79 protein-coding genes, 1 tRNA gene and 2 pseudogenes are annotated in these 93,560 nt (G+C 63.9%); 46 read left to right on the top strand and 36 right to left on the bottom strand.

What is annotated here, in order from left to right; translation table 11 throughout:
- Nucleotides 1–498 precede the first annotated feature (498 nt).
- Both EWM57_RS03570 and accC read right to left on the bottom strand, forming a co-directional pair.
- On the bottom strand, nucleotides 499–1,035 hold the full coding sequence (locus EWM57_RS03570; protein WP_129919756.1) for a hypothetical protein: 537 nt from the start codon (nucleotides 1,033–1,035) through the stop codon (nucleotides 499–501).
- A gap of 73 nt (nucleotides 1,036–1,108) precedes the next feature.
- Nucleotides 1,109–2,617: an acetyl-CoA carboxylase biotin carboxylase subunit gene (gene accC / locus EWM57_RS03565; RefSeq protein ID WP_129919755.1), complete on the bottom strand. Its 1,509-nt coding sequence runs from the start codon at nucleotides 2,615–2,617 to the stop codon at nucleotides 1,109–1,111.
- Nucleotides 2,618–2,959: 342 nt separating this feature from the next.
- On the opposite strand from accC, the gene EWM57_RS03560 reads away from it, so the two are divergent.
- Together EWM57_RS03560 and EWM57_RS03555 are read left to right on the top strand one after the other, a co-directional pair.
- Entirely contained in the window at nucleotides 2,960–4,198 is a 1,239-nt protein-coding gene (locus tag EWM57_RS03560; RefSeq protein WP_129919754.1) for an aminotransferase class I/II-fold pyridoxal phosphate-dependent enzyme, read from the top strand.
- Between the two features lie 250 nt (nucleotides 4,199–4,448).
- Nucleotides 4,449–4,619: pseudogene (locus EWM57_RS03555) on the top strand (histone H1); the annotation flags it as partial.
- 221 nt (nucleotides 4,620–4,840) lie between these two features.
- Here the strand turns inward: EWM57_RS03555 and tyrS are convergent.
- Nucleotides 4,841–6,136: a tyrosine--tRNA ligase gene (gene tyrS, locus EWM57_RS03550; protein ID WP_129919753.1), complete on the bottom strand. Its 1,296-nt coding sequence runs from the start codon at nucleotides 6,134–6,136 to the stop codon at nucleotides 4,841–4,843.
- A gap of 183 nt (nucleotides 6,137–6,319) precedes the next feature.
- Here tyrS and holA point away from each other — a divergent pair, with 183 nt between their 5' ends.
- Both holA and dinB read left to right on the top strand, forming a co-directional pair.
- Entirely contained in the window at nucleotides 6,320–7,372 is a 1,053-nt protein-coding gene (gene holA, locus EWM57_RS03545) for a DNA polymerase III subunit delta (RefSeq protein ID WP_129919752.1), read from the top strand.
- Nucleotides 7,373–7,484: 112 nt separating this feature from the next.
- Nucleotides 7,485–8,519: pseudogene (dinB, locus tag EWM57_RS03540) on the top strand (DNA polymerase IV).
- 125 nt (nucleotides 8,520–8,644) lie between these two features.
- On the opposite strand, the gene EWM57_RS03535 reads toward dinB, so the two are convergent.
- Both EWM57_RS03535 and EWM57_RS03530 read right to left on the bottom strand, forming a co-directional pair.
- The gene (locus EWM57_RS03535) at nucleotides 8,645–9,304 is read right to left on the bottom strand and encodes a sce7726 family protein (protein WP_129919751.1); all 660 of its coding nucleotides are present in this window, start codon (nucleotides 9,302–9,304) and stop codon (nucleotides 8,645–8,647) included.
- A gap of 127 nt (nucleotides 9,305–9,431) precedes the next feature.
- Nucleotides 9,432–11,738, bottom strand: coding sequence for a GH92 family glycosyl hydrolase (locus EWM57_RS03530; protein ID WP_129919750.1), 2,307 nt, complete (start codon nucleotides 11,736–11,738; stop codon nucleotides 9,432–9,434).
- A gap of 184 nt (nucleotides 11,739–11,922) precedes the next feature.
- On the opposite strand from EWM57_RS03530, the gene EWM57_RS03525 reads away from it, so the two are divergent.
- From EWM57_RS03525 to EWM57_RS03505, 5 genes are all read left to right on the top strand, one after another.
- Nucleotides 11,923–12,795, top strand: a complete 873-nt coding sequence (locus EWM57_RS03525; RefSeq protein ID WP_129919749.1) for a helix-turn-helix domain-containing protein — start codon at nucleotides 11,923–11,925, stop codon at nucleotides 12,793–12,795.
- Between the two features lie 124 nt (nucleotides 12,796–12,919).
- Nucleotides 12,920–13,780 (top strand): SDR family oxidoreductase, encoded by an 861-nt coding sequence (locus tag EWM57_RS03520; RefSeq protein ID WP_129919748.1) that lies wholly within the window; start codon nucleotides 12,920–12,922, stop codon nucleotides 13,778–13,780.
- 230 nt (nucleotides 13,781–14,010) lie between these two features.
- Nucleotides 14,011–15,510, top strand: coding sequence for an NCS1 family nucleobase:cation symporter-1 (locus EWM57_RS03515; RefSeq protein ID WP_129919747.1), 1,500 nt, complete (start codon nucleotides 14,011–14,013; stop codon nucleotides 15,508–15,510).
- Nucleotides 15,511–15,772: 262 nt separating this feature from the next.
- Nucleotides 15,773–16,219 (top strand): type II RES/Xre toxin-antitoxin system antitoxin, encoded by a 447-nt coding sequence (parS, locus tag EWM57_RS03510; RefSeq protein ID WP_129919746.1) that lies wholly within the window; start codon nucleotides 15,773–15,775, stop codon nucleotides 16,217–16,219.
- Nucleotides 16,220–16,335: 116 nt separating this feature from the next.
- Nucleotides 16,336–16,797, top strand: coding sequence for an RES family NAD+ phosphorylase (locus tag EWM57_RS03505; protein ID WP_129919745.1), 462 nt, complete (start codon nucleotides 16,336–16,338; stop codon nucleotides 16,795–16,797).
- 84 nt (nucleotides 16,798–16,881) lie between these two features.
- Here the strand turns inward: EWM57_RS03505 and EWM57_RS03500 are convergent, their stop codons facing one another.
- On the bottom strand, nucleotides 16,882–17,367 hold the full coding sequence (locus EWM57_RS03500; RefSeq protein WP_129919744.1) for a hypothetical protein: 486 nt from the start codon (nucleotides 17,365–17,367) through the stop codon (nucleotides 16,882–16,884).
- Nucleotides 17,368–17,601: 234 nt separating this feature from the next.
- Between EWM57_RS03500 and EWM57_RS03495 the strand changes: the two genes are divergently transcribed.
- From EWM57_RS03495 to trmB, 8 genes are all read left to right on the top strand, one after another.
- Nucleotides 17,602–20,814, top strand: coding sequence for a tetratricopeptide repeat protein (locus EWM57_RS03495; RefSeq protein ID WP_129919743.1), 3,213 nt, complete (start codon nucleotides 17,602–17,604; stop codon nucleotides 20,812–20,814).
- A gap of 90 nt (nucleotides 20,815–20,904) precedes the next feature.
- The gene (locus EWM57_RS03490; protein ID WP_129919742.1) at nucleotides 20,905–22,611 is read left to right on the top strand and encodes a TonB-dependent receptor; all 1,707 of its coding nucleotides are present in this window, start codon (nucleotides 20,905–20,907) and stop codon (nucleotides 22,609–22,611) included.
- 171 nt (nucleotides 22,612–22,782) lie between these two features.
- On the top strand, nucleotides 22,783–23,937 hold the full coding sequence (locus tag EWM57_RS03485) for an HU domain-containing protein (protein ID WP_129919741.1): 1,155 nt from the start codon (nucleotides 22,783–22,785) through the stop codon (nucleotides 23,935–23,937).
- A 1-nt stretch (nucleotide 23,938) separates the two neighbouring features.
- A complete protein-coding gene (locus tag EWM57_RS03480) occupies nucleotides 23,939–24,646 on the top strand; it encodes a MotA/TolQ/ExbB proton channel family protein (protein ID WP_129919740.1) in 708 nt (235 codons plus the stop codon).
- A 114-nt stretch (nucleotides 24,647–24,760) separates the two neighbouring features.
- Complete coding sequence (locus EWM57_RS03475; RefSeq protein ID WP_129919739.1) at nucleotides 24,761–25,171, top strand: ExbD/TolR family protein; 411 nt, start codon at nucleotides 24,761–24,763, stop codon at nucleotides 25,169–25,171.
- A gap of 118 nt (nucleotides 25,172–25,289) precedes the next feature.
- Nucleotides 25,290–26,174, top strand: a complete 885-nt coding sequence (locus tag EWM57_RS03470; protein WP_129919738.1) for a hypothetical protein — start codon at nucleotides 25,290–25,292, stop codon at nucleotides 26,172–26,174.
- A 90-nt stretch (nucleotides 26,175–26,264) separates the two neighbouring features.
- Nucleotides 26,265–27,569: a bifunctional folylpolyglutamate synthase/dihydrofolate synthase gene (locus EWM57_RS03465; RefSeq protein WP_129919737.1), complete on the top strand. Its 1,305-nt coding sequence runs from the start codon at nucleotides 26,265–26,267 to the stop codon at nucleotides 27,567–27,569.
- Nucleotides 27,570–27,578: 9 nt separating this feature from the next.
- Nucleotides 27,579–28,241 (top strand): tRNA (guanosine(46)-N7)-methyltransferase TrmB, encoded by a 663-nt coding sequence (gene trmB, locus EWM57_RS03460; protein WP_129919736.1) that lies wholly within the window; start codon nucleotides 27,579–27,581, stop codon nucleotides 28,239–28,241.
- A gap of 105 nt (nucleotides 28,242–28,346) precedes the next feature.
- On the opposite strand, the gene trpF is transcribed toward trmB, so the two are convergent.
- Nucleotides 28,347–28,973 (bottom strand): phosphoribosylanthranilate isomerase, encoded by a 627-nt coding sequence (trpF, locus tag EWM57_RS03455; protein WP_129919735.1) that lies wholly within the window; start codon nucleotides 28,971–28,973, stop codon nucleotides 28,347–28,349.
- 264 nt (nucleotides 28,974–29,237) lie between these two features.
- On the opposite strand from trpF, the gene mnmA reads away from it, so the two are divergent.
- The 6 genes from mnmA to EWM57_RS03425 all read left to right on the top strand — a co-directional run bounded on the left by mnmA (nucleotide 29,238) and on the right by EWM57_RS03425 (nucleotide 37,000).
- Nucleotides 29,238–30,395: a tRNA 2-thiouridine(34) synthase MnmA gene (gene mnmA / locus EWM57_RS03450; protein WP_129919734.1), complete on the top strand. Its 1,158-nt coding sequence runs from the start codon at nucleotides 29,238–29,240 to the stop codon at nucleotides 30,393–30,395.
- Between the two features lie 15 nt (nucleotides 30,396–30,410).
- Entirely contained in the window at nucleotides 30,411–31,160 is a 750-nt protein-coding gene (locus EWM57_RS03445; protein ID WP_129919733.1) for a hypothetical protein, read from the top strand.
- A 176-nt stretch (nucleotides 31,161–31,336) separates the two neighbouring features.
- Complete coding sequence (locus tag EWM57_RS03440) at nucleotides 31,337–33,025, top strand: S8 family serine peptidase (RefSeq protein ID WP_129919732.1); 1,689 nt, start codon at nucleotides 31,337–31,339, stop codon at nucleotides 33,023–33,025.
- A 182-nt stretch (nucleotides 33,026–33,207) separates the two neighbouring features.
- The gene (locus EWM57_RS03435) at nucleotides 33,208–33,525 is read left to right on the top strand and encodes a hypothetical protein (protein ID WP_165370395.1); all 318 of its coding nucleotides are present in this window, start codon (nucleotides 33,208–33,210) and stop codon (nucleotides 33,523–33,525) included.
- 245 nt (nucleotides 33,526–33,770) lie between these two features.
- Nucleotides 33,771–34,454 carry a ribulose-phosphate 3-epimerase gene (gene rpe, locus EWM57_RS03430; RefSeq protein ID WP_129919763.1) on the top strand — a complete coding sequence of 228 codons (684 nt, stop codon included), beginning with the start codon at nucleotides 33,771–33,773 and terminating at the stop codon, nucleotides 34,452–34,454.
- Nucleotides 34,454–37,000: a TonB-dependent receptor gene (locus EWM57_RS03425; protein ID WP_129919730.1), complete on the top strand. Its 2,547-nt coding sequence runs from the start codon at nucleotides 34,454–34,456 to the stop codon at nucleotides 36,998–37,000. The genes rpe and EWM57_RS03425 overlap by 1 nt, the downstream gene beginning before the upstream one ends.
- Nucleotides 37,001–37,115: 115 nt before the next feature.
- Here the strand turns inward: EWM57_RS03425 and EWM57_RS03420 are convergent, their stop codons facing one another.
- Nucleotides 37,116–38,015, bottom strand: a complete 900-nt coding sequence (locus tag EWM57_RS03420) for a DUF2911 domain-containing protein (RefSeq protein ID WP_129919729.1) — start codon at nucleotides 38,013–38,015, stop codon at nucleotides 37,116–37,118.
- A 492-nt stretch (nucleotides 38,016–38,507) separates the two neighbouring features.
- Between EWM57_RS03420 and hisG the strand changes: the two genes are divergently transcribed.
- The 8 genes from hisG (at nucleotide 38,508) to hisIE (ending at nucleotide 46,207) form a co-directional block, all read left to right on the top strand.
- The gene (gene hisG / locus EWM57_RS03415; protein WP_129919728.1) at nucleotides 38,508–39,359 is read left to right on the top strand and encodes an ATP phosphoribosyltransferase; all 852 of its coding nucleotides are present in this window, start codon (nucleotides 38,508–38,510) and stop codon (nucleotides 39,357–39,359) included.
- Between the two features lie 116 nt (nucleotides 39,360–39,475).
- Nucleotides 39,476–40,780, top strand: a complete 1,305-nt coding sequence (gene hisD / locus EWM57_RS03410) for a histidinol dehydrogenase (protein WP_129919727.1) — start codon at nucleotides 39,476–39,478, stop codon at nucleotides 40,778–40,780.
- A 65-nt stretch (nucleotides 40,781–40,845) separates the two neighbouring features.
- Nucleotides 40,846–41,901 (top strand): histidinol-phosphate transaminase, encoded by a 1,056-nt coding sequence (gene hisC, locus EWM57_RS03405; RefSeq protein WP_129919726.1) that lies wholly within the window; start codon nucleotides 40,846–40,848, stop codon nucleotides 41,899–41,901.
- Nucleotides 41,902–41,979: 78 nt separating this feature from the next.
- Nucleotides 41,980–43,083, top strand: a complete 1,104-nt coding sequence (hisB, locus tag EWM57_RS03400; RefSeq protein ID WP_129919725.1) for a bifunctional histidinol-phosphatase/imidazoleglycerol-phosphate dehydratase HisB — start codon at nucleotides 41,980–41,982, stop codon at nucleotides 43,081–43,083.
- Nucleotides 43,084–43,251: 168 nt separating this feature from the next.
- On the top strand, nucleotides 43,252–43,839 hold the full coding sequence (gene hisH, locus EWM57_RS03395) for an imidazole glycerol phosphate synthase subunit HisH (protein WP_129919724.1): 588 nt from the start codon (nucleotides 43,252–43,254) through the stop codon (nucleotides 43,837–43,839).
- A 60-nt stretch (nucleotides 43,840–43,899) separates the two neighbouring features.
- Entirely contained in the window at nucleotides 43,900–44,616 is a 717-nt protein-coding gene (gene hisA, locus EWM57_RS03390; protein WP_129919723.1) for a 1-(5-phosphoribosyl)-5-[(5-phosphoribosylamino)methylideneamino]imidazole-4-carboxamide isomerase, read from the top strand.
- Nucleotides 44,617–44,726: 110 nt separating this feature from the next.
- Nucleotides 44,727–45,485, top strand: a complete 759-nt coding sequence (gene hisF / locus EWM57_RS03385) for an imidazole glycerol phosphate synthase subunit HisF (RefSeq protein ID WP_129919722.1) — start codon at nucleotides 44,727–44,729, stop codon at nucleotides 45,483–45,485.
- An 80-nt stretch (nucleotides 45,486–45,565) separates the two neighbouring features.
- Nucleotides 45,566–46,207, top strand: a complete 642-nt coding sequence (gene hisIE / locus EWM57_RS03380; RefSeq protein ID WP_129919721.1) for a bifunctional phosphoribosyl-AMP cyclohydrolase/phosphoribosyl-ATP diphosphatase HisIE — start codon at nucleotides 45,566–45,568, stop codon at nucleotides 46,205–46,207.
- Between the two features lie 83 nt (nucleotides 46,208–46,290).
- Here the strand turns inward: hisIE and EWM57_RS03375 are convergent, their stop codons facing one another.
- Both EWM57_RS03375 and EWM57_RS03370 read right to left on the bottom strand, forming a co-directional pair.
- Nucleotides 46,291–46,899 carry a DUF3575 domain-containing protein gene (locus EWM57_RS03375; protein WP_129919720.1) on the bottom strand — a complete coding sequence of 203 codons (609 nt, stop codon included), beginning with the start codon at nucleotides 46,897–46,899 and terminating at the stop codon, nucleotides 46,291–46,293.
- Nucleotides 46,900–47,026: 127 nt separating this feature from the next.
- Nucleotides 47,027–47,674, bottom strand: coding sequence for a DUF3575 domain-containing protein (locus EWM57_RS03370; RefSeq protein ID WP_129919719.1), 648 nt, complete (start codon nucleotides 47,672–47,674; stop codon nucleotides 47,027–47,029).
- A 152-nt stretch (nucleotides 47,675–47,826) separates the two neighbouring features.
- On the opposite strand from EWM57_RS03370, the gene EWM57_RS03365 reads away from it, so the two are divergent.
- Genes EWM57_RS03365 through EWM57_RS21500 form a run of 3 tightly spaced genes read left to right on the top strand, consistent with a single transcriptional unit; the run spans nucleotide 47,827 to nucleotide 49,250 of the window.
- A complete protein-coding gene (locus tag EWM57_RS03365; protein ID WP_129919718.1) occupies nucleotides 47,827–48,585 on the top strand; it encodes a glycosyltransferase in 759 nt (252 codons plus the stop codon).
- Between the two features lie 9 nt (nucleotides 48,586–48,594).
- A complete protein-coding gene (locus tag EWM57_RS21505) occupies nucleotides 48,595–48,900 on the top strand; it encodes a lipid-A-disaccharide synthase N-terminal domain-containing protein (protein WP_242509966.1) in 306 nt (101 codons plus the stop codon).
- Nucleotides 48,846–49,250 (top strand): lipid-A-disaccharide synthase N-terminal domain-containing protein, encoded by a 405-nt coding sequence (locus tag EWM57_RS21500; protein ID WP_242509965.1) that lies wholly within the window; start codon nucleotides 48,846–48,848, stop codon nucleotides 49,248–49,250. Before EWM57_RS21505 ends, EWM57_RS21500 begins: the two co-directional genes overlap by 55 nt.
- 55 nt (nucleotides 49,251–49,305) lie before the next feature.
- On the opposite strand, the gene EWM57_RS03355 is transcribed toward EWM57_RS21500, so the two are convergent.
- From EWM57_RS03355 to EWM57_RS03325, 7 genes are all read right to left on the bottom strand, one after another.
- Entirely contained in the window at nucleotides 49,306–50,298 is a 993-nt protein-coding gene (locus EWM57_RS03355) for a GDP-mannose 4,6-dehydratase (RefSeq protein ID WP_129919717.1), read from the bottom strand.
- Nucleotides 50,299–50,466: 168 nt separating this feature from the next.
- The gene (locus EWM57_RS03350) at nucleotides 50,467–51,504 is read right to left on the bottom strand and encodes a hypothetical protein (protein ID WP_129919716.1); all 1,038 of its coding nucleotides are present in this window, start codon (nucleotides 51,502–51,504) and stop codon (nucleotides 50,467–50,469) included.
- 983 nt (nucleotides 51,505–52,487) lie between these two features.
- A complete protein-coding gene (locus EWM57_RS03345; protein ID WP_129919715.1) occupies nucleotides 52,488–53,627 on the bottom strand; it encodes a tetratricopeptide repeat protein in 1,140 nt (379 codons plus the stop codon).
- Between the two features lie 180 nt (nucleotides 53,628–53,807).
- Nucleotides 53,808–56,387, bottom strand: a complete 2,580-nt coding sequence (gene gyrA / locus EWM57_RS03340; protein WP_129919714.1) for a DNA gyrase subunit A — start codon at nucleotides 56,385–56,387, stop codon at nucleotides 53,808–53,810.
- Nucleotides 56,388–56,499: 112 nt separating this feature from the next.
- Nucleotides 56,500–56,742 carry a hypothetical protein gene (locus EWM57_RS03335; protein ID WP_129919713.1) on the bottom strand — a complete coding sequence of 81 codons (243 nt, stop codon included), beginning with the start codon at nucleotides 56,740–56,742 and terminating at the stop codon, nucleotides 56,500–56,502.
- 79 nt (nucleotides 56,743–56,821) lie between these two features.
- The gene (locus EWM57_RS03330) at nucleotides 56,822–57,496 is read right to left on the bottom strand and encodes an HD domain-containing protein (RefSeq protein ID WP_129919712.1); all 675 of its coding nucleotides are present in this window, start codon (nucleotides 57,494–57,496) and stop codon (nucleotides 56,822–56,824) included.
- 123 nt (nucleotides 57,497–57,619) lie between these two features.
- Nucleotides 57,620–58,786 carry a hypothetical protein gene (locus tag EWM57_RS03325; protein WP_129919711.1) on the bottom strand — a complete coding sequence of 389 codons (1,167 nt, stop codon included), beginning with the start codon at nucleotides 58,784–58,786 and terminating at the stop codon, nucleotides 57,620–57,622.
- A gap of 305 nt (nucleotides 58,787–59,091) precedes the next feature.
- On the opposite strand from EWM57_RS03325, the gene EWM57_RS03320 reads away from it, so the two are divergent.
- The 3 genes from EWM57_RS03320 to EWM57_RS03310 all read left to right on the top strand — a co-directional run bounded on the left by EWM57_RS03320 (nucleotide 59,092) and on the right by EWM57_RS03310 (nucleotide 61,340).
- Nucleotides 59,092–60,552 (top strand): L,D-transpeptidase scaffold domain-containing protein, encoded by a 1,461-nt coding sequence (locus EWM57_RS03320; protein WP_129919710.1) that lies wholly within the window; start codon nucleotides 59,092–59,094, stop codon nucleotides 60,550–60,552.
- Nucleotides 60,553–60,646: 94 nt separating this feature from the next.
- Nucleotides 60,647–60,880 carry a heavy metal-binding domain-containing protein gene (locus EWM57_RS03315; RefSeq protein WP_129919709.1) on the top strand — a complete coding sequence of 78 codons (234 nt, stop codon included), beginning with the start codon at nucleotides 60,647–60,649 and terminating at the stop codon, nucleotides 60,878–60,880.
- A 187-nt stretch (nucleotides 60,881–61,067) separates the two neighbouring features.
- Nucleotides 61,068–61,340, top strand: a complete 273-nt coding sequence (locus tag EWM57_RS03310; protein WP_129919708.1) for a hypothetical protein — start codon at nucleotides 61,068–61,070, stop codon at nucleotides 61,338–61,340.
- 70 nt (nucleotides 61,341–61,410) lie between these two features.
- Here EWM57_RS03310 and EWM57_RS03305 read toward each other — a convergent pair whose 3' ends face one another.
- The 4 genes from EWM57_RS03305 to EWM57_RS03290 form a co-directional block, all read right to left on the bottom strand.
- A complete protein-coding gene (locus EWM57_RS03305) occupies nucleotides 61,411–64,485 on the bottom strand; it encodes an efflux RND transporter permease subunit (RefSeq protein ID WP_129919707.1) in 3,075 nt (1,024 codons plus the stop codon).
- A 60-nt stretch (nucleotides 64,486–64,545) separates the two neighbouring features.
- Nucleotides 64,546–65,514, bottom strand: a complete 969-nt coding sequence (locus EWM57_RS03300) for an efflux RND transporter periplasmic adaptor subunit (RefSeq protein ID WP_129919706.1) — start codon at nucleotides 65,512–65,514, stop codon at nucleotides 64,546–64,548.
- 56 nt (nucleotides 65,515–65,570) lie between these two features.
- Nucleotides 65,571–66,869 (bottom strand): TolC family protein, encoded by a 1,299-nt coding sequence (locus EWM57_RS03295; protein WP_129919705.1) that lies wholly within the window; start codon nucleotides 66,867–66,869, stop codon nucleotides 65,571–65,573.
- 237 nt (nucleotides 66,870–67,106) lie between these two features.
- The gene (locus EWM57_RS03290) at nucleotides 67,107–68,339 is read right to left on the bottom strand and encodes an NADP-dependent isocitrate dehydrogenase (protein ID WP_129919704.1); all 1,233 of its coding nucleotides are present in this window, start codon (nucleotides 68,337–68,339) and stop codon (nucleotides 67,107–67,109) included.
- A 249-nt stretch (nucleotides 68,340–68,588) separates the two neighbouring features.
- On the opposite strand from EWM57_RS03290, the gene EWM57_RS03285 reads away from it, so the two are divergent.
- Nucleotides 68,589–69,314 carry a cytochrome b/b6 domain-containing protein gene (locus tag EWM57_RS03285; RefSeq protein ID WP_129919703.1) on the top strand — a complete coding sequence of 242 codons (726 nt, stop codon included), beginning with the start codon at nucleotides 68,589–68,591 and terminating at the stop codon, nucleotides 69,312–69,314.
- 4 nt (nucleotides 69,315–69,318) lie between these two features.
- Complete coding sequence (locus EWM57_RS03280) at nucleotides 69,319–70,101, top strand: molybdopterin-dependent oxidoreductase (protein ID WP_129919702.1); 783 nt, start codon at nucleotides 69,319–69,321, stop codon at nucleotides 70,099–70,101.
- A 78-nt stretch (nucleotides 70,102–70,179) separates the two neighbouring features.
- Here the strand turns inward: EWM57_RS03280 and msrA are convergent, their stop codons facing one another.
- Together msrA and EWM57_RS03270 are read right to left on the bottom strand one after the other, a co-directional pair.
- The gene (gene msrA, locus EWM57_RS03275; RefSeq protein ID WP_129919701.1) at nucleotides 70,180–70,839 is read right to left on the bottom strand and encodes a peptide-methionine (S)-S-oxide reductase MsrA; all 660 of its coding nucleotides are present in this window, start codon (nucleotides 70,837–70,839) and stop codon (nucleotides 70,180–70,182) included.
- 108 nt (nucleotides 70,840–70,947) lie between these two features.
- Complete coding sequence (locus tag EWM57_RS03270; RefSeq protein ID WP_129919700.1) at nucleotides 70,948–71,178, bottom strand: hypothetical protein; 231 nt, start codon at nucleotides 71,176–71,178, stop codon at nucleotides 70,948–70,950.
- A gap of 169 nt (nucleotides 71,179–71,347) precedes the next feature.
- Between EWM57_RS03270 and EWM57_RS03265 the strand changes: the two genes are divergently transcribed.
- Entirely contained in the window at nucleotides 71,348–71,749 is a 402-nt protein-coding gene (locus tag EWM57_RS03265; RefSeq protein WP_129919699.1) for an STAS/SEC14 domain-containing protein, read from the top strand.
- Nucleotides 71,750–71,751: 2 nt separating this feature from the next.
- Here EWM57_RS03265 and EWM57_RS03260 read toward each other — a convergent pair whose 3' ends face one another.
- The 4 genes from EWM57_RS03260 to EWM57_RS03245 all read right to left on the bottom strand — a co-directional run bounded on the left by EWM57_RS03260 (nucleotide 71,752) and on the right by EWM57_RS03245 (nucleotide 75,507).
- Complete coding sequence (locus EWM57_RS03260; protein WP_129919698.1) at nucleotides 71,752–72,006, bottom strand: hypothetical protein; 255 nt, start codon at nucleotides 72,004–72,006, stop codon at nucleotides 71,752–71,754.
- 157 nt (nucleotides 72,007–72,163) lie between these two features.
- Nucleotides 72,164–72,236 (bottom strand) — tRNA-Thr (locus EWM57_RS03255).
- Between the two features lie 239 nt (nucleotides 72,237–72,475).
- Nucleotides 72,476–74,881, bottom strand: coding sequence for a DUF349 domain-containing protein (locus EWM57_RS03250; RefSeq protein WP_129919697.1), 2,406 nt, complete (start codon nucleotides 74,879–74,881; stop codon nucleotides 72,476–72,478).
- Between the two features lie 59 nt (nucleotides 74,882–74,940).
- Entirely contained in the window at nucleotides 74,941–75,507 is a 567-nt protein-coding gene (locus EWM57_RS03245; protein WP_129919696.1) for a YqgE/AlgH family protein, read from the bottom strand.
- A gap of 236 nt (nucleotides 75,508–75,743) precedes the next feature.
- Here EWM57_RS03245 and pdxH point away from each other — a divergent pair, with 236 nt between their 5' ends.
- From pdxH to EWM57_RS03225, 4 genes are all read left to right on the top strand, one after another.
- Complete coding sequence (gene pdxH / locus EWM57_RS03240) at nucleotides 75,744–76,394, top strand: pyridoxamine 5'-phosphate oxidase (RefSeq protein ID WP_129919695.1); 651 nt, start codon at nucleotides 75,744–75,746, stop codon at nucleotides 76,392–76,394.
- A gap of 105 nt (nucleotides 76,395–76,499) precedes the next feature.
- On the top strand, nucleotides 76,500–77,831 hold the full coding sequence (locus EWM57_RS03235; protein ID WP_129919694.1) for a DUF1015 domain-containing protein: 1,332 nt from the start codon (nucleotides 76,500–76,502) through the stop codon (nucleotides 77,829–77,831).
- A complete protein-coding gene (locus EWM57_RS03230; protein ID WP_129919693.1) occupies nucleotides 77,788–78,384 on the top strand; it encodes a Maf family nucleotide pyrophosphatase in 597 nt (198 codons plus the stop codon). Before EWM57_RS03235 ends, EWM57_RS03230 begins: the two co-directional genes overlap by 44 nt.
- Before the next feature lie 38 nt (nucleotides 78,385–78,422).
- Entirely contained in the window at nucleotides 78,423–79,907 is a 1,485-nt protein-coding gene (locus EWM57_RS03225) for a hypothetical protein (RefSeq protein ID WP_129919692.1), read from the top strand.
- Between the two features lie 18 nt (nucleotides 79,908–79,925).
- Here the strand turns inward: EWM57_RS03225 and EWM57_RS03220 are convergent, their stop codons facing one another.
- From EWM57_RS03220 to EWM57_RS03210, 3 genes are all read right to left on the bottom strand, one after another.
- A complete protein-coding gene (locus EWM57_RS03220; protein ID WP_129919691.1) occupies nucleotides 79,926–83,288 on the bottom strand; it encodes a DEAD/DEAH box helicase in 3,363 nt (1,120 codons plus the stop codon).
- 250 nt (nucleotides 83,289–83,538) lie between these two features.
- On the bottom strand, nucleotides 83,539–85,227 hold the full coding sequence (locus tag EWM57_RS03215; RefSeq protein WP_129919690.1) for a catalase: 1,689 nt from the start codon (nucleotides 85,225–85,227) through the stop codon (nucleotides 83,539–83,541).
- A gap of 103 nt (nucleotides 85,228–85,330) precedes the next feature.
- Entirely contained in the window at nucleotides 85,331–85,735 is a 405-nt protein-coding gene (locus EWM57_RS03210) for a DUF4259 domain-containing protein (RefSeq protein ID WP_129919689.1), read from the bottom strand.
- Between the two features lie 185 nt (nucleotides 85,736–85,920).
- Between EWM57_RS03210 and EWM57_RS03205 the strand changes: the two genes are divergently transcribed.
- Complete coding sequence (locus tag EWM57_RS03205; protein WP_129919688.1) at nucleotides 85,921–86,322, top strand: hypothetical protein; 402 nt, start codon at nucleotides 85,921–85,923, stop codon at nucleotides 86,320–86,322.
- 13 nt (nucleotides 86,323–86,335) lie between these two features.
- On the opposite strand, the gene EWM57_RS03200 is transcribed toward EWM57_RS03205, so the two are convergent.
- From EWM57_RS03200 to sdaAB, 6 genes are all read right to left on the bottom strand, one after another.
- Nucleotides 86,336–86,764: an EamA family transporter gene (locus EWM57_RS03200; protein WP_129919687.1), complete on the bottom strand. Its 429-nt coding sequence runs from the start codon at nucleotides 86,762–86,764 to the stop codon at nucleotides 86,336–86,338.
- Between the two features lie 13 nt (nucleotides 86,765–86,777).
- Nucleotides 86,778–87,182 carry a hypothetical protein gene (locus tag EWM57_RS03195; RefSeq protein WP_165370394.1) on the bottom strand — a complete coding sequence of 135 codons (405 nt, stop codon included), beginning with the start codon at nucleotides 87,180–87,182 and terminating at the stop codon, nucleotides 86,778–86,780.
- Nucleotides 87,183–87,226: 44 nt separating this feature from the next.
- On the bottom strand, nucleotides 87,227–88,216 hold the full coding sequence (locus EWM57_RS03190) for an NAD(P)H-dependent glycerol-3-phosphate dehydrogenase (RefSeq protein ID WP_129919685.1): 990 nt from the start codon (nucleotides 88,214–88,216) through the stop codon (nucleotides 87,227–87,229).
- 193 nt (nucleotides 88,217–88,409) lie between these two features.
- Entirely contained in the window at nucleotides 88,410–89,816 is a 1,407-nt protein-coding gene (locus EWM57_RS03185) for an efflux RND transporter periplasmic adaptor subunit (protein WP_207218261.1), read from the bottom strand.
- 186 nt (nucleotides 89,817–90,002) lie between these two features.
- Nucleotides 90,003–91,547: a TolC family protein gene (locus EWM57_RS03180; protein WP_129919684.1), complete on the bottom strand. Its 1,545-nt coding sequence runs from the start codon at nucleotides 91,545–91,547 to the stop codon at nucleotides 90,003–90,005.
- 26 nt (nucleotides 91,548–91,573) lie between these two features.
- Nucleotides 91,574–92,254 carry an L-serine ammonia-lyase, iron-sulfur-dependent subunit beta gene (gene sdaAB, locus EWM57_RS03175; RefSeq protein ID WP_129919683.1) on the bottom strand — a complete coding sequence of 227 codons (681 nt, stop codon included), beginning with the start codon at nucleotides 92,252–92,254 and terminating at the stop codon, nucleotides 91,574–91,576.
- 202 nt (nucleotides 92,255–92,456) lie between these two features.
- On the opposite strand from sdaAB, the gene EWM57_RS03170 reads away from it, so the two are divergent.
- The gene (locus tag EWM57_RS03170; RefSeq protein WP_129919682.1) at nucleotides 92,457–93,440 is read left to right on the top strand and encodes a tryptophan 2,3-dioxygenase family protein; all 984 of its coding nucleotides are present in this window, start codon (nucleotides 92,457–92,459) and stop codon (nucleotides 93,438–93,440) included.
- The last annotated feature ends 120 nt before the right edge of the window (nucleotides 93,441–93,560 follow it).

Here is a 93,560-nt window from a genome sequence, read left to right as displayed (position 1 = left end):
TAGCGGCAGCAGACCTATCAGCAGGTTACTGCTCAGGCTACGCCGGCCGCTTTCCGCCGCCTGCACGAGCTCGGGGCTCACATTAGCATAAAAGGCCACGTCCTCCTGCCGCAGCCCAAACCAGGCGCGCAGGCGGGAAATGACGTTTTGGGAGGCAGGAGCGCGGCGGGGCATAGCTGGCAGAATATGTACGGTATTCTCAAGAAACGAAAAATACCGTACAAAATCTTTCGGGTATTTGTACGGTATTTTCAGAATTTTAAAAATACCGTACAAAGGTCAGGGCCGTTGTCATGCTACCGCACTGGTTCGCAGGCGCGGCACTGGCGCAAGTTTAGGCGCAGCCGTAACTCGTGACACGCTATGCCGGAAGGCTGCGCCTCCTCGTCAGAACGAGCACGCCGCCCGGATGGCTTCAGGCGGCGCGGTTCCGGTTTGCTGCGTTGCAGCAGTGGAGGTACAACCTCCACGTTATGGTCTGGCACGAGTTAAGCGGTGCTAAACTCGCGCTAGGGAAGCAGGAAGGAAGTCTTTCAGCGCAATAGTTGTGAGGATAGGGTTTTGCCAGAAGTGTTCCACCCGCATTATTTTGCGCAGTTCGCTTCTGCTGAGCATTACCTCTGAAGCACGAGTGTAAAAATCAGCAATATCCCTTCTGAGCATTTCCAGCTCCGGGGTGAATTCGGTAATATCTGCCCGCAGATAAGCGTTGTGCCGGTCTAGCAACTGACAGGCGTAGCTGGTCGCATAAAGGGTTAAATAATCATTCTGCCACGTGCAAATTCGCCATAGATACCGCAGGCGGGATTCTCTATAGCTATAGTTTGGTAGAATGTTGGCTGTGTTAGTCACGCTGACAGGACCAATCTTGCCTTTTAGATAAGAGGAAATTGTAGCTGATTGGATCCGACCACGGGTGTATACAAGATAATCAGCCCAGCCATTCCAGCGGCTTCTATCCAATGATAAGTCAAGATGCCGGAGGTAGGCGAATAGGAACACCAAGAAGTCGTGCTCAATCTTAATTCTTTCCATACTGGTTCTGGAAAAAAATAGAAAAGCCCGGCCAAATAACCGGGCTTTTCAAATCTAGCGGAATAAAAGCTTCCTACCGCGCCCCCAGCCGGTTGCGCTTCCAGTTCGAGCCCGCCGCGGCCGGCGCATCACTCGAAGCCACCACCGGCGCTTTCTTTTCCGTCATCAGCATGGCCGTGAGCACGGCGGCTACTTTGGCCACGCTGGCGTCGGGGGCGGCGGGAGTGAGGTCGGCGGGGGTGAAATGGTCCCGGATGAAGTTCGTGTCGAAGTTGCCGCTCACGAAGGCCGGGTGCTGGAGCACGTAGCGGCCGAAGGGCAAGGTGGTCTGGATGCCGGTAATCTGGTACTCGTCGATGGCGCGCAGCATCCGTTCGATGGCCTCCTGGCGGTCTTTGCCGAAGGTGACGAGCTTGGCAATCATCGGGTCGTAGTAAATCGGGATGTCCATGCCCTGCTCGAAGCCGTCGTCGACGCGCACGCCCGGGCCCTGGGGGCGCACGTAGGTGCTCAGCGTGCCGATGTCGGGCAGGAAGTTGTTCTGCGGGTCTTCGGCGTACACGCGCAGCTCCAGAGCGTGGCCGGTGATGGTCAGCTCGTCCTGGGTAAAGGGCAGCGGATGACCCTCGGCCACGCGAATCTGCTCTTTCACTAGGTCAAGGCCCGTAATCTGCTCGGTCACGGGGTGCTCCACCTGCAAGCGGGTGTTCATCTCCAGGAAGTAGAAGTTGTGCTTATCGTCGAGCAGAAACTCCACGGTGCCGGCCCCGGCGTACTGGCAGGCCCGGGCCACGTCGACGGCGCAGCGGCCCATTTCGGCCCGCAGCTCGGGCGTGAGCACCGAGGAGGGGGCTTCCTCAATTACCTTCTGGTGGCGGCGCTGAATCGAGCATTCCCGCTCAAACAGGTGCACGATGTTGCCGTGCTCGTCGCCCAACACCTGGATTTCGATGTGGCGGGGCCCGGTCACGAACTTCTCGATAAACACCGAACCGTCGCCGAAGGCCGAGGTGGCCTCGTTGATGGCCAGCTGCATCTGCTCCTCAAACTCGGCCGCGTCGTTCACGATGCGCATGCCTTTGCCGCCGCCGCCAGCAGAGGCCTTGATCAGAATCGGAAAGCCGACCTCGCGGGCAATGCGCTTGGCCTCTTCCACGTCCGAAATGGCCTCGTCGGTGCCGGGCACCAGCGGGATGTTGTAGGCTTTGACGGCCTGCTTGGCCGAGAGCTTGTCGCCCATCACATTCATGGCCTCGGGCGAAGGGCCCACGAAGATCAGGCCGGCCTCGGTGACCATGCGGGCAAACTCCGCGTTTTCGCTCAAAAAGCCGTAGCCGGGGTGAATGGCGTCGACGCCGAGCTGCCGGCACACTTCCAGAATTTTGTCGCCGCGCAGGTAGCTGTCCTTGCTGGCGGGCGGACCCACGCACACGGCCTCGTCGGCGTAGCGCACGTGCAGGGCATTGCGGTCGGCCTCGGAGTAGATGGCCACGGTGGCAATGCCCATTTCCTTGGCCGAGCGCAGCACGCGCAACGCAATTTCGCCCCGGTTGGCCACGAGGAGCTTGGTGATTTTTTTCATGCGAAAGGGTGGGAGAGAAGCAGAAGGGAAACCTGGGAGAGAAAAGCGGGTCAAAGGCAAGGAGAACGTCTTTCGAAAGCCTGGATAGCCAACCCAGCTCGTCGTCCTGCGCTTTGCGCAGGATGACAAACGGGAAAGGCCGGCTGAAACTGATTCAACACCCCAAAGAAACGCCATTCCGGCCGCTTCTTAAACCCGGGAGCTTAAATTAAGGACCGCGCTGGCGTAGTTGGACGGCTGGCGGCCAGGGCCTACCTTTGCGGATTGCCATAACTTTGTACATGCCGGGGTGTTTGCCACCAGACTTTCCTCGCTTTTCTTTTACCATTAACCGTTTCCTCCGTGGATCTTTTCGAGAAGATTGCCTCCAACCGCGGCCCGCTGGGCAGCCATTCCCACTATGCGCACGGCTACTTCACCTTCCCCAAGCTGGAAGGCGAAATCAAGCCCCGCATGATTTTCCGCGGCAAAGAGGTCCTCACCTGGAGTTTGAACAACTACCTGGGCCTGGCCAACCACCCCGAGGTGCGGCAGGCTGATATCGACGGCGCCACCGAGTACGGCATGGGCCTGCCCATGGGCGCGCGCATCATGAGCGGCAACTCCAACCTGCACGAGCAGCTGGAAAATGAGCTGGCCGAGTTCGTGATGAAGCCCGACTGCCTGCTGCTCAACTTCGGCTACCAGGGCGTAGTGTCCATCATCGACGCGCTGGTGGGCCGCCACGACGTGATTGTGTACGACGCCGAGTCGCACGCCTGCATCATCGACGGCGTGCGCCTGCACGCCGGCAAGCGCTTCGTGTATACCCACAACGACATGGCCAGCCTGGAAAAGCAGCTGGAGCGCGCCACGCGCATGACCAACGAAACCGGCGGCGGTATTCTGGTCATCACCGAGGGCGTGTTCGGCATGTCGGGCAACCAGGGCGACCTGAAGGGCGTGCTGGCGCTGAAGGAGAAATTCAGCTTCCGCCTGTTCGTGGATGACGCGCACGGCTTCGGCACGATGGGCGCTACGGGCGCCGGAACGGGCGAAGAACAGGGCATTCAGGATGGTATTGACCTTTATTTTTCGACGTTTGCCAAGTCCATGGCCAGCATCGGAGCCTTCGTGGCGGGCCCGGAGAGCGTAATTGAATATTTGCGCTACAACATGCGGAGCCAGATTTTCGCCAAAAGCCTGCCCATGCCGCTCGTGGTGGGCGCTTTGAAGCGCCTGGAGCTGCTGCGCACCAAGCCCGAGCTCAAAGACAACCTCTGGACCGTGGTGCGCGCCCTGCAGAGCGGTTTGCGCGAAAAAGGCTTCAACCTGGGCACCACCAAGTCGCCGGTAACGCCGGTGTTCCTGAACGGTGAAATTCCCGACGCTACCCAAATAACCTTCGATTTGCGCGAAAATCACGGTATTTTCTGCTCTATCGTGGTCTATCCGGTCGTGCCCAAGGGCGTGATTATGCTCCGCCTGATTCCGACGGCCGTGCATACGCTCGAAGACGTGCGCGAGACAATTACCGCTTTCGAGGCCGTGGCCGAGAAGCTCGATAAGGGGCTTTACTCTAAAAATACGGTTAGCGCGTAATCAGAGCGGTTTTTGCGCTACTCAGCCAAAAGCGGCCGGCTTCTCCTGCGGAGGTCGGCCGCTTTTTTGTGCTATTCCAAGATATGGATAGGGGTTAAGCTCCGCCGTAGAGGGTGGTTTGGGGGTGAAAAATGCCTTTAGAGGCGGGGAAAGGGCTTTTAGAAAAAAAGTCGAACTATTGCTTGTATTTGAAATCCCTGTATATTAGGGCCGTTCAAAAACATTAATCCACACCAATCAACCCTCCCCAATGAACAACTTTGGCAAACTGAAAGACCTCGTAATGGCACTGGAAGGCGACTTCGAGAAGTTCTATGACAAGCAGAACTCGGCCGCTGGTACCCGCGTGCGTAAAGGCATGCAGGAGCTGAAGAACATGGCGCAGAGCATCCGCACCGAAGTTCAGAACACCAAGAACAGCGCCGCTCCTGCTGCCGGTGCTGCCAAGGCTGCTCCAGCCAAAAAGGCCGCTGCTCCTGCCGCTGCCAAGAAAGCTGCTCCAGCCAAGAAGAAGTAGTTTGGCCCCCGGATTCCGCCGGCCGCTTCGGCAGCCGCGGATTCTGCGGACCACCAAAAAGGCCCCGCCAACTGGCGGGGCCTTTTTATTTGCGGTCTATTTAAGGCGCTGGGTAAGTCCGGGGCCTAAACCAGCTTGATCAGAAAGTAGCTTTTGCCCTTCTGGGCCACCAGGTACTTATCGAGCAGGGCGGGCACGGCCGTGGCCGACTGGTCGAGGGTTACTTTCTGGCGGTTGAGCTTCACGCCGTTGTTCTGCACCATTTTGCGGGCCTCACCCTTGCTGGCGAAGATAACCCCGCCGGTGGCCGTGCTCAGCAGTGTCAGCGCGTCGAGGTCGGCCAGCTCAGCGCGGCTGACTTCCACCTGGGGCACGCCGGCAAACACGTCGAGCAGGGTGGCTTCGGGCAGGGAGGCCAGGTCGCCGCCCCCGAACAGCACCTGGGAGGCGGCCAGGGCGCCTTCGAAGGCTTCGGCCGAGTGCACCCGGATGGTGACGTCCTTGGCCAGGGCCTTTTGCAGGGTGCGCAGGTGCGGGGCCTGGGCGTGCTCAGCTTCCAGGGCCTCGATTTCAGCCTGAGACAGCAGGGTGAACACCCGAATCAGGCGCGGGGCGTCCTCGTCGGCGGCGCCCAGGAAGAACTGGTAGAACTGGTAGGGCGAGGTCATCGTCGGGTCGAGCCAGACGGTGCCGGTTTCGCTCTTGCCGTACTTGGTGCCGTCGGCCTTGGTGATGAGCTGGCCGGTGAGGGCGTAGGCCTTGCCCTCGCCGCCCGACATGCGCCGGATCAGCTCGGTGCCGGTGGTGATGTTGCCCCACTGGTCCGAGGCGCCCATCTGCAGGGTGGTGCCGAGTTCCTTATATAAGTGGAAGAAGTCGTAGCCCTGCAGCAGCTGGTAGCTGAACTCGGTGTAGCTGATGCCCTCGGCCCCGGAGTCCTCGTTGCCGCTGATGCGGCGCTTCACCGAGTCCTTGGCCATCATGTAGTTTACGGTCAGGTGCTTGCCCACCTCGCGCAGAAACTGCAGGAAGCCGAAGTCCTTGAACCAGTCGTAGTTGTTGACGACCTGCGCGCCGGTGGGGCCGGGGGTGAAGTCGAGAAACTTCTCGAGCTGGGCCTGAATCCCGGCCTGGTTGCGGCGCAGGGCCGTTTCGTCGAGCAGGTTGCGCTCCGCCGACTTGCCCGAGGGGTCACCAATCATGCCGGTGGCGCCGCCCACCAGGGCCAGGGGCCGGTGGCCGGCGCGCTGCAGGTGCACCAGCAGCATGATGGTGGCCAGGTTGCCGATGTGCAGGGAGGGCGCGGTGGGGTCGAAGCCGATGTAGCCGGTGATGGGTGCGTTCTTCAGCAGGTGTTCCTCGGTGCCGGGCATCATGTCGTGAAACATGCCCCGCCAGCGGAGTTCGTCAATCAGGTTCATAGAGCGTACGTGAGTCGGGAAGTCGGGAAAAAGAGAATCCGCGGCAAGATAAGCCGGCGGCGCGGGCTCCTTTTTGCGGGAAGTGGCAAAGGTAAGGGCAGGGAGCAGTAACTTTGACTTCGCCCCCAAAGATGGCCGCTTAGAAGCCGGCGGCGGGTTGTGTTTTTCGTTTCCTTGCTCCCGATGCCTACTTTCAGCCCCGACGACCTTCTCAAGCAGATTCAGCAGCGGCAGTTTCAGCCCGTGTACTTTCTGCAGGGCGAAGAGCCTTACTACATCGATTTGGTGGCCAACCAGCTCGAGCAAAGCGTGCTGCCCGAGCACGAGCGGGGCTTCAACCAAGTGGTGCTCTACGGCAAGGATGCCGACGTGGCCACGATTCTGGGTCAGGCCAAGCGCTTCCCAATGATGGCCGAACGGTCGGTGGTGATTGTCAAAGAAGCCCAGGCCGTGGCCGACCTGGAAGCCGAGAAAAGCTGGCCGTTTCTGGAGGCTTACCTCAAAAATCCGCTCCAGAGCACCGTGCTGGTGTTCTGCTACAAGCACAAAACCCTGGACGCCCGCAAGAAGCTCGGCAAGCTCGTGGGCGAAAAGGCCGCGGTGCTGACCAGCAAGAAGGTGTACGATAACCAGGTGCCGGCCTTTATTGCGGGGTACGTGCGCAGCCGGCAGCAGAGCATCGGCGGGCAGGCCACGGCCATGCTGGCCGAGTACATCGGTACCGATTTGGGCCGGCTCACCAACGAAATCGACAAGCTTCTGCTCAACGTGCTGCCCGGCCACAGCATCGACGAGGACCTGGTGCAGCGCATGGTGGGCATCAGCAAGGAGTACAACATCTTCGAGCTGCAAAAAGCCCTCATTCAGCGCGACGTGCTCAAGGCCAACCGCATTCTGACCTACTTCGAGGCCAACCCCAAGGCCAACCCGCTCATCCCGAACCTGACCCTGCTGTTCGGCTTTTTCACCAAGCTGCTCGTGCTCCACCAGCACGGCAACCCCTCCGACGCCGACTTCAAGAAGCTGGGCATCATGAACTCCTTCGCCCAGAAGGACTACGCGCTGGGCATGCGCGTCTACGACTTCGGCCGCACCCGGGCCATCATCCACCTCATCCGCCGCGCCGATTTGCAGAGCAAGGGCGTGGAAAGCGGCTCGATGACCGACGGCGAAATCCTGCGCGAGCTGGTGTTTTTGATCCTGCACCCCGTGCCGCTGAGCGCCATTGCGGGGTAGTAACTGATAAAAAGGACCCGTCAGACCGTCATTCCCCAGCACGCCCGGTATGACGGCTCTTCGTAACTCAGTGTAGTTGGAAACCCCGCCGCGCAAAATCATTCACCTCGACATGGACGCCTTCTACGCCTCCGTGGAGCAGCGCGACAACCCCGAGCTGCGCGGGCGGCCCGTGGCCGTGGGGGGGAGCCGGGAGCGGGGCGTGGTGGCGGCAGCCAGCTACGAAGCCCGGCAGTTTGGGGTGCGCTCGGCCATGTCGTCGGCGCTGGCCCGGCGCAAGTGCCCGGAGCTGGTGTTCGTGAAGCCCCGCTTCGAGGTCTACAAGGCCGTGTCCCAGCAGATTCGGGCCATCTTCGCCGAGTATACCGATTTGGTCGAGCCCCTGTCGTAGGACGAAGCCTACCTGGACGTTACCCATAGCCCGAGTCCGCTCACGGCGACCGAGCTGGCGCGGGAAATCCGGGCCCGGATCTTCCAGGAAACCCAGCTGTACGCCTCGGCGGGCATTTCCTACAATAAGTTTCTGGCTAAGCTGGCCTCCGACTACCGCAAGCCCAACGGGCAGTACGTCATCCGGCCCCACCAGGGCCTGGCCTTCGTGGAAACCCTAGCCGTGGGGCAGTTTCACGGTATCGGCCCGGCCACCGCGGCGCGCCTGAATGGCTTGGGCATCTTCACGGGCCTGGATTTACGCCAGCAGACCGAGGCCTTGTTGCGCCAGCACTTTGGCAAGGCCGGCTCGTACTACTACGCCATTGCCCGGGCCGAAGACCACCGCCCGGTGCAGCCCAACCGGGTGCGCAAGTCTATCGGCTCGGAAACCACCTTCGAGCACGACCTGACCACGCTCAGCGAGCTGGGCACGGCCTTGCTGCCCCTGGCCGATTCGGTCTGGAAAGTGTGCGCGCGGACCGGGGCCCGGGGGCGCACCGTGACGGTCAAGGTCAAGTACGCCGACTTCCAGCAAATCACCCGCAGCCGCACGGGCTTCGCGCCGGTGCCTACGCTGGAGGCCTTGGTGCAGGCCGCCCTGGATCTGCTGCGCACCCAGGTACCTTTGGAAAAGGGCGTGCGCCTGCTCGGCGTCACGGTTTCGACGCTGGAAGGTGAGGAGGAACCCGGCCGGCAGCTCGTGCTGGGGTTTTGAGCGGGAGAGAATAATCAGAACGTCATTCCGAGCTTGCCGAGGAATCTCGCGTGCTGATGTTGGAGTGCCAAGCCGACGACCCCACGCGGGATGCTTCGGCTGCGCCTCTGCAGGACGTTCAGTAGCTACACCGGCTTCTTTTTAGCCTTGACCCGGGCCGGCTTCTTCTTCTTCGGGGCTTTGCGCTTCCTGGGCCGGTGGGGCTTGGGCCGGGCCGGGCGGGCCATCCGCTCGGCCTTGCGCTCGGCCCGGTGCAGCAGCCGGGCGGGCAGGCGCAGGGTGAGCTGGTCGCGCACGAACTGGGCCAGGTGGGACAGGGGCACGGTGTGGGTGTGGCGCAGAAAGTGCAGCACCTCGCGCCGGCGCAGGGTGCTGACGCCCGTCAGGCCCCGGGCCAGCAGAAACTGCTTGACTTCGTCGAGCAGCAGCAGGCTGGCCAGGGCGGCGGGCTCCACGGTGGCGTTGTAGCCGGCCGGCCGATGCTCGCGCAGTCCTTCGGCCGAGGCCACCAGCACGCCCACCCAGGCCGGCAGCAACGGCAGCAGCTTGGCCACGTGCTTCTCGGTCACGACGAAGGTGACCAGGTCGTAGACCTCCCCGTAGCAGCGCAGCTGGTTGGTCACGCGCTGGAGCGTGTCGCCGTCGCCCTTCACCTCGTAGCCGTGCATAAAGGCCGGGGTGATATGCACCACGTCGGCGCGGGTGGTGCCGGTGGGCAGCTCATCGATGTGCACGCCGCCCTGGAGCAGCGGGTAAAGCAGGGCGCGGATTTCCGGGTCGTTCATACAGCCCCGCAAGATACGGCCGGAAAGGGTGTAGCGACGCCTACTTGCGTCTCAATCGGTAGAGCCCGTTGGTAGGCGGTGCCGGTCGTGCTGACGCCGAGACGCAAGTAGGCGTCTCTACATCGTTTTACCGCCTCACTGGTTTAGAAAAGGAAAACGGGGCATCCTCGGGCTTAACTCCGCGGGCCTTATTGGGCTCGGCGGCCATGTCGAAGTCGAGGGTGGCGCCTTGGAGCAAGGCCTCGTGGCTGAGCCAGTTGTGCTCGTAGGGCTGGCCGTTGAGGGTGAGCGTGCGGATGTAGCGGTTTTGGGCGCTGTTCAGCGGGGCGTTGAGCACCACGTCCTTGCCGTTGGGCAGGTGCAGGGTGGCCTTGGGGAAGAGCGGGGCGCCGAGCACGTACTGGTCGGAGGCGGGGCAGACGGGGTAGAAGCCCAGGGCCGAAAACACGTACCAGGCCGAGGTCTGCCCGTTGTCCTCGTCGCCGCAGTAGCCGTCGGGGGTGGGCAGGTAGAGGCGGTTCAGGGTTTCGCGCACCCAGTACTGCGCTTTCCAGGGCTGGGCGGCGTAGTTGTAGAGGTAAATCATGTGCTGGATGGGCTGGTTGCCGTGGGCGTAGTTGCCCATGCCGGCAATCTGCATCTCCTTGATTTCGTGAATCACCGAGCCGTAGTACGACGCGTCGAACACCGGGGGCAGGGTAAAGACCGTGTCTAGGGCCGCCGTGAAGGGCTTCGGGCCGCCCATGAGGTCCATCAGCCCCTGCACGTCGTGAAACACCGACCAGGTGTAGTGCCAGCTGTTGCCCTCGGTAAAGGCGCCGCCCCACTTGAAGGGGTTGAACGGGGTCTGAAACGAGCCGTCCTGGTTGCGGCCCCGCATCAGCCCGGTTTGCTTGTCGAAGAGCTTGCGGTAGTTCTGGCTGCGTTGGGCGTAAAGGTTGATTTCCTTCTTGGGCCGGTTCAGGGCTTTGGCCAGCTGATAAATGGCGAAGTCGTCGTAGGCGTATTCCAGGGTGCGGGCCGCGCTTTCGTCGATTTTCACGTCGTAAGGCACGTAGCCAAGCTTGTTGTAGTACTGCACCCCGTAGCGTCCCACGGCCGACACGGGGCCGGCGTTGTTGGCCCCGTGCAGCAGGGCCTGATACAAGGTCTGGATGTCGTAGCCCCGGCCGCCTTTTACGTAGGCGTCGGCCACCACCGAGGCCGAGTTGTTGCCCACCATAATGTCGCGGTAGCCCGGGCTGCCCCATTCCGGCAGCCAGCCGCCTTCCGTATAGGCGTTGACCAGGCCGGCCTGCACCTGCTGGTTGACCTCCGGATACAGCAGGTTCAGGAAGGGAAACAGGGCCCGGAACGTGTCCCAGAAGCCGGTATCGGTGTAGAGGTAGCCCGGCCGCGTCTGCCCGTTGTAGGGGCTGTAGTGCACCACCTGGCCCTGGGCATTCACCTCGTAGAACTTGCGCGGAAACAGCAGGGAGCGGTACAGGCAGGAGTAGAACGTGCGCCGCTGCTCGTCGGAGCCGCCTTCCACCTGGATGCGGCCGAGTTGCTCGTTCCAGGCCGCGCGGCCCTTCTGCTGCACCGTTTCGAAGTCGTCCTGGCCGATTTCGTTCAGGTTCAGCTCGGCCTGCTCGGGGCTGATAAAGGAGGAGGCCACCCGCACGTTCACCTGCTCGCCCCGGCGGGTACGGAAGCCCACCACGGCGCCGGTATGGTTGGCCGTGGCTTCGAGCAGGGCCGCGTCGAGCTTCTTGTCCTGGTAGATGCTGGTGAAGGTGAAGTCGTGGTCGAACTCCAGGATGAAGTAGCTCTTAAAGTCCGCCGGCACGCCCCCGCTGTTGCGGGTGGTGTAGCCGACGATGCGCCGCCGGGCGGGCAGCAGCTGCACGTGGGAGCCTTTGTCCAGCGCGTCGAGCACTACGTAGGCGCTGTCGGTGCGCGGGAAGGTGAAGCGGAAACGGGCGGCCCGCTCGGTGGGGGTGATTTCCGTCGTCACGTCGTGGTCGGCCAGGTACACCCGGTAGTAGTAGGGGCGGGCCTCCTCGGCCTTGTGGGAAAACCAGCTGGCCCGCTCGTCTTCCTCGAAGCGCACCTTGCCCGTAATCGGCATCAGGGCAAACTGCCCGTAGTCGTTCATCCAGGGCGAGGGCTGATGGGTTTGCTTGAAGCCCCGGATTTTGTCGGCCGCGTACTGGTAGGCCCAGCCCGAGCCCATCTTGCCCGTTTGCGGCAGCCAGCAGTTCATGCCCCAGGGCCGGGCAATGGCGGGGTAGGTGTTGCCGTTCGACAAACTGGGCTTGGAATCAGTGCCCACCAGCGGATTCACCCAGTCGACGGGGCTGAAGGGGGCCGCCGCGGGGGCGAGGCTTTGGCTGCGGGCACTCAGGCTGAGGCCGAGCAGCAGCGCTGGCAGGACCGGAAAATGACGGAGCATGGCGTAGGGGGAGTTGGAAGTGGGCGCGAGGCCGTAAAGATGGGATTTCAGCCCAGTTTCCCGCACTCCGTACTTGCTGCTCTGGTTGCGGCCCGCTCCGATCCGGCAAGTCTGCCGGTCGGTGGTTACTTTCGGCGCCCGGCCCGGTTGTTTCCCCACCGGGCCGGGTGGCCCCTTGCTAGTCATGACCGAACGTATTCCCACCTACGAGCTGCGGGCCTTTGCCAGCGGCGACCCCACCGCCGCGCAGGTGTTCTTTCCCGACTACGCCACCGGCGGCCCGCCCCGGATTCCGCTGCACCGGCCCTACCGCGGCAACTATTACAAAATCAGCCTGTGTCTGCGCGGCGCGGCCCAGCTCACCATCAATCTGCACCCTTACGCCGTGACGCCCGGCTGCCTGGTCCTGGCTACCCCCGACGTTATCAAGCAGTGGACCCACCTGAGCGCCGACTACGAAACGCTGTCGGTATTTTTCACCCGGGAGTTTATTACGGCCAACAACGCGGCGACGGGCCGGCTGGGTTTTCTGGTGGCGCCCACCGCGCCCGTGCTGCCGCTTTCGGCGCCCGAGGCGGCCAACATTGCCGCGTCGTTTCGCTTTTTGCAGCAGAAGTACCACACCCCCAACGCGCAGCGGACCAACATCCTGCAGAGTATTCTCCTGAGCCTGCTCTTCGAGCTGGGCGCCCTCTACGCCGGCCGGCAGCCGCTGACGGCGCCGGCCGGGGGCGCCCGCCGTCAGCAGCTGGCCGCCGCCTTCCGCGGGCTCCTGCAGACCCACGGCGCGGCCGTGCGCAGCGTGGCGTTTTACGCCGCGGCGCTCTGCGTGACGCCCAAGCACCTCACGGAGCAGGTGAAAGCCGCCACCGGCCGCACCGCCCGGGAGTGGATAGCCGAAACCGTGGTGCTCGAAGCCAAGGCCCTGCTGCAAGATCCGGCCCTGACCATCAACCAGGTGGCGGCCACCCTGGAGTTTGCCGACCAGTTCGCCTTCAGCCGGTTTTTCAAGAACTGCACCGGGGTTTCGCCCACGGCCTACCGCCTGGCGGGCTGACCTGCTTTGCCGCCTTTGGGCCACAGCTTGCCGCCATTCGGCCATTTCGGCGTGGTGGGTTCGGGCGGACCTTTGCCTGGCAACCAGGAGTTGCGCCCCTGCTCACTACTTATTCCCTTCGCTGATGATCTTGATAACTGGAGCTACCGGCCACCTCGGCGCGGCCGTGCTGCACACGCTCCTGCAGAAAACTGCCGCAACTGAAGTGGCCGCGCTGGTGCGCGACGAAGCCAAAGCCGCCCCGCTCCAAACCCGGGGCGTCAGCATCCGCGTGGGCAGCTACGGCGACCCGGCCTCCCTGGACCGCGCCCTGCTGGGTATCGACACGGTGCTGCTCATCTCCGGGGGCGGGGAGGCCGATGGGCTGCAGCAGCACCAGAACGTAATTGACGCCGCCAAACGGGCCGGCGTCCGCCGCCTGGCCTACACCAGCCGGGCCCTGCACAACCCGACCACGCTGGCCAACGAGCTGATGGTGCGCCATTTTCAAACCGAGGACTACCTGCGGGCGAGCGGGCTGCCCCACGTTATTTTCCGCAACATCCTCTACATGGACACCCTGCCGCTGTTTACGGGGCCCCACGTGGTGGAAACGGGCATCAGCCTGCCGGCGGGCGCGGGCCGGGTGGCCTACGCCCTGCGCCGCGAAATGGGCGAGGCCATGGCCAACGTGCTGCTGGCCGCCCCCGGCGACAACCGCACCTATCACTTCACCGGCGGCACGGCCTATTCCTTTGCCGATGTCGCCGCCGCCCTGACCGCCGCCGCGGGGCGCCCGGTCACGTATTCACCCGTGCCGGTGGCGGACTTCGCGGCCGGCATGCAGGCGCGCGGAGTACCGGCCCCGGCCATTGAGCGCACCATCGGCTTTCTGACCGACATCAAAAACGGCCAGGAAGCCCACGTCAGCCCCGACCTGGAAGCTGCGCTGGGCCGCCCCCCGGCCACCCTGGCGCAGGCCATCCGGGAGTTGTATGCCCTGTAGCGGGGCCCGCCGCTCCGCTTTAAAAAAGACCAGCCGCCGGCTGGTCTTTTTTGTGCCTCTGCACGGGGCGGCGGCGCTGGCTCAGCGGCAGGGCTGCCCCGCTGGCGCGGGCCCGCGCCGGCCGGCGCTTACCCCGCCCGGCGACAATCGGGTGGGGTAAGCGCGGAAATACCCGCGCATCTTTCTACATTCCCCGCCGCCATTCACGTTCAGTTCGTTACCTGCCCCCGATGGAAACCATCCACGACCTGCCCCTTACCGCCGCCGAAGCTGCCGCCCCCGGCCTGACCAGCCCCGATCTGGCCCCCGTGCCCTGGTCGGCGCGCAGCTGGACCACCGCCAACTACGCCGCCCTCTGGATCAGTATGAGCCTGTGCATCCCGACCTACATGCTGGCCAGCTCGCTCATTGAAGGGGGCATGAACTGGTGGCAGGCCTTGCTCACGATTCTGCTCGGCAACATCATCGTGCTGGTGCCCATGGTCCTCAACGGCCGGGCCGGCACCAAGTACGGCATCCCGTTTCCGGTCTTTGCCCGGGCCAGCTTCGGGGTGCTCGGGGCCAATATTCCGGCTCTGCTGCGGGCCTTTATTGCCTGCGGCTGGTTTGGCATCCAGACCTGGATTGGCGGCTACGCCCTCTACCAGATGGCCGTGCTCTGGCTGCCCGGCCTAGCTACGCTGCCGGCCGTGTTTCCCGCCGCCTGGGGCCTGCAAACCGGCCCGGCCATCACGTTCGTGCTGTTCTGGGTGCTCAACATGTACGTGGTCTACCTCGGCGTCGACAGCATCAAGCGGCTGCTCGTGTTCAAGGCATTTTTCCTGCCCGTGGCCGCGCTGGCGTTGCTCTGGTGGGCTATTTCCGCCGGCCACGGCCTGGGCCCGATTCTCGCTCAGCCGGCCAAGTTCGCCTCGTCGGGAGCATTCTGGGCCTATTTCTTCCCGGCTCTCACCGGTATGGTGGGCTTCTGGGCCACCTTGTCGTTGAATATTCCCGACTTCACCCGCTACGCCACCAGCCAGCGGGCCCAGGCCATGGGCCAGGCCATCGGGCTGCCCACGTCCATGACCATCTTCTCCTTTATCGGCGTGGTCGTGACTTCGGCCACGTTTATCATCTACGGCCAAACCATCTGGGACCCGGTGGTGCTGGCCGGCCGCTTCGACAGCAAGCTGCTGGTGAGCTTCGCCATGCTGGCCGTGGCCCTCTCGACGCTGGCCACCAACATTGCCGCCAACATCGTGAGTCCTGCCAACGACTTTGCCAACCTCTCACCCGCACGCATCAGCTTCAAAACCGGGGGCTACATCACCGGTGTCATCGGCCTGCTGATCTTTCCCTGGAAGCTTATTGCCGACCCCTCAGGCTTTATTTTCACCTGGCTGGTAGGTTACTCGGCCCTGCTGGGTCCCATCGGTGGCATCATGATTGCCGACTACTACCTGCTGCGCCATCAGCAGCTCGACGTGCCCGACCTGTATAGCTACCAGGGCCGCTACACCTACGGCAACGGCTTCAACCCGGCCGCCATCGTGGCGCTGGTCGTCGGCGTGGCCCCCAGCGTGCCCGGCTTCCTGGTGGCCGTCGGCGTGCTGCCCAAAGAATCCGTGGCGCCCTTCCTGGTCCAGCTCTACCACTACGCCTGGTTCGTGGGCTTCGCCCTGTCGGTGCTGGTGTATATGGGGCTGATGCGCGGGCGGCGGGTAGGTGGCGAGATGGTGAGAGGATGAAGTAGTGAGTTTTTTCGTGCGGGTGGCCTTCCCGAGCTGACATCCTGAGTCGCGCGAAGGGGCTAGCTCTTCGCCTCCGCAACGCCCCATTCGTTGAGCAACGCCCTTTTCCGCCGCCGCGCTCCGTTCTGAATGACGCGCAACCCAACTGGCTCCAGCGGACCTGACTACTCGCTCTGAAAGATAAAGCGAAACCAAAGGAAAAATTTCTGCGTTAATCGGAAATATTTCTCTAGCTTCGCTGACTTCACTTTCTGCTCCTATGGCAACTACCGCAATCCGTCCTAAAGCTGCCGCGCCCCACAGCACCTGGGCCACTTGGGGCCGCACCGGCCAGGACTCCTTCGCCCTGGTCATGGCCGCGCGCAAAGGCCTGCCGGCCGCCACGGCGTTTGAAGTCGCCGAGGCCTTCCAGCTCCAGGCCAGCCAGCTCGAGGCCATCTACGAGCTTTCCACCAAGACGCTGCGCAGCTACACCCAGAACAAAAAGCTGCTCAACGCGGCCAGCAGCGAGAAAACGCTCAAGATTATTGCCCTCTACCAGCTCGGCGTGGAGGTATTCGGCGACGCGCCCGCCTTTCTGCGCTGGCTCGGCAAACCCGCCCACGGCCTGGCCGGGGAAGTGCCGCTGCCGTTGCTCGAAACCAGTGGCGGCATCGACCTGGTGGAGGAGGAGCTCAGCCGGATTGCCTACGGTGACCTGGCCTAGGCGTGCGAGCTTAGAGTCGAGAACTTAGAACCTGGGCAGGACCACTTATTGGAGCCGACAGTAGCGCAGTTCTCCACGCTACTAGCTCGGTTCTCAGCTCTGAATATCTGCTGCGTATGCTCGTTTACCGCATTTGCCTGGCCAAGTACGCCGACGACCTGTTCGCCTCCGGGCGCCGGGCCCGCTGGAACACCCAGGATAAGTTTGTCATCTACACCGCCGCCACCCGGGCCCTGGCCTGCCTCGAAAACGTGGTTCACCGCAGCGGCGAGGGTCTCAACAGCCAGTTTCGGGTCTTAGTCATCGAGGTGCCCGACGACGTGGTCATTGCCGAAATAACCGCCGAGCAGCTGCCCGCCGGCTGGGAAAAAGCCAGCAGCTACGCCGTTTGCCAGCCCCTGGGCGACGCCTGGTACGAGGCCCGCACGGCCGCCGTGCTGCGGGTGCCCTCGTCCATCGTGCCCCAGGAGGCCAACTACATCCTGCACACCCGTCACCCCGACTTCAAGCGCATCCGCATTCAGGCTTGGGAGGAGTTCAGCTTCGACGCCCGCATCAAGGCCCCGGAGCCGGAGTAGGGAGCACCAAGCACAACCAGTAGCGCGAACTTTGTAGTTCGCGTGCCCCGCGTCATTACATCAACTCTCATTCTGATGCGCGCGCTACATACTTGGGCTGATAGGAAGAGCAGCTAATGCCGTGATTTTCCGGGATATCCGAATGTTTAGCAAAACCAGCAGCGCGTAGAACAGGAGACCAACATGAGGATAGGTAGTTAAATCCGCGCCGTCGCTGTTGGATATTACGCCGCCTCTGTACAAATACAGCCAGACAGGGAACAGCAGCAGCAGGGCGAAATTGATATAATTTAAAATCAGGGTTTCTCTTCTTCTGCGCATACGGATGGCTGCACAAAGGCTACTCACGACGAAGTACAGGATGATAGCCAGCTGAGATTTATAAGCGAGATTTATCCCGTCGAAGCTCCTGTCCTTACCCGTGATGGTGGCCCCGAAGATGTAGATATCCGGCACGTTAGGGCCGTAGTAAGCGTATCCTGCGGGGCCGATTTTCAGCCAGATAAATGGCGTTACAAGCGTAGCCGCCGCGAAGGCAGCGGAGAGTAAAAAGCCTTTCTGTACAGTCATTTGACAATCGCAATGTTTCTTTTCCCGAAAGCAGCACATACTGCGTTCCGATAAGATACGCCCAATGCGCAACACGCCTACGGCCTGAGTGCCTACACCCACCCAGCATACCAAAACTCACTCCTTCACGTTCTGCCAACTGACCAAAAAGCCCCATAGCGCAACCCAACGGCTTTTTTCGCTACTTTTGGCCAGTATCGGGCCCCTCGGGCCCCCTCCCCGTAACGCCTCATAATGAAGATATTTCCCCGGATTGCGCTGGCGGCCACGCTCAGCGCGGCGGCCCCGCTAGCCGCGCACGCCCAGCAGACGCAGGTATTTGCCGCCGACGAGCGGCACTTTCAGGAAGGCCTCGAACTCTTCGACCGGGGCAAGTACGGCGCCGCCCAGCAGTCCTTCCAGCGCTACCTCGACCTGACCCAGCGCCGCACCGGCGAGCTGCGCGACCGGACCATCGAGGCCGAGTACTACTACGCCGTATCGGGTCTCTACCTGTTTCACCCCGACGCCGAGGACCGCATTCTGGCCTTTGCGGCGGCCAACCCGGCCCACCCCAAGGCCGCGGTGGCGTTTTTTGAGCTGGGCAAGTTCTACTTCGACCAGAAAAACTACGCCAAGAGCATCGACTACCTCCAGCGCGTGGGGGCCGACAACCTCTCCAACGACCAGCGGGCCGAGGCGGAGTTCAAGCTCGGCTACAGCTACTTCGCCCAGAAGGAATTCGACAAGGCCAAGCTGCTCTTCGACCGCAACAAGCAGGGCAACCACCAGTACCGCTACGCCAGCTCCTACTACGCGGGCTACCTGGCCTTCCGCGCCGGCGACTACCCCGGGGCCCGCCAGGATTTGGCCGTGGCCGAGGAAAACGACGCCTACAAGCCCGTGGTGCCGGCCATCATGAGCCAGATCTACTACAAGGAAGGCGACTTCGACGGCCTGATTGGCTACGGCACCAAGGCCCTGGCCCAAACCCCGCCGCCCCAGGGGGCCGACGAAATTCAGCTCCTGGTCGGCGACGCCTACTACCAGAAGCAGGACTATAAGCAGGCCGCCGCCTACTTTGACCAGTACGCCGCTGGCCGCAAGAAAATCGAGCCCAAGGTCCAGTACAAGATTGGTTACTCCAACTACAAGATGGGCGACTTCAAGGGCGCCATCGGCAGCTTGAAGGGCGTGGCTGCCCAGCGTGACTCACTGGGGCAGAACGCGGCCTACCACCTGGGGCTGAGCTACCTGCAAACCAGTCAGAAGCAGCTGGCGCTGAATTCGTTTGATGCGGCCCGCAAGGCCAGCTTCGACAAGAACATCACTGAAAACGCCACGCTCAAGTACGCCCAGATCAACTACGAGCTCGGCAATACGCCCGAGGTTATTGCCACGCTCAAGGACTTCAACAAGCGGTTTCCGCGCTCCAAAAACGGGGCCGCCGCCGACGACATTCTCAGCGAGAGCTTCCTCAACTCGTCGGACTACGCCCAGGCCCTGCGCTACCTCGACGGCCTCGACGACCGCAGCACCAAGCTCAACGCCACTTACCAGCGCGTGGCTTACCTGCAGGCCGCCACTTTGTACAACAACGGCCAGTACTCCGACGCGCTGCCGGTGCTCGACAAGTCGTTGAAGTACCCGCAGGACGACGCGTTGCGCGCCGCGGCCCAGGTGCTGAAAGGGGAGGTCTACAGCGTGGGCCAGAAGTACCCCGAGGCCATTACGGCCTACACCGCCGCCGCCCGCACCGCCCGCGACGGAGCCGCCGCCGACACCGACTTCGACCAGAAAGCCCGCTACGGCCTGGGCTACGCCTACTACAACACCCAGCAGTACGACCGCGCCCGCACCCAGTTCCAGGCGTACCTGAACGACAAGATTGCCAAGCCCACCGACGCGAACTACTACGATGTGACCCTGCGCCTGGCTGACACCTACTACATTGCCAAAAGCTACCAGCAGGCCCTGGACCTCTACGACAAGGTGATTCAGGCCAACGCCGCCGACAAAGACTACGCCTACTACCAGAAAAGCGTGACCCTGGGGCTGCTCGGCCGTCGCGACGAGGCCACCAAAACCCTGGCTACGCTCTTGCGGACGGCCCCGAGCTCCCGCTACGCCGACGCGGCCGTGTTTCAGCAGGCCCAGTTCGACTTCGAGGCCGGCGACTTCCAGCCCGCCGTCGAGGGCTTTACCAAGCTCATTGACAACCGGCCCAACTCGGCCCTGATTCCGCAGGCCCTGCAGAAGCGCGGGGTGGCCTACGCCAACCTCAACCAGCACGAGAAGGCCGTCACGGACTTCCGGCAGGTGCTGACCCAGTTTCCGCGCACCAAGGCGGCCAATAGCGCCCTGTTTAGCCTCCAGGAAAGCCTGACGGCCCTGGGCAAAACCGAGGAATTCGACCAGTACCTGGCCCAGTTCAAGCAGCAGAACCCGGAAAGCGGAGCCACCGAAAGCGTGGAGTTTGAGGCCGCCAAGTCTTTGTATCTGGCCGAGAAGTACGCCCAGGCCATTCCGCGCCTGGAAACCTACCTCAAGCAGTACCCCAGCACCGCCCTGGCCGCCGACGGCCGCTACTTCTTGGCTGATGCCTACCTGAAAACCGGCAAGAAAGCCGAGGCCCTGCCCCGCCTGAAAGCCGTGGTGACGGAGGGTAAGTCGGAGTTCGTGAACCGGGCCGTGGGCCGGGTGGCCGACCTCGAGTTTGACAACAAGAACTACCCCGAGGCCATCAAGTACTACGGGCGCCTGCGCGAGTCGTCGTCGAACAAGCGCGAAGTGGCCACGGCCAGCATCGGGCTGATGAAGAGCTACTACGAAAGCGGGGACTTTGCCGCCACCCGCCGGGTGGCCGAGGAACTGCGCGCCCTGAGCGGAGCCACGCTCAACGCCACCAACGCCGCCACGCTCTACCTGGCCAAGGCCAGCTACAAGGCTGGCAACTTCGAGCAGGCCGTGCCCGAGCTGACCACGGCCGCCGCCGCCACCGACGAAACCGGCGCCGAGGCCCAGTACCTGCTGGCCGACGTGCTGTTTCAGCAGAAAAAGTACCCTGAAGCCCTGGACGCGGCCTACAAAACCAACTCCTCGAACTACGAGCTCTGGCAGGGCCGCGGCTTCTTGCTGATTGCCGACATCTACCAGGCCCAGGGCGAAATCTTCCAAGCCCGGGCTACGCTGAACTCCATCATCGACAACAAATTCCCGGTGGCCGAAGTCATTGAGGGGGCCAAGCAGCGCCTGGCCGCCCTGCCCGGCGACGCCCCGGCCGGGGGCGGCTCCTCGTCGGGCGGCACCAAGACCCCGCCGACCAAAGCTCCAACCAAGGCCCCGGCCACCAAAACGCCCACCACGAAAGCCCCGGCCAAGGGCAAGGCGGCTACCAACACCCTGGTGCCCACCCAGCCGGCCGCCCCGGCCGATTCTTCGGCCACGCCCACGCCGGCCGAGGAATAGTCGCCGGAACAGCCTTTTTACCTCACCTCTGCAAGTCCCGGGGGCTGCCTGGCCTAGCCGCCGCTGCCCCAAGACCCTAAGCCCTACCATATGACCCTTCGTCAACCATTGGCCCTGGCCGTACTGCTGACCGCCGCCGCGCCGCTGGCCGCCCAGGCCCAGCGCACCGGCAAAACCGGGGGCAAGATTGAAGACGCCGAAATCGAAATCGTCAAGGAGCGGGTAAACCAGCTGCCCGAGGCCACGCGCAACTTCGAGAAAATCCGCATCGACCCGCCCACCAAGCAGGCTGGCAAGGTCAGCTACACGTACCCCGATTTCCGCCTGCCCGCCGACCGGCTCAACCCCTCGGTGCGCGTGCTCACCATCCGGGCCGAGGAGCTGGCCCCGCAAACCGGCAACTACGTGAAGGCCGGCCTGGGCAACTACGGCACGACCTACGGCAAAATCTATTTGCACAATACCCGCTCCGACGCCGCTTCCTACGGCCTCGACTTCAGCCACATGGCCTCCGCCAACGGCCCCGTCGACAAGAAGAACTCGGGCTTTAGCCAGAACAGCCTGGGCCTGAACGGCGAAACCTACAGCGGCGCCACCACGCTGGGGGCCAAAATCGACCTGGGCCGGGAGCGGTACAACTTCTACGGCTACAACCGCAACACCCTGCGCCTGCCGCCCGAAACCGACAAGCTCAAGCAGGTCTTCACCCGGGCCGCGGCCCGGGTCTACGCCCGCAACCGCGCCGCCGACGCGGCCTTCCAGTACGATTTTGGCCTGGGCTTCAACTATTGGAAAGACAACTTCAAGGCCACCGAAAGCAACGTGCACGCCGAGCTCCGGTCGGCCTACGTGCTCAGCGAAACCAGCAAGGTGAGCGTGAACGGGGACGTGTCGTTCATCTCCCAGAAGGATTCGGCCTACTCCGTGAGCCGGCCTTTCGTGCAGGTCACGCCCGCCTACGAGCTGGCCCTGGACCGGCTCCACCTGTCGGTGGGCGCCACGCTGGGCTACACCGGCGACACCATCCGCCGGGCCCAGCAGTTCAACGTCTACCCGGCCATCCGGGTGGGCTACACCGTGGCCGAAGACAAATTCGTGGCCTTCGCCGGCCTGGGCGGGGGCTTGCAGCGCGTCACGCTCTACGATTTGAGCACCGAAAACCAGTGGCTGGCTTCCCGCCAGCGCGTGGCTGATACCCACCGCGGCCCCACGCTTTACTTCGGCTTCAACGCCACCCCGGCCCGGGCCCTGAGCGTGAATGCCAAGGTCACGCTCAGCAACGACCGAAACCTGTACTTCTACAACAACTCGGCGCGGGACTCAGCCAAGTTTGACCTCGTCTATGACAAGAAGGCCACCCAGCTGGTGAACGTGCACGGCGAAATCCTCTACAACGCCGCCGAGCAGGTCCGCATCGGCTTCAAGGCCGACTACAACGGCTACAAGGTGCATTCCCTGGCCAAAGCCTACCACCGGCCGGCCTTCCAGAGCACGCTGTTTGCCACCTACAACATGTACAGCAAGCTGCTGCTGGGCGCTGAGCTTTACACCTATAGCAGCAGTTTTGGCACCGAGTATCAGCGCGACGTAACCCAGCCGCTGCCCCGGCCGCTGGTGGGCGTGGTGAAGGCCACCGACGCCGTAATCGACCTGAACCTGCGCGCCGATTACCGTATTATGGAAAATCTGTCCATCTTTGCTTCGGGCAATAACCTGCTCAACCGCAAGTACGAGCGGTTCCTGAACTATCCGGTGAAGGGCCTCAACGTGCTGGCGGGTGCCACCTACGACTTCTAGAACCTGATTGCGTTGATGCCGTATCTGTCCGCTTCCTAGTACCCGCAAGGCCTTCTGGTCGCCCGCAACCCACTTTTCTGCCGCCCGGCAGGAGGGGGCCGGCCGCTCGGAAGGTCTTTCGCGTTGCCGGGCCGACTCCTACGCTCACCCTTTCGTAACTCTTGCCGCCTGATGCAGCTTTCCGACCATATCCGCACCCTGCTCCGGGACCACGACTGCGTTATCATTCCGGACTTTGGCGGCCTGATTGCCGACTATGCGCCGGCTCAGATTCACCCCGTGCGCCACACGCTGGCCCCGCCGGCCAAGCACGTAGCCTTCAACCAGTCGCTGACCCGCAACGACGGCTTGCTGGTGGACGCCTTGAGCGCCACCCTGCAGGTGTCGCCCACCCAGGCCCGGCAGCTCGTGCGCGAGGCCGTGCTGGGGCTGCAGGCCGAACTGGAAGCCGGCCAGCGCACGGAGCTGCCCGGCATCGGTATTTTCCGCCGCACCGCGGGCCGCGGCCTCGACTTTGAGTACACCGGCCACCAGAACCTGCTGGCAGCCAGCTACGGCCTGCCCGAGCTGGTCTCGCGCCCCATCCGGGCCACCGACGCCCTGCTGGCCCGCGACCGGCAGCCGGCCGCGCCGCTGCTCACCGTGCGCCGCTCGCGCCGCCTGGCCAAGACTCTGAAAGTAATGGCCACTGCTCTTATTGCGGGTTTGATTCTGTCGGCTAACTACCAGGGCGCCTTGAAATTGGGGTATCTGCCTGAAAGTCTTAGAATAGATCTGAATCAGGCGGCGGAAGTCACCGAAACGACCTCCGCGGCCGAGCAGCCAACCCTGGCCCGGCAGCAGGCCACGCTGGCCAATAGCAACTGGACGGAGTCGACGCCCGCCGCGGCCACCGTGATTCCCGCGGCCGTGGCTCCGGCCGCTGCCAAGGCTGTGGTGCCCGCGAAGACGGCCGGGCGCAAACCCGCGGCGGTAGTAACGCCGGCTGCAACCAAGGCCGCCCCGGCCGCGTCAGTAGCCCCGGTAGCCAAGGCTGGCGTAGTCGCTCCGGCGCTGGCCCCGGCCGGCGGCCCGACCACAATTAAAAGCCGTACGGGTCGTTCCTACATCATTGTGGGCGCCTACACCACCTTGGCCCACGCCGAAAAAGGTCGCCTGGCGTTGGTTCGCCACGGCCACAAGGACGCCAAAGTGGTGCTGCCGGCCCCGGGCAGCCGCAAGTACCGCCTCTCGGCCGTCGACTTCGCCAGCAAGGCGCAGGCTCAGCAACAATTGCCCCTGGTGCGGAAGCACTTAGGTTCTGATCTTTGGGTTCTCAATTACTAGCATGACCGCATTCCTGCTGCAGATTACCACCGCCGCTACCACCGCCACCGATACTGCCGCCACCGCCGTTGCCGCGGGTGCCCCCACGGTCACCGGCGACCTTTCCCTGCTCGACCTGATTCTGAAGGGCGGCTGGATCATGCTCCCGCTGTTCTTTCTCTCTTTTGTGTCGCTCTACATCATCATTGAGCGCTTCATCACCATCCGCCGGGCCGCCGTCAACCCCGACGCCTTTATGGCCGGTATCCGCGGGCTGATGGTGAAAGGGGACTTGCAGGGGGCCAAGATGCTCTGCGCCCAAAACCCGTCGCCGCTGGCCCGCATGGTGGAAAAAGGTATCCGCCGCATCGGCCAACCCCTCAAAGACATTGAGGCCAGCGTGGAAAACGTGGGCAAGATCGAAATTGCCCGCCTCGAGAAGAACATCAGCATCCTGGGCATCATTGCCGGCATCGCGCCCATGCTGGGCTTCGTGGGTACCATCATCGGCGTAATCAAGATTTTCTACGCCATCAGCGCCACCGGCGACTTTGGCATCGCCCAGATTTCGGGTGGTCTGTACACCAAGATGGTGACCTCAGCCGCGGGCCTGATTGTGGGTATCATTGCCCACATCGGCTACCACTGGCTCAGCATCATGGTCGAGCGCCTCGTGTTCCGCATGGAAAACTCGGCCATCGAGTTCATGGACATTCTTCAGGACAACTAGTAGTGAACTGGTGAGATAGTGAACTGGTGAGTTGTCGTGCCGCTGGCGCAAGCCGCGCGGTTTATGCCACCAGAACATCAAACTCACCATCTCACCATCTCACCATCTCACCCCATGGACCTCAGCCGGCGCCGTAAGCTTTCCTCGCACGTCGAGACCAGCTCGATGAACGACATCATGTTCTTTCTGATGCTGTTCTTTTTGATTGTGTCGACGATGGTGAACCCCAACGTGATTAAGCTCATGCTGCCCAATGCCCGCTCGGGCAAGGCCGTCATGAAGCAGACCATTAACGTGTCGGTGGATGCGGCCGGGGCCTACTTTCTGGACCGTCAGCCCGTGACGGCTGCCACCCTCGAAACGGCCCTGGCCCAGCGCATTGCCGGCCTCGACAGCCCCACCGTGGTGCTGCGCGTCGACTCGTCGCTGAACGTGCAGAAGCTGGTCGACATCCTCGAAATCGGCAACCGCCTCAAGGTGAAGATGGTGATGGCTACCCAGGCCCAGCAGGCCGCCGCCAAGTAAGCTTTCGGCTGGTTTTGGGTAATTTGTTTTTGGTTTTGGTCACGCAAGCGAAGGCAAATACGTTGACTGAATAGCCAAAGCCAAAAACTAAAAACCACCAACTAAAAACCAACGAGTCATGCCCATAGACTACCGCGAAGAGCACCGCCGCGAGGCGATAATTGGCACGGTGGCTATTCATGCGCTGCTGGCCGCGGCCTTTGTGTTTACCGTCTTCAAAGGCCCCGACCCGCCGCTGGTGGCCTTCGGCGGCGACGGGGTAGAACTCAACTACGGCGTGGATGAAGCTGGCTCCGGCGACATTCAAAGCAAGGCCGTGGCCAACGAGTCGCAGAACCGCGAGGACAGCCGCCCGCCCGCTTCCTCCCCCGACCCCACGCCGCGCCCCGTGCAGGAAGCCACGCCGCCCGACCCGACGCCGGCCGCGGAAGATAAAATCGTGACCAGCGAGGCCGAGGAAAGCCCGGTGAGCGTACCGCCGGTGGAGAAGGCTGCCCCGCGCAAGGAAGAGGTGAAGGAAGTGCCCAAGCCCGTTGAAAAGCCCCGCACGCTCTACACGCCCAAGGGCAGCGCCAACGGGGGCGGCAACGGCGAAAACGGCTCCAGCAACAACGCCACCGGCAACAACAATGGCGACCGGGCCGGCGCCGTCGGCGACCAGGGCAACCCCAACGGCTCCCTCGACGCCAAGGCTCTCTACGGGCAGCCCGGCAGCGGGGGCTCGGGCAGCAGCCCCGGCTCGGGCGGGCTGGAAATGAGCGGCTGGGCCTTCGTGACCAAGCCCGAAGCCCCAGCCCTGGACAACTCCTCGGGCTTTGTGCGCTTCAAAATCAAAATCAACGCCGACGGGGAAGTGGAAGCCGTGACCAAAGTGTCGGGCAACGTGTCGCCGGCCCAGGAAAAGGTGTGCCGGGATGCCCTGCAAAACGCCGACTTCCGCCGCACCAGCTCCACGGCTGGGGGCGCCACGGGCTTCTACACCTTTAAGATTACGGTCCGCTAAGCGCCGGCCGTTCAAGTTCAGTAAGCCGTCGGTCGGAGTTTTCCGGCCGGCGGCATTACTTTTACACCCTGTTTCCCTCGTTCCTGCCGCATGACCTACGCCGAAACCCTCGCTTTTCTCTACGCCCAGCTTCCCATGTTTCAGCGGGTGGGCGAAGCCGGGTTCAAGAAGGGGCTGGGCAACATTGAGGCGCTGGCTGCGCTGCTGGGCCACCCGGAGCGGCAGTTCCGGGCCGTGCACGTAGCGGGCACCAACGGCAAGGGTAGCTCCTCGAATTTGCTGGCGGCCACGCTACAGGCGGCTGGCTACAAAGTCGGGCTCTACACGTCCCCGCATTTGCGCGAATTCACCGAGCGCATCAAAGTCAACGGGCAGGACCTGGCCCCGGAGTATCTGGTGGCGTGGGTGGAAAAGTGGTGGCCGCAGTTTGCGCCGGTGCAGCCCTCGTTTTTCGAGATGTGCGTGGCGCTGGCGTATTCCTACTTCGCCGAGCAGCGGGTCGACGTGGCCATTGTGGAAGTAGGGCTGGGCGGCCGGCTCGACTCGACCAACATCATCACCCCGCTCGTGTCGCTGATAACCAACATCAGCTACGACCACCAGAACCTGCTGGGTGACACGCTGCCCGAAATTGCGGGCGAAAAAGCGGGTATTATCAAGCCCGGCGTGCCGGTGGTCATCAGCCAGACCCAGCCCGAGATAGCCGCCGTGTTCGAGCACAAGGCCCGGGAACTCGGGGCCCCGTTGCTCTTTGCCGACCAGCACTACCGCGTAACGCCGGTCGGGGAGGCCGCCCCCGACGCCGCCACCCAAACCGTGCAGATCCGGGGCGCGGCAGAGCTCGACGCCGTGGCGCTGGCCCTGGCCGGCGACTACCAGCGCCTGAACGTGGCCGGGGTGCTGGCCACGCTGGCCGAGCTGCGCCGCCAGGGCTTCGTGATTCCGGAGGCCGCCGTGCGCACGGGCCTCGGGCAGGTCGGCCGCCTGACCGGCTTCCGCGGCCGCTGGACCATCCTGGGCCGTCGTCCGCTGGTCGTCTGCGACACGGGCCATAACGAGGCCGGTATCCGGTTTGTGACGGCCCAGCTGGCCCGGCTCCCGTATCGGCAGCTCCACTTCGTGCTGGGCGCCGTCAATGACAAGGACGTGACCAAGATGCTGGGCCTGCTGCCCGCCGATGCCCGCTACTACTTCTGTCAGGCCGACATTCCGCGGGCCTTGCCGGCGGCCGAGCTGGCGGAGCGGGCGGCGGCGGCCGGGTTGCGCGGCACCGTGTACGGGCCGGTGGGGGCCGCCGTGGCCGCCGCCCGGGCCGCCGCCGCCGCCGATGACGTGGTCTTCATCGGGGGCAGTACCTTTGTGGTGGCCGAAGTGGCCGAGTTATATTCCGCGTAAAGTACCCCTATGAGTCGAGTAAAACAGAAGCGCTTCGCCAGCAACGCCGAGCGGCCGGACATTGTGGAGCCGGGCAAAGCCAACTTTCAGCAGCTCGCCGGCCGCTGGCAAACCGAGTTTTTCGCCCAGCCCGGGCCCATCACCCTGGAAGTGGGCTGCGGTAAGGGCGACTACACCGTGGGGCTGGCCGCGCGCTACCCCGACCGTAACTTCCTGGGCCTCGATATCAAGGGGGACCGGATCTGGAAGGGCAGCCACCGGGCCCAGGAGCTGGGGCTGACCAACGTGGGCTTCGTGCGCATGCGGGCCCTGGACCTGCTCCAGCACTTCGGCCCCGGCGAGCTGGCCGAAATCTGGATTACGTTTCCCGACCCGCGGCCGCGCCTGGGCGACGCCAAGCGCCGCCTGACGGCTCCGCGCTTTCTGGACCTCTACCAGCAGATTCTGCGCCCCGGCGGCCTGGTCCACCTCAAAACCGATGACGAGGCCCTGTTCGACTATTCCCTGGAAGTAGTGCAGCAGCGACCCGGCGCCACGGTGCTGGCCCATACCAAGGACCTCTACGCTACGCCTGAGCTGCTGCCCCACGCCGAAGACATCCAGACCCACTACGAGCGCCGCTTCCGGGCTGAGGGCATTCCCATCAAGTACCTGCAGGGCACGCTGAGTTAACCTCCCAACCAGCAGTTAGCCACAGAACTCGTAAAAAAGGCGGCCCGTACCTGGGCCGCCTTTTTTTATGCTAATTGGGGGCCGGTGCCAAGGCGGCCGGACTAGTTATTCTTCCTCCAGCTGCTCAAAAATGGCTTCCAGCTCCGTGAAGTCGCGCAGGCCGGGCTTGATTTCCTCCCCGCCCTCGAGCACGATGCCCGTGGGCTGTACTTCCTCCACTAGGCGGCGTACGCTCAGCGGGGCAGCAAAGCCTACGCCCAGCCAGATCTTATAGGTGCGGCACTGCTGAATGAGCTGGGTGCGCTGCATCGTGGTCAGCGGCTCGGACGGGGCGGTGGCCAGCAGAAAACCGGCTACTTGATTCTGCTGGTCGCGGAAGCGCTTTTCCACGTCTTCCAGCAGCATGTCCGGAATCCACTTGATGAGCTTCAGGGCCGGCACGCGCAGCTGGGCCAGCTCCTCGGGCGTGCGGCGGCGGTGGAGCAGCACGTAGTCGAGGCGGCAGGCCTGGGCAATGGCGTTGATTTCCTCAACCGGCAGCGTGTCAAACTCGCCCACGAGCTGCACGCCCGCCACCCAGCCGCTGAGCTCCTGCACCGCTTCGGGCTGCAGAAACTCCGGCAGCACCGGGTCGAGGCGGAAAGTGAGGTAATCGGCGCCCATGCCGGCGCAGTAACGGGCATCCGACAGGTTGTTGATGCCGCGAACCAGCACCGGGGTAATCAAAGACATAGCAAAGCAGGCAGAAGGAAACGGGGCGGAAAAACTCGGCGGTAAGCGGGTGCAATATTCGGGATAAAACCGTTGCCTTGGATGAGTCCAATGTTTTTAAGGCTTAATTATCGGAAAATAAAGTTCCTGCGCCCGGGAGCGGTCCGCCGGCCCAACCGGCCCGGTTTAGACGGGCCGGCAGCAGCCCTAGCGCCGGAGTTGTTACCTTTGCGGAATGGGCGCCGGAAACTTTTCGGCCGCACGCTTGGCTTTCAACCAATGAATATGAATACTTCCGAATCAAAAGGACGCGTCCTGGTCGCCATGAGCGGCGGGATTGACTCTTCCGTGGCGGCCGTGCTGCTCCACGAGCAGGGCTACGAGGTGGTCGGTATGACCATGAAAACCTGGGACTACGCCTCGGCGGGCGGCTCCAAGAAAGAAACCGGCTGCTGCTCGCTCGACAGCATCAACGACGCCCGCCAGATTGCCGTGGAGCTGGGCTTCCCGCACTACATCATCGACATCCGCGACGAGTTCGGCGACTTCGTCATCGACAACTTCACCACCGAGTACCTGGCCGGGCGCACGCCCAACCCCTGCGTGCTCTGCAACACCCACATCAAGTGGGACGCGCTGCTGCGCCGGGCCGACCAGCTCGGCTGCGCGTTTATTGCCACCGGTCACTACGCCAACGTGCGCCACGAAAACGGCCGCTACGTCGTCAGCAAGGGCCTCGACGAGCACAAGGACCAATCGTACGCGCTCTGGGGCGTTTCGCAGGAGAGCCTGGCCCGCACGCTGTTTCCACTGGGCGGCATGCGCAAAACCGAGATTTACGACGAGGCCCGCCGCCGCGGCTTCACGGAGCTGGTGAACAAGCCCGAGAGCTACGAAATCTGCTTTATTCCCGACAACGACTACCGCGGCTTCCTGCGCCGGCGGGTGGAAGGACTCGAGGCCCGGGTGGCCGGCGGCGAGTTTGTGCTGCGCGACGGCACGGTCATTGGCCACCACGAGGGCTACCCGTTCTACACCATCGGGCAGCGCAAAGGCCTGGGCATTGCCCTGGGCTTCCCGGCTTACGTCACCGAAATCCGGCCCGAAACCAACCAGGTCGTGCTCGGCAACTTCGACGAGCTGGCCAGCACCCGCACGCTGGTCGGCAAGCTCAACATGGGCAAGTTTGCCTCGCTCGAAGGCATGGGCCTGGTGCCTTCGCGCACCAAGATCCGCTACAACCACGACGGCTCCCCGGCGTTTCTGGAGCAGATCGGCGACAAAATCCACGTCTACTTCGAGGAAGCCGTGCACGCCGTTACGCCCGGGCAGGCTGCCGTGTTCTACGACGGGCAGGACGTTATCGGCGGGGGCTGGATTGAGCGCCACCTAATCGGGGAAGTTCCCGTATCTTCCCTCGCCACGACGGTCGTTACTCCTTAAGCTAAGCGTTATTCTATGTTCAGTTCCCTCCGCCCGGCGCGGCGCGTGCTCGGGGCCAGCCTGCTGGCCCTGGCCGCGGCCGGCTGCCAAAGTGAATCCGTTTCGGGGCCCGAAGCCGGCACCGATTACTACCCGCTGGCGTTGGGCGACTACCGGATTTACGCCGTCACGGACTCAACCTGGGAGAACTTCACCCGGCAGCCGGTGAGCCGCTATCAGTTTCGGGAGCGGCTGGCCGAGCGCATCACCGATGCCAGCGGGCAGCCCGCCTACCGGGTGATTCGCTCGAAGCGGGTGCTGGCCACCGACCCCTGGCGCGACGACAGCGTGCTGGTGGTCAGCGGCAGCGAGAAAACGCTGCTGCTGACCCGCAACAACCGCCGGACCGTGGAGCTGGTTTTTCCCGTGCGCGCGGACCGGGCCTGGAACAAGAACGCCTACAACTCGCTGACCGACTCGGTGCAGGGAACCGAAAACCGGCGCTACCTGGGCGTGGGGGAGCCCTTCACGGCCTCGGCCAACGGGCAGAGCTTTCACTACGAGCACACCGTCACGACCGAAGACATCGACGATATCAGCGTCGACGACGGCTTGTACGAGAAGTCGAAGTACCGGCAGGTGTACGCCCAGGGCAGCGGGCCGGTGTACCGGGTGCGCCGCCGCCTGGGCTACTGCAGCGGCCCGGGCTGCAGCCCCGAGCCCGGCAAGATCTTCAAAGGGCGGGTCCGTACCGAAGTGCTGGTTGAAAAAGGCAACACGCCCTAGCGCCCTGGTTGTAGTAAGCTAAAACGTAATTCCCGCAGCGCGGCCGGTCAGCTACCGGCCGCGCTGCTTTTTTTTGTCCCCGCGCCGCCGGCCAGGTCCCAATCCGGTGCGGGGTGCCCAACTCACCGGCAAATCCGTATCTTTCCGTACGCCAACTTCTACCTTCGAACCCCCGCATGCGCTTTTCTCACTTCCTGCTGCTGGCCGGCCTGAGCGCCGCAGCTAGCCCGCCCGCGCTGGCCACGGCCGGTCCGCCCCCGCGCGCCACGGCCACCGTGCGCAAGCACCTGATTTATTTCACCAACAAAGCCGGCACGCCCTTCAGCCTGAGCCAGCCCCAGGCATTTCTGTCGGCCCGGGCCCTGGCGCGCCGCACCCGGCAGGGCATTGCCCTCAAGCCCCGCGACCTGCCGGTGAACCCGGCCTACGTGGCCCAGGTGAAAGCCGTGGCAGGAGTCCGGGTCTGGTACACGTCCCGCTGGTTTAACGCCGCGGTGGTATCCTGCGACTCCACCACGCTGGCCTCCATCCGTACGCTGAGCTGCGTACAGGGCGCCCAGACGCTGAACCGCGGCCAGAACGCGCCCCGCCACCCCGATCCGGAAACCTCCACTGCGCCCGCCCAGCGCCCGGCCTCGGCTGCTGATTACGGGACGGCCTTCGGGCAGGCTCAGATGATTGGGGCCGTGAGCATGCACAGCGCCGGCTTCCGTGGGGAAGGCATGCAGGTAGCCGTCTTCGACGCGGGTTTCCCCGGGGTCAACCAGATGGCCGTGTTTGCGCCCCTGTTTCAGGAGCAGCGCATTGCCAGTACCTTCAACTTTGTGGATAAGACGGCCGACGTGTACCAGCGCAACGACCACGGCACGCTCTGCCTCTCCACGCTGGCCGGCAACCAGCCGGGTACCTACCTGGGTACCGCGCCCAAGGCCACGTACCGGCTGTTTATCACCGAGGACATCAACTCCGAGCACCCCGTGGAAGAAGCTAACTGGCTCGTGGCGGCCGAGTACGCCGACTCGGCTGGGGTAGATGTTATCAGCTCCTCGCTGGGCTACAACACCTTTGACGCGCCCTCCACGGACTACACCTACGCCGATATGAACGGGCGTACGGCCATTGCTTCCCGCGCCGCCGTAACGGCCGCCCGGGTGGGCATGCTAGTCGTCAACAGCGCCGGCAACGAAGGCAACTCCGGCTGGCACTACATCACGGCCCCCGCCGATGCCGACTCGGTGCTGACCGTGGGCGCCGTCACAGCCCAGCGCGAGCACGCCTCGTTCAGTTCTTACGGCCCCACTGCCGACGGCCGCATCAAGCCCAACATGGTGGCCCAGGGCCAGGCGGCGGCCATCGTGTATCCTTCGGGCGCGGTGGGCACCGGCAACGGCACCTCGTTTGCCTGCCCGATCATGGCCGGCATGGCCACCGGCTTCTGGCAGTCGAGCCCCGCACTTAAGGTCCAGGAAGTGATTCGCTACCTGCAAAGCGCCGGCTCCCAGGCCACCAGCCCCGATAATACCCTGGGCTACGGCATTCCCAGCTTCGTGACGGCCTACAACCTGGCCCACCCCAACAACCCGCTGGCCTCGGCTGGGGCCGCCGCCGCCGAACCCCTGGGCGTGTACCCTAACCCCAGCCGCGGGGAAGAGCTGCACCTGCACCTGAGCTCCGCGCTACGTATGGCCCCCGCGCTATACGTGCGCATCTTCGACGCCCGCGGTACGCTCGTGCGGGAGCTCCAGCTCAACGCCGCCGGTACGGCCGACGTGGCCCTGCCCACCGGCCCGCTGGCCCGGGGCATGTACACCTGCGTGGTCGGCTCGGCCCGCACCCAGCAAACGGTGCGCTTTGTGCGGCTGTAGGCGGCTTTTGCTGAGCTGATTAGGCTTGCCAAAAAAGGGGGAAGGTCAGCCGGCTGATTTTCTCCCTTTTTTCGTTTTACTTCGCACTAATTCCAACCATATTAGTGTTGGGAATGGGGCAATACACCGCCCTTGTTTCCTGTTTCCCCTTTTTACCCTAAGTTGACAGTATGTTGCAGCTCATGATTACTAAGCGCATTGGCCGCCGCCAGTTTCACTTCACCGTGCAGGGTCCTAATCTGCACGAAGTGGTGGCCGAATACGACCGGCTCAGCTTTCCCGACGTGCAGGCCTGCGGACTGTGCGGCTCCGATAATCTGGACCTCTCGTCGCGCCTGGCGCAGGACAAGTTTAAGTACACGTCCGTGAAGTGCCTGGACTGCCGCGGGGATGTCACGTTTGGCAAAACCCAGAAGGATGACCAGACCTATTTCCTGCGCCGCAAGGATAATGGGGAGCTCGACTGGCAGGCCTGGAAAAAGCCCGCCGAAGTGAAGTAATTGCTGCCCCGGGGCAAGCCGCTCCTGCTAGTTTGAACCAAGCCCTTTGCTGCGCCGCGGCAAAGGGCTTTTTCGCGGCGGGCCCCGCCGGTAGCCGAGCGGTAAGCCTTCGGCGCGACTTAGGCCGGCGGAAACCGGCAGCAGGGGGCGGGGGGGCAGAAAAAAGGGCGGCGGACTCCCGGGGACGCCATACCAAAACCTGCCGGCCAAAGCGTTACCTTCGCCCTATGAACCCGACCCGACGCATGGCCCCGCTGCTGGCTCCCTCGCTGCTTGCCGCCGACTTTGGCAACCTCCAATCCGAAACCCAACGCCTGGCTTCCAGCGCCGCCGACTGGCTGCACTGCGACATTATGGACGGCCGCTTCGTGCCCAATATTTCTTTCGGCATTCCCGTGTTGCAGGCCATTCACCGGCACGCCCAGCAGCCGCTGGACGTGCACCTGATGATTGAGGAGCCCCAGCACTACATAGCCGCGTTCCGCGACGCGGGCGCCGCTAATATTACCGTGCACTACGAGGCCTGCGTACACCTGCACCGCGTGATTCAGCAGATCAAGGCCCTGGGCTGCCGGGCCGGGGTGGCGCTGAACCCACACACCCCGGTGTCGGTGCTTTCCGACATCGCCGCCGACCTGGACCTGGTGTGCGTGATGTCGGTGAATCCGGGCTTCGGCGGGCAGTCTTTTATTCCCAACACCCTGCGCAAGGTGGCCGAGCTCAAGGAGCTCTTGGTCGACAACGGCTCGGAGGCCCTGATTGAAATCGACGGGGGCGTGAGCCTCGATAACGCCGGGGCCCTGGTGGAAGCCGGTGCCGACGTGCTGGTGGCCGGCAGCTTCGTGTTTAACTCCGCTGACCCAGTGCTGACCCTGGCCAACCTGCGGGCCCACCTAACGGCCACGCTCGCCGCCCAAGAATCCCGCTAATGCCGCGTTGCTACCTGAGTTGCTGGGCCCGCCGCGCCGGCTGGCTGGCCGCGTTTGTACTGCTGCTTTCCCTGCCCGTTGCCCGGGCCCAGCAGGTGGCCCGCGTCCTGGTCACGGGCACCGTGCGCGACGCCGCCGGCCAGCCCCTGGAGCTGGTGGGCGTGGGCGTGGAAGGCCAACCCGGCGGCACCAACACCGACAGCCGGGGCCGGTTTTCGCTCAGCGTGGCCCGGCCCGGCAGCGGCCGGGCGCCCGTGCTGGTAGCCCGCCGCCTGGGCTACGTAGCCGTGCGCCAGCCCCTGAACCTGGACAGCCCCGCGGACGTGACCCTGACGCTGGCCGCCGACAACCGGGCGCTGACCAACGTGACCATTCGCGGGCGCAACGACGAGGCCAACACCGGCGAGCAGGTCAGCATCACCCGCATCGACCCGCGCGCGGCCAAGGAGCTGCCCTCGGCCTTCGGCGACTTCAACGCGATTCTCAAAACCCTGCCCGGGGTGGTGTCCAACAGCGAGCTGAGCAGCACGTACTCGGTGCGCGGGGGCAACTACGACGAGAACCTGGTGTACGTGAACGGCATCGAGGTGTACCGCCCTTTTCTGATTACGGCCGCCCAGCAGGAGGGCCTGAGCTTCGTGAATCCCGACTTGGTGAGCAAGATTGAGTTTTCGAGCGGGGGCTGGCAGCCCAAGTACGGCGACAAGCTTTCCTCGGTGCTCAACATCGACTACAAGACGCCCGCCAAGTTCGGGGCCTCGGCCACGGGCAGCCTGGTGGGCGGCACCATGCACGTGGAAGCCACCTCGCCTAACAAGCGGGTGAGCTACCTGGCCGGCATCCGCTACAAAAACGCCACTTACGTGCTCCGCTCCCTCAAGCAGCAGCAGGGCGGCTACAACCCCACGTTCTACGACGGGCAGGCCTACGTCAACGCCGCGCTGGGCCCCCAGGATGACAAGGAGCGGACCAGTCTGAGCTTGCTGACCAGCTTTGCCCACAACGACTTTCGCCTCACGCCCGAATCCGGGGAGGCCACCTTCAGCACGTCCACGGCCCAGTTTACCCGCCTCTTTATCACCTACAAAGGCCGGGAGCGGATGCAGTACGACACCTACCAGGGCGGGCTAAGCCTCAAGCACAATTTCACCCGCAACCTGCAGGGCGAGCTGTTGGGCAGCGCCATGGTGTCGCGGGAACTGGAGTACCGCGACGAGGAAGCCAAGTACAGCTTTGCCGAAATCAACCGGGACCCCAACTCGCCCGACTTCAACAAGGCCGTGCGCCAGCGCAACGTGGGCTCCCGCTTCGACCACTCGCGCAACACGCTGCTGGCCCGGGTAGCCACGCTCGAAGCCCGGGGCCGCTGGACGCCGGGGCAGCGCCACACCGTGCGCGGGGGCCTCAAAGTCGGCCGCGAGCATATCGAGGACCAGCTCAACGAGTATAGCTTCATGGACTCGGCCGACTTTGTACCCGAGTACCGCCGCACCCGTCTCGTGTCGGACCTGGATTTAGCCAGCTACCGCGCCCAGGGCTACGTGCAGCACACGCTGGAGCTTGATTCCTTGCGCACGCTCACCTACGGGGTGCGCGGCAACTACTGGAGCACGAACGGGCAGCTCACGGTGAGTCCGCGGGTGCAGTACTCGTTTATGACCCGCCGCAACCCGGATCTGTCGTTTAAGCTGGCCACGGGCGTGTATTACCAGCCGCCGTTTTACCGGGAGCTGCGCAACCAGGCCGGGGGCACCCGGGCCACGCCCCAGAGCGCGCTCATGCAGCAGGCCACGCTCAACCCCGAGCTGCGCGCCCAACGCTCCCTGCACCTGATTGCCGGCACCGAGCTTCGCTTCCGCCAGTGGGAGCGGCCCTTCAAGCTCAGCTCCGAAGTGTACTACAAGTACCTGACCGACGTGGTGCCCTACGACATCGACAACGTGCGCCTGCGCTACTTCGCCAAGAACAACGCCACGGCCTACGCCGCCGGCCTCGACGCGCGGGTGAGCGGGGAGTTTGTCAAGGGCTCCGAGTCCTGGTTTAGCCTGGGCGTGCTGACCACGCGCGAAAACGTGGCTGGCGACTACACCATCACCCGTAACGCCCAGAACGATTCCATCGGCTTCGCGGAGAAAGGCTACATCCGCCGGCCCTCGGACCAGCGCCTCAACTTCGGGGTGTTCTTCCAGGACCAACTGCCCAACAACCCCACGGTGAAAGGCTACGTGAACCTGGTCTTCGGTACTGGCCTGCCCTTTAGCCCGCCCGGCAATCAGGAGCTGCGCGGCACCACCAAGCTGACCCGCTCCTACAAGCGCGTGGATCTGGGCTTTTCCAAGGTGCTGCTGCTCAGCAACCGACCCGAGGCCAGCCGCCGGCCTGGGCAGCTGGAAAGCCTGTGGGTGGGTCTGGAAATCCTGAACGTGCTGGAGGCCAACAACGTGGCGGGCTACAGCTACGTGCAGGACGTGAATGGCCGCACCTACGCCGTGCCCAACTACCTGTCGCAGCGCGTGGTGAATCTGCGCGTTATTGCCCGGTTCTAGGCCGAAGTCAGGAACTCAGGTTTCCGGAAATAAGATTCTGGGACTAGGCTAAAAAGCGTAATGCCCCGCAACTATCCAGTTGCGGGGCTCTTCTTTTAGATGGAAGACCTAACTCCTAATAGGCTTTGCTCTGCCACTCGGTCAGGGCCAGGCGCATGTTGGGGAGCTGGGTTTTGAAGTTGGTATCCTGCTTTTCGCCGAGCTTGATGGCCTTGCGGCCATAGACGATGGCCGTATCGTAGTCCTGCTTGGAAGCTAGTAGCCGGGCCTTGATCCAGGTGTTGGTGTAGGCTTCCTTGAGCCGGATCGACTCGTTGATGTAGCGCAGCGCCAGCTCCGACTCGAGGTTGTTCTGCACCAAGTAGTCGGCGGCCTGGGCCAGCAGCTGCCAGTTCTGGGGCTGGGCGGCGATGGTCTGCTCGATGGTGGCCAGCACCTTGGTATGCACGTCCGTCTCGACCAGCACGCTCACGGTGCGCTTTTCCCAAGTCAGGTTCAGGCGGGCACTGGCGGGCTTGAGTTCGGAAAACCAGAACAGCAGGTTCTCGTGCATGGCCGCCGATTCGGGCGAGGCCGTCAGCCGGAGCTGGTCGTCCTTGGCGTCGTAGCCCTCGGCGCCCCAGTGCGTGGTTACGCGGTTGAGCACCACTTCCCAGTCCCGGTTTTCGTGGGGCACCACGTAGTAGGAATAGCGTCCGGCCGGCACGGCCTGGCCGTTGAGCACCACCGGGTCGGCAAAGGAAATGATGGTATTCTCGTTGGCCCCGGCCCGCCACACCTGGTCGTAGGGAACGAGGCTGCCCCAGATGGCGCGGTTGCGCACGCTGGGCGAGTGATAATCGAGTACCACCTCGGTCAGGCCCACCGTTTGCTGCACCACCGCGTGGGGACTTACCTGGGGCAGGGCCAGCTGCTGCTGCTCGGCGTGGCTTTGGGCCCGGGCCGGCGGGGCAGTGAAAAAACCAAGGGAAACACTGCCGGCGAAAACCAGGGCAGAAAGGCGAATAAAGCGCATAGGAGGGAAGTAAGGCCGAAGCTAGGCGGGAGGTCCGCGCCGCGCCGGCACCCCGAAACAATGGTGCCAAAAGCCCGGTGGGCTAGAAAACGTGCCCGCAAAGGTCCGGGTTTTCAGGATTTTTTACCCGGTAAAATTTTGTTCCCGTTCCGCTGCTCGTACATTTGCCCCAGCAATTCGCCTCCATGACCTTCGTCGCGCCCCTTTTCCGCACCCGCCCTCAAGCCGCCGCCCCCTCCGGGAGCGTTGCCGCTGGCTGGCTGCGCGCGGCGCACCATCATGTGCACGGCCACCATTCCTCTTAGTAGAGGAATGAACGCAGCATATCGTCCCCGTTGGGCGCACCGCTAAGCCGGTAGCCCGGCCGCCCCAGAGGGTGGCCCGACCGCTTTTTGCCGCTTTTTCCGCCGCAACGGTCCTGTTTCCCGTAACCAGCTTCTTCCCAACCGCCAGCCTGCCCCGGGCCGCGCTGCGCTTTTTTTAGGTAATTCCATGATTCGTTTAGCCATTCAGAAGTCGGGCCGCCTGAGCGAGGACTCGCTCAACCTCATCCGCGAGTGCGGCATCTCCTTCGTCAGCAGCACCTACAAGCTCAAAACCGAAGCCACCAACTTCCCCCTCGAAATCCTGTTCCTGCGCGACGACGACATTCCCGGCTACGTGCAGGACGGCGTGGCCGACTTAGGGATTGTGGGCCAGAACGTGCTGGTGGAAGCCGGCTTTCCGAGCCTGGAAGTCGAAACCCTGGGCTTCAGCAAGTGCCGCCTCTCGCTGGCCGTGCTCCGCAACGAGCCCTACCGCTCGGTGGCCGATTTGCAGGGCAAAAACATTGCTACCTCGTACCCCGAAATCCTGGGCCGCTACCTGGCCGGCGAAGGGGTGCAGGCCAATCTGCACACCATCAGCGGCTCGGTGGAAATTGCGCCCAGCATCGGCCTGGCCGACGCCATCTGCGACATCGTGTCCTCGGGGTCCACGCTGCTGGGCAACGGCCTGCGCGAAGTGGAAACCGTGTTTCGCTCCGAGGCCGTGCTGATTGCCAACCAGAACCTGAGCGCCGAAAAGCGGGAGCTGCTCGCCCAGCTACAGTTCCGGATGCAGGCCGTGCGCCGGGCCCGCCGCAACAAGTACATCCTGCTCAACGCCCCCGTAGCGGCCCTCGACGCGGTGAAGGCTCTGCTGCCCGGCATCAAGTCGCCCACCGTGACGCCCCTGGCCGAAACGGGCTGGGTGTCGGTGCAGTCGGTGGTCAACGAGGACGACTTCTGGCACATCACCGGCCAGCTCAAAGCCGTGGGTGCCGAAGGCATCCTGGTGCTCCCAATCGAGAAGATGATTTCGTAGGTGGTTTTCGGGGAGGGCGTCGGAGCCCAGAGCAGTGGTTGCCAGGTAAGGCCGCTGCAACGCCCAAGTCCCACCCGCCACCTGCCCGGTCCCTAAGTTTCCCAGACCCCAACCAGATGCAAATCTTTCAATATCCCAATCAGCCGGAATGGGCGGCGCTCCAGCAGCGGGCCGCCGCCGCCGAGGCCCACGAGGTGGCCCAGCGGGTGGAGCAGATCTTCACCGACGTGCGCCAGCGCGGCGACGCGGCCCTGCTCGACTACGCCCACCGCTTCGACGGGGCCGACCTGGGGGCCACCGGCCTGCGCGTGACGCCCCAGGAGCTGGAGGCCGCCGCGGCCCAGGTGCCGGCGGCGCTGCAAACCGCCATTCGTCAGGCCCACGCCAACATCCGCCGCTTCCACGAAGTGCAGCGTCCCGCCGAGGAGCGGGTGGAAACCATGCCGGGGGTGCTGTGCTGGCGCCGGGCCGTGCCCGTGCAGCGCGTGGGACTCTACATTCCCGGCGGCACAGCGCCCCTGTTCAGCACCCTGCTGATGCTGGGCGTACCGGCCCGGCTGGCGGGGTGCCCCGAGGTGGTGCTGTGCACGCCGCCCCAGGCCGACGGCTCGGTGAACCCCACCATTCTGTTCACGGCCCAGCTGCTGGGCATCACGACGATCATCAAGGCGGGCGGGGCCCAGGCCGTGGCCGCCCTGAGCGGGGGCACGGCGTCGGTGCCGGCCGTCGACAAGATTTTCGGCCCCGGCAACCGCTACGTGACGGCCGCCAAGCAGCTGGCCACCCGCTACGGCGTGGCCATCGACATGCCGGCGGGCCCTTCGGAAGTGCTGGTCATTGCCGACGAGACGGCCAACCCCGCTTTCGTGGCCGCCGACCTGCTCAGCCAGGCCGAGCACGGCCCCGACTCCCAGGTAATCCTGCTGTCGGACTCGCTGGCGGTGCTCGAAGCCACCAAGGTCGAGGTGCAGCGTCAGCTGGCCACGCTGCCCCGGGCGGCGGTGGCGGCCCAGGCCCTGGAAGAAAGCCGGGCCATTCTGCTGCGCACGCCGGAAGAAATGCTGTTTTTCTCGAACCAGTACGCCCCCGAGCACCTGATTCTGGCCGTGAAAAACCCCGACCAGCTGGCCGGCGGCGTGACCAGCGCCGGCTCAGTGTTTCTGGGCCACCTGACCCCGGAGGCCGTGGGCGACTACGCCTCGGGCACCAACCACACGCTGCCCACCAACGGCTACGCCCACAACTACAGCGGGGTCTCGCTCGACTCGTTTCTGAAGAAAATTACCTTCCAGCGCCTTACCGCCGAGGGCCTGCACAGTCTGGGACCCATCGTCGAAACCATGGCCGAGGCCGAAGGGCTCAGCGCCCACGCCCGGGCCGTCACGCTCCGCCTCGACGCGCTGGCCGGCACCCCGGCCTGAGGCCGCCACTTACGTTGTTCACCCGCGCCCGCAGCGCGCCAACCCGTTTGCGTATTTCCCCCGCCATGTTTAATCTAGATTCGCTCGTTCGCCCCAACATCCGCGCCATGAAGCCCTACTCCTCGGCCCGCGACGAGTTTCAGGGTGAGGCCCGGGTGATGCTCGACGCCAACGAAAACAGCCTCGGCAGCGCCGGCCCGGACTCCTTTAACCGCTACCCCGACCCCCACCAGCGGGCCGTGAAGGCGGCCCTGGCCTCGCTGAAAGGCGTGTCTCCCGACCAACTCTTTCTGGGCAACGGTTCCGACGAGGCCATCGACCTGCTCGTGCGCCTGACCTGCGTGCCCGGCCAGGATAGTCTGCTGATTCTGCCGCCCACCTACGGCATGTACGAGGTGGCCGCCAACCTCAACGACGTGGGCATTGAGCGAGTCCCGCTCACGGCCGACTTCAAGGTCTCGCCGCAGGCCGTGGCGCAGATTCTGGCTTCCTCGGCCAAGCTCGTGTGGCTGTGTTCGCCCAACAACCCCACCGGCAACCTGCTACACGCCGCGGCCATGGAGCAAATCCTGCGCGGCTTCCGCGGGCTGGTAGTGGTGGACGAGGCCTACGCCGACTTCGCCGCGGCCCCGAGCTGGACGACCCGCCTGGCCGAGTTTCCCAACCTGGTGGTGCTGCAGACATTCTCCAAGGCCTGGGGGCTGGCCGGACTGCGCCTGGGCATGGCCTTCGCCGCGCCCGACATCATTGCCTACCTCAACAAGATCAAGCCGCCCTACAACGTATCGGAAGCCACCCAGCAGCACGCGCTGGCCGCCCTGGCCGATGCACCCCGGTTCGAGCAGATGCGCCGGGAGTTGCTCACCGGCCGCGCCTGGCTGGCTGAGCGGTTACCCGCACTGCCGATCGTGGAGCACGTTTTCCCGTCCGACGCCAACTTTCTACTCGTCCGTTTCCACCCCGACGCGACGGCCGTGTACGAGTACCTGCTCGACAAGGGCATCGTGGTACGCAACCGTACGACCCAGCCCGGCTGCGCCGGCACGCTCCGCCTGACGGTGGGCACGGCCACCGAAAACGAGCTGCTGCTGGCCGCGCTGCGGGAGTATCAGCCGGGCTAACGCACCTTCGCGTGGTTTGCCGCTCTCAGTTTTTTTACCGCTTCTTCCGCGCTGGTTTCGCCGGCGCTTTTTTACCCCATGAAAAAAGTACTCTTCATTGACCGCGACGGCACCATCCTGGTGGAGCCGCCAACGGATTTTCAGGTGGACGCCCTGACTCGGGACAAGTTTCAGTTTGTGCCCGGCGCCATCAGCGGGCTGGCCCGCATTGCCCGGGAGCTGGACTACGAGCTGGTGCTGGTCAGCAACCAGGACGGGCTGGGTACGGCGAGCTTCCCCGAGGCAACGTTCTGGCCCGCCCACACGCTGATGCTCGACATTCTGCGCTCGGAAGGGGTGGAGTTTGCGCGCGAGCACATCGACCGCAGCTTCCCCCACGACAACCTGCCCACCCGCAAGCCCGGCACCGGTATGCTGGGGCAGTATCTGAATACCCCGGATTACGACTTGGCCAACTCCTTCGTCATCGGCGACCGGCTCACCGACGTGGAGCTGGCCCAGAACCTGGGCTGCCAGGCCATCCTGATCCGGGCTGAGGCCGACGAGCGGGCCGCGCTGAGCACCACGAGCTGGGACGAGATATACCAATTCCTGCGTCTGCCCGCCCGCACGGCCGTAGTACAACGGGACACGAACGAAACCAAGATTCGCATCGAGCTCAACCTCGACGGGGCCGGCCGCCCGCGGATGAACACCGGGCTGGGCTTTTTCGACCACATGCTCGACCAGCTCAGCAAGCACTCCGGCGTCGATATGAAAATCGACGTGCAGGGCGACTTGCACATCGACGAGCACCACACCATCGAGGACACGGCCATTGCCCTGGGTGAAGCTTTCACCCTGGCTTTGGGCGACAAGCGCGGGCTGGCCCGCTACGGCTTTCTGCTGCCCATGGACGACGTGCTGGCCCAGGCGGCCATCGACTTTTCCGGCCGCCCCTGGCTGGTGTGGGACGCCGAGTTCAAGCGGGAGAAAATAGGGGATATGCCCTGCGAAATGTTTTACCATTTCTTCAAGAGCTTCGCCGACGCGGCCCGTTGCAACCTCAACATTAAAGCCGAAGGCCAGAACGAGCACCATAAGATAGAAGCCATTTTCAAAGCCGTGGCCAAGGCCATCAAAATGGCCCTGGTGCGGGATGCCGGCAAGATGGAGATACCCAGCACGAAAGGAATTTTGTAAGGCGGTAATACCTTACTCAAATGTTTTAACAATTGGGTAAGGTATGTCTGATAGCTGAAAAGTGTCCCTTGGCTTCATCCTTTGACAGCAACGGCAGGGTGCGCAGATCCAGCAAGTGCAAATGAGTTGCACTTATTAACAAATGAGTAAATACCTAGGCTTGCTCAAATGAACATAGCAGTTATCGATTACAAGGGTGGGAACGTGCAGTCCGTGTTGTTTGCCCTGGAGCGCCTGGGCGTGCAGGCCACGCTCACGGCCGACCACGCCACCATCCGGGCGGCCGACAAGATTCTGTTCCCCGGGGAAGGGGAAGCTTCGTCGGCCATGCGGGAGCTGCGCGCCCAAGGGTTAGACCAGCTGCTGCCCACCCTGACACAGCCGTTTCTGGGCATCTGCCTGGGCATGCAGCTGCTGGGCCGGCACAGCGAGGAAAACGACGTGGACCTGCTCGGCATTCTGCCCTTCGACGTGGTGCGGTTTCCGGCCGCGGCGGGCCTGAAGGTGCCCCATATGGGCTGGAACAACCTGCAGCAGCTTCGCTCCCCGCTGTTTGCCGGCCTGCGCGAAGAAGACTACGTGTATTTCGTGCACAGCTACTTCGCCCCGGTGGGGGACTACACCATTGCCCAGGCCGCTTACCCGGCCCCGTTCAGCGCCGCGGTCCAACACCAGAACTTTTACGCCGTGCAGTTTCATACCGAGAAGAGCGGCCCGGTCGGCACCCGGATTCTAGAAAACTTTCTGCGCCTGTAAGCTTCTTCTACCGGCGCCCGCCGCAATTCTGCTGCGCGCCAAACTTTCTGACTTCTTCCCATGGAAATAATCCCCGCCATCGACCTTATCAACGGCCAGTGCGTCCGGCTCACGGAAGGCGACTTCAGCCAGCAGACCACCTACGACGCGGACCCATTGGCCGTGGCCCAGCGCTTTGAGCAGCACGGCGTGCGCCGCCTCCACCTGGTCGACCTCGACGGGGCCCGGGCCCGGCGGCCGGTCAACCTGCCGGTGCTGGAACGTATTGCCCGCCATACCGGCCTGCGCATCGACTACGGCGGCGGCCTGCAGAGCGACGAGGCCCTGCAGCAAGCCTTCGACGCCGGGGCCGCCCAGGTGACGGCCGGTAGCATTGCCGTGCGCGAACCAGCGACGGTGCGAGGGTGGCTGCAGCGGTTTGGGGCGGAGCGGATTCTGCTCGGCGCCGACTTTCGCGACAACCACATTGCCATCAACGCCTGGGCGGAGCAGTCGGAGCGGACCCTGGCCGAGTTTGTGGGCGAGTACCTGGCGGCGGGCGCCACAACCTTTATCTGCACCGACGTAAGCAAGGACGGCAAGCTGCAGGGCCCCTCGCTGTCAACCTACGCCGGGCTCCGGGCCGAGCTGCCCGCCGCTGAGCTCGTGGCCAGCGGGGGCGTCACGACCCTGGCCGACGTGGAAGCCCTGGCTGCCTTGGGCATGCACGGCGCCATTATCGGCAAGGCCATCTACGAGGGCACGATCACCCTGGCCGAGCTCAAGCCCTGGCTGTAGGCTCGTTGTTCGTTTTGAACGGTTCGGTATTCGGGCGCTAAGTGCGCCTAGCTGACATCAACCTGAGACGAACGATGAACAACTGAAAACGCACAACGAACGACAACCCAATGCTCACCAAACGCATTATTCCCTGCCTCGACATCAAGGACGGCCGCACCGTGAAGGGCGTGCGCTTCGAGGGCCTGCGCGACGCCGGGGACCCGGTGGCGCTGGCCGCCCGCTACGCCCGCGAAGGCGCCGATGAGCTGGTCTTTCTCGACATCACGGCCACGAACCAGAAGCGCACCACGCTGATCCATTTGGTGCGCGACGTGGCCCGGGAGCTCGATATTCCCTTCACCGTGGGCGGGGGCATCGGCACGGTGGCCGACGTGGAAGCCCTGCTGCTCAACGGGGCCGACAAGGTCAGCCTCAACTCCGCGGCCCTGGCCCGGCCCGAGCTCATCGACGAGCTGGCCCGGCGCTTCGGCAGCCAGTGCATCGTGGTGGCCGCCGACACCCGTTTCCACGAACCCGACGGCTGGCAGATTTACACCCGGGCCGGCACCCACAACACCGGCCGCGACGCGGTGCAGTGGTGCCGGGAGGCCGCCGACCGGGGGGCGGGTGAGATTCTGCTCACCAGCATGAGCAACGACGGCACCAAGGACGGCTTCGCCCTCGACATCACCGGGGCCGTGAGCCGGGCCGTGTCCGTACCGGTGGTGGCCTCGGGCGGGGCCGGCTCGATGCAGGACTTTACCACCGTCTTCCAGCAGGCCCAGGCCGACGCCGGACTGGCGGCGAGCATCTTTCACTTCGGCGAAATCGGTATCCGGGCCCTGAAGGAACATTTGCGCCAGGACGGCATTCCGGTCCGTCTGTAGAGTTCGTTGTTCGTTGTCGGTTGTTCGTTATTAGACGAGGCCTCACTGAATAACGAGTAACCATAATCCCAAAACCACCCATGGAGCTGGACTTTAAAAAAATGGATGGCCTGCTGCCCGCCGTGGTGCAGGACGCCGATACGGGCCAGGTGCTGATGCTGGGCTACGTGAACGAGGAAGCCTGGCAGAAAACCCGGCAGCAGGGTCGGGTGACGTTCTTCTCCCGCTCCAAAAACCGGCTCTGGACCAAGGGTGAAACCTCGGGCAACTTCCTGACCGTGGTGAGCCTGCACCCCGACTGCGATGGCGACGCCATCCTGATCCGGGCCCGGCCCGACGGCCCAACCTGCCACCGCGGTACGGTCAGCTGCTTCGAGCAGACCGGGCAAACGGCCTATCCGACCGCGCCGGTGAGCTTTCTGGCCGAGCTGGAGCGCCTGGTGCAGCGCCGCCGCGACTTTCCCGCCGAGGAGCCCAAGTCCTACACTGTGTCCTTGTTTGCCAAGGGCATGCCCAAAATTGCCCAGAAAGTGGGCGAGGAGGCCGTCGAGGCCGTCATTGATGCCGTGGGCGGCAACGTGGAGGGCCTTAAGGGCGAAGCCGCCGATTTGCTTTACCACCTGCTGGTGCTGCTGGCCGCCTCGCAGATCACCCTGGAGGAAATAGTGGCGGTGCTCCGCCAGCGCCATTCCACGATTTCGGGTGGGGTGCGGCGGGAATAGACTTGCTGAGCAGGAATACCCCGAAACGCGGGGGGCGGACAGCTACCGTTGTCCGCCCCCCGCGTTTCTTTTCCAGCCGCTGTTCAGAAAGCATAGCCCACCTGCAGGCCATTGGCGGCGTAGAAATCCCAGAACCGCCGGGGGGTGGGAGCGAAGGAAAAGCTCCGCTGCTGGGCGGCTCCCAGCCCCAGAAAGACGTCGAGCAGGAAATGACGACCAAATACGTACTGCCCGCCCACCTGCACCTGCGGACAGAGCAGCAGGCGGGTACGGGTTTCGGCGGCGGACTGGGGGCGGGTGCCCTCTTCCCGCAGGCGGGCCAACCCCAGGCCCAGGCCCGCATACCAGCCCGAGAGCGGCTTGGGGTGCCGCCCGATATAGTAGCGCAGGTGGGCCGTCGCCTCGGCCTGCCGGACCCGGCGGGTGTAGGGAACGGTGTTCGGCCCGGGGCCCGGCAGGGAGTAAGATTCGCTGAACGTGCGGGCCCCGTAGCCCAGGCGGGCTTGCAGGGTCAGACGCGGCCGCAGCTGTCGTTCCAGGGCCAGGGTCGAGAGTTGGCCGTTGGCCGCCGTGGTGACGCCCAGCTTCAGGGAATTAGGTACGGGGGTGCCCGTGGAGTCGGGCGTGGGGCGGGCACCAGGCGGTAGCGCTGCGGGCAGGGCCAGCAGCAGGCTGATAAGGGAAGTGAGCATAGCGGATGAAGGGAGAAATAAGGGGCAAATAGCCGAACTACTCACTCCAACGCCCCGGCCGCCCAATCTGATATTGGTGCTCTAAAATATAGCGGCCCGTACCCGTCAGCCGGCCGCTGCCGCCGGCTCAGAACCGGTAGCCGAGCTGGAAGCCCGCGGCGGGCGTCGCTACCCAGGGGCGGCGCCCGGAGGGCAGCCGGCCCGGGAGTTTGTTCATATCCAGGCCCAGGAAGGTGTCGAGCAGAAAGCGCTGGCCCAGGGCCCACTGCCGGCCCAGCCGCAACTGGGGCTGCACCGCCAGGCGGTGGGTGGTGAAGCCCGCCGGCTGGGTGGTCGACGTGCTAAAGGAATAGCTATAGGTGGTGTTTAGACCCAGCCCGGCGTACCAGCCAATCAGGGCGGGGGTGCGGCGCTGAAAATAGTAGCGCGCCTGCAGCTGACCCATCACTTGCCGGGTGCGCTGGTAATAGGAGTAGTCCGTGACGGAATTATCATCGTTGACGTAGCTGTAGCCGCCGCGCCAGGTCGAGCCGTTGTAGCTCCCACCGGTTTCCAGGCTCAGGTGGCGGCCCAGGGCCCATTCGTAGCCCAGCGTGGGGCGCTGACCGGTGTAATTGGAGCTTTGCAGCCCCAGCTTAATAGCGTGGGCGCGGCCGGTTCGGGCGGGGGCCGCGGTGGTATCGGGTTGGGTGGTTGGGGTAGTGCGGGGAGCCGCCAGAGCGGGCAGCGTGCCCAGGCTGAGCAGCAGGCCGCCGGCAAGAGTTGGGATAAGCATAACGAAGTTGGGTAAGCGAGTTAGGAAGGAGCTACTGCTGCTAGAGAGTGCCGCGGGCCGGCCGCGGGTTGTCAGCCGGGGTCGGCAAATTGCGGGAGCCGGCCCCGGACGGGGAAATAGTTGCTAATTTGCGCCCCGATTCCAGCCTCCCTATGTCCGATAATTCTGCTTACCTGGCCCTGCAGTCCCTGACGGTACTCGTCCCGGTGTACAACGAGGAAGAAAGTCTGCGCCAGTTTGTGGTGGAGATGAACAAGTTTCTGGCCCAGACCCCGGTGGCCACTACCGTGCTGTTCGTCAACGACGGCAGCACCGACGGCTCGCTGCCCATTCTGCGCGAGATCTGCCGGCACGACGCCCGCTACGAGTTTATTTCCCTGAGCCAGAACCGCGGCCTGAGCACGGCCATCAAGGCTGGCGTCGACCACTGCCGCAGCACGCTGATCGGCTACATCGACTCCGACATTCAGACTTCCCCGCTGGATTTGCTGCGTTTCTTCGAGTTCTTCCCCGAATTTGACATGGTCAACGGCATTCGGGCCAAGCGCCAGGATACGGTGGTCAAGAAGCTCTCGTCCAAGATTGCCAACACCGTGCGCCGCACGCTCATCAACGACGGCATTCAGGATACGGGCTGCCCGCTGAAGATCATCAAGATGGAGTATGCCCGCCGCCTGCCGCTGATTCACGGCATGCACCGCTTTCTGGGGGCCCTGGTGCAGCTGCAGGGCGGCAAGGTCAAGCAGATTCCGGTCCAGCACTTCCCGCGCTTCGCCGGCACGGCCAAGTACAACCTCTGGAACCGGGCCTGGAAGCCCCTGGTCGATACCTTCGGCTTCCGCTGGATCCGTAGCCGCTGGAAGAACTACGAAATCGGGGAGCACCATCGGGCCGACGGCGCCGGCCGCTAACCCTGTCGTATGAAGACCGAAACCATTGCGCTGGGCATTGGCCTGGTGTCGCAGCTGCTGTTTTCGAGCCGCATCGTGCTGCAGTGGGTGCAGAGCGAGCGGGCCAAGCGGGTGCTGGTGCCCACGCTGTTCTGGCAGATCAGCCTGATATCGTCGTTTCTGATGATTCTCTACGGCATGCTCCGCCACGACCCGATTATTCTGGCGGCCCAGCTCATCAGCTACGCCATCTACATCCGCAACCTGCAGCTGCTGGGCGAGTGGCGCAAGCTCAACCCCTGGTTTCGGGGGGGGCCTACCTGTTTCCGCTGCTGATGCTGGGCTGGTTTGTGGCCGGCAACCAGCACTTCAGTTTGCAGGGCATGCTCAACTCCCGCATCCCGGGGGGCTGGCTGCTGCTGGGGGCCGTGGGGCAGGTGGTGTTTCTGCTGCGCTTCGTCTACCAGTGGATCTACTCCGAGCGCAAGGGCGAATCGGTGCTGCCGCTCAACTTCTGGGTGGTGAGTCTGGTGGGCTCCGTGCTGATATTGGTTTACGCCGTACTGCGCGTCGATGCCGTGCTGATTCTGGGCAACGTCTTCGGCACCGTGGTCTACGCCCGTAATATTGTCTTGCTGCGCAAAGAAGTGAAACCAGTGCAGCCAGTAAAAAGCCCGACGCAGTAAGCTGCGCCGGGCTTTTACTTTATCCTGTTGGGGTAACCCGGAGCAAATCCGGGCCTTACCAGATGGGAGTGGGGCTGGCCGGGGGGCGGGAGTCGAGCCAGGCTACGAACTCCTGCAGGCCGGCGGCCAGGGAAGTCCGGGGGGAGTAGGCCAGCAGGGCCTGGGCTTTGCGGATATCGGCGTAGGTCACGTCCACGTCGCCGGCCTGCATGGGCTGAAACTCCAGTTGGGGCTCCACGCCCACGGCCTCCCCGAGGGCGCTAATAAGCTCGAGCAGGGGCACGGGCCGGCTGTTACCCAGGTTGATGGTCTCGTACACCTGCTCGTGGGCCAGCAAATAGTCAATACCCTGGTTGATGCCGGCCACCGTATCGAGCACGAACGTGTAGTCGCGGGCGGTGGTCCCGTCTCCAAATACCGGAATCGGCTGCCCGGCCCGCAGCAGCTTCACGAACTTGTGAATGGCCAAGTCGGGGCGCTGGCGGGGACCATACACCGTAAAGAAGCGGGCGTTGAGCACGTCCAGCCGGTAGAGGTGGTGGTAGGTGTAGGTCAGCTGCTCCCCGGCCAGCTTGCTGGCCGCGTACGGGGAGATGCAAGCCTGCAGCAGGGGTAGTTCCTCCCGGAAGGGTCGCTCGGGGGTGTTGCCGTAGACTGAGGAAGACGAGGCGAAGAACAGCTTCTGAATGCCGCGCTGGCGCATCCATTCCAGCAGCTGCAGGGTGCCCATCACGTTGGTGTCAAGGTAAGCCACCGGCTCCCGCACTGAGGGTCCCACGCCAGCCTTGGCCGCCAGGTGCACTACCAGGTCGATAGGGGCGGCGGGCAGTGCGTCGGCCAGGGCTTCCGCGCCCTGGCGTAGCTCCAGCTCGTGAAAGGAAAAGCGGGGGTGGTGGATGAAGCCGGCCAGGTTCTGCTCCTTGATGGTCCGGTCGTAGAACGGGTCGAAGTTGTCGATGCCGATGACGTGGTGTCCGCCCTGCAGCAGATGTTCACAGAGGTGAGACCCGATGAAGCCGGCGCACCCAGTAACCAGAATTGAAGCCATAGCTCAGCAATGGAAGAAAAAAGCAACCCCCGCCGGGAAGCCAGGCGGGGGGCAAAGGTACTGCGAAATGCCCGGCGCATCACAACCCAGGGCGTTTTCCCACCTTAAACTTGGTTAACATAATAACGCCCTGGATTGAAGCTAGCTCGCCGACGCCAGGAGGGGAGCTTACCCCGCCTGCGCGAGCTGCCGGCGGATTTTCTCCAGTAGAATGCTCACAATAGCCAGATCATCCTGGTCCTGAATGATCAGCTGAGTGTCGATACCGGGCCCGCTGATGCTAAGGGCGTAACTGGAGCCCGAATGAGCGGGCACCACGGCTCCCAAGGGCTTGGAAGGCCCCACGGCCGCGGTCGGAACTGCGGGGGGCGTAGGAGCACTAAACGGCGCGGAATTATAGACTGCCGGGGAACGATCAACCATCTCTGGTCCTGTCGACGCCCCGGAGGGTACAAACTCCGTGACGTAATCATCCGCACTGTCATCCAGATCATCGGTATCCAAGCCAAACAGGCTCGATACCGCATCCTTGCCCCGCAGTGGTTGAGCCGCCGCCGGGACCGAAGCCACCGCACCGTTAGCTTCCGAACGTGGTGAACCCACTGGGGCGGCAGCAGCAACTGGTGCCCCGGTAGCGGTAGATGCCGGCGTTTCGGTTGCAGCCGGCTTAAAGAGGTTGGCGGGCATCTCCGTACTGGCCAGTTCCCGTCGGGGTGTCTGCTGAGCTGCCAAGGCGTCAATATCAGCAATGACATTGCGCTCATCCAGGATGCCTACCATGCGGGCCCCATCCACGAAGGCCTTGGCCACGTTTTGCGCATTGATTTCCTCAACCCCAAACTCCCGGATCAGCATCACGTCAAACATATGCACCGGTAATTCCCGGTTGCGGAATTTCCGGCAGATCTGCGTGAACAAGGGGGGATGCAGGAAGGCCTCGCGGTGAAACACCTTTTCCTCCTGCTTATCATAGGCGTGCTTGATGCGCCGGAATAGATTGGTAGTAGTGAGTAACTCCCGCTTACTGGTAACTAGCCCAAACTTGACGGCCGAGCCAATGATAGCCTTGAAAGAGCCGCTGACCTTACGGCTAAGCTTACGGGCACAAGTCTCAATGGCACACTTGCCGCCAGTATCATCAACTACTTCTGCAACCTCCCAAGCACTCAAGTAACTGGTACGGGGATATTCAATGGTCTTGGGCATAAGGAAAAGCAAGGATGGAGAAGAAGTATAAACAAAGGAAAGTAAAAGAATTGAAACAATAGTACATAAAAGCAGTATAAAGTATATAAAAGTGTGACTTTCATTAACTTTTTTGTACCTTTTTTTGCTTTAATACACTTTACGTATAGTATTGACTACTTATATAGGTTAATTAATACCAATCTAATGGTAGGGGCGATTGGGGGACGGGGAGGGCGATACAGCGGGCCAAGAAAGCCTAATTCATGAGGCTAGAGCAAGCAGTGAAGAGAAATGCCTAGGAATCGACATTTTGTATTTGCCGCTGCTGTAGGGCCTAATTGACGGCAGGAGTGGGGCTCATCGCGAAGCTTTTTGTTTTCCTGTACCACGAACAGGCTGCGAACAGGCTGAAATAAAAGAGCAACCAAAGTGGCCACTAATATTGTAGAGCTCTAATAGTGCATTAGCTAGCGAGTATTAAGGCGATAATCATTCTTGGATGTCAATGTAGCTAAGCAAATTTCTCACGCTAGCCTAAGCTTACGATGCAGCTACAAACCGTCTATATAGAAGATCAGCCACAGGCTTATTGTTGTTAACAAACATTGGCCTGTCAGCTGAATTCTAAACCATGACTTCACCTAAACTTTGGAGTTTGACTGGTGCAGAACTGCTCGACGATATTGAACCCCACGACGGAGCCACTGAGACAGGCTTAGGATCGTGAGAATGGCAGGCAAGGCCTGGAAAGAGCGCAGATGAAGTACTGGTACGTGCACTGCTGGCAATGCTGCTGTACTCTAATTTAAAGGAACAACCCGTTAGCTACTCAATACTAATTGCGGGCCCGTCACAGTGCAGACTACTCATGTTAAACGAGGCTGTGGACGCCATCTAATAAATCTATTGGTTTGTCTTATAATTTATATTATGTTAAGTAGTAATTCTAAAATAACGGCCCGGGCTTATTCTGACTGCCCGGGCCGTGCAAACTACTCCCCTTACTTCAGCGAACTGAGCTTGGTGTTCATACGGTCGGCATCAGCCGTGCGGCCGAGACGAACGTACACTTTTTGCAATGAAGACAGCACCGCCCGGTCATTGGGCTGCAGCTGCAGAGCCTTCTCGAAATACGGCAGCGAATCCTGGAAGTATTTCTTGCCATCGTTCTCGTACTTCTTGCCCGACTTCTGGTACGTGGCCAAATCCATCTTGCTGGCTTTAGTGAACAGGTCGGCAGCCTTGTTGTAGTTATATACGCCGAGGTTGAAGTTGGCGTCGAAGTTGTTCGGATCAACCTGCAGGGCTTTCTGGTAAGCTTCCAGGGCTTTGCCCGGCTGCTTGGCTTGGTCCAACAACGAGCCTTTCACGGCGTACAGGTTGGAGTTGGTCGGGTCGGCGGCAATGGCCTTGTCGATTTTCTCCAGGGCCTGCTGGCTGCGGCCAGCGCTCAGGTCCATGTTGAGTTCTTCGAGCATGAAGGCTTTATTGCCGGGATACGCCACCAGCGCCTGCTGCACCACTTTCATGGCCTCGGCGTCGTTTTTCTCCTGGCGGGCAATCTGCAGCATGCGGCCGTACATGGCCGGCGACTTGTAGTTCATGGCAATGAGCTTGCCGTAAGTGTCCTTGGCAGCGGCGAAATCCTGCTTGGCTTCGGCCGCATAGGCCGCGTACAGATAGGCCGTCGTGTCCTGGGGCCGGATCTGCTGGGCCATGCGGTACGAGTTCAGGGCCTCGTCGTAGTTTTTGCCGTTATAGCTCTCCACGCCGGCATTCAGCGCCAACCCATAGAGGTTGTCGAGCTTCTGGGTGGCAAGCTTGCCGAATTCCCCGTCTTTGCCTTCGAGCTCCACGGTTTTAGAATACGATTCGAAGGCAGCCTTGGTGCCTTCGCCGGGCTTCAGGGCCTTGCCGAAAATCGGGCTGGCCATCAGCTGCTCGTAAATCTCGCCGCGGGTGTACCAGGTTTTGCCCTTGCCCGAGGTCTTCGGGTTCAGAATCGCGCCGTCGATGTCGGTGCGGGCTTTGTCGAGCAGGCCTTGGCGCTGGTTCAGGATAGCACTGGTCACGGCCGAATTCTGGGCCGACGCCGTATGCAGCGCCGCAGCGGCTACAAGAGTCAGAAAAATCTTCTTCATGGTTTTTTGCTGAAGAATGAACGAGGGTGAGTGAAAGGAATGTGAGTGCAAACGGCTGGACTGCGAACTTGGTTCAGCCAGTAAAGGAAGTTAGAAAAGAAGCCTGACGGCTTCCAGACGCCGCATTCCGAAACGAATACCGTGCCTGAAAGCCCCCAGGCTCCCTACTGCTCCCGCGGATTAGTTGCTGTTCAGCGTCTCGGGGTCCGTAAGGGCCGTCAGATCAGCATCAACGGCGGAAGCGTCTTGCCCCTCCCCGTCCGTGCTGCCATTGGCACCGGCTTCGAGTTCGGTGCCTTCGAGGTCCTTATCGTTTTCATCGGCGGCTACTTTGGCTACCGACGAAATTTCGTCGCCGGCGCTGATTTTCAACAGTCGCACGCCCTGGGTTGCCCGGCCAATGGTACGCAAGTCACTCATCCGCAGGCGGATGGTGATGCCCGACTTGTTGATAATCATCAGATCATCAGAGTCCTGCACGTCCTTGATGGTGACCAGAGCCCCTGTTTTATCGGTGATTTTCATGGCGCGCACGCCCTTACCGCCCCGGTTCGTAACCCGGTACTCGTCGAGGGAACTGCGCTTGCCGTAGCCGTTTTCCGACACGACCAGCAGCTCCTGCGAAGCCGGATCCGAGATGCAGACCATGCCCACCACCCGGTCGTTGGCGTCGGCCAGGGTGATGCCGCGCACGCCGGCGGCGTTGCGGCCCATGGAGCGAACTTTCTCCTCGGGGAAGCGGACGGCCCGGCCCGAGCGCAGCGCCACCACAATCTCGCTGCTGCCCGTGGTGAGCTGCACGTCGAGCAGCCGGTCGCCCTCGTTGATGGTAATGGCGTTGATACCAGCCGTGCGGGGGCGCGAATACGCCTCGAGGGGGGTTTTCTTCACCGTGCCCTGCTCGGTGCAGAACATCAGGAAGGTATTTTCCAGGTAGTCCGGGTCGCGCAGACCGCGCACGTTGAGCACGGAGCGGATCGAATCCTCGCGGGGAATCTCAATCAGGTTCTGAATCGGCCGGCCTTTGGTGTTCTTCCCGCCTTCCGGCACTTCGTACACCTTCAGCCAGAACACCCGGCCCAGCTCGGTGAAGAACAGCAGGTATTCGTGGGTAGTGGCCACAAACAGGTGCTCCGTGAAGTCGTCCTGCTTGGAAGCCGCGCCCTTGGCCCCGACGCCGCCGCGGGCCTGGGACCGGTACTCGTCCAGGGCCGTGCGCTTGATGTAGCCCTCGCGGGAGATGGTGATAACCATGCTCTCGTCGGCAATCATGTCTTCCATCGAGAAGTCGCCGCCGGCGTATTCGATGGCCGTGCGGCGCTTGTCGCCGTACCGCTCCCGAATGTCGAGCAGCTCATCCTTGATAATCTGGCGCTGCATGGCCTCCGAGGCCAGTACGGCCTTCAGGTGGTCAATCAGGCGCATCAGCTCCTCGTATTCCTGCACAATCTTGTCGCGCTCCAGGCCGGTGAGGCGCTGCAGACGCATGTCCAGAATGGCGCGGGCCTGGATTTCGCTCAACGCGAAACGCTCAATGAGCTGGGCCCGGGCCACTTCCCCGTCGCGGGAAGCCCGGATCAGGGCAATTACCTCGTCGAGGTGGTCGAGGGCAATGAGCAGCCCCTCCAAGATGTGGGCCCGCTTCTGGGCTTCGGCCAGTTCGTAGCGGGTCCGGCGCACAATCACGTCTTCGCGGTGCTCGACGAAGTAGTGAATCAACTCCTTGAGGTTGAGCGTCATCGGGCGGCCCTTCACCAAGCACACGTTGTTGACGCCGAACGACGACTGCAACTGGGTGTAGCGGTACAGGTTGTTGAGCACCACGTTGGGCATGGCGTCGCGCTTGAGATCGTAGACGATGCGCATACCGTCGCGGTCCGACTCGTCGCGCAGGTCGGAGATACCCTCAATCTTCTTGTCGTTGATCAGAGCGGCCGTTTTCTCAATCATCGCCGCCTTGTTCACCATGTAGGGAATCTCGGTGATGATGATTTGCTCCTTGCCGCTGGGCAGGGTTTCGAAGTGAGCCTTGGCCCGCATCACCACCCGGCCGCGGCCGGTTTCGAAGGCCTGCTTGACGCCCTCGTAGCCGTAGATGATGCCACCGGTGGGAAAATCCGGGGCCGTGACGTGCTCCATGAGCTCGGCAATGGTAATGTCCTCGTTTTCGAGGTAGGCAATGATGCCGCTGACGACTTCCGTCAGGTTGTGGGGCGCCATGTTGGTGGCCATACCCACGGCAATACCCGTCGTGCCATTCACCAGCAGGTTCGGGAATTTGGCCGGCATCACCGACGGCTCCTCCAGGGAGTCGTCGAAGTTGGGCTGGAAATCTACCGTGTCCTTGTCCAGGTCGCCGAGCATTTCGTCGGCCAGGCGCTTAAGGCGGGCTTCGGTATAACGCATGGCCGCCGGCGAGTCGCCGTCGATGGAGCCGAAGTTACCCTGGCCGTCGACGAGCGGGTACCGCAGGCTCCAGTCCTGGGCCATGCGCACCATCGTGTCGTAGACCGAAGAGTCGCCGTGCGGGTGGTACTTACCCAGCACTTCGCCCACGATACGGGCGCTTTTCTTGTAGGATTTATTGTACGACACGCCCAGGTCCGACATGCCGTAGAGCACGCGGCGGTGCACGGGTTTCAGGCCGTCACGCACATCGGGCAGGGCCCGGGAGATGATAACCGACATCGAATAATCGATGTAGGCGCCGCGCATCTCCTCTTCAATGTTAATCGGAATGATTTTTTCGCCTTCCGCCATAGGGAAATCTTAGTCAGCCGGAGGCCCCGAAAAGGGCCCTTCCGGCGCCGGTGAGTGAGTACTACGTGAAGCCCGCAAGATACGAAAAAAGGCCTGTTTTGCCTAATTCCGCCTACTCCTTCCCCTTGCTTTTATCGGCCTTGTGGGTACCCGCTTTGGGGGTGTGGACCTTGATTTTTTCGCCCACCGCCGGGTTCTGTTTTTTCCACAGCGGCTGACCCCGGTATTTCACTCCGTTGTGGGTGTGCACCTTGCGGGTATGACATGAAACGATGGGACACGTGCGGCAGGAAGCGGCCAGCACGAGCAGCACCAGCGGCAGCAGCAGCCGGGAGGAAATCAAGCGTAGATTCATAGCTCAAAAGTAAACACTTCAGTGGTGGGGCCCACCGCCCAAGTTGCTTCGCCCCGGCCGGGGCGGCCCCGCTCCTGCCCTAGCCCAGCAGCTCAGCCACGTCCTCGCCGTCCCACTCGCGCAGAAACTGCCGCAGAAAGGCTTCCATAAACGCGTGGCGCTCCTCGGCCAGCCGGCGGCCGGCGGGAGTGTGCAGCCGCTCGCGCAAATGCAGCAGCTTCTCGTAGAAATGGTTGACGGTAGGGCCGGTATTCTTCTTGTAGCTCTCAAACGAGCCGTGTTCGACGGGCGGCACGGCCGGATCGTGCAGGGGGCGCCCCTTATGGCCCCCGAAGGCAAAGGCCCGGGCCACGCCGATGGCTCCAATGGCTTCGAGCCGGTCGGCATCCTGCACGGCCTCGCCCTCGGGCGTACTCATGGGCGTGGGCACGCCCAGCCCCTTGAAGGAAATTTCGCGAATGATGGTTTCCACCCGCTGAATCACACTTTCCTCCACGCCCAGCCCCAGCAGCCAGGTACGGGCCGCGCGGGGGCCGGCTTCTTCATCGCCGGCGTGAAACTTCCAGTCGGCCACGTCGTGGAGCAGGGCGCCGAGCTCAGTGACGAGCAAATCAGCCTGGGGCAAGGTGCGGGCAATGGCGCGGCTGGTCTGCCACACCCGGCGAATGTGGTCCCAGTCGTGGCCGGAGCCTTCGCCCAGAAACTTGTCGCGGATATAGTCGGCCGTGCGGGTGATGATGTCGGAAGCGTCCAAGGGAAGGATATCAGAAGTTAATGAAGTCCGCAAAGCAACGAAGCGGCGGGCACATTCCGCACGGCGGGCGGCCCGCCCGCGGCTTCGCTCCTTGCCCTGACCTGCTTACGTTGCGCCCGCAGCTCAGTCGATAACCGGGGCGCGGTGAAATTCCCGGGCCGGGTCGAACAGGCAGCGGTAGGTGACGTGGGTGCGCCAGACTTCGCCGCCAATCTTGTGGGCAATGTTCATCATCTTGGGGTTGAAGTCGCCAATCCAGTTCATGACGAAATCCTCGTACTTCACCCGGGGGTTACGCTGCAGGGTGTGGGCCACGGCCAGGATAAAGCCGGCCTCGAGCCCCTTGCGCTGGTGCTCGGGCACGATGCCGAAGGCAATGCCGGTGAGCGTGCGCACGGCGCCCCGCCAGCGGTACCAGGCAAAGCGCAGCTTCCCCAGCCAGTTCAGCTGCCCGTCGACGTAGCGAAACAGCTCGTTGAGCTCGGGCAGGCCAATGAAGAAGCCCGCCACCTCGCCCTTGTAGTAGGCAAACCAGCATACCCGCTCGTCGATGATGGGCCGCAGCTTCTTCATGATGTGGGCCGACTGCTCGGGCGTCATTTCCTTCACCCCGTCGTGCTTCACCCAGGCCTTGTTGTAGACCTGGCGGAAGTCCTCGGTGTACTTGGCCAGGTTGCGCAGCTGCAGGTGTTCGAAGTGGTAGTCGGAGCTGGTGAGCAGGCGGTCGGCCTTGGCCTGGTACTCGGGCGGCAGCGGGGCGGCAATCCGGCGGAAGTAGGTGTACTGGTTGAAGTAAAGCCGAAAGCCGTAGGATTCGAACAGCCGCTGGTAGTAGGGCGGGTTGTAATTCTGCCCGTACAGGGGCGCGCCGAAGTTGTCGACCAGCAGACCCCACCACTGGTCCCGGTCGCCAAAGTTGATGGGCCCGTCCATGGCCTGCATGCCGCGCACGCTAAGCCAGGCGCGGGCCGCGTTGAACAGGGCATGGGCCGCCGTTTGGTCGTCGATGCACTCGAAGAAGCCCAGGCCGCCGGTGGGCTGCTCAAACGTGTGGGCCGTGCGGGCGTTGATAAAGGCCGCCACCCGCCCGATGGTCTGCCCCTGCTCGTCGAGCAAAAGCCAGCGCGTGAGCTCCCCGTGGCGGAAGTACTTGTTTTTGCCGGGGTCAAATACCTGATCCACGTCAGTGTCGAGCGGACGGATATAGTGCGCGTCGCGGGCGTAGAGCCGGGTGGCAAAGGCGCGAAATTCGAGGGCTTGCGCCGGGGTCAACACTTCCAGCAGGGGCATGGAGAAGCAAAGCAGGTGAGAAAAAGCGGGCAATGCGGCGTGGGCGGCGGGCCGCTTTGCCCGGGCAAGGTACGCACTCCCGCCGGAGCCCCGCGGCGGCCGGCTCCAAACCCGCGGCTTCCGGTAGCCACCCCATAAACGGCTTGATTTTTCCTGGGATTATTCTTATATTGGAATTGCCGGGCTTGCTGAGCCCGGGTCCCTCCTTCTGCCGGCTGCTTCGTCGCCGAGGCGGCTCTATTCCGCTCTGCATGCTTTAAACCGCTACCCGCACCGCTTCTTTCATCCTTTCTTGCCCCACAACCATGGTCTGGCTAAGAAACTGCGTGCGCGCCGCCAGCCTGCTGGCCGCCTGTATCTGCTGCGCCGGGCCGGCCACGGCCGCGCCCTTGCCCCTTTCCGCGGCTGCGGGCACCGAAGCGGCCCTTACCCTGCAAAATCTGCTCGACACCCTGCCCGCGGGCTCCGCCGCCACCTACCAGCGCCTGGGGCTGCAGGCCGGCCCCAGCGTCGGGCACTTCTACGCCCGCAATGCCTACCGGCCCGTCTGGACCCAGGAATCGGGCTGGAACGCCCAGGCCACGGAAGCCCTGCGCTGGCTAAGCGAGGCCACCCGCTACGGCCTGCGTCCCCAGGATTACGACTACCTGCTGCTGCGGACCCTGCCCGACTCGCTGGGGCCGGCACCTCACTCCCGGGCGGCCGGGCCCCTGCGGGCCGGCTTCGAGCTGCGCCTCACCGACGCGCTGCTGCGCTACGCGGCCCACCTCGAGTTTGGTCGCCTCCAGCCCGGCTCCCTGGCGCCGGCTGCCAACGAGGCCGCCCGCCTGGCCGCCGCCGACCGACTCCGGCACGCTCTGAACCAGGGCTCCCTGGCCAGCTTTATTACCGGCAGCCAGCCGGCCGGCCGCGCCTACGCCCAGCTGCTCGACGCCTGGCAGGCAGCTCAGGATGCAGCCTGCCCCGAAGATTCCGCCCGCCTGCTGACCGGGGAGCAGGCGCTGTTCCGGCAGGTGGCCATCAACCTGGAGCGCCTGCGCTGGGAGGCCGCCCCCGACTCGGAGTACGCCGTGGTCAATATTCCGGCCTTTGAGCTGCAATTGGTGCGCCGCGGCCGGGTGGTGCAAACCCACCGGGTGGTGGTCGGCAAGCCCGAGATGCCCACGCCCACGCTCGACAGCCGCATCATCGTTTTCGTGACTTCCCCCGAGTGGCGCGTGCCCTACAGCATCGCCGTGAATGAGATGCTGCCCGAACTCCAGCGCGACCCGGGCTTTTTGTCGGACAACAACTACGAGCTGCGCAACGCCGCCACGGGCCGGCTGGTCAACCCCTGGCGGGTACGCTGGCAGCGCGTGACGCCCGAAACCTTCCGCTACACCATCCGGCAGCCGGCAGGCCGCACCAACGCCCTGGGCAAAGTCGTGTTTTACTTTCCCAACACCCACACCGTATTTCTGCACGACACGCCGGCCCGCGCCGTGTTCAGCCGGCCCGACCGCGCCCTGAGCCACGGTTGCGTGCGGGTGGAGAAGCCCCTGGCCCTGGCCGCCTACCTGCTGCGGCGCGAAGGCACGGAGGCCACCCTGCAGCCCGCGCTGACCGGCCCGGACCGGCACACCAAGCGCCGCTTTGATCTGCAGCAGGGTCTGCCCGTGCATCTGCGCTACTACACCTGCGCCGGGGACAACGGCCGGCTGCGCACCTACGCCGATATCTACGGCAAGGACCAAGCCCTGCTGGAAGCCTTTTTTGCCCGGCCCTAGCCCTGCCGCCGGTCCGGAAAACAGCCTACGCCGCGGCACTCTCGGGATTCTGCCGTTCCTTTGTGCTTTGTTTCCGTGCCGCGTCTTGATGCTTATGAAAAACCTTACCCCGGGCTTCCTGCTCGTTCTGTTTGCTCTATCCCTGACCCTACTAACGGGCTGCAACTCCGCCCCCGCCACCCAAGAGGCCAAAACTACGTCGGCAACTCCGGCTGCCGCTCCGGCCGCGCAGGCCACCTCCGTTTGCCCCATGGGCTGCGAGGGCAGTGAAAGCACCAAGCCCGGGCAGTGCCCAGTGTGCGGCATGGATCTGGAGAAAAAAAGCTAACCCGGGCTCCGAACCCTTCGCAAGGGAATCCCTCGCCCCGGAATTGCGTTAACAGGCAACGGCCCCGCGCCGGCGGCGCTACTTCGCCGGTTTTTTTGTTTACTTAGCTGAATGCCGGCCGGGGCGGACGAAAACCATCCACCCTACAAGCCCGCAACCCTCGTTTTCAGCTTTTACCCTTTGTCTTATGTCGCACGAAGTTGCCAATCTGACTTTCGCCGAAGCCACCACCCACGCCCCGTTTGTGGACTACGCCCGTTGCGTGGACGCCAGCAGCCGCCCCGCCAACCATACCGGCGACTGGCCCGTGGAGGGTGAGCTGTACCCCGTACGCGTGGTAGACTCGCACCTGGAAGGCATGCCGCTGGTGCACGTGCTGGGCTTCGAGGCTGAGGCGCCCTATTACAACGCCTACGCCCCGCACCGCTTTGAGCTGCTGCACACCATCTGGCTGAACTAAACCTTCATCGGCTACTTGCCGGCAATGCGGCCACCCGACCCCGGGTGGCCGCTTTTTTTACGGACGGTCGTCAGGCGGCTCCGGCACGCGGCGCATAGGCCAGGCGGAGCAGGCTCGGCAGCACCAGCAGCAGGAGCGGTAAGGCCAGCAGCAGCCCGCCAATCACGGCAATGGCCAGGGGCTGGTGCAGCTGGGCTCCCGCCCCGATGCCCAGGGCCAGGGGCAGCAACGCGGCAATAGCAGACAAAGCCGTCATCAGCTTGGGGCGCAGGCGGGCGGCAATGGCGTAGCCGATGGCCGGCTCCACCGGGGCCGTGCGCCGGGCGTCGAGAAACTGCTGGAAGGTGAAAATGGCATTTTCGCCGATGATGCCGACCACCATAATCAGCCCCGTGTAGGAGCCCACGTTCAGCGGGGTGTTGGTCAGCCACAGCGCCAAGCTGCCCCCGGCGGGCCCGAGCACGGCCACCAGCAGAATCAGGCCGGCGGCTTTCAGTTCCCGAAACAAGAACAAACCCACGGCAAACACGAGCAGGCAGGCCGTAATCAGGATGGTCAGCAACTGTTGAAACGACTGCTGCTGCTCGGCGTAGGAGCCCCCGAACTGAATAAAATAGCCCGGCGGCAGCGGCAGCTCCCGGTCGAGCTTGCCGCGGATTTCGGCCATGGCCGAGCCCAGGTCGCGGCCACTAAGGCGGGCCGTAATGGCAGTCAGGGCCTGCAGGTTTTCGCGCTCCAGCTCGGCTTCCCCGGCCTCAACGGTCACGGTGGCCAACTCGTCGAGGCGGCGGCGCTGCCCCCCAGGCAGGAAAATCGGCTGCTGCCGCACCTGCTGGAGGCTGGCCTCGGCGGCGTGGGGGTAGCGCAGGCGGATATTGAGCAGCTGCTCGCCCTCGAGCACGTTGCCAGCCACCACCCCGGCCAGCTGGGTCTGGAGCTGGCTTTGAAAATCGGTGGCCGTCAGCCCAAATTGAGCCAGCTGGCGCGAGTCGGGACGCACGGTAATAGCGGGCCCCACCCGCACGATGCCGTTAAACACGTCCGCCGTACCGGGCGTGCTTTCCACCAGCGCCGCGACCTGGTCGGCCAGGGCGTAGCGGGTGGCGGCGTTGGGTCCGAAGAGCTTGATTTCAATGGGCTGGACGGTGCTCATTAGGTCGCCGAGCATGTCGCCGATAACCTGGCCGAAGTCGATAACCAGGGCCGGCTGGGAGCTTTCGATGCGCTGGCGGATATCGTCAATAACCTCGTCGGTGGTGCGCTGCCGGTCGGTCTTCAGCCGGATTAGGTAGTCGCCCCGGTTGGGCTCGGTGATGAAAAAACCCATCTGCGTGCCCGTCCGGCGCGAATAGCTGGCTACTTCGGGCACCTGCCCAATGAGCTTTTCGGCCTGACGCAGCATTCGGTCGGTTTCCTCAAGTGAGGTACCCGGCGGCGAGTTGTAGTCCAGCACAATGGCGCCCTCATCCATCTCCGGCAGAAAGCCGGTAGCCAGCCGCGGCATTATCACCACGAGCAGCCCCACCAGCCCGGCTACGGCCAGCACCGAATACGCCGGGTGGCGAATAACGGCCCGCACCCAGGGAATTTCGTGGTGGGCCACCGCAATCAGCTCGGTCGACTCATCCGCGGCCGGAGCCGGCGGCAACTCGGCCACCCGCCCCCGCCGCGCGCCCGACAGCAGCAGATACAGCACCGGCAGACCCAGCCAAGCCACCAGAAAGGAACAGATCAGGGCCACGACCATCGTGGCGGCCAGCACTTTGAAGTAGGCCCCGGCCACCCCGCCGAGCAGGGCAAACGGCAGAAAAATCACGATGGTGCTCAGCGAGGAGCCCACCAGCGCCGGCAGCAGGTGGCGCACCGAGCGGTCCACAATTTCGGGAGTTGGGGCCGCGGGATGCTCCTCCCCGACCCGGTGCAGCTGCTCCACCACGACCACCGCATCGTCAATCATGAGCCCGATGGCGGCGGCCAGGGCCCCGAGCGTCATAATGTTGAACGAATAGCCCAGGCCAAAATACAGCACCGAGATAGTCAGGGCCAGGGCAATGGGAATGGCCAGCAGGATGGTCAGCGAGGCCCGGAACGAACGCAGAAACAGCACCGTCACGAGCAGGGCCAGCCCCAGCCCGATCCAGAGCGAGTCCTGCACCGAGCGCACGACCTCGGACACAAAATCCGACTGGTCGTAGTAGGGTGCCAGCCGGATGCCCCGGGGCAGACCGGCCTGCAGGGCCTTGATCTTGGCCCGCACCCCAGCCGCCACGTCTACCACGTTGGCCTCGGGCTGGCGCAGCACCCCACTCAGCACCGCGTCGTGGCCATTGGCATTGATGCGGGTATACTCGGGCTGCTCGCCCACGCGCACCGTGGCCACGTCGGCCAGGCGCACGATGCGGCGGCCGTCGTTGCGGAGCACCACGTTTTCCACGTCGGCCTTGCTGGTAATGGTGGCGTCGGTGACAGTCAGGTAGAGGCGGCGGTAGTCGGCCAGGTAGCCGTTGCTGAGCACGAAGTTGGTTTGGCCGAGCTGGGCACTCACCTCCCCCGGCGTCAGGCCCAGGGCGGCCAGCTGGTCGGGCAGCAGCTCCACGGCAAACTCCTTGGTGCGGCCGCCCTGCACCTGCACCGCCGACACGCCCTCAACCTGGGACAGAAAGGGCTTAATGGTAAGCAGGGCCAGCCGGCGCAGCTCCAGGGCCGAGCGGCCTGGGCCCTCGAGCGTGTAGCCCATCACGGGCAGAATGGCCGGGTTCATGCGCTCCACGGTGAGCTGGGTGCCCGCGGGCAGGTCGGCCCGGATCTGATTCAGGCGCGACTCAATGTTCTGCTGGCTGCGCACCACGTCCACGTTCCAACCCAGGAAGGCCGATATTTCGCAGGACCCGCGGCTGGTGGTGGACCGCAGCAGCGTCAGGCCCGGCACCTGCTTGATGGCGTCTTCCAGGGGCTTGGTCACGGTCACCATCATGCGGTCCACGGGCTGCAGGCCGCTGTCGGCAATTACCTTGACCTTAGGGAAAGTCACTTCCGGAAACAGCGCCACCGCAATGCGGCGGTAGGCCAGCGCCCCCAGGGCTAAGGCCAGGGCCAGGACCACCGCTACGGGGGCTTTGTAGGCTTGAAAAAGGGAGGTGCGCATGCGGTAAAAGGTGCGGGTAGAAAGAAGCTGCTGCGCGGCAGGCCCCGGCAGCGCGGACCACTACCGGCTCAACTGCACGGCGGCCGTGTCGTCGAGGCCGTAGTTGCCGGTCAGCACGATGCGGTCCTGGGGCGAGAACTGCGGACTTCGGATAACGACGCGGCCGTCCTGCTCGGGCCCGGTCTGCACCGGCACCTTCACGGCCGTGCTATCATTGAGCAGGCGCATCACCCAGAAGCTCGTCTGGGTTTCGTCGGCCAACACCGCCGACCGGGGCAGGGTGCTGGCAACCTGCGGGGCCGTTTTGTCCAGGTCCACGGTCACGGTCAGGTTTTCGGGCAGCGGCGGCACGGTGCCCACGGGCCGGATGGTGTAGCGCTGGGTTTGGACGCTCACGTCGGCGGCGGGCAGCGGCTCAGCCACCTGGCCGGCCAGCACGCGGCCATCGGGCAGAGTAATGCGGCAGCGCTGGCCCGGGCGCACGTAGCGCAGCTGGGTTACGGGCACGTCGAGCACGAAGCCGAAGCGCGACTGGTCATAAACGGTGCCCAGCTGCTCGCCGTCCTGCACGTAGTCCCCGGCCAGCTTGTCGACGGTGGCCATCACCCCGCCGCGGGGGCTGGGAATGCGGATCAGGCCGCTGAAGCGCAGCTTTGGGTCGCCGGTAATCTGGTCCAGGTGCAGGGTGCGCGACTCTTTGGTCTGGAGCGTAAACACGGTTTGGCCGGTGCCCACGCGCTGGCCCGGCACCGGCACGGGCGCCACCAGATAGCCAGTGGTGGTGGCGCGCAGCACATCTTTGGCCGGGTAGGCCGTCAGCCCCGTCAGGTGGAGCACGTCCGTTACGGTGTCGGTCTGCTCCCGGCCCACGGTCACGGCCGCGCGGGCGCGGATTTCCCCCTCGGCGTCGGCCTCGTCGGATGTGCCCGCATCGGGGCGGCCGCAGGCCTGAACCAGCAGGGCGCCCAGCAGCAGGGCCCGCAGCACCGGGTGGCGGCTACTGGAAATGGGCGGTAAAAAGACGGGCATGGCGTTTAAAAGGAGAAAACATAGGGCAAAAATCAGCGCCACCCGGGCGCAGCCGGTTATTCGGCCAGGTAATCGAGGGCGAAAAGAGTCCGCAGCCGCTCGGTTTCGGCCTGGGTCAGGCTGAACTGCAGGGCGCGGTAGCTGCTGACCAGCTGAAGGTAGTCGAGAATGGTAAGGTCGCCGGTGGTGAGTTGCTGGCGGCCCGCCTCCACGAGGGCCGCGGCCACGCGCAGCTGGTCCCGGATGCTGGCCAGCAGCTCATCCGACTCCCGGGCCAGCGCCGTGAGTTGCTGGTACTGCTGGCGGCGCTGCACAGTCAGAAAGCGTCGGTAGCCGGTCCGGGTCTGCTCACTGACTTGCAGCCGCGCGTAGCTGAGCTGGCGCTGGTGGCCGTCGAAGATGGGCACGGTCAGGGCCAGCCCGCCGCTGAAGCCCACGTTCTGGCCCAGGTAGCGGGGCGCCGCCCGCGCCGACTGCAGCCCCGCGTCGAGCACCCAGTTCAGCCGGGGGCGGTACGAGAGGTCTACGGCGGCCCGGTCGAGCTGGAGGCGGATGCTGTCGAGCGAGTACTGCCGCTGCGTAACCGAATTGAGCCCGGCCAGCGGGCGGTGAGTGGGCGCCGCTGGGGCCCGCAGCAAGAGCAGCGTGGTATCAGCCGCCCCGGCCAGGTAGCGCAGCGTGCCCAGCTCCCGCCGGTAAGTCAGCCGGGCCTGGCGCACGAGCACCTCCTGGTTGCGGACCGAAGCGTAGAAAGCCAGGTACTGGGTTTGCTTGAACACCCCGCCGTTGACGAGCTTGCGTAGCAGCCCATCCTGCTGGTTGAGCTGGCGGAGCAGGGCTTGGGTATAGGTCCACTGCTGCTCGGCGGCGTAGGCGGTCAGAAACTGGTCGGTGATGGTGCGCCGCAAGTCCAGGGCGGCCAGCTGGCGGGTGTTGCGCAGCACCAGCCCCTGGCTGGCCAGAATCCGGTAGTCGTTGCGCAGCACCGGCCCGGCCAGCACCGGCTGGGTGGCGCTCAGGTAGGCCGCGTAGTTGCCGCCATTTGATACGGCCTCGTCGTAGCCCAGGCCGCCTTCTCCGGCCGCATTGCGGCCCAGGATGGGGGCGGCCACCACGGCCCCATTGCCCACCACCTGGGGGCGCTGCTGGGCCGCCCGGCGCAGGCTGTCGAGGCGGTTTTGGGCTACCTGCCCGGCATAGTCCTGCAGCAGCGGGCTCGTCCCGCGGGCCAGGGCCAGAAACTCCTCGAGCGTACGCAACTCCGTCTGGGCCCGGGCCGGGCCGGAAACCAGCAGGCCCAGCAGCAGTCCGAGGGCCAGCCAGCGGCAGAAAATGATACGTACGGCGCGGGGCAAAGGCGGGGGAGTTACGTGGCAAGCGGAGGCGGAAAGTCCGGGTAGACCGGCGGAGCGGGGCAAAAGTATTTTTTAATTCCGTTTTAATTCTGCGCTCGTCCTCATACGCCCCCGCCTCATCCGCGTTGCGCCGCCGCCGCCAGCCGCGCCCAAGTCGGGTGGCCGCACAATCCGACAGCCAAAAAAAAAGCCCACCCGGCAACCGGATGGGCTTTTTTCACTCATAAGCGCGCCGGGCTATTTGGCCAGCTTGGCTTTCAGGTTCTCGTCGAGGGCCGCCAGGAACTCCTCGGTATAGAGGTAGTCGCGGCCGTGCTCGACCTTGTTGCCGTGGATGCAGACGGCCAAATCCTTGGTCATCTTGCCGCTTTCTACGGTTTCGATGCACACCTGCTCGAGGGCGTGGCAGAAGTCGATGAGTTCCTGGTTGCCGTCGAGCTTGCCGCGGAACTCCAGGCCGCGGGTCCAGGCGAAGATGGAGGCAATCGGATTGGTCGAGGTCGGCTTGCCGGCCTGGTGGTCGCGGTAGTGGCGGGTGACGGTGCCGTGGGCGGCTTCGGCCTCCATCGTGCCCCCGTCGGGCGTTACCAGCGTGGAGGTCATCAGGCCGAGCGAGCCGAAGCCCTGGGCCACGGTGTCGGACTGCACGTCGCCGTCGTAGTTTTTGCAGGCCCACACGAAGTTGCCGTTCCACTTCAGCGCCGAGGCCACCATGTCGTCGATCAGGCGGTGCTCGTAGGTGATGCCAGCTTCCTTGAACTTCGCCAGGTAGTCCTGCTCGTAGATTTCCTGGAAGATGTCCTTGAAGCGGCCGTCGTACTTCTTCAGGATGGTATTTTTGGTGCTCAGGTACAGCGGCCAGCCCTTCATCAGGGCCTGGTTGAAGCAGGCGTGGGCAAAGCCGCGGATGCTTTCGTCGGTGTTGTACATGGCCAGGGCCACACCGTCGCTCTTGAAGTTGAACACCTCAAACGACTGCGCCTCGCCGCCGTCCTCGGGCTGGAAGGTGATGGTGAGCTTGCCCTTGCCCTTGGTCACGAAGTCGGTGGCGCGGTACTGGTCGCCGAAGGCGTGGCGGCCGATGCAGATGGGGGCCGTCCAGTTGGGCACCAGGCGGGGCACGTTGCTCATCACAATCGGTTCGCGGAACACGGTGCCGTCGAGGATGTTGCGGATGGTGCCGTTCGGCGACTTCCACATCTGCTTGAGGTTGAACTCTTTTACGCGCTCCTCGTCGGGGGTGATGGTGGCGCACTTGATGCCCACGCCGTACTGCTTGATGGCGTTGGCCGCGTCAATGGTTACCTGGTCGTTGGTTTCGTCGCGGTACTCGATGCCCAGGTCGTAATACTTGATGTCCAGCTCCAGGTAGGGCGTGATGAGCTTGTCCTTGATGAACTTCCAGATGATGCGGGTCATCTCGTCCCCATCGAGTTCCACTACGGGGTTGGCAACTTTGATTTTCGTCATTTCTTCGGTGAGCTAGTCGTGAGCTTAAATGTAGGGGCCAAATTTAGCATCTACGCGGTTCCGTCCTACGTCGCCGGGATTTTATCGGCTGAATCCCCACCCGCGGCCGACCGGCTTCTCCGCCCAGCAACCCGCTTTTCACCCCCGCTGGGCCGCCTGCCGGTACCTTCAGGCCCGAATTTTACTCGTATCCGACCAGTCGGGCGCCGCCCGCGCGCCGACTCTGCCGCTTCCGGCTTACTTTAGACCATGAAAAAGCTTGTCGACAAGCACCCACTGGCCATCCGCTGGTTTCACTGGGTCAATTTCCCGGTGCTGGCCCTGATGATCTGGAGCGGGCTGCTCATTTATTGGGCCAACGACGTGTACCGCCTCGGCTGGGGCCGTACCACGGTGCTGAAGTTCTTTCCCCAGTCCTTCTACGACGCGCTGCACCTGAATTTTCGCCTGGCGGAAGGCATGGCCTGGCACTTCGTGCTGATGTGGGCGTTTGCGCTCAACGGCGTGCTTTACGTGACTTACACCCTGCTGTCGGGCGAGTGGCGCTATCTGCTGCCCACCCGGCGCTCCTTTGCCGAGGCCGGGCAGGTGCTGCTCCACGACTTAGGGTTACGGCCGGCTTCGGCCCCCGCGCCCGGCCGCAAGTTCAACGGCGCCCAGCAGCTGGCCTATACCACCGTTATTCTGATGGGCGCAGGCTCCCTGCTCACGGGGCTGGCCATCTACAAACCCACCCAGCTGGCCGGCCTTACCGCACTGCTGGGCGGCTACGAGTGGGCCCGGATCGAGCATTTCGCTCTGACCATCGGCTACGTGCTGTTTTTTATCGTCCACGTGGCGCAGGTCGTCCGGGCCGGCTGGAACAGCTTCCGCGCGATGGTCGCCGGCTTCGAGGTAGTTGACGTTTCCGATGCTGTATCCCCGGAGGCTATGCCCAGCCCGCCCACTGCTTCTTCCCCCTCCACTCCCGCCTAGCCTCATGCCGGATACTTCTTCTCTGCCGTCACCACTGCCCCCGTCCGACGAGGCCGTGGAGCGCGAAGCGGCCCGCCGCTCTCGGCGCGCTTTTATTGTCGGGGGCGTAGCGGCCCTGGCCGGCCTGGGCGGCAGGCGCTGGCTCGTGACCCGCCCCGAAACCGACCGCCTGGCCTGGCCCCTGCGCCGGGTGCTGGACGCCAACGGGCGCCTGGCCGAAACCCTGTTTAGCCCCACCCGGCTGGCGCCGGAATTTCCCGCCGGCCGGGCCCGCATGCCGCGGGTAAACGGCAAAGTCGGGCTGAAAACGCCCCTGGACCCGGCCGCCTGGCGCCTGCGCGTGGAGCCCTACGCCCCGCCGCTAACCCAGCCGCTGGAACTCACCCTAGCCGACATTCAGGCCCTGCCCCGGGTGGAAATAACGACCGAGTTGAAGTGCATTGAGGGCTGGAGCGTGGTAGTGCGCTGGGCCGGGGCGCGCTTCGCCGACTTCGTGGCCCGCTACGCCCCGGCGGCGCAAACCCTGCCCTACGTGCGCCTGGCCACGCCCGACGGCGCCTATTACGTGGGCCTCGACCTGGCCAGCGCCCTGCATCCGCAGACGCTGCTGTGCTACGAGATGAACGGCCAGCCCCTAACCGGCGCCCACGGGGCTCCGCTGCGCCTGGTCACGCCGGTCAAGTACGGCATCAAGTACATCAAGCGAATCGGCAGCATTGCCTTTCTGGCCGAGCGGCCCGCCGACTACTGGGCCCAGCGGGGCTACGACTGGCACGCGGGCCACTAGCTACCGGCTTGGACGGGGGTAAAAGCAACGAGCCCCGTAGCGCGGCTGCGGGGCTCGTTGCTGCACAACTCGGCCATTCTACAGGGCTTTGCCGCTTTTGAGCTTGTCGGGGAAAGCCTTGCGAAACTTCTCGACCTTGGGCTGGGACACGTGCTGGATATAACCGTTGTCGGGGTGCAGGCGCATATAGCCCTGATGGTAGCTTTCCGCGGGCCAGAACTCGGTAAAGGCCGTTACCTGGGTGACGATGGGCGCCGCGTAGTGCTTGGTGGCGTTCAGACGCTGAATGGTGGCCAGGATGAGTTGCTTTTCCTGGGGCGTGCGGTAAAAGGCCACCGAGCGGTACTGCGGGCCGTGGTCGGGCCCCTGGTAATTGAGCTCAGTCGGGTTGTGGGCCCCCAGGAAAAACACGTCCAGCAGCGTCTGGTAGCTGACCTGCCGGGGGTCGTAGTACACCTGGACCGACTCGGCGTGGCCGGTTTTTTCGGTGCCGACCTGCTCGTACGTGGGGTTTTTCACCGTGCCACCGGCGTAGCCCGACACCACCTCGCGCACCCCGCGAAGCTCCTCGAAGGTTTCCTCACAGCTCCAGAAGCACCCCCCGGCAAACGTGGCCACCGCCAGTCCGGTCAAGTTTGCCGGGGCCGGCGCGGCCGTCGAGCGGGTGATTTGGGCCGTAGCCGCCGGCCCCAGGGCCAGTATCAGCAGCGCAGCCAGTAGTATTTTCAGATGATGCATGCTCGTCAAGAGAAGTTAAATAAGCCTACAGGCAGATACGTGTAAACCGGGCCGGCAGGATTGCCGGGGCAACGTGGCCGGCCGTACCACTGAGAAGCCCCCAACCACTCAGAACCGGCTCCGCGCGGCGGGAGTGACCAGACGTTTGGGCAGCAGCTGCCCGAGCCAGGCATGGCGTTGGCGCTTACGAGCCTTGTAGAGCTTGTAGTTGGGGCGATGCACGTATACCCGACCCTTCATTTTGGCGCGCACGTAGGCCGTCGGGCGGGCCGCCTCCGCGGAGGACGTTGCGCCGGCTACAAGCAGCAATACGCAAAACAGCAGCAGCACTTTACTCATGGCAAAACAAGGTTGGTACCCTTGTCAAACAGTTTGGGCCGCGAAAAAATTGCCTGCCGCCGGCGGTTCGGCTTACTTCCCGCTCGGGTTAGCGGGTTGGCTCGCGGCCGGCGCCCTCAAACTGCCGTCGTGGTTTGCGAAACCGGCCCCAATACCGCATTTTTAGGCAATGGAGGAACTACAGGCACTGCTGGATACTGCCGCCCTTTCCGTCTTTTACGACCCACTCAATCACTGGCTCTACGTCGAGTGGAAGGGAATCCATACCGAAGAATCCGCGCAGTCGGGCGGCACCCAGATCCTGCGCTGCCTGCAACAGTGCCCCTGCGACAAGGTTTTGAGCGACAATACCCAGGTAACCTCTAACTGGGAAAAAGCTGCCCAGTGGGTGGGCGAATATTACTACGAGCAGCTCGCGCAGCGCGGCGTGCAGTATGTGGCCTGGGTGTATCCGGCCCACTGGGCGGTGCGCAACTCGATGGACACGGCCATGAAGTTTATCACCCGCCCCCAGGTCGTCACCTTTGATGATCTGGCCAGCGCCTACAGCTGGCTGCAGCAGATTGGCTAAGCTTAGCCTGCGGGCATAGTCAGCTGGATAACCGATACGAGGCAGGCTCGGTCCAGGCGCGGCCGGGCGTGGGGATGGGCACTCAGGTAGCAGTCGGCCACGTAGGCGGCAGATAGGGCCGTGCCCAGACTTTTCCAGGTTGTCCGCAACAGCTCCATTCGCCAGGGAATCGGGCTTATGGCCGCGGTGATGGCAATCAGCAGGCGGTCGGCGGTCCGCTCCACATGGGCACGCACAGGTACATTGACGTTTAGCATGGCTCGGCACGTAAAAACCTCTGCTCGTACCTACGCAGCGCCCCACCTCAGCGGATTGCTCCCCGACACAGTTGGCTATGGCGCTGTACCTCAAACGGGCGCACCAACAAAAAACCCCTTGTAAATACTTGATTTACAAGGGGTTTTACAAGCAATGAGCCTCCTGCCGGGATCGAACCAGCGACCTACTGATTACAAGTCAGTTGCTCTACCAGCTGAGCTAAGGAGGCGAATTGGTGGTGCAAAATTACTCATCCCGCCCAAATCTGCAATTCCTGCCGGACTATATTTTATCGGGTGGCGGCCCCAAGGTTAGATAGAAACTGCTTTTAACACGTCCCAGTGCCGCTGGTAAAGCCAGGTTTTCCCTGACCACAAGCCTCTTGGATTGCTGCCAACCCATACCGGAGTAAGTATAAAAAAAGGCCCCGGAGCGGAGCCTTTTTTTATACTGGTCTACAGAACGAGCTTAGCTGCGCACGATTTTCAGCTGGCGCTTCAGGCCCTCGATGCGGGATTTGGCCTCATCTATGCGGCCCTGATACTCTTCGCGCAGCTGGCTGGCATTCTTCGAGCGGGCAAAGAACTCCAAGTTGGTTTGCAGGGTGGCAATGTCATTTTCCAGCTCGTTGATATCCCGGCGCAGGGCTTGCTCCTTTTTGTAGAGAGCCTGCTGGGAGTCGGCGCTGGACTTGAGACGTTCCACCTGCAGCTGAAACAGCAGGTCGGTGCGCTCGGCGTAGGTGAGGCCGGGCACCGAATCCAGGTATTTGCCCATCAGCGCCTGGAATTTCTCCTCCGCCCGTTCCGAGGCACCCCGAGCCCCACCGGCGGCGCTGTCGAAGGCGCGCCAGTCGGCCACGTGCTGCTGGAAGCCGGCCAGGGTGCCGGGCTCATCTGCCGTAAGGGCCGCCACGGCCTCCGCTACCCGGTCGAGGTGGGTAGCTTGCTCCTGCGACACCTGCTGGGCCTGCTGCACGCGCTGCTTAGCTTCCTCATTTTTACGTTCGAAGAAGGAGTCGCAGGCGGTGCGGAAGCGGTTCCAGACCTTGTCCGACTGCTTTTCGGGCACCCGGCCGATGAGCTTCCACTCCTTTTGCAAACGGATTACAATCTCGCGGCCTTCCTCCCAATTGGGATTGGCCAGCGCCGCTTCGGCCTGTTCGCAGAGGTCGAGCTTGCGCTTCAGGTTGGCATTCTTCTCCTCATCCAGAGACTTGAAGAATTGATTTTTGCGCTGAAAGAAGCCTTTGTAGGCGCCCCAAAACTGCTTGTTGAGTTGCTCGGCTTTGTCGCGGGGCACGAGGCCGGCGGCATCCCATTCCTCCTTGAGCTTTTGCAGCTCGTCGGTTTTGGCCCGCCACTCGTTCACGCGCTCCGTCTGGAACTCGGCGTAGGGCTTGATCTGCTCCAGAATAGCCGTTTTACGGGTCAGATTAGCCGTTTCCTGGGCCGTGCGGGCATTCAGGAATTCCTTCTTACGGTCGTGAATCTTCTCCGAAGCGGCCAGGAAACGGTTCCAGATGGGGTCACGCTGCTCGTTGGGCACGGGGCCCACGTGCTTCCAGTCCTCGTGGAGCTGGCGCAGCTCCTGCAGGGCCTTGTTGATGCTGGGCTGCTCTACCAGGGTCTCGGCCCGAACCACGAGGGCCTCCTTGGCTTCGAGGTTGCGCCGGCGGTCCAGCTCTTTCATCTCGAAGAACAGCCCGCGGTTGTTGTAGTACATGTCCAGCAGAGCGTGGTAGCTGTTCCACAGTTCCTGGGCATCTTTCTGCGGGACGGGGCCAGTGGCTTTCCAGTCGGTTTGCAGGGCTTTGATGCGTACCGAACTGTCCTTGGTTTCGGCTGACTCAATGAGCTGGCGCAGCTGGGACAGCAGGTACTGCTTATGAGCCAGGTTTTTGCCACGTTGCTCGTCTTCGGCCTTCGCGTCGCGGGCCCGGCTTTCGCGGAACTCTTGCAGGGCTTTGGTCAGTTCGGCGTGGCCTTCGGGGCCGTTATAGGCAAAATCGTCGCTTTCGCCCCCCTGCTCGGTGAAGCGCTGGCGGGCGGCCGTGCGCTCGGTGCCAAGCGCGGTTTCGTACTGGCGGTAGAGGTCGAAGATCTGCTTACGGTTCTGGCGAGCATCGGCGCGGCGCAGCAGCGTGAGCAAGTAGGCCACTTGGCTGGACAGGTCAAGGTGAGCGAAATCCGGGGCGGGAGTTTCGGGCACGTACTCTTCTTCCTCTTCCGACGGCGGCAGCGCTTCGGCTTCGGCGGCGGCTTCTGTGGCCGAGGCGTTGGCCGAAGTCGGCAGCGACGCTACGCCCATCGGCGCGGTGTCCAGGTCTTCGGCGGAAGCCAGCGGGAATACGGCGGCAGGCTCAACGCCGGCGGGCTGGGACGGCTCGGCCGCTTCCGTTTCGGCAGCAGTGGACTCGGTAGCGGATTCCGCTTCGGCCGGGGTTGGGGTGCCAACTTCAGCCGCGGGCTGGGCTGCTACTTCGGCGGCGTGGGCACTTTCCACACCGGGGTTCTGGCTACCGTAGTGGCTCTCGGCCCGGGCCAGCGGCTCCGAGGCAACCGGCTCGGCGGCGGGCAGGGGCTCCGCAGCGGGCGTGGCGTCGGCAGGAGCTTCGGCCGTGCCGGCACCAGCGGGCTCGCCGGCGGCGACGGCCGCGCCCTGGGCGGGGCGTTCCGTAATTTCGTCGGTGGTAGTCGAGGCCACAGCCGCTTCGGGGGCCGCGGGAGTGTCCGCCGCGGAGGCAGCGGGAGCCGATCCGGCGTTCTGGCGGGCCTGAATCTCAGCCAGGCGGCGCTCGAAGATGCTCATGGGCGACTCCTCCGGCTGCTGGCTGGACTGGTTCGGGGCGGCGTTATCGTTTTCGGGTAGCATAAGTCAGGGAGAAAGGCCGGACGGAACCGGCAGTGGAGGCGCGAAGGCGAAAGGCAGAGTTAGTTGAGGCGGGGGTCCGTGGGATAGTTGGACAGCACGCGGAAGCGCCCTCCTTTTTCGCGCAGAATGGCGCGCCAGAAGGCATCATTATCCAAAGTAAATACTTTCCCGGCAGCATTAGGATGCACTATCCAAACATTTTCCTTGACTTCCTCCCCCAGCTGACCCGCCGTCCAGCCCGAATAGCCCACGTACAGGCGTACTTCGTCGGGGCCCAGCTCGCCGCTGAGCAGCAGGCCGAGCAGCACGCCAAAGTCACCGCCCCAGTACACGTCCTGCCCCAAGCTGACGGCGTTGGGAAGGTCGGCGCGGTGGTGCAGGTAGTGCAGCGTGTCGGGCTGCACGGGGCCGCCCAGGCCCAGGGGCAGGGCGGCGGCCGGGGAAGCGTCGCCGCCGGGCAGTTCGAGCACGTCGCCCAAGCGCAGGGTGGAGTCCCGGTTTAGCACCAAGCCAAAAGAGCCTTCCTCCTCGGTATGACGGCACAGCAGCACTACCGTGCGCTCGAAGTTGGGGTCGCCCAGAAAGGGTTGGGATATCAGTAAACTACCGTCGCGGAGCCGGGGCATAAGCGGAAGAGCAAAGGATGAGGGAATGCGGGGGCGCCGGGAGCCGGCCCGCGGCCCGGGCGGGGCCAGCCTGATAACAAGCACCGGCCCGGCTGGGTTGTCGGCACTGCGCTTGCCCTATCCTTACGTTCGGCAATAAGCGTTGGGTTCCCGACCTTGCCCCAATATGTTACCTTGCAGCCCGAAACGCTCCGCCCCGGCGGATTTACGCCCGTCTTCTTTCCCGGTACTGCCGAATGACTGACCAACAACTGGCCGACCTGCGCCAGACCTACGCCCAGCGCACCCTCTCGGAAGCCGACGTGCTGCCCGCGGCCGTGCCCCAGTTCCGGGCCTGGCTCGACGAAGCCCTGGCCGCCCGCCTCGACGAGCCCGCGGCCATGACGCTGGCCACGGTGGACGCCGCCGGCCAGCCCTCGGCCCGCATTGTGCTGCTCAAGGGCCTGCCCGACGACGCGGGCTTTTTGTTTTACACCAACTACCACAGCCGCAAGGGCCACGACCTGGCGGCCCACCCGCTGGCGGCCCTCACCTTTTTCTGGCCCGGCCTGGAGCGGCAGGTGCGGGTGGAAGGCCGGGTGGAAAAGGCGCCCGCGCAGCTCTCGACCGAGTATTTCCAGAGCCGGCCCCGGAGCAGCCAGGTCGGGGCCTGGGCCTCACCCCAGAGTCAGCCCATCGGCAGCCGCCAGGAACTTGAGCAGCTCGAGCACGCCGTGGAAGCGCGTTTCGCGGGTCAGGAGCCCCTGCCCCGCCCCGCGCACTGGGGTGGCTACATCCTGCGGCCCCACCGGGTGGAGTTCTGGCAGGGTCGCCCCAGCCGCCTGCACGACCGGATTGTGTACGAGTGGCAGGACAACACCTGGCACCTGACCCGCCTGGCCCCCTGACGGTGAAATAGTGGGATGGTGAAGTTGTGCTGCCTGCGCGACTACCCCGTACACTAATTCGCTACATCCCTGAATCCCTATCTCACTACTTCACTATTTCACAGTTTGGCTGAAATTCAACCCGTGCGGGGCTGGCGCTACAATGCCGAGCTCAGCGCCCAGATCGATGAGTACGTGTCGCCGCTGTTCGACGTGGTGTCGGCCAAGCAGCGGGAGGCCCTCTACCGCAACCCGTTGAACAGCATTCATCTCTCCGTGCCCCGGGGCGAGGATGCGGCCGGCGCAGCCCTGGTCCGGCTCACGCAGTGGCAGCAGTCGGGGGTGCTGCGCCAGGACGAGCTGCCCGGGATTTACGCCTACTACCAGTATTTCCGGCTGCCGGGCAGCCCCCGCGAGTATTGCCGCAAGGGCTTTATGTGCCACATCCGGGCCTACGACTGGAGCGAAAACGTGGTGCTGCGCCACGAAAACACCCTGCCCGCCGCCGTCAACGACCGGGCCGAGCTGCTGGCCCGCACCCAGTTTCAGACCAGCGCCACCCACGGCCTGTACCGCGACGACGCCTTCGAGCTGGAGCGCTACCTCGATGAGGCCATTCAGGACCCGCTCTACCAGACCGAGGAAGACTACCAGGGTGCCCGCGACGTGCTGGCCGTGATTCAGGATGCGGCCATTATCCGGCGGTTTCAGCAGATTCTGGCGAGCCGGGAGGTGATTCTGGCCGACGGCCACCACCGCTACGAAGGCTCCCTGGCCTACCGGCAGGCCCGCCTGGCCGCCGACCCCGCGGCCACCGGGCAGGAGCCCTGGAACTTCCACCTGATGTATCTGACCAACGCGGCCGCCGACGATCTGCGCATTCTGCCCACCCACCGCCTGCTGCTCGAACTGCCCAACGACCTGGCGGACGCGGACTTTCTGGCCCGGCTGGAGCCCTACTTTACCGTGGTGCCCAAGGACGACGCCTACGACCTGCCCGAGCTGATTGCCGGCAAGCCCTGGGCCTTCGGGCTCTACTTAAGCGGGCAGGCCTACAAGCTGCGGCTGCGGCCCGAGGTGCACGAGCAGCTCAACTGGGACACGACGGCCGAGGTCAAGGCCCTGGATCTGACGGTGCTGCACTTCTTCGTGCTCGAAAAGGTGCTCGGCATCGTGGGACCCGACGCCCAGCGGACCTGGCCCGGGGTGGCCTACGTGCGCAACTTCTCCGAGTGCCTGACCCGCGTGGACCGCGGCGAGGCCCGCGCCGCCCTCATCGTGAATGAGGTGAGTATGGAGGAAGTGGAGCGCGTGTGCCACTCCGGGGCCGTGATGCCACCCAAGTCCACGTTCTTCTACCCCAAAACCATCGGCGGATTCTTGTTCACTTCCATCCGCGACGACGAAAACGCTCATGCCTTCCACACCCCCTTCACTGCGCCTGGTCCTGGCCTCTAACTCGCCGCGCCGCCGGCAGCTGCTCACCGATTTGGGCCTGAGCTACGAAATTCGTTTGCGGGAAGTGGCTGAGGACTACCCGGCCCACCTGCGCCGGGCCGAGGTGGCCGAGTACCTAGCCGCTCACAAAGCCGAGGCCTACCGCGCCGATCTGGCCCCCGACGAGGTGCTGCTCACGGCCGACACCATCGTGTGCCTCGACGACGACGTGCTCAATAAGCCCGCCGATGAGGCCGAGGCCCGGGCCATGCTCACCCGCCTGCAGGGCCGGGCTCACGAGGTATACACCGGCGTGTGCCTGCTCGGCGGCGACGGGCAGCGCACGGTGTTTTCGGACCAGACCCGGGTGCACTTCCGCCCGCTGTCGGCGGCCGAAATCGAGTTTTACGTGCGCACCTACCAGCCCCTGGACAAAGCCGGCGCCTACGGGGCCCAGGACTGGATTGGGATGGTGGCCGTGACCAAGCTCGAAGGCTCCTATTTTAACGTGATGGGCCTGCCCGTGCACCGGGTGTGGGCGGAACTGACCCGGCTGGGCTTCCGTTCGGAGTAGCTGCTTTCCTCCCACCCGCTTCGGCGCCTTTCTTGCCCATGCTGCACAGCTTTCTGTACGCCCCTTTCTCCGACCCCGCCCGGCAGGCCCAGTTCGACGCCGTACAGACCGCCCTGGAGGACGCAGAAGAGTCGGGTACCGCCGTGCTGCTGGGCAACCTGACCATTGGCACCACCCGGCTGGACGCGCTGCTGGTGCGCCCCCGTAGCCTGACGGTAGTGGAGTTGGTGCCCGATGGCGGGCAGCTCACGGCGCATCCGGTGTCGGGCGCCTGGCAGCTCAACGGGCAGTCCGGCCCCGCCACGGCAGCTCTGGACCAAGCCCTGAGCCTATTTTCGCGGCGGCAGGCGGCCGTGGCGGATTGGCTTTCCACCCAGCTTGGCACCCGGGTGGCGCCGGCCGGGGTGACGGGCCTGGCCCTTTTTACCGCCCCCACCACGTTCGGGCCGACGGTGGCAGCGCACCTGCATTCCCGCCTCGGCACCCAACCGTTTCTGCTGCTGGACTCCGCCCCCGGGCTGCCGGCGCAGCTTTCCCGGATGGCCCACCCGGAGCTAACGTTGCCCGAAGCCGCCCTGCAGGCCTGGGTGCGGGAATTAGCCGGGGACGATGAGGCCGAAGAAACCGAAAACACGTTGCCGACGGGCTTCTGGGAGCAGAAAGCCCGGCAGCTCTGGCGCTGGCTAGGGGCCGAGGACAGTCCCCACGACGCGCCCTACGGCGGCTACCCGCCCGCGCCGGATGCGGTGGCTATCAGTCAGCAGGAAAAAGCCCGACTGGAGCAGATCCGCCAGCAGGTCCGGGCCGAGTTGAGCGAGCAAAGCCAGGTGGCCGCCACCCGGGAGGCCGAGCGGGAACAAACCATTGCCGAGCTCCAGGCCCGCCTGGCTCAGGCGCCGGCCGTGGCAGCCGAAGCCGCCGCCCTGCAGGCTCGCTTGGCCGCGGAAGCCCGGGAAAAGGCGGCGTTGGCCGAAGCCGTACGGGCCGCCCGGGCCGAGGCCGCGGCGCAGAACCAGCGCCTGGATGCCCGCATCGAGCAGCTCACCCAACAGATCCGGCAGTTGCAGACTGCGCCCGCGCCGGGGGTCGGGCAGAGTGCCGGGCCCGTTCCAACCCCGCCGTTGCGCCCCCCGGTGAGCCGTACCGCGCCGCGCCGGCCGGCCTCGCGGGCCCAGTGGCACCTGCAATGGTCCCGGGTAGCTATTGTGGCCGCCGTGCTGGGCTGGTCCGGGGCGGCCGTCTGGGGCATCACCCACCTGACCCGGCAGTTTTGGCCCGCGCCCGCCCCGACCCGTTCGGCCAGGGTTGCTCCGCGCGCCCACTCATCGGCAGGGCAAGAAGCCGCGAAAGCCGGGGCCGATGAACTGGCTGCTGACTCCGCAGTGGACGAGGCCAGCATTCCGGCCGCCGACGCCGACCAGGACTCGGTGGAACCAGCCCCACGTCCCGCACCCGAAGTCCGGGACTCCTCGCAGGTGCTGGCCCCCGTGCAGGAGCCGGACCTCGACGAGGCCGGCCGGTAGCGGGCCGCAGCGCGGGTCTTAGCTGAACAACGTCAGCAGCTCGGCCGCCGATAATGACTTGAGCACGGCCGTGTCGGTGCGAATCAGATCCGAGGCCAGCTCCTGCTTGCCGGCCTGGAGCTCCTGGATTTTTTCCTCCACCGTATCGGGGCAAATCAGGCGCACGGCCACCACGGGCTTGGTCTGGCCCAGGCGGTGGCTGCGGTCAATGGCCTGGTTTTCCACCGCCGGGTTCCACCACGGGTCCACGAGGTACACGTAGTCGGCTTCGGTCAGATTCAGGCCCGTGCCCCCGGCTTTAAGCGAAATCAAGAACACGCGCGCCGTCGGATCCTGCTGGAAGGCCTCGACCGTGGCGGCGCGGATTTTCGACTGGCCCGTGAGCGTGAGCGTGGCAATACCCCGCGCGGTGAGGGCCGCGTGCACGAGCTTGAGCATGCCCACAAACTGCGAAAAGACCAGAATCTTGTGCTCGGGGGCCTTGTCCTCGATTTCGTGCACAAGCCGGTGCAGCTTGGCCGAAGCCGTGCCGTAGAACCGCTCGTCGTTGAGCAGCGCCGGGGAGTTGCAGATCTGGCGCAGCTTGGTCAGGCCCTGCAGAATGTGCAGGCGCTGCTGGGGCAACTCCTCGGGCTCCTTCCCCATGAGCCATTCGCGGTACTGCTTCCGGAAACGCTCGTACACCTGCCGCTGCTCCTCGCCCATGTCGCAGTACACCACCATCTCGGTTTTAGCGGGCAGCTCGGCGGCCACCTGCTGCTTGGTGCGGCGCAGCACAAAGGGCCGGATCCGGGCCAGCAGCGCCCGCGCGTGCGGGGTCGACTTAAACTTGTCGATGGGCGTGGCAAACTGAGTTTTGAAGTGCTGCTGGGTGCCCAGCAGACCCGGGCAGGCAAAGGAAAGCTGCCCGTAGAGGTCGTAGGTGTTATTTTCGATGGGCGTGCCAGTCAGCACCAGCCGGTTGCGGGCCTGGAGCTGCCGCACGGCGTGGTAACGCTGGGAAGCCGGGTTCTTGATGGCCTGGGACTCATCGAGAATAACGTAGTTGAACGGGTAGCTTTTCAGAAAACCGACGTCGGTGAGCAGCGTGCCGTAGGTGGTCAGCACCACGTCGTGGTTGGCGAAGGCGCCGCTGCTGCGGGGCCGGTCGGGGCCGTGGACCACCAGCAGGCGCAGTGCGGGCGCAAACCGGGCGGCCTCGGCCTGCCAGTTGAACACGAGCGAAGTCGGTACCACCACTAGGCTCACGGCCCCGGGACGGCGCTGGCGCTGCAGCAGCAGCAAGGCCAGCACGGTGATGGTCTTACCCAGGCCCATGTCGTCGGCCAGGCAGCCCCCGAAGCCGAACTGGTCCAGAAAGCAAAGCCAGTCCAGGCCGTGCTGCTGGTAGGGCCGCAGCGTGCCGCGCAGCTCCGCGGGCGGGGCCACCGGCTCGATGCCGGCAAAGTCGGTCAGCTGGGCCTGGTACTCGGCGAGCTGGGCCCGGGTTTCGGGCGTCAGAAACTCGGGCTCGTAGTCGGCCGCCACGGTGGCGAAGCTGATTTTTGGGGTCCGGAGCCGCTCCCCGACCAGCTCCCCAGCCGAGAAGTAGCGGGCAAAGCGGTCCAGCCAGTGCTGGGGCAGAATGCCGCGGGTACCGTCGCCCAGGGTCACGTAGCGGCTTTTGTTGCGCAGGGCCTTGTGCAGGCTGGCCAGGGGCACTTTCTGCGGCCCGAAGCGCACGTGCAGCTCGGTGTCGAACCAGTTGGCCTCGGTACCCACGCGCACCGTCACACGGGCCTTGTGGGGGGTGTAGAGGTTGTTTTTCAGCTCCCGGAAGCCCAGCACCGTGATGCCCTGCTGCTGCCAGGTCTCGAAGGCCTCTAAAAACCACTCTTCCTCCAGAAACTGCCGCCGCGACAGGCTGAATGCCTCCCGGTGGAGCTGCTCGGCAAAGTCGGGGTGCTGCCGGGTGAGCAGGGCCGTGAAGGCGACTTCCGCCGTTTCGTCGCGGGGCAGGGCGAAGGGCTTGCGCGTGCGCGCATCGGTCAGGTAAACCGGCTGGCGCGCGAGCACCGGCACTTCCACGCTGCCGTAGCGCATCACCGGCACCAGGTCCACGTAGTCGCCGGAGTCCGATAAGTAGAGCAGCTTTTCGGGGGCCTGAGTTACGCCGTGGGCCGTGAGCTGGGCCGGCGTGGCCGGCGCCAGTCCGACGTAGGTCACCGGCACGTCGGGGGCCAGGGGCGCGAGGATGGCGTGCTGAAACGCCGCAAACTGGGAGTGGTGGAGCACCAGCGGCCCGGGGCGGTCCTTGAAAAAAGCCAGCACCCGCCGCACCGCCGGCCGCTCGACCAGATACCAGACGTTGTCCAGGGCCAGAAAGGCGGCGAATTTCAGCGGCAACGCCTCGGGCGCGTAGGTGGCGCCGTTGAGCTGCACCCGGGCCACCACCTCGTGAAACGCTGCCCGCTCCGTTACTTCCAGGCTCACTTCCACCGGGCCGGGCCGCAACCCCAGCGGGCGCAGGCCAGGCGCCGTGGTGCGGTCCGACAACGCCTCCGGGCTCCAAAACACCGCCAGTCCCAGCGGATTTTCCACCACGGCCCGCAGGGCGGCGTGGTCGACGGGCGGGTTTCGCTCCCCGTGGGGCTGCTGCAGGCGCGACACGGCCGCGTAAAACCGGCTTTCGGCCAGGTTGGGGCTGGCCAGGGCCGCATCCAGGGGCGGTACCCCGGTCAGCGGGTTTTTGGGCTTGCCAGCCGCCGTCAGCGGAGCATCAAACAGGTGCACGGTCAGGTGGCCGTAGTACTTGTGGGGGCCCAGCACTAGAATGCGCCGGGTAGCGGCGGCAGAGGCTGCGGTCGGCGTAGTCGGGCGCGGCGGCAGCAGGACTTCGGTAAGCTGCTGCTGGGCGGCGGGTGTGAAAGCCAGCAGACCCGCCTGCCGGGGCACCAAGCTCAGCTGCTGGTCGGCGTAGCGCACACTGAAATGCGCCGCCGGGTCAACTTCGCCTTCCAGCCCATAGGCACGGGCCTCCCGCCGCAGCCGGGTCTGGCGCAGGTCAGTGTCGAAGAAAATCCGCAGCTCGGTCCGGCGTAGCAGGGCCAGCAGTACCTGGGCCTGGTGCCCGCAGAGCCGGCCCCGCAGAGCCGGGCACCCGCAGCGCACCGTCAGCCCCGGCGCGGGAGTCTGGGTCTGGGTCACGGTCACGGGCACCGACCACCCGGGAGCTGCCACCGTGAATTCCCCCGCATCCTCGGTTAGCGCCACGACCTGCACGGCCGCCCCGTCCTGGTCGGCCAGGGTTGAATAATCCAGGCAGTGCGCGGCCACGAGCGTTTCCGTCAGGTCGGGTAGCAGCAGATGGGCAAATACGTACGCGTGGGGCGCGGAAAGCATACGAGACGCAGAAACGGAAGAAAGGCTGAACGGCGGGCCCTACCGGATTTTCTACCGTCGCGCCGCCCTGGTCCGGCAAAAATACCCGCTAAATCCCGGTTGTAGTTGCAGTGGCTACCAGACAAAGCCCGGAAGCCGGTGCTGGCCGGCGGAGCCAGCCTTGCCGGTTATACCAAAACAGCCCGCCGAAAGAATCAGCGGGCTGTTTTTACGTGGGAGTAAGCAGGAATCTGGATGGCAGGCCAGCTGCTTAATACGGCTTGGCGTCGTGGGCAACTTGCTCGGCCTGCTTCACGGCCTGGGCGCTCTTGGCTTCGTTGGCCTGGGTACCCCCGGCCTGGCCGCTGCGGGCCTGCTGGAGGCCGTCGGCCAGACGCTTACCCCAGTCCGGGTCGCAGTTGGTGCAGAGCTCCACCATTTTGTCGCTCACGGTGCGGTTGGCGCTGGCCAGAGCGCCGACCATGTTGTTGATCAAATCATCCCGCTCCCAGTCCTCGTGCAGGCGGTACCGTTCGCCGGCCTGCTTGAAGTTGTTCTGCCGGTCGATGGTCTGGCGCAGCAGGCGGCCCGAGTACTCGGGGGTATGGTCGGGGGCCGAGCGGGGCGCTTCCTTCAGGCCGTTCAGGGAGCTGGGCTCGTAGTTGGTGTGCAGGTTCTGGCCCGGGGCCGAATCCACGTGGTAGGCCATCTGCCCGTCGCGCTGATTGGTGGCCACGTGCTTTTTGGGCGCGTTGATGGGCAGCTGCAGGTAGTTGGTGCCCACGCGGTAGCGCTGGGTGTCCGAGTACGAGAACGTGCGCCCCTGCAGCATTTTGTCGTCCGAAAAGTCGAGGCCGTCGACCAGCACGCCCGTGCCGAAGGCCGACTGCTCCACTTCGGCAAAGTAGTTTTCGGGGTTTTTATTGAGTGTCATCTTGCCCACGGGCAGGTGGGGAAACTGGTCTTCGGGCCAGATCTTGGTGTCGTCGAGCGGGTCGAAGTCGAGCTCGGGGTGCTCATCGTCGCTCATGATCTGCACCCGCAGCTCCCACTCCGGAAAGTCGCCCTTGGCAATGTGGTCGAACAGGTCCTGGGTGGCGTGGTTGAAGTTTTTGGCCTGGATGGCCTCGGCCTCGGGCTGGGTCAGGTTTTTAACGCCCTGCAGCGGCTCCCAGTGGTACTTGACCAGCACGGCCTCGCCGGCCTGGTTCACCCACTTATAGGTGTTCACGCCCGAACCCTGCATCTGCCGGTAGTTGGCCGGAATGCCCCAGGGCGAAAACAGAAACGACACCATGTGCATGGCCTCGGGGGTGTTGGAAATAAAGTCAAAAATCCGCTCCCCGGTCTGGCGGTTGTGCACCGGGTCGGGCTTCTGGGAGTGAATCAGATCCGGGAACTTCATGGCGTCGCGGATGAAGAAAACCTTCAGGTTGTTGCCCACCAAGTCCCAGTTGCCGTCCTCGGTGTAGAACTTCACGGCGAAGCCGCGGGGGTCGCGCAGGGTCTCGGGCGAGTGGCCGCCGTGGCCCACGGTGCTGAAGCGCACGAAGACGGGCGTTTGCTTGCCGGCCGTGTTAAAGAGCTTGGCCCGGGTGTATTTGGCAATGGGCTCGTCGCCGACTTTGCCGTAGGCTTCGAACACGCCGTGGGCGCCGGCGCCGCGGGCGTGCACCACCCGTTCGGGTACCCGTTCCCGGTCGAAATGGCTGATTTTTTCCAGGAACTGGTAGTTTTCCAGCGTGGCCGGCCCGCGGTTGCCCACGGTACGCAGGTTCTGGTTGTTGGTCAGCGGGTGGCCCTGGCGGGTGGTCAGGGTCTGGGCATCTTCGCCGGCGGCCGTGCGCCCATCGTGGGAGGTGCCGGCCCCGGTGACGGCCGTGCCGGTACCATTGCCGCTGGTGCCGTTGGCGCCATTAGTGGCCCCGGCAGCGTTGAGGTGTTGTGGGTCGTTTTGCATTCGCGTTCAGGATAGTGGTTGGCTACTTTAAACTACAAATAACTCGGCCAATGTTCACCGGCGGCCATTATTTTGCACATTTCAACTCCCCAAGCCGGCTGCCCTAGGCCAGGCGCTTGAGCAGTTCCTGCTGCTGGGTAAGCCAGTCGTTGAGCGTGCTGCCCTCGGCGGCCTGGGCCCGCAGCTCCGAGTCCTGGGCCACGGCCGTCACGGCCTGGGTGGCCAGCTCCTGCAGCTCCTCCAGGTCGCTGATATCCAGCTGCTGCAGCTGCTGGAGCAACCCCGCGGGAAAGCCCGCGAAAGGCTGCCCGGCCAGCGCGGCCACGATTTCGGCCGCCGCCATGGCCGGCCCCGCCACTTCCGCTTCCAGGTACTCCTGATCCTCGGCGGCGTCGGCGGCCGGGGCCAGGGCTTCGAGCAGGGCTACTTCGCCCGGGGCCTCGGTGAAATCAGCCAGGAAGTCGGCCGCGGAATCGTCGTCAAAGTTGCTGTTGCCCAGAGTGCTCATGATGGATGGGTTGGTGTACAAAAAGAAAGTAGGACTTGCTATACGGCGCGCAGGCGGCGGCGGGGCAGTAAAGGCCGGCGCGGCGAAGTTATTTGCCGCCCGCGCTAGGGCCGCGGGCGCGCAGGGGTTATCTTTACTGTTTTCCAGCCGCAACCGTTTTGCCCGTGCGAAGACTTTTAAAGCGCTTGCCCAAATCCGATACCCTGAGCCAGCAGATCCAGCAGGAGCTGCGCCAGCAGCTGCAGGCCGTCGGTTCGCTGTCGGACAGCTGCCAGGAGATTGTGACCGAGCAGCTCACGGCCTGTTTGCCGCTGCTGCTGAGTCTGCAGCCCACCCGCGTCAGCGGCTGGCAGGACAAGCTCTACCACGGAGCCCACCTGATTATCGACTTCCGCAACGACTGCCAGCTAACCGTGGCCGAGTACTGCCCGGCCAAGGATGCCGCCCCGGACGCGGCCGACACGCGCATCTTCATTCACCGGCGCGGCACGCTGCAGTCGTATTTGGCCTGTCACCACACCAAGCTGGAAGCCGCGTTGCAGCGCACCCTGCCCACATTAGCAGCCGGTCTGGCGGCCATGTCGTAGCAGTAACGCTGACTTAGTGCCCGCGGGCCAGCAGGGCAATGCCGGCCACAATCAGCAGCAAGCCCAGCCCCTGGGGCAGCGTGAGCGACTCGCGCAGGATGACCAGGCCCAGCACCGCCGTCAGCAGCACCGAGCCGCCCACAATCACCGGCGTGCCCACCGACGAAGGCACGCCCCGGCTGAAGACCACGAAGGTCAGAATCTCGGCCAGCCCCACGCCCAGGCCCGCCAGCGCGGCCAGCACCAGGCCTTTGGTGGTAATGGGCAGCGGCTGCCCCTCCCACTTGAGCTTGAGCAGCCACAGCGCGCCCAGCAGGGCGGCCACCAGCTGGAGCACCACCGCGCCCACGGCGGCCGGGAGCTGGTCGGCAGCCAGCTTGATGAAAAAGTTGTAGAGCGCCAGGCACAGGGCCGTGAGCAGGGCGAGCAGAATCCAGGGCATCGTAAGACCAGCTTTACCGCTTGATAAGAATCGGGGCCGACTCCACCCGGGTCTTCTTATCTCCTTCCGGGTTGTAGAGGACGGCCACAAACCGGGCCTGTACCGGACCGTGGCGCAGCGTAGGCGCAGTTGCCTTGTTGATGTAGGCATTGTAGCTCACCGCAACGGGGTGCCCGGGCAGTATCTTTCTGATTCGGCCCGTCCGCTTGGTCGTGTACGATAGTGGGGTATTCGATACTACATCCATATCCAACGGCAGCCATTGGCTGTCCAGACGCCACTCCATCCTGACGACGTATTCGAGCGGCTGAGCCGTCTGGTTGGTTAGCCGCACCTGGATGGCTTGCGGCGGCGCATAGGCGGCCTTATCGGTCACAACAGCGACGGGTGCTTTTGGGGCAGTTTGGAAGCCCAGCAACAAGCTTAAGCAAACCACTCCAAACCCGCTTCGGTACAGATTTCTCATCTAAACTTCTCCTTCAGAATCTCCAGCTCCACGGCCGGGGAAATCTTTTCGTAGAGGATGTGGTAGGCGGCCGTGGCAATGGGCATGGGCACCTTGAGCTCCTTGTTGAGCTCGTAGATGCTCTTGACGGCGTAGTAGCCCTCGGCCACCATGTTCATCTCCATCTGCGCCGACTTCACCGAGTACCCCCGCCCGATCATGCTGCCGAAAGTGCGGTTGCGCGAAAACTGCGAGTAGGCCGTCACCAGCAAGTCACCCAGGTAGGCCGAGGCCGATAGGTCGCGAGGCTGGGGGTTCAGGGCGTGCACGAAGCGGCGCATTTCCTGCACCGCGTTGCTGACCAGCACGGCCTGGAAATTGTCGCCGTAGCCCAGGCCGTGGGCAATGCCGCAGGTCAGGGCAATGATGTTCTTCATCACGGCGCAGTACTCAATACCGTCGAGGTCGGCCATGGGGTGGGCCTTTACGTAGCGGTTGCGCAGCAGCTGGCTGAAGTCCTCGGCCAGCTGGTGGTCCACGGAGCCGATGGTCAGGTAGCTTTGCTTTTCCAGGGCCACTTCCTCGGCGTGGCAGGGCCCGGCCACAATGCCCAGGCTGGCCACGGGCAGGCGGAACCGCTCGGCCACGTAGTCGGTCACGAGCAGGTTTTTGCCCGGAATCATGCCCTTAATGGCCGAAATAATGCGCTTGTTTTTCAGCGCGTCCCGGTCGAGCTTGTCCAGGGCATCCTTGACGAAGGCGGCGGGCACGGCCAGCACCAGCCAGTCGGCTTCCTTGACCACTTCCTCCAGGTCGGTGGAAGGAAACACGCGGGTCAGGTCGAAGGCCACCGACGAGAGGTAGCGGCGGTTGTGGCGGGTGCTGCGCAGGTGCTGCACGTCGTCTTTGCTGCGCTGCCACCAGCCCACGCGGGCCCCGTTTTCCGACAGTATCTTGGTCAGCGCGGTGGCCCAGGAGCCGCCGCCAATCATGGCTATTTTTTCCACTGTGTAGTTCTGGCTAGGGTCTGGGCGGGCGAAACAAGGCTCTCCAGCCGCTCAAATGTGCAAAGTTTCCTGACAGAAAAGCCCTTGACGGGCGCTTACGTCAAGGGCTTTTCGGCCGGTTCGGGTAAATCCGGCCCGTCTTCCTGCGCCGGCCAACTTGCTTGGCGGGGCGGGCCACGACGAGCTAAACAGCTTACTTGTCTTCTTCGGGGGTTTCCTTCAGGGCAGCCTTGTTGATGGTCTTGGCGTCTTTGATAACCACCAGCGCGCCGTCCTTGAGGGTTTTGGCCACGGCCCGGAAGGGTCCGCTGACTACCTGCTCGCCGGCCTGCAGGCCGCTCAGGATTTCGATGTTGGCGAAGTCGCTGATGCCGGTCTTGACGGGCGTCATCACAGCCTTGCCGTTGCGCACCACGAATACCACTTCCTGAATGTCAACTTTCGGGGCCGGCTTGCCGTTGTTTTCGGCTGGGGCCGTGCTGCCGCGGTTCACCTTCACGCCCTTCTGGTCCTCCCCGGCCTTGGCCTCGGTGCTGTCGGAGCGGGTCGTGACGGCGGCCAGCGGCACGCTCAGCACGTTGCTTTTGCGGTCGGTAATCACGTCGACGGAGGCCGTCATGCCGGGGCGGAAGGGCACGATGGTGTGGCCCTTGACGGTGCGCTGCAGGTGACGGTACGACTCGGGCAAGAGGCGGATGCGGACCTCAAACTCGGTGACGGCCTCAGCCGTCAGCGCGTCCTTGGCCGTGTTGGCAATGCTGGTCACTAGGCCCCGGAATTTCTCGTCCTTGCTGGCGTAGGAATCGACTTCCACGATGGCCGAGTCGCCGAGGTCCACGTTGATGATGTCGTTTTCGTTCACGCTCACCCGCACCTCCATCGAGTTGAGGTTGGCAATGCGCATGATTTCGGTGCCCGCCATCTGGGTCGTGCCCACGACCCGCTCGCCCTTCTTCACGTTGAGCTTGCTGACCGTACCGCTGACGGGGGCGTAAATCGTGGTTTTGTTCAGGTTTTTGCGGGCCTCATCGAGCGAAGCCTGGGCGCTGGCCACGTTGCTCTGGGCGGCGCGGATGCTCTGGCGGGCCGAGTTGATTTCCTCTTGGGAGGCGTTGTAGGCGGCCTGGGAGGCCTCGTAGTCGGCCTGGGAAATAACTTTCTGCTTGTAGAGCGAGGCGTTGCGGCGGTAGGTCAGCTCGGTTTGCTTGGCCGAGGCAATCAGCTGCTGCAGGCGGGCCTGGGTCTGGCCCACGTTGGCGCGCTGGGTGCCCACGGTGGCCGACTGCATATTCACCATGGCCTGGTAGTTATCGGGGCGGATGCGCAGCAGCAGCTGGCCCTTGCGCACCGAGTCGCCTTCCTCGACGTAGAGCTCGGTGATTTCGCCCGATACGTCGGGCGAGATTTTCACTTCTGTTTCGGGCTGCACTTTGCCCGAGGCACTGACCTTCTCCACAATGGTGGCCGGCGCGGCCTTGGACACGATAACTTCGGTGCCCGCCGGCTGCCCCACCCAGCCTTTCTTTTTCGCTACCACGAAGCCAAGTAGCAGTGCGCCCAGCACGGCCAGCAGAATGTAGAGTAATCGGTTGTTTTTCATGCTCAGAAATGAGACCCGGAAGTGTGGAAAGGAATCCGTCAGGCGTTTATGACGGGGCAAAGTAAGGAAGTAGTCGGCAGTAATGCGCGGGCGGCGCCGGGGGAAAATCCGGAAAAAGCACCGCCTGCGCCGGTAGAAGGCAGCTTTGAGTCGGCCGCTGCGGCGCCGGCCCGGGCTGGGCGGCCCTTACAGGTCCAGGGCCCGGCCCTCGTAGAAGTCGAGCACCTTGCGGCGGAAGATAAACTCGTACTTGGCCTGGATCATGCTCGACTCGGCCCCGTAGAGGTTGTTTTTGGCGATGTTGAAGTCCGTGCCGTTGAGCAGGCCGTTGTTGAAGCGGATTTCGGCGTTGCGGTAAGCCGTGCTCAGGGCTTCGGTCTGGCGCTTGGCGGCGCTGTACTTGCGCTGGGCGGCAATGGCGTCGGAGTAGGCCTGCTGGATGTTCTGGCGCAGGGTCAGGCGGGTTTGCTCGGCGCGCAGCTCGGCCTGCTTCACCCCGATTTCGGCGCGCTGCACGTTGGTGCGCACCTGCAATCCGTTCAGAATCGGCACCTGCAGGGCAAACTGAATCTGCTTGCCGTAGTTGTTGCGCAGCTGGTTGAAAAAGCCGTCGGGCAGGCTGGTGAACTTGGGCTGCAAGCCGATGGCGACCGTACCGGGTACCGGGGTGCGCACTTTCGGGTTGGGGTCGATGGTGTAGACCGGCGAGATGGTGCCGTCCTCGAACTCACCGGTGGGCACGAAGGTCTGGCGGGACGACGAGTAGCCCGAGCTCAGGAAGCCGGCCATGGTCAGGCGGGGCAGGTAGCCGCCCCGGCTCACGTCCACCGTGCGGTGGGCGCTCTGGGTGCGCAGGTCGGCGGCCTTCACCTCGGGCATCAGCTCCTGGGCCGTCTGGTAGGTGCCGTCGGGGTTGCCCACCAGCGGCAACTCCTCATCGGGGTCGGGCAGGTTGGGCACCTCAATGTCAAAGCCGGCCACCGAATTCAGGTTCAGCAGCTGGGCCAGCTGGAGGCGGTAAAAGTCGACCTGGTTCTGGGCCGTGATGACATTGAGCTCGTCGGAAGCCTGCTGAGCCTGGCTGTCGAGCAGGTTGCTTTCGGCCACGCTGCCGGCCTTGAGCAGCTTGCGAGTGCGCTCCACCTGCTGCTGGGAGCTGTTCACGCGCGCCTGGTTGGCCCGCACCAGCTCCTGGGCCAGCACCAGCTGCAGAAACGAGGAGGCCACGTTCAGGGCAATGTCATTTTTCGACTTTTCCACGTCCTGCAGCCCCGCCTCGTAGTCGAGCACGTTGCGCTTGATGGTGTTGCGCAGCTGGAAGCCCGAAAACAGCGTGACCTGGGAGCTGAGCGAGAAGTTGTTCGACCGGATGATGGTGCTCTTGGTCGTGAACTGGTTCGTCAGCGGGTCAATGGTGGTGCCGAAGTTGAAGTTCTGGTTGGCGCTGGCGTTGGCCGAGGGCAGCATTGCGGCCCGACTCTGGCGCAGAATGGCGTCGGTGTTCTGGGCGCTGAGCTGCTGCTGGCGGATGGTCAGGTTGTTTTGCAGGGCCACGTCCACGGCCCGGCGCAGCGAATACGGGCCGCTGGGCGCGGCCGGGGCCAGCGTGGCCGCCGGGGGCTGGGCGGGCGTGGTCGTTTGGGCGGCGGCCGGCAGCGCGGCCGAGCCCACAAGTAGGGCGCCGGCGCTGGCGGCGGCCAGGCGGGCAAGCGGAGTACGGGTTGATTTCATAGCCGGGCGTGGCTGGGGTGGGGCGCTTAGTCGATGTTAGGAATATAAGTTACGCGGTGCACCCAGCTGAGCTGGCGCAGGTACTCGAGCGTGATGTCGCGCAGGCCCGAATCCATTTCGATGAACTGCCGGGCCGCGTCGTTCTTGCCCTTGCGGCTCACGAACATGGTGGCAATGTTGCAGTCGTCGTGGGCAATAACGGAGGCAATGAAGGCGATGGAGCCCGTGCGGTCGTCGGCGTCGATGATGAGCGTGTGCAGGGAAGCCGAGAAGTCGGACGGAAAGCCGTCGACCTCCACGATGCGAATCACGCCGCCCCCGCGGCTCTGCCCGATAACTTCCACCTCCCGGCCCGTGCGCTCGTCGCGCAGCTGCAGGCGGATGGTGTTCGGGTGCATGGTGCTGGCGTTGCCCACGCTCTGAAACACGTAGGTCAGCCCGGCCTCCTTGGCGTGGTCGAAGGCGTCGCGGATGCGCTTGTCGTCGGTGGCCATACCCAGCAGGCCGGCCACGATGGCGCGGTCGGAGCCGTGCCCCTCGTAGGTGCGGGCAAAGGAGTTATAGAAGGTGATGGTGGCATGCGTGGGCACCGAGCCCAGGATGCGGATGGCGGCGCTGGCAATGCGGACCACCCCGGCGGTGTGCGAGGAGCTGGGCCCAATCATTACCGGTCCGATCATATCGAAGATACTGCTTTTCTCGGCCATAAGACGGGCTAAAAGTAGGGGTTTCGGGCGGGAAACCAACGCCTATTCCTGCCGGCTCCGACGGGGCCGGGCGCGGCTGCGGGCGTCGTTACGCCCAAAGATGCTGCCCGCGGCCCAAGCGTTGCCTGGGGCTGGCACATTCGGTGGCTTTTTCGTTCTTTGTAGCCACTCCCCACCCTCACTCCCACTCCACCCCTCACCCATGACCACCCCCGAGGACGAATTCTCGCCCGCCGTACTCGAGCAGCTCCGACGACTCCAGCGCAAGTATGCCGCTGACGGTCAGGACTTGGCCGGCTACCTGGAAGGCTTGTACTACGCCGACTACGTCAACTACTGGGACTACATCGAGCTCGACACGCTGCTGAGTTTGCAGCGCCCGCTCACCCAGATTCCCGACGAGCGGATTTTTATCATGTACCACCAGATTACGGAGCTCTACTTCAAGCTCTGCCTCTGCGAGTACGAGCAGATCGGGCAGCTGCGCGAACCCACCGTGGGCGAGCTGGTGCTGCGCGTAGGCCGCATCAACCGCTACTTCGAGAACCTGATCGACTCGTTCGACGTGATGGTCGACGGCATGGACAAGCAGCAGTTTCTGCAGTTCCGCATGGCCCTGATGCCCGCCTCGGGCTTCCAGAGCGCCCAGTACCGCATGATTGAAATTGCCAGCACTGACCTGAACAACCTGCTCAACCAGGAAAAGCGCCGCCTGCTGGGCGAGGCCGCCGCCCACGATGAGCTCATGGGCTGCATCTACTGGAAAGCCGGGGCTACTATTGAGGAAACCGGAGCCAAGGCCCTGACCCTGATTCAGTTCGAGGAGAAGTACACCGACCAGCTGGCCCGCCACGCCGCCGACTACCACGACCGGAACGTGTGGAGCGTAGTGCAGCGCCTGCCCGAAGCCGAGCGCCAGCACCCGCGCCTGTTGCGCGCCCTCAAGCAGCTCGACGTGAACGTGAACGTGAACTGGCCCCTGATGCACTATAAGTCGGCGGTGCGCTACCTGGAGCGCGACCCGACCGCACTGGCGGCCACCGGCGGCACCAACTGGAAGAAGTACCTGCCTCCCAAGTTTCAGAAGCGCATCTTCTACCCCCAGCTCTGGACCGAGCAGGACCTCGAAGAATGGGGCAAAGGCTGGGTTGACAGCATCCTGGAAGAAGTGCGGGCAGTTCAATAAAAGGCAGGCCGCCGGCTGACAACGACGTATGAAAGGCTTGCTACTACTATGCACGGCGCTGGGGTTAAGTGGCCCCGTTTTCGGCCAGCAGCCCAAGTTGGCGCACACTTCCCAGGTCAC

Origin of the sequence: Hymenobacter persicinus (genome assembly GCF_004167665.1) — a bacterium.
Taxonomy (GTDB): Bacteria; Bacteroidota; Bacteroidia; order Cytophagales; family Hymenobacteraceae; genus Hymenobacter; species Hymenobacter persicinus.
The sequence above is the reverse complement of the archived record's forward strand: the minus strand, read 5'-3'. Positions and strand labels throughout refer to the sequence as shown.

Coding starts and splice junctions, on each gene's coding strand:
- EWM57_RS03465 (WP_129919737.1), top strand. CDS start 26,265: ATGACCTACGCCGAAACCCTCGCTTTTCTCTACGCCCAGCTTCCCATG.
- EWM57_RS03215 (WP_129919690.1), bottom strand. CDS start 85,227: ATGCAAAACGACCCACAACACCTCAACGCTGCCGGGGCCACTAATGGC.
- EWM57_RS03445 (WP_129919733.1), top strand. CDS start 30,411: ATGTTCAGTTCCCTCCGCCCGGCGCGGCGCGTGCTCGGGGCCAGCCTG.
- trmB (WP_129919736.1), top strand. CDS start 27,579: ATGAGTCGAGTAAAACAGAAGCGCTTCGCCAGCAACGCCGAGCGGCCG.
- hisH (WP_129919724.1), top strand. CDS start 43,252: ATGAACATAGCAGTTATCGATTACAAGGGTGGGAACGTGCAGTCCGTG.
- EWM57_RS03170 (WP_129919682.1), top strand. CDS start 92,457: ATGACCACCCCCGAGGACGAATTCTCGCCCGCCGTACTCGAGCAGCTC.
- hisIE (WP_129919721.1), top strand. CDS start 45,566: ATGGAGCTGGACTTTAAAAAAATGGATGGCCTGCTGCCCGCCGTGGTG.
- EWM57_RS03375 (WP_129919720.1), bottom strand. CDS start 46,899: ATGCTCACTTCCCTTATCAGCCTGCTGCTGGCCCTGCCCGCAGCGCTA.
- EWM57_RS03525 (WP_129919749.1), top strand. CDS start 11,923: ATGACCGAACGTATTCCCACCTACGAGCTGCGGGCCTTTGCCAGCGGC.
- EWM57_RS03290 (WP_129919704.1), bottom strand. CDS start 68,339: ATGACGAAAATCAAAGTTGCCAACCCCGTAGTGGAACTCGATGGGGAC.
- EWM57_RS03230 (WP_129919693.1), top strand. CDS start 77,788: ATGCCTTCCACACCCCCTTCACTGCGCCTGGTCCTGGCCTCTAACTCG.
- EWM57_RS03285 (WP_129919703.1), top strand. CDS start 68,589: ATGAAAAAGCTTGTCGACAAGCACCCACTGGCCATCCGCTGGTTTCAC.
- EWM57_RS03250 (WP_129919697.1), bottom strand. CDS start 74,881: ATGCTACCCGAAAACGATAACGCCGCCCCGAACCAGTCCAGCCAGCAG.
- hisG (WP_129919728.1), top strand. CDS start 38,508: ATGATTCGTTTAGCCATTCAGAAGTCGGGCCGCCTGAGCGAGGACTCG.
- EWM57_RS03315 (WP_129919709.1), top strand. CDS start 60,647: ATGAAAAACCTTACCCCGGGCTTCCTGCTCGTTCTGTTTGCTCTATCC.
- EWM57_RS03325 (WP_129919711.1), bottom strand. CDS start 58,786: ATGCCCCTGCTGGAAGTGTTGACCCCGGCGCAAGCCCTCGAATTTCGC.
- hisB (WP_129919725.1), top strand. CDS start 41,980: ATGAAAAAAGTACTCTTCATTGACCGCGACGGCACCATCCTGGTGGAG.
- EWM57_RS03320 (WP_129919710.1), top strand. CDS start 59,092: ATGGTCTGGCTAAGAAACTGCGTGCGCGCCGCCAGCCTGCTGGCCGCC.
- EWM57_RS03505 (WP_129919745.1), top strand. CDS start 16,336: ATGCTCGTTTACCGCATTTGCCTGGCCAAGTACGCCGACGACCTGTTC.
- EWM57_RS03440 (WP_129919732.1), top strand. CDS start 31,337: ATGCGCTTTTCTCACTTCCTGCTGCTGGCCGGCCTGAGCGCCGCAGCT.
- holA (WP_129919752.1), top strand. CDS start 6,320: ATGCCTACTTTCAGCCCCGACGACCTTCTCAAGCAGATTCAGCAGCGG.
- EWM57_RS03300 (WP_129919706.1), bottom strand. CDS start 65,514: ATGCCCGTCTTTTTACCGCCCATTTCCAGTAGCCGCCACCCGGTGCTG.
- msrA (WP_129919701.1), bottom strand. CDS start 70,839: ATGCATCATCTGAAAATACTACTGGCTGCGCTGCTGATACTGGCCCTG.
- EWM57_RS03435 (WP_165370395.1), top strand. CDS start 33,208: ATGATTACTAAGCGCATTGGCCGCCGCCAGTTTCACTTCACCGTGCAG.
- EWM57_RS03500 (WP_129919744.1), bottom strand. CDS start 17,367: ATGACTGTACAGAAAGGCTTTTTACTCTCCGCTGCCTTCGCGGCGGCT.
- gyrA (WP_129919714.1), bottom strand. CDS start 56,387: ATGGCGGAAGGCGAAAAAATCATTCCGATTAACATTGAAGAGGAGATG.
- EWM57_RS03225 (WP_129919692.1), top strand. CDS start 78,423: ATGCTGCACAGCTTTCTGTACGCCCCTTTCTCCGACCCCGCCCGGCAG.
- EWM57_RS03480 (WP_129919740.1), top strand. CDS start 23,939: ATGACCGCATTCCTGCTGCAGATTACCACCGCCGCTACCACCGCCACC.
- hisC (WP_129919726.1), top strand. CDS start 40,846: ATGTTTAATCTAGATTCGCTCGTTCGCCCCAACATCCGCGCCATGAAG.
- EWM57_RS03490 (WP_129919742.1), top strand. CDS start 20,905: ATGACCCTTCGTCAACCATTGGCCCTGGCCGTACTGCTGACCGCCGCC.
- EWM57_RS03245 (WP_129919696.1), bottom strand. CDS start 75,507: ATGCCCCGGCTCCGCGACGGTAGTTTACTGATATCCCAACCCTTTCTG.
- EWM57_RS03535 (WP_129919751.1), bottom strand. CDS start 9,304: ATGAACGACCCGGAAATCCGCGCCCTGCTTTACCCGCTGCTCCAGGGC.
- EWM57_RS03220 (WP_129919691.1), bottom strand. CDS start 83,288: ATGCTTTCCGCGCCCCACGCGTACGTATTTGCCCATCTGCTGCTACCC.
- EWM57_RS03200 (WP_129919687.1), bottom strand. CDS start 86,764: ATGCCCTGGATTCTGCTCGCCCTGCTCACGGCCCTGTGCCTGGCGCTC.
- hisA (WP_129919723.1), top strand. CDS start 43,900: ATGGAAATAATCCCCGCCATCGACCTTATCAACGGCCAGTGCGTCCGG.
- EWM57_RS03350 (WP_129919716.1), bottom strand. CDS start 51,504: ATGCCCAAGACCATTGAATATCCCCGTACCAGTTACTTGAGTGCTTGG.
- EWM57_RS03335 (WP_129919713.1), bottom strand. CDS start 56,742: ATGAATCTACGCTTGATTTCCTCCCGGCTGCTGCTGCCGCTGGTGCTG.
- EWM57_RS03270 (WP_129919700.1), bottom strand. CDS start 71,178: ATGAGTAAAGTGCTGCTGCTGTTTTGCGTATTGCTGCTTGTAGCCGGC.
- EWM57_RS03365 (WP_129919718.1), top strand. CDS start 47,827: ATGTCCGATAATTCTGCTTACCTGGCCCTGCAGTCCCTGACGGTACTC.
- mnmA (WP_129919734.1), top strand. CDS start 29,238: ATGAATACTTCCGAATCAAAAGGACGCGTCCTGGTCGCCATGAGCGGC.
- EWM57_RS03210 (WP_129919689.1), bottom strand. CDS start 85,735: ATGAGCACTCTGGGCAACAGCAACTTTGACGACGATTCCGCGGCCGAC.
- sdaAB (WP_129919683.1), bottom strand. CDS start 92,254: ATGGCCGAGAAAAGCAGTATCTTCGATATGATCGGACCGGTAATGATT.
- EWM57_RS03530 (WP_129919750.1), bottom strand. CDS start 11,738: ATGCTCCGTCATTTTCCGGTCCTGCCAGCGCTGCTGCTCGGCCTCAGC.
- EWM57_RS03180 (WP_129919684.1), bottom strand. CDS start 91,547: ATGAAATCAACCCGTACTCCGCTTGCCCGCCTGGCCGCCGCCAGCGCC.
- EWM57_RS03355 (WP_129919717.1), bottom strand. CDS start 50,298: ATGGCTTCAATTCTGGTTACTGGGTGCGCCGGCTTCATCGGGTCTCAC.
- EWM57_RS03345 (WP_129919715.1), bottom strand. CDS start 53,627: ATGAAGAAGATTTTTCTGACTCTTGTAGCCGCTGCGGCGCTGCATACG.
- EWM57_RS03495 (WP_129919743.1), top strand. CDS start 17,602: ATGAAGATATTTCCCCGGATTGCGCTGGCGGCCACGCTCAGCGCGGCG.
- pdxH (WP_129919695.1), top strand. CDS start 75,744: ATGACTGACCAACAACTGGCCGACCTGCGCCAGACCTACGCCCAGCGC.
- accC (WP_129919755.1), bottom strand. CDS start 2,617: ATGAAAAAAATCACCAAGCTCCTCGTGGCCAACCGGGGCGAAATTGCG.
- EWM57_RS03485 (WP_129919741.1), top strand. CDS start 22,783: ATGCAGCTTTCCGACCATATCCGCACCCTGCTCCGGGACCACGACTGC.
- EWM57_RS03520 (WP_129919748.1), top strand. CDS start 12,920: ATGATCTTGATAACTGGAGCTACCGGCCACCTCGGCGCGGCCGTGCTG.
- EWM57_RS03310 (WP_129919708.1), top strand. CDS start 61,068: ATGTCGCACGAAGTTGCCAATCTGACTTTCGCCGAAGCCACCACCCAC.
- EWM57_RS03570 (WP_129919756.1), bottom strand. CDS start 1,035: ATGGAAAGAATTAAGATTGAGCACGACTTCTTGGTGTTCCTATTCGCC.
- EWM57_RS03470 (WP_129919738.1), top strand. CDS start 25,290: ATGCCCATAGACTACCGCGAAGAGCACCGCCGCGAGGCGATAATTGGC.
- trpF (WP_129919735.1), bottom strand. CDS start 28,973: ATGTCTTTGATTACCCCGGTGCTGGTTCGCGGCATCAACAACCTGTCG.
- rpe (WP_129919763.1), top strand. CDS start 33,771: ATGGCCCCGCTGCTGGCTCCCTCGCTGCTTGCCGCCGACTTTGGCAAC.
- EWM57_RS03305 (WP_129919707.1), bottom strand. CDS start 64,485: ATGCGCACCTCCCTTTTTCAAGCCTACAAAGCCCCCGTAGCGGTGGTC.
- EWM57_RS03185 (WP_207218261.1), bottom strand. CDS start 89,816: ATGAAAAACAACCGATTACTCTACATTCTGCTGGCCGTGCTGGGCGCA.
- EWM57_RS03265 (WP_129919699.1), top strand. CDS start 71,348: ATGGAGGAACTACAGGCACTGCTGGATACTGCCGCCCTTTCCGTCTTT.
- parS (WP_129919746.1), top strand. CDS start 15,773: ATGGCAACTACCGCAATCCGTCCTAAAGCTGCCGCGCCCCACAGCACC.
- EWM57_RS03370 (WP_129919719.1), bottom strand. CDS start 47,674: ATGCTTATCCCAACTCTTGCCGGCGGCCTGCTGCTCAGCCTGGGCACG.
- EWM57_RS21505 (WP_242509966.1), top strand. CDS start 48,595: ATGAAGACCGAAACCATTGCGCTGGGCATTGGCCTGGTGTCGCAGCTG.
- EWM57_RS03475 (WP_129919739.1), top strand. CDS start 24,761: ATGGACCTCAGCCGGCGCCGTAAGCTTTCCTCGCACGTCGAGACCAGC.
- hisF (WP_129919722.1), top strand. CDS start 44,727: ATGCTCACCAAACGCATTATTCCCTGCCTCGACATCAAGGACGGCCGC.
- tyrS (WP_129919753.1), bottom strand. CDS start 6,136: ATGAACCTGATTGACGAACTCCGCTGGCGGGGCATGTTTCACGACATG.
- EWM57_RS03420 (WP_129919729.1), bottom strand. CDS start 38,015: ATGCGCTTTATTCGCCTTTCTGCCCTGGTTTTCGCCGGCAGTGTTTCC.
- hisD (WP_129919727.1), top strand. CDS start 39,476: ATGCAAATCTTTCAATATCCCAATCAGCCGGAATGGGCGGCGCTCCAG.
- EWM57_RS03260 (WP_129919698.1), bottom strand. CDS start 72,006: ATGCTAAACGTCAATGTACCTGTGCGTGCCCATGTGGAGCGGACCGCC.
- EWM57_RS03425 (WP_129919730.1), top strand. CDS start 34,454: ATGCCGCGTTGCTACCTGAGTTGCTGGGCCCGCCGCGCCGGCTGGCTG.
- EWM57_RS03515 (WP_129919747.1), top strand. CDS start 14,011: ATGGAAACCATCCACGACCTGCCCCTTACCGCCGCCGAAGCTGCCGCC.
- EWM57_RS03280 (WP_129919702.1), top strand. CDS start 69,319: ATGCCGGATACTTCTTCTCTGCCGTCACCACTGCCCCCGTCCGACGAG.